The organism is Methanocorpusculum bavaricum DSM 4179 (assembly GCF_000430905.1).
In the GTDB taxonomy this organism is placed as follows: Archaea; Halobacteriota; Methanomicrobia; order Methanomicrobiales; family Methanocorpusculaceae; genus Methanocorpusculum; species Methanocorpusculum parvum.
On the sequence record NZ_AUMX01000002.1, the window covers coordinates 57672 to 171355 of the forward strand.

General features: G+C 52.2%; 117 protein-coding genes and 4 tRNA genes (2 of these 121 cut by a window edge). 83 read left to right on the forward strand and 38 right to left on the reverse strand.

Annotated elements, in window-relative coordinates:
• The 6 genes from H575_RS02130 to H575_RS08880 form a co-directional block, all read left to right on the forward strand.
• Positions 1–844: the end of a DHH family phosphoesterase gene (locus H575_RS02130; RefSeq protein ID WP_042697213.1), read on the forward strand. 995 nt of this gene lie to the left of the window's left edge; 844 of the gene's 1839 nt are visible here — the last part of the coding sequence; the start codon falls outside the window, past its left edge; the stop codon is at positions 842–844.
• 103 nt (positions 845–947) lie between these two features.
• The gene (locus tag H575_RS02135; RefSeq protein ID WP_042697216.1) at positions 948–1199 is read left to right on the forward strand and encodes a DUF7123 family protein; all 252 of its coding nucleotides are present in this window, start codon (positions 948–950) and stop codon (positions 1197–1199) included.
• Between the two features lie 91 nt (positions 1200–1290).
• A complete protein-coding gene (locus H575_RS09455; protein ID WP_167816131.1) occupies positions 1291–1467 on the forward strand; it encodes a hypothetical protein in 177 nt (58 codons plus the stop codon).
• A gap of 10 nt (positions 1468–1477) precedes the next feature.
• Positions 1478–1864, forward strand: a complete 387-nt coding sequence (locus H575_RS02140) for a hypothetical protein (RefSeq protein WP_042697219.1) — start codon at positions 1478–1480, stop codon at positions 1862–1864.
• Positions 1861–3465 carry an adenine deaminase gene (ade, locus tag H575_RS02145; protein WP_042697222.1) on the forward strand — a complete coding sequence of 535 codons (1605 nt, stop codon included), beginning with the start codon at positions 1861–1863 and terminating at the stop codon, positions 3463–3465. Before H575_RS02140 ends, ade begins: the two co-directional genes overlap by 4 nt.
• A gap of 69 nt (positions 3466–3534) precedes the next feature.
• The gene (locus H575_RS08880) at positions 3535–4053 is read left to right on the forward strand and encodes a hypothetical protein (protein WP_143744987.1); all 519 of its coding nucleotides are present in this window, start codon (positions 3535–3537) and stop codon (positions 4051–4053) included.
• Positions 4054–4070: 17 nt separating this feature from the next.
• Here the strand turns inward: H575_RS08880 and H575_RS02155 are convergent, their stop codons facing one another.
• The 4 genes from H575_RS02155 to H575_RS02170 form a co-directional block, all read right to left on the reverse strand.
• Complete coding sequence (locus H575_RS02155) at positions 4071–5252, reverse strand: DUF373 family protein (RefSeq protein WP_042697227.1); 1182 nt, start codon at positions 5250–5252, stop codon at positions 4071–4073.
• A gap of 78 nt (positions 5253–5330) precedes the next feature.
• Entirely contained in the window at positions 5331–6212 is an 882-nt protein-coding gene (locus tag H575_RS02160; RefSeq protein ID WP_042697230.1) for a coiled-coil protein, read from the reverse strand.
• Positions 6213–6635: 423 nt separating this feature from the next.
• A complete protein-coding gene (gene ftsZ / locus H575_RS02165; protein ID WP_042697233.1) occupies positions 6636–7796 on the reverse strand; it encodes a cell division protein FtsZ in 1161 nt (386 codons plus the stop codon).
• A gap of 29 nt (positions 7797–7825) precedes the next feature.
• Positions 7826–8011 carry a ribbon-helix-helix domain-containing protein gene (locus H575_RS02170; RefSeq protein WP_042697687.1) on the reverse strand — a complete coding sequence of 62 codons (186 nt, stop codon included), beginning with the start codon at positions 8009–8011 and terminating at the stop codon, positions 7826–7828.
• A gap of 300 nt (positions 8012–8311) precedes the next feature.
• On the opposite strand from H575_RS02170, the gene H575_RS02175 reads away from it, so the two are divergent.
• The 4 genes from H575_RS02175 to H575_RS02190 all read left to right on the forward strand — a co-directional run bounded on the left by H575_RS02175 (position 8312) and on the right by H575_RS02190 (position 12212).
• Positions 8312–9211, forward strand: a complete 900-nt coding sequence (locus H575_RS02175) for a pyridoxal phosphate-dependent aminotransferase (RefSeq protein ID WP_245554482.1) — start codon at positions 8312–8314, stop codon at positions 9209–9211.
• Positions 9199–9801 carry an NTP transferase domain-containing protein gene (locus H575_RS02180; RefSeq protein ID WP_042697239.1) on the forward strand — a complete coding sequence of 201 codons (603 nt, stop codon included), beginning with the start codon at positions 9199–9201 and terminating at the stop codon, positions 9799–9801. The genes H575_RS02175 and H575_RS02180 overlap by 13 nt, the downstream gene beginning before the upstream one ends.
• Before the next feature lie 75 nt (positions 9802–9876).
• Entirely contained in the window at positions 9877–11559 is a 1683-nt protein-coding gene (locus H575_RS02185; RefSeq protein WP_042697244.1) for a glutamate--tRNA ligase, read from the forward strand.
• Positions 11559–12212: a hypothetical protein gene (locus H575_RS02190; protein ID WP_042697248.1), complete on the forward strand. Its 654-nt coding sequence runs from the start codon at positions 11559–11561 to the stop codon at positions 12210–12212. Before H575_RS02185 ends, H575_RS02190 begins: the two co-directional genes overlap by 1 nt.
• A gap of 148 nt (positions 12213–12360) precedes the next feature.
• On the opposite strand, the gene H575_RS02195 is transcribed toward H575_RS02190, so the two are convergent.
• Complete coding sequence (locus H575_RS02195) at positions 12361–13557, reverse strand: ammonium transporter (protein WP_042697251.1); 1197 nt, start codon at positions 13555–13557, stop codon at positions 12361–12363.
• Positions 13558–13827: 270 nt separating this feature from the next.
• Between H575_RS02195 and H575_RS02200 the strand changes: the two genes are divergently transcribed.
• On the forward strand, positions 13828–16347 hold the full coding sequence (locus H575_RS02200; RefSeq protein ID WP_052319919.1) for a cation-translocating P-type ATPase: 2520 nt from the start codon (positions 13828–13830) through the stop codon (positions 16345–16347).
• On the opposite strand, the gene H575_RS02205 is transcribed toward H575_RS02200, so the two are convergent.
• Complete coding sequence (locus tag H575_RS02205) at positions 16340–17104, reverse strand: winged helix-turn-helix domain-containing protein (RefSeq protein ID WP_042697254.1); 765 nt, start codon at positions 17102–17104, stop codon at positions 16340–16342. The two genes, H575_RS02200 and H575_RS02205, sit on opposite strands and share 8 nt — an antisense overlap.
• 95 nt (positions 17105–17199) lie before the next feature.
• Between H575_RS02205 and H575_RS02210 the strand changes: the two genes are divergently transcribed.
• From H575_RS02210 to H575_RS02240, 7 genes are all read left to right on the forward strand, one after another.
• Positions 17200–18852, forward strand: coding sequence for a lipocalin-like domain-containing protein (locus H575_RS02210; protein ID WP_042697258.1), 1653 nt, complete (start codon positions 17200–17202; stop codon positions 18850–18852).
• Between the two features lie 253 nt (positions 18853–19105).
• Entirely contained in the window at positions 19106–20254 is a 1149-nt protein-coding gene (locus H575_RS02215; protein ID WP_042697260.1) for a DUF362 domain-containing protein, read from the forward strand.
• An 86-nt stretch (positions 20255–20340) separates the two neighbouring features.
• Positions 20341–21654, forward strand: a complete 1314-nt coding sequence (locus H575_RS02220; protein ID WP_042697262.1) for a protoporphyrinogen/coproporphyrinogen oxidase — start codon at positions 20341–20343, stop codon at positions 21652–21654.
• Positions 21651–22625, forward strand: coding sequence for a glycosyltransferase family 4 protein (locus H575_RS02225; protein WP_042697264.1), 975 nt, complete (start codon positions 21651–21653; stop codon positions 22623–22625). Before H575_RS02220 ends, H575_RS02225 begins: the two co-directional genes overlap by 4 nt.
• Positions 22622–23329, forward strand: a complete 708-nt coding sequence (locus tag H575_RS02230) for a glycosyltransferase (protein WP_042697266.1) — start codon at positions 22622–22624, stop codon at positions 23327–23329. Before H575_RS02225 ends, H575_RS02230 begins: the two co-directional genes overlap by 4 nt.
• A complete protein-coding gene (locus tag H575_RS02235) occupies positions 23329–23520 on the forward strand; it encodes a ubiquitin family protein (RefSeq protein WP_042697268.1) in 192 nt (63 codons plus the stop codon). Before H575_RS02230 ends, H575_RS02235 begins: the two co-directional genes overlap by 1 nt.
• On the forward strand, positions 23521–24423 hold the full coding sequence (locus H575_RS02240; RefSeq protein ID WP_042697271.1) for a TIGR00269 family protein: 903 nt from the start codon (positions 23521–23523) through the stop codon (positions 24421–24423).
• 33 nt (positions 24424–24456) lie between these two features.
• On the opposite strand, the gene thiD is transcribed toward H575_RS02240, so the two are convergent.
• On the reverse strand, positions 24457–25278 hold the full coding sequence (gene thiD, locus H575_RS02245) for a bifunctional hydroxymethylpyrimidine kinase/phosphomethylpyrimidine kinase (RefSeq protein ID WP_042697274.1): 822 nt from the start codon (positions 25276–25278) through the stop codon (positions 24457–24459).
• A 90-nt stretch (positions 25279–25368) separates the two neighbouring features.
• Here thiD and H575_RS02250 point away from each other — a divergent pair, with 90 nt between their 5' ends.
• The 3 genes from H575_RS02250 (at position 25369) to H575_RS02255 (ending at position 28495) form a co-directional block, all read left to right on the forward strand.
• Complete coding sequence (locus H575_RS02250) at positions 25369–26685, forward strand: AIR synthase-related protein (RefSeq protein WP_042697276.1); 1317 nt, start codon at positions 25369–25371, stop codon at positions 26683–26685.
• Between the two features lie 81 nt (positions 26686–26766).
• The gene (locus H575_RS09235) at positions 26767–27174 is read left to right on the forward strand and encodes a hypothetical protein (RefSeq protein ID WP_155897832.1); all 408 of its coding nucleotides are present in this window, start codon (positions 26767–26769) and stop codon (positions 27172–27174) included.
• Between the two features lie 313 nt (positions 27175–27487).
• Positions 27488–28495, forward strand: a complete 1008-nt coding sequence (locus H575_RS02255; RefSeq protein WP_042697693.1) for a nitrogenase subunit NifH — start codon at positions 27488–27490, stop codon at positions 28493–28495.
• Between the two features lie 24 nt (positions 28496–28519).
• Here H575_RS02255 and H575_RS02260 read toward each other — a convergent pair whose 3' ends face one another.
• On the reverse strand, positions 28520–29332 hold the full coding sequence (locus H575_RS02260) for a TrmB family transcriptional regulator (RefSeq protein ID WP_042697279.1): 813 nt from the start codon (positions 29330–29332) through the stop codon (positions 28520–28522).
• 225 nt (positions 29333–29557) lie between these two features.
• Between H575_RS02260 and H575_RS02265 the strand changes: the two genes are divergently transcribed.
• Positions 29558–30334 carry an SDR family NAD(P)-dependent oxidoreductase gene (locus H575_RS02265; protein WP_042697283.1) on the forward strand — a complete coding sequence of 259 codons (777 nt, stop codon included), beginning with the start codon at positions 29558–29560 and terminating at the stop codon, positions 30332–30334.
• Between the two features lie 38 nt (positions 30335–30372).
• Here H575_RS02265 and H575_RS02270 read toward each other — a convergent pair whose 3' ends face one another.
• Positions 30373–31128, reverse strand: a complete 756-nt coding sequence (locus H575_RS02270; protein ID WP_042697285.1) for a helix-turn-helix domain-containing protein — start codon at positions 31126–31128, stop codon at positions 30373–30375.
• A 142-nt stretch (positions 31129–31270) separates the two neighbouring features.
• On the opposite strand from H575_RS02270, the gene H575_RS09515 reads away from it, so the two are divergent.
• Positions 31271–31672 (forward strand): MTH865 family protein, encoded by a 402-nt coding sequence (locus tag H575_RS09515; protein WP_245554483.1) that lies wholly within the window; start codon positions 31271–31273, stop codon positions 31670–31672.
• A gap of 376 nt (positions 31673–32048) precedes the next feature.
• Here the strand turns inward: H575_RS09515 and H575_RS09610 are convergent, their stop codons facing one another.
• From H575_RS09610 to H575_RS02300, 6 genes are all read right to left on the reverse strand, one after another.
• Positions 32049–32174, reverse strand: coding sequence for a hypothetical protein (locus H575_RS09610; RefSeq protein WP_281166564.1), 126 nt, complete (start codon positions 32172–32174; stop codon positions 32049–32051).
• Positions 32175–32270: 96 nt separating this feature from the next.
• Positions 32271–33113 (reverse strand): viperin family antiviral radical SAM protein, encoded by an 843-nt coding sequence (locus H575_RS02280; protein ID WP_042697288.1) that lies wholly within the window; start codon positions 33111–33113, stop codon positions 32271–32273.
• Between the two features lie 72 nt (positions 33114–33185).
• Positions 33186–34730, reverse strand: a complete 1545-nt coding sequence (locus tag H575_RS02285) for a phospholipase D-like domain-containing protein (RefSeq protein ID WP_042697291.1) — start codon at positions 34728–34730, stop codon at positions 33186–33188.
• Positions 34730–36001 (reverse strand): hypothetical protein, encoded by a 1272-nt coding sequence (locus H575_RS02290; RefSeq protein ID WP_042697293.1) that lies wholly within the window; start codon positions 35999–36001, stop codon positions 34730–34732. Before H575_RS02290 ends, H575_RS02285 begins: the two co-directional genes overlap by 1 nt.
• A 13-nt stretch (positions 36002–36014) precedes the next feature.
• Positions 36015–38909, reverse strand: a complete 2895-nt coding sequence (locus H575_RS02295) for an AAA domain-containing protein (protein WP_081406621.1) — start codon at positions 38907–38909, stop codon at positions 36015–36017.
• Positions 38906–39412: a hypothetical protein gene (locus tag H575_RS02300; RefSeq protein ID WP_042697297.1), complete on the reverse strand. Its 507-nt coding sequence runs from the start codon at positions 39410–39412 to the stop codon at positions 38906–38908. The genes H575_RS02295 and H575_RS02300 overlap by 4 nt, the downstream gene beginning before the upstream one ends.
• Before the next feature lie 142 nt (positions 39413–39554).
• Between H575_RS02300 and H575_RS02305 the strand changes: the two genes are divergently transcribed.
• The 19 genes from H575_RS02305 to H575_RS02390 all read left to right on the forward strand — a co-directional run bounded on the left by H575_RS02305 (position 39555) and on the right by H575_RS02390 (position 53814).
• Positions 39555–40367: a hypothetical protein gene (locus H575_RS02305; RefSeq protein WP_042697300.1), complete on the forward strand. Its 813-nt coding sequence runs from the start codon at positions 39555–39557 to the stop codon at positions 40365–40367.
• The gene (locus H575_RS02310) at positions 40354–40833 is read left to right on the forward strand and encodes a putative immunity protein (protein WP_155897833.1); all 480 of its coding nucleotides are present in this window, start codon (positions 40354–40356) and stop codon (positions 40831–40833) included. Before H575_RS02305 ends, H575_RS02310 begins: the two co-directional genes overlap by 14 nt.
• 88 nt (positions 40834–40921) lie before the next feature.
• A complete protein-coding gene (hgcC, locus tag H575_RS02315) occupies positions 40922–41218 on the forward strand; it encodes an HgcAB-associated protein HgcC (RefSeq protein WP_042697702.1) in 297 nt (98 codons plus the stop codon).
• Between the two features lie 11 nt (positions 41219–41229).
• Positions 41230–42300: a mercury methylation corrinoid protein HgcA gene (hgcA, locus tag H575_RS02320; RefSeq protein WP_042697303.1), complete on the forward strand. Its 1071-nt coding sequence runs from the start codon at positions 41230–41232 to the stop codon at positions 42298–42300.
• Complete coding sequence (gene hgcB, locus H575_RS02325; protein WP_042697304.1) at positions 42300–42650, forward strand: mercury methylation ferredoxin HgcB; 351 nt, start codon at positions 42300–42302, stop codon at positions 42648–42650. The genes hgcA and hgcB overlap by 1 nt, the downstream gene beginning before the upstream one ends.
• Before the next feature lie 72 nt (positions 42651–42722).
• On the forward strand, positions 42723–43052 hold the full coding sequence (locus H575_RS02330) for an arsenic metallochaperone ArsD family protein (protein ID WP_081406622.1): 330 nt from the start codon (positions 42723–42725) through the stop codon (positions 43050–43052).
• Positions 43045–43389, forward strand: coding sequence for an ArsR/SmtB family transcription factor (locus H575_RS02335; protein WP_042697310.1), 345 nt, complete (start codon positions 43045–43047; stop codon positions 43387–43389). Before H575_RS02330 ends, H575_RS02335 begins: the two co-directional genes overlap by 8 nt.
• Positions 43390–43394: 5 nt before the next feature.
• Complete coding sequence (locus H575_RS09240; RefSeq protein ID WP_155897834.1) at positions 43395–43571, forward strand: hypothetical protein; 177 nt, start codon at positions 43395–43397, stop codon at positions 43569–43571.
• Positions 43568–44449: a permease gene (locus tag H575_RS02340; RefSeq protein ID WP_042697313.1), complete on the forward strand. Its 882-nt coding sequence runs from the start codon at positions 43568–43570 to the stop codon at positions 44447–44449. The genes H575_RS09240 and H575_RS02340 overlap by 4 nt, the downstream gene beginning before the upstream one ends.
• A complete protein-coding gene (locus H575_RS02345; RefSeq protein ID WP_042697316.1) occupies positions 44446–44823 on the forward strand; it encodes an arsenate-mycothiol transferase ArsC in 378 nt (125 codons plus the stop codon). Before H575_RS02340 ends, H575_RS02345 begins: the two co-directional genes overlap by 4 nt.
• 4 nt (positions 44824–44827) lie before the next feature.
• The gene (gene arsB / locus H575_RS02350) at positions 44828–45892 is read left to right on the forward strand and encodes an ACR3 family arsenite efflux transporter (protein WP_042697318.1); all 1065 of its coding nucleotides are present in this window, start codon (positions 44828–44830) and stop codon (positions 45890–45892) included.
• 127 nt (positions 45893–46019) lie between these two features.
• Positions 46020–46286, forward strand: coding sequence for a hypothetical protein (locus H575_RS02355; RefSeq protein WP_042697321.1), 267 nt, complete (start codon positions 46020–46022; stop codon positions 46284–46286).
• Positions 46283–47992 carry a hypothetical protein gene (locus tag H575_RS02360; RefSeq protein WP_042697324.1) on the forward strand — a complete coding sequence of 570 codons (1710 nt, stop codon included), beginning with the start codon at positions 46283–46285 and terminating at the stop codon, positions 47990–47992. The genes H575_RS02355 and H575_RS02360 overlap by 4 nt, the downstream gene beginning before the upstream one ends.
• Positions 47989–49533: a hypothetical protein gene (locus tag H575_RS02365; RefSeq protein ID WP_042697327.1), complete on the forward strand. Its 1545-nt coding sequence runs from the start codon at positions 47989–47991 to the stop codon at positions 49531–49533. The genes H575_RS02360 and H575_RS02365 overlap by 4 nt, the downstream gene beginning before the upstream one ends.
• Positions 49530–50375: a DUF4350 domain-containing protein gene (locus H575_RS02370; protein WP_042697330.1), complete on the forward strand. Its 846-nt coding sequence runs from the start codon at positions 49530–49532 to the stop codon at positions 50373–50375. The genes H575_RS02365 and H575_RS02370 overlap by 4 nt, the downstream gene beginning before the upstream one ends.
• Positions 50372–51337, forward strand: coding sequence for an AAA family ATPase (locus H575_RS02375; protein ID WP_042697335.1), 966 nt, complete (start codon positions 50372–50374; stop codon positions 51335–51337). Before H575_RS02370 ends, H575_RS02375 begins: the two co-directional genes overlap by 4 nt.
• 3 nt (positions 51338–51340) lie before the next feature.
• Positions 51341–52606, forward strand: a complete 1266-nt coding sequence (locus H575_RS02380; RefSeq protein ID WP_042697338.1) for a DUF58 domain-containing protein — start codon at positions 51341–51343, stop codon at positions 52604–52606.
• Positions 52607–53041 carry a hypothetical protein gene (locus H575_RS02385; protein ID WP_042697340.1) on the forward strand — a complete coding sequence of 145 codons (435 nt, stop codon included), beginning with the start codon at positions 52607–52609 and terminating at the stop codon, positions 53039–53041.
• The gene (locus H575_RS02390; RefSeq protein ID WP_042697343.1) at positions 53038–53814 is read left to right on the forward strand and encodes a hypothetical protein; all 777 of its coding nucleotides are present in this window, start codon (positions 53038–53040) and stop codon (positions 53812–53814) included. The genes H575_RS02385 and H575_RS02390 overlap by 4 nt, the downstream gene beginning before the upstream one ends.
• A gap of 126 nt (positions 53815–53940) precedes the next feature.
• Here H575_RS02390 and H575_RS02395 read toward each other — a convergent pair.
• Positions 53941–54012: transfer RNA gene (locus H575_RS02395), tRNA-Arg, on the reverse strand.
• A gap of 245 nt (positions 54013–54257) precedes the next feature.
• Here H575_RS02395 and H575_RS09245 point away from each other — a divergent pair.
• Together H575_RS09245 and H575_RS02400 are read left to right on the forward strand one after the other, a co-directional pair.
• Entirely contained in the window at positions 54258–54440 is a 183-nt protein-coding gene (locus H575_RS09245; RefSeq protein WP_095642308.1) for a hypothetical protein, read from the forward strand.
• A gap of 4 nt (positions 54441–54444) precedes the next feature.
• Positions 54445–54777 carry a hypothetical protein gene (locus H575_RS02400; protein WP_042697344.1) on the forward strand — a complete coding sequence of 111 codons (333 nt, stop codon included), beginning with the start codon at positions 54445–54447 and terminating at the stop codon, positions 54775–54777.
• A 6-nt stretch (positions 54778–54783) separates the two neighbouring features.
• Here H575_RS02400 and H575_RS02405 read toward each other — a convergent pair whose 3' ends face one another.
• Together H575_RS02405 and H575_RS02410 are read right to left on the reverse strand one after the other, a co-directional pair.
• A complete protein-coding gene (locus tag H575_RS02405) occupies positions 54784–55467 on the reverse strand; it encodes a small multi-drug export protein (RefSeq protein WP_042697345.1) in 684 nt (227 codons plus the stop codon).
• The gene (locus H575_RS02410; RefSeq protein ID WP_042697347.1) at positions 55464–56186 is read right to left on the reverse strand and encodes a small multi-drug export protein; all 723 of its coding nucleotides are present in this window, start codon (positions 56184–56186) and stop codon (positions 55464–55466) included. The genes H575_RS02405 and H575_RS02410 overlap by 4 nt, the downstream gene beginning before the upstream one ends.
• Positions 56187–56336: 150 nt before the next feature.
• Between H575_RS02410 and H575_RS02415 the strand changes: the two genes are divergently transcribed.
• A complete protein-coding gene (locus tag H575_RS02415) occupies positions 56337–57062 on the forward strand; it encodes a sugar phosphate isomerase/epimerase family protein (protein ID WP_042697349.1) in 726 nt (241 codons plus the stop codon).
• Entirely contained in the window at positions 57059–57814 is a 756-nt protein-coding gene (locus H575_RS02420; protein WP_042697350.1) for a hypothetical protein, read from the forward strand. Before H575_RS02415 ends, H575_RS02420 begins: the two co-directional genes overlap by 4 nt.
• Before the next feature lie 7 nt (positions 57815–57821).
• Here the strand turns inward: H575_RS02420 and H575_RS02425 are convergent, their stop codons facing one another.
• Genes H575_RS02425 through H575_RS02435 form a run of 3 tightly spaced genes read right to left on the reverse strand, consistent with a single transcriptional unit; the run spans position 57822 to position 59892 of the window.
• Positions 57822–58145 carry a hypothetical protein gene (locus tag H575_RS02425; RefSeq protein ID WP_052319922.1) on the reverse strand — a complete coding sequence of 108 codons (324 nt, stop codon included), beginning with the start codon at positions 58143–58145 and terminating at the stop codon, positions 57822–57824.
• A 38-nt stretch (positions 58146–58183) separates the two neighbouring features.
• Positions 58184–58603, reverse strand: a complete 420-nt coding sequence (locus tag H575_RS02430) for a DUF5804 family protein (RefSeq protein ID WP_052319923.1) — start codon at positions 58601–58603, stop codon at positions 58184–58186.
• A complete protein-coding gene (locus H575_RS02435) occupies positions 58603–59892 on the reverse strand; it encodes a proteasome-activating nucleotidase (RefSeq protein WP_042697352.1) in 1290 nt (429 codons plus the stop codon). The genes H575_RS02430 and H575_RS02435 overlap by 1 nt, the downstream gene beginning before the upstream one ends.
• A gap of 198 nt (positions 59893–60090) precedes the next feature.
• Between H575_RS02435 and H575_RS02440 the strand changes: the two genes are divergently transcribed.
• From H575_RS02440 to H575_RS02450, 3 genes are all read left to right on the forward strand, one after another.
• Complete coding sequence (locus H575_RS02440; RefSeq protein WP_042697354.1) at positions 60091–61593, forward strand: glutamine synthetase family protein; 1503 nt, start codon at positions 60091–60093, stop codon at positions 61591–61593.
• 13 nt (positions 61594–61606) lie between these two features.
• Positions 61607–62083 (forward strand): hypothetical protein, encoded by a 477-nt coding sequence (locus H575_RS02445; RefSeq protein WP_042697356.1) that lies wholly within the window; start codon positions 61607–61609, stop codon positions 62081–62083.
• A gap of 249 nt (positions 62084–62332) precedes the next feature.
• Entirely contained in the window at positions 62333–63907 is a 1575-nt protein-coding gene (locus H575_RS02450) for a sodium:solute symporter family protein (RefSeq protein WP_042697360.1), read from the forward strand.
• Between the two features lie 640 nt (positions 63908–64547).
• Here H575_RS02450 and H575_RS02455 read toward each other — a convergent pair.
• On the reverse strand, positions 64548–66611 hold the full coding sequence (locus H575_RS02455; RefSeq protein WP_042697362.1) for an acetate--CoA ligase family protein: 2064 nt from the start codon (positions 66609–66611) through the stop codon (positions 64548–64550).
• Positions 66612–66899: 288 nt separating this feature from the next.
• Positions 66900–67295, reverse strand: a complete 396-nt coding sequence (locus tag H575_RS02460; RefSeq protein WP_155897835.1) for a hypothetical protein — start codon at positions 67293–67295, stop codon at positions 66900–66902.
• A 129-nt stretch (positions 67296–67424) separates the two neighbouring features.
• Between H575_RS02460 and H575_RS02465 the strand changes: the two genes are divergently transcribed.
• The gene (locus H575_RS02465) at positions 67425–67619 is read left to right on the forward strand and encodes a YwbE family protein (protein ID WP_042697369.1); all 195 of its coding nucleotides are present in this window, start codon (positions 67425–67427) and stop codon (positions 67617–67619) included.
• On the opposite strand, the gene H575_RS02470 is transcribed toward H575_RS02465, so the two are convergent.
• The 3 genes from H575_RS02470 to H575_RS02480 form a co-directional block, all read right to left on the reverse strand.
• Positions 67613–68470 carry a damage-control phosphatase ARMT1 family protein gene (locus tag H575_RS02470; protein ID WP_042697373.1) on the reverse strand — a complete coding sequence of 286 codons (858 nt, stop codon included), beginning with the start codon at positions 68468–68470 and terminating at the stop codon, positions 67613–67615. The genes H575_RS02465 and H575_RS02470 overlap by 7 nt on opposite strands.
• Before the next feature lie 21 nt (positions 68471–68491).
• Positions 68492–68564 (reverse strand) — tRNA-Pro (locus tag H575_RS02475).
• Between the two features lie 71 nt (positions 68565–68635).
• On the reverse strand, positions 68636–70048 hold the full coding sequence (locus H575_RS02480; RefSeq protein WP_042697376.1) for a DHA2 family efflux MFS transporter permease subunit: 1413 nt from the start codon (positions 70046–70048) through the stop codon (positions 68636–68638).
• Positions 70049–70216: 168 nt separating this feature from the next.
• Between H575_RS02480 and H575_RS02485 the strand changes: the two genes are divergently transcribed.
• Both H575_RS02485 and feoB read left to right on the forward strand, forming a co-directional pair.
• On the forward strand, positions 70217–70462 hold the full coding sequence (locus tag H575_RS02485; protein WP_042697381.1) for a FeoA family protein: 246 nt from the start codon (positions 70217–70219) through the stop codon (positions 70460–70462).
• A complete protein-coding gene (gene feoB, locus H575_RS02490) occupies positions 70459–72408 on the forward strand; it encodes a ferrous iron transport protein B (RefSeq protein WP_042697384.1) in 1950 nt (649 codons plus the stop codon). Before H575_RS02485 ends, feoB begins: the two co-directional genes overlap by 4 nt.
• A gap of 471 nt (positions 72409–72879) precedes the next feature.
• Here feoB and H575_RS02495 read toward each other — a convergent pair whose 3' ends face one another.
• The 3 genes from H575_RS02495 to H575_RS02505 form a co-directional block, all read right to left on the reverse strand.
• Complete coding sequence (locus H575_RS02495; protein ID WP_042697388.1) at positions 72880–73560, reverse strand: phosphoribosylaminoimidazolesuccinocarboxamide synthase; 681 nt, start codon at positions 73558–73560, stop codon at positions 72880–72882.
• A gap of 72 nt (positions 73561–73632) precedes the next feature.
• Positions 73633–74109 (reverse strand): 23S rRNA (pseudouridine(1915)-N(3))-methyltransferase RlmH, encoded by a 477-nt coding sequence (rlmH, locus tag H575_RS02500; protein WP_042697391.1) that lies wholly within the window; start codon positions 74107–74109, stop codon positions 73633–73635.
• The gene (locus H575_RS02505) at positions 74110–77337 is read right to left on the reverse strand and encodes a tetratricopeptide repeat protein (RefSeq protein ID WP_042697394.1); all 3228 of its coding nucleotides are present in this window, start codon (positions 77335–77337) and stop codon (positions 74110–74112) included.
• Between the two features lie 117 nt (positions 77338–77454).
• Between H575_RS02505 and nifB the strand changes: the two genes are divergently transcribed.
• From nifB to H575_RS02550, 9 genes are all read left to right on the forward strand, one after another.
• Positions 77455–78387: a nitrogenase cofactor biosynthesis protein NifB gene (gene nifB / locus H575_RS02510; RefSeq protein ID WP_042697398.1), complete on the forward strand. Its 933-nt coding sequence runs from the start codon at positions 77455–77457 to the stop codon at positions 78385–78387.
• 244 nt (positions 78388–78631) lie between these two features.
• On the forward strand, positions 78632–79471 hold the full coding sequence (gene amrB / locus H575_RS02515) for an AmmeMemoRadiSam system protein B (protein WP_081406625.1): 840 nt from the start codon (positions 78632–78634) through the stop codon (positions 79469–79471).
• 1 nt (position 79472) lies between these two features.
• Positions 79473–80345, forward strand: coding sequence for a mevalonate kinase (gene mvk / locus H575_RS02520; RefSeq protein WP_042697404.1), 873 nt, complete (start codon positions 79473–79475; stop codon positions 80343–80345).
• Positions 80338–81093 (forward strand): isopentenyl phosphate kinase, encoded by a 756-nt coding sequence (locus tag H575_RS02525; protein ID WP_042697408.1) that lies wholly within the window; start codon positions 80338–80340, stop codon positions 81091–81093. The genes mvk and H575_RS02525 overlap by 8 nt, the downstream gene beginning before the upstream one ends.
• Positions 81090–82157: a type 2 isopentenyl-diphosphate Delta-isomerase gene (gene fni / locus H575_RS02530; RefSeq protein ID WP_042697412.1), complete on the forward strand. Its 1068-nt coding sequence runs from the start codon at positions 81090–81092 to the stop codon at positions 82155–82157. Before H575_RS02525 ends, fni begins: the two co-directional genes overlap by 4 nt.
• A 20-nt stretch (positions 82158–82177) precedes the next feature.
• Positions 82178–83521, forward strand: a complete 1344-nt coding sequence (locus H575_RS02535; protein WP_042697415.1) for an RNase J family beta-CASP ribonuclease — start codon at positions 82178–82180, stop codon at positions 83519–83521.
• Positions 83522–83530: 9 nt separating this feature from the next.
• On the forward strand, positions 83531–84499 hold the full coding sequence (locus H575_RS02540) for a polyprenyl synthetase family protein (protein WP_042697418.1): 969 nt from the start codon (positions 83531–83533) through the stop codon (positions 84497–84499).
• Between the two features lie 116 nt (positions 84500–84615).
• A complete protein-coding gene (locus H575_RS02545) occupies positions 84616–85419 on the forward strand; it encodes an ATP-grasp domain-containing protein (RefSeq protein WP_042697421.1) in 804 nt (267 codons plus the stop codon).
• 38 nt (positions 85420–85457) lie between these two features.
• On the forward strand, positions 85458–85883 hold the full coding sequence (locus H575_RS02550) for a hypothetical protein (RefSeq protein ID WP_042697425.1): 426 nt from the start codon (positions 85458–85460) through the stop codon (positions 85881–85883).
• Positions 85884–85926: 43 nt separating this feature from the next.
• Here the strand turns inward: H575_RS02550 and H575_RS02555 are convergent, their stop codons facing one another.
• Positions 85927–86217: a UPF0058 family protein gene (locus tag H575_RS02555; RefSeq protein WP_042697428.1), complete on the reverse strand. Its 291-nt coding sequence runs from the start codon at positions 86215–86217 to the stop codon at positions 85927–85929.
• 124 nt (positions 86218–86341) lie between these two features.
• Here H575_RS02555 and H575_RS02560 point away from each other — a divergent pair, with 124 nt between their 5' ends.
• Complete coding sequence (locus tag H575_RS02560) at positions 86342–87964, forward strand: putative manganese-dependent inorganic diphosphatase (RefSeq protein WP_042697431.1); 1623 nt, start codon at positions 86342–86344, stop codon at positions 87962–87964.
• 63 nt (positions 87965–88027) lie between these two features.
• Entirely contained in the window at positions 88028–89611 is a 1584-nt protein-coding gene (locus tag H575_RS02565; RefSeq protein WP_211213853.1) for a TIGR03768 family metallophosphoesterase, read from the forward strand.
• A 58-nt stretch (positions 89612–89669) separates the two neighbouring features.
• Here the strand turns inward: H575_RS02565 and H575_RS09615 are convergent, their stop codons facing one another.
• Both H575_RS09615 and H575_RS02570 read right to left on the reverse strand, forming a co-directional pair.
• Positions 89670–89804, reverse strand: coding sequence for a hypothetical protein (locus H575_RS09615; RefSeq protein WP_281166565.1), 135 nt, complete (start codon positions 89802–89804; stop codon positions 89670–89672).
• 70 nt (positions 89805–89874) lie between these two features.
• Positions 89875–90099 carry a winged helix-turn-helix domain-containing protein gene (locus H575_RS02570; protein ID WP_245241148.1) on the reverse strand — a complete coding sequence of 75 codons (225 nt, stop codon included), beginning with the start codon at positions 90097–90099 and terminating at the stop codon, positions 89875–89877.
• 181 nt (positions 90100–90280) lie between these two features.
• Here H575_RS02570 and H575_RS02575 point away from each other — a divergent pair, with 181 nt between their 5' ends.
• Positions 90281–90667, forward strand: coding sequence for a hypothetical protein (locus H575_RS02575; RefSeq protein WP_143745011.1), 387 nt, complete (start codon positions 90281–90283; stop codon positions 90665–90667).
• A 33-nt stretch (positions 90668–90700) separates the two neighbouring features.
• Positions 90701–91102 (forward strand): hypothetical protein, encoded by a 402-nt coding sequence (locus H575_RS02580; RefSeq protein ID WP_042697440.1) that lies wholly within the window; start codon positions 90701–90703, stop codon positions 91100–91102.
• A gap of 6 nt (positions 91103–91108) precedes the next feature.
• Here the strand turns inward: H575_RS02580 and H575_RS02585 are convergent, their stop codons facing one another.
• Positions 91109–92761 (reverse strand): phospholipase D-like domain-containing protein, encoded by a 1653-nt coding sequence (locus H575_RS02585; protein WP_042697442.1) that lies wholly within the window; start codon positions 92759–92761, stop codon positions 91109–91111.
• Between the two features lie 37 nt (positions 92762–92798).
• On the opposite strand from H575_RS02585, the gene H575_RS02590 reads away from it, so the two are divergent.
• The 10 genes from H575_RS02590 (at position 92799) to H575_RS02635 (ending at position 103139) form a co-directional block, all read left to right on the forward strand.
• Positions 92799–93311 carry an amino acid kinase family protein gene (locus tag H575_RS02590; protein ID WP_042697444.1) on the forward strand — a complete coding sequence of 171 codons (513 nt, stop codon included), beginning with the start codon at positions 92799–92801 and terminating at the stop codon, positions 93309–93311.
• Positions 93312–93346: 35 nt separating this feature from the next.
• Positions 93347–93508 carry a zinc finger domain-containing protein gene (locus H575_RS02595; protein ID WP_042697446.1) on the forward strand — a complete coding sequence of 54 codons (162 nt, stop codon included), beginning with the start codon at positions 93347–93349 and terminating at the stop codon, positions 93506–93508.
• A 7-nt stretch (positions 93509–93515) separates the two neighbouring features.
• On the forward strand, positions 93516–93776 hold the full coding sequence (locus tag H575_RS02600; RefSeq protein WP_042697452.1) for an elongation factor 1-beta: 261 nt from the start codon (positions 93516–93518) through the stop codon (positions 93774–93776).
• 111 nt (positions 93777–93887) lie between these two features.
• Positions 93888–96371, forward strand: a complete 2484-nt coding sequence (locus tag H575_RS02605) for a CDC48 family AAA ATPase (protein WP_042697455.1) — start codon at positions 93888–93890, stop codon at positions 96369–96371.
• Between the two features lie 202 nt (positions 96372–96573).
• Positions 96574–97746 carry a redox-regulated ATPase YchF gene (locus H575_RS02610; protein WP_042697457.1) on the forward strand — a complete coding sequence of 391 codons (1173 nt, stop codon included), beginning with the start codon at positions 96574–96576 and terminating at the stop codon, positions 97744–97746.
• A gap of 53 nt (positions 97747–97799) precedes the next feature.
• The gene (locus H575_RS02615; RefSeq protein WP_042697459.1) at positions 97800–98117 is read left to right on the forward strand and encodes a hypothetical protein; all 318 of its coding nucleotides are present in this window, start codon (positions 97800–97802) and stop codon (positions 98115–98117) included.
• Between the two features lie 123 nt (positions 98118–98240).
• Positions 98241–99698 (forward strand): alanine/glycine:cation symporter family protein, encoded by a 1458-nt coding sequence (locus H575_RS02620; RefSeq protein WP_052319926.1) that lies wholly within the window; start codon positions 98241–98243, stop codon positions 99696–99698.
• A gap of 102 nt (positions 99699–99800) precedes the next feature.
• Positions 99801–100643 (forward strand): MBL fold metallo-hydrolase, encoded by an 843-nt coding sequence (locus H575_RS02625; protein ID WP_042697460.1) that lies wholly within the window; start codon positions 99801–99803, stop codon positions 100641–100643.
• A 5-nt stretch (positions 100644–100648) separates the two neighbouring features.
• Positions 100649–102289, forward strand: coding sequence for an ATP-dependent DNA ligase (locus H575_RS02630; protein WP_042697461.1), 1641 nt, complete (start codon positions 100649–100651; stop codon positions 102287–102289).
• 46 nt (positions 102290–102335) lie between these two features.
• On the forward strand, positions 102336–103139 hold the full coding sequence (locus H575_RS02635; RefSeq protein WP_042697464.1) for a hypothetical protein: 804 nt from the start codon (positions 102336–102338) through the stop codon (positions 103137–103139).
• Positions 103140–103184: 45 nt separating this feature from the next.
• On the opposite strand, the gene H575_RS02640 is transcribed toward H575_RS02635, so the two are convergent.
• Positions 103185–103257 (reverse strand) — tRNA-Gln (locus H575_RS02640).
• Positions 103258–103351: 94 nt separating this feature from the next.
• Here H575_RS02640 and H575_RS02645 point away from each other — a divergent pair.
• Both H575_RS02645 and H575_RS02650 read left to right on the forward strand, forming a co-directional pair.
• A tRNA-Leu gene (locus tag H575_RS02645) sits at positions 103352–103435 on the forward strand.
• Between the two features lie 5 nt (positions 103436–103440).
• Positions 103441–104367, forward strand: coding sequence for a DNA polymerase subunit beta (locus H575_RS02650; protein ID WP_042697466.1), 927 nt, complete (start codon positions 103441–103443; stop codon positions 104365–104367).
• Between the two features lie 443 nt (positions 104368–104810).
• On the opposite strand, the gene H575_RS02655 is transcribed toward H575_RS02650, so the two are convergent.
• On the reverse strand, positions 104811–105701 hold the full coding sequence (locus H575_RS02655) for a hypothetical protein (protein WP_042697469.1): 891 nt from the start codon (positions 105699–105701) through the stop codon (positions 104811–104813).
• A 54-nt stretch (positions 105702–105755) separates the two neighbouring features.
• Entirely contained in the window at positions 105756–106541 is a 786-nt protein-coding gene (locus tag H575_RS02660; RefSeq protein ID WP_042697472.1) for a hypothetical protein, read from the reverse strand.
• A gap of 202 nt (positions 106542–106743) precedes the next feature.
• On the opposite strand from H575_RS02660, the gene H575_RS02670 reads away from it, so the two are divergent.
• The 5 genes from H575_RS02670 to H575_RS02690 all read left to right on the forward strand — a co-directional run bounded on the left by H575_RS02670 (position 106744) and on the right by H575_RS02690 (position 111589).
• Positions 106744–107667 carry an SDR family oxidoreductase gene (locus H575_RS02670; RefSeq protein ID WP_042697478.1) on the forward strand — a complete coding sequence of 308 codons (924 nt, stop codon included), beginning with the start codon at positions 106744–106746 and terminating at the stop codon, positions 107665–107667.
• A 292-nt stretch (positions 107668–107959) separates the two neighbouring features.
• Positions 107960–108319, forward strand: coding sequence for a DUF555 domain-containing protein (locus tag H575_RS02675; protein WP_042697482.1), 360 nt, complete (start codon positions 107960–107962; stop codon positions 108317–108319).
• Complete coding sequence (locus H575_RS02680) at positions 108309–109199, forward strand: PfkB family carbohydrate kinase (protein ID WP_042697485.1); 891 nt, start codon at positions 108309–108311, stop codon at positions 109197–109199. The genes H575_RS02675 and H575_RS02680 overlap by 11 nt, the downstream gene beginning before the upstream one ends.
• A 1-nt stretch (position 109200) precedes the next feature.
• Positions 109201–109857 carry a diphthine--ammonia ligase gene (locus tag H575_RS02685; protein ID WP_042697488.1) on the forward strand — a complete coding sequence of 219 codons (657 nt, stop codon included), beginning with the start codon at positions 109201–109203 and terminating at the stop codon, positions 109855–109857.
• A 1-nt stretch (position 109858) separates the two neighbouring features.
• Complete coding sequence (locus tag H575_RS02690) at positions 109859–111589, forward strand: DUF2070 family protein (RefSeq protein ID WP_042697491.1); 1731 nt, start codon at positions 109859–109861, stop codon at positions 111587–111589.
• 63 nt (positions 111590–111652) lie between these two features.
• Here H575_RS02690 and H575_RS02695 read toward each other — a convergent pair whose 3' ends face one another.
• Positions 111653–111880: a hypothetical protein gene (locus H575_RS02695; RefSeq protein ID WP_042697495.1), complete on the reverse strand. Its 228-nt coding sequence runs from the start codon at positions 111878–111880 to the stop codon at positions 111653–111655.
• Between the two features lies 1 nt (position 111881).
• On the opposite strand from H575_RS02695, the gene uvrC reads away from it, so the two are divergent.
• The gene (gene uvrC, locus H575_RS02700) at positions 111882–113483 is read left to right on the forward strand and encodes an excinuclease ABC subunit UvrC (protein WP_394296160.1); all 1602 of its coding nucleotides are present in this window, start codon (positions 111882–111884) and stop codon (positions 113481–113483) included.
• 3 nt (positions 113484–113486) lie between these two features.
• Here the strand turns inward: uvrC and H575_RS02705 are convergent, their stop codons facing one another.
• A protein-coding gene (locus H575_RS02705; protein ID WP_042697497.1) for a 2,5-diamino-6-(ribosylamino)-4(3H)-pyrimidinone 5'-phosphate reductase crosses the window boundary here: on the reverse strand, positions 113487–113684 show its final stretch. 480 nt of this gene lie beyond the right edge of the window; the window shows 198 of its 678 coding nt (coding positions 481–678); its start codon lies off the right edge, out of view — the gene reads right to left on this strand; its stop codon occupies positions 113487–113489.

Here is a 113684-nt window from a genome sequence, read left to right on the forward strand (position 1 = left end):
CAAGATGACCGAGGTCTATGGTCTTGACGTCATCGTTGCCGACCACCACCATCCCGATGACACGATCGACAAGTATCTCCTTTGCCATGTCAATCCCTATCATGTCGGCGGCGACTTCGGCGTCACTGCAGGCATGCTTGGAACGGAAATTGCCCGGCTGATCAACCCCGCCGTCGAATCACGCATCATGCATTTCCCGGCAGTTGCCGGCGTTGCGGACAGAAGCGAGGCTCCCGAGCTTGACTCCTATCTTGCATTGATCGAAGGAAAATACACCCGCGATGAATGCAAGGATATGGCCCTGTCCCTTGATTACGAGCAGTACTGGCTCAGATTCAATGACGGACGCGAGATCGTCAAAGACATCCTCAACATCAACAATGCTCCGGAACGCCATCTAAAACTCGTGAACCTTCTCGTAACCGAGGCAAACCTCGCGATCGAGGATCAGATGAACACCATGATGCCGCATGTCCATGATCAGAAACTCACTTCCGGTGCGAATCTGTTCCTTGCCGATGTGGAGATGTTTGCACACCGGTTCACTTTCCCGCCTCCGGGCAAATCCTCCGGCGAAGTTCACGATATCCTCTGCAAAAAGTACGTGAACGAACCGGTCGTCACGCTCGGTCTTGGTCCGGACTTTGCGGTCATCAGATCCCGTGGTGTTCGGATGAATATCCCGCAGATGGTCAGATCCATGCGGGATGAGATGCCCGGAGCAGGGATCTCCGGCGGCGGTCACCTTGTCGTCGGCAGCATCAAATTTGTCGAAGGCATGCGTACGCAGGTCATCGAAAAGATGGTCGAAAAAATCTCTCAATTTCCGGCAGCATCACTCTAAAACACCCGGATAACTTTTTTTTGATCAGTTTCGATCATGCAGAGCCTTCATAACAATATCTTTATAATGTAAAAGATACAATACTTACGTGAGGTAAGTCAAAATGGCCGAACCTAAAACAATTCTTGAACGATACAACGAAACCCAGGCGAAGATCCTCGGATACCTGAAAGCAGGTGTATCCAAGGGCGGGAGATTTTTTAAAGCGAAGTATATCGCAAAAGATCTCGGTCTCTCTTCAAAGGAAGTTGGGACAAATCTCGCCATCCTCTCCGAAATCTGTGATGAGCTGGATATCAGCCGCTGGAGTTACTCCAACAGTACCACATGGATGGTAACAAACAGATCGATGTAAATAGAATATCTGATATCACCCCGATATTCCCTTTTTGTTTTCCCGGAGGAAAACAACAAACTTAATTACTGTTCCTTTCCTCTATGTTAGTATGGCTGTTAAAATTTTTGAGATAGTGGAAACCTTGGAATTTGTATCTGATATCGACGGGGAAAAGGACTGTCTTATGGCGCAGCAGGGTCCTCACTGGTTCAACATAGATGTCCCGAAAGGCTCCGGTCTCAAGGCCGGCGACAAAGTCCGTGTCATCGTCGAGAGGGCTGAATAGGCACAAGGATATGGAACGCAAACCTCTGCTGATCATTGCAGGCCTGGTCTGTCTGGCTGCCGTGATTGGTCTGATCATCTTGTTTACCGGGGGGACATCTCTGACTGCGGGGACGTCCGTCTACGAGGACGGCGTCTTAACGACCCCTGTCCATTATAATGGTGAACCAAAAGACGTCTGGTTCCTTTACAATATATTCCGTCAGGATACTCTTCTCTCCTCAACGCAGGTGTGTGAATCCGAATCTGTTCTTGGGACGCTGATACAGGGCGACTCTGTAACGGAACTGCAGATTGATCTTTCGCCAGGCGAGTACAAGGTTTTTATCTATGTTCTCGAACGTGATGAAGGAACGAAACGTATAACCGGCTTCATTCAGAATATTCAGATCAGATGATGCAGATCTTTGACAATGCCCTTCTTTTTGATCCTGCGGGTGCAGAGTGGCGGCCGGCAGCGTTTTCTGCTGAAGACGGTCTGGTGTGCGCTGTTGGCGCTCCGGGCTCTCTGACGGGACATCGGGTAACCGACCTTGGCGGCGCCCGGGTCGTTCCAGGCTTGATCGACGCCCATGTCCATATCGAAAGTTCCCTTCTCACTCCCCGCGAGTTCGGCCGGCTGTCCCTCAGAAACGGCGTGACCACAGTGATAGCCGACCCTCACGAGATCGCAAATGTCTCGGGTTGTGCCGGAATCGATTTCATGATCCGGGATGCGAAGAGTTCGCCGGCTGATATTTTTTTCATGATCCCTTCCTGCGTGCCGGCGACCCCGCTGGATAAAGGCGGCGCGGTCATCTCCGCAGAGGATGTCGCCTCTTACAAAAACACTCCTTCGGTCATCGGGCTGGGTGAGATGATGAATGTTCCGGGCGTGCTTTCCGGCGATCCCGAGGTCCTTGCAAAGCTGGCCGTCTTCGATCACATCGACGGCCATGCGCCGGGACTTTCCGGCGAAGCGCTCTGCAGCTATGTGGCCCGGCATATCAAAACGGATCATGAGTGTACTTCCGCTGATGAAGGCCGCGAAAAACTCTCTCTTGGGATGTATGTCCTTCTCCGGGAAGGCGATGCCGCAAAAAATATCGCCGCTTTGTCAGAGATCGTAAATGATATGACGGCGTCCCGCTGCTGTTTCTGCACAGACGACCGGCATACGGACTCTCTGGTCCGTGAAGGTTCGATCGATCATTGCATACGGGTCGCGATGAACTGCGGGATGAAACTTGAGCATGCTCTCCGTCTTGCGACGCTTTCCGCTGCCGATTGTTTCGGTCTGGCCGACCGCGGGATGATCGCCCCCGGAAGGGTCGCGGACTTCTGCATACTGGTGGATGGTCCCGAATTTGCGGTTTTGGAGGTGTATAAAAACGGCATGCCTGCTTCATCGATAGATATGCCGGGCAGCTCTCCGTCCTGCGCTTCGCCGCCATTTTCCTGCCGTGTTCCAAAAAAGGAGGAACTTGCTCTTCCTGCGGGAAAACTCCGGGTCATCGGCCTTGTTCAAGGTGAGATCATAACGGAGGTTCTCGACAGTGAGACGGCCGGGGATCTCTGTAAAGTCGTGAGTGTCGACCGGTACCGGTCCGAAGGGTCTGGTGTGGGTCTTGTTTCAGGATTTAACTTTAAGAAAGGCGCGATCGCGGCATCGATCTCGCATGATGCCCATAACATCATCGCGGCAGGCGTCACGGATGAGGAGATCATTCTGGCGATCCGCGCTGTGACAGACGGCGGCGGAGGTATGGCAGTTGTCTGTGACGGAAAAACGAGCGTCCTTTCCCTCCCGTGCGGAGGGCTGATGACCCCGCTTGCGTATGAAGAGGTCGCACAACAGCTGGAAGAGCTTGCCGGCCGGCTGAAGATGACGGGCGCATCTCCGGCGGCGTTCATGAACCTGGCGTTTCTCTCCCTTACGGTGATCCCGCATCTCAGGATCACGCCCCGTGGTCTATTCGACGGAGATCTCTTTCAGGATGTGCCGATCCGGTTTTCGTAGGGGAAAAGACTATCTCGTTTTCGAGACATACGTATCACAATGAACCTCTCCCGGATCTTTTCCCTGATAATGATAGCAGCACTCCTGCTCCTCTTCATTCCAGGCCAGGCTTTAGCAAATTCCGGGGTGATCATCACGCTTCCTGAGGGGAATCAGACGGTCTCCGGCGATTCTTCGGTGCTGACTGAAGGATCCAACCGGTACGGATATCTGACCGTCCGCTCCATGGATATCGCTCTCTCGGGAACGGAAGCGGAGATCACCGTGCAGTATGAGGTCACCCCCTGGATCGCGTTTCTGGTCTTTCTTTTCGGCAAACAGGATCTGAAAAACCGTGTGCTCTCGGTTGTCGGATATCCTGAGCCGGGAAAAGACAGCCAAACGGCGGTCTACACCTATGTTGACAACAGTCGTGCGGTCATTGTTGTAAAAAATGCGGTGATCGATTATGAGGACGGATCTTACTGGTATCCGGCTCACACCTTTGGAACGGTGATCCCGAAACTGACGTTCATCATCGGTCCTGCCGAATCAAAGATCTACAGCAATATCAAGGTCATGCAGAAAGGTTTCGGGTATTTCCAGTAAGGGTCCCGGTATCTTTTTCAGTACTTAACTTTTTTATACACGGGTTTTCTTTTCTTTCCGCTCGTCTCTTCCTCCTCCAGTTTCAGTCTCATCTCTATCCATGCCCGGACTTGTTTCTGGACACGCGGTCTGAGATAGATGCCGAGAAATGCGACTCCAAGGCCTGCTATCGTGAGGAGCATCATTGCGATGATCCCGTCTGTAGTGTTGAACGGGAACGGTTCGACCGGAGAGATGGACAGGAAATAGATCACTGCACCGTAGGCTATCATACCGATCGCAACAAAAAAGAACGGCACGACAAATATCCGTGAGATCCCTGCCTGATAATTCTGGACGTAATCCGTGATCTTTCCGGCTGATGCCACCAGTCCGGCAACGATGACCCAGATGAGCGCTCCATACAGGAACGTCAGGCCGAGATAGAGGATGCCGACGTCTCCCGAGTTTGGATAATTGGCGATCACGCTCATCAGCCCTGAAATGATCCCGGCGATGACGAGAATGACTGCGACCAGATAGGCAATAAAGGAGAACTGTCCCTTTCTGAACGATTCGGTTATCGCGTGCCAGACGTAGACGAAGTACTGGTCGAAGTTGAAACCTTTGAACAGAAGATATAAGCCGATGATCCCTACTGCCACCAGAACTGCCGAAATCCCGGGTGCCAGCAAGGCGACCAGGGCATAGAGCAGAAGGACCAGGCCGACCGGCAGGAGCACACTTCTTGCGATCTTGGGGTCGTTCAGCAGCTTTTTGATGATATAATAGGTCCCTTCAATGTTTGGCAGCTGTTTGATGATCACGCGTACAACGCTTGCCACCTTCAGATGTGACTGGATGATCGGCAGAACGTATTCATCCTCCGCCCCGTCGGAGATAAGTATGCAGTCGGTGGATCCGGTGATCCCGATGACCTGTTCGAGCAGTTCGCCTATCCGCCTGTCGCCTTCGAGCATATTCATATGGTTGCCCCCTATTACGGCGACCTCTACGTCCTCGCCTTCTGCTTTCAGCTGGTCATAGGTTTTTATTGCCTGAAAAATGGCATTCGTATCGGAATCTTCCGGATCGGCGATGCCGAGCCGTGTGGCTGCATCGAGACATGCTTCCCTGCCGACCGCGGGGCTCTCGACACCGGCCTTGTATCCCACGTCGTCATCTCTGTCAATGCTCAGAATCAGCGTACGTGCCCTCATTGTTATACAGTTACCATTTATGGATTAAATATCTGTGGGAAAAAAGCGGGAAAAAATATGGGTTATATTTGGAAAACTTCAGATAAGCTTTGAGCGCTGAAGTTTTAATAAGTCCTCGGTCGTCAGCCTCTCGCCGCTCTTGAATGCGTTGAAGATGGTTTCTGCTTCCTTTCTTGCGGACTTGTTCTCTTTTACGCTCTTGACTTTCTTCTGCTTTGAGCGGATGCCTGTCAGGACCTTATCATAATCACGCAGCTGTTTCTGGCATTCAAGGAACTGTTTGTGCTCTGCATCTGCAGCTTCCTGTGCTTCAACGAACTGTTTGTGTTTTGCATCTGCACCTTCCCGTGATTTGTCGGCTTTTCTGTAGCACTCGACCATAAGGTCGTGGTGTTTCTGGGCGAGCTCGGCTTTTTCAGTAACTTCTGCATGGATAGCAGAGGCCTGTTTGCGGTACTCGCGTGCCTCGATTAAACGGGTGCGGACTTCTTTGTTCTGTTCGTGCTCGACTTCCTGGTCCTTGAGTTCGGCTCTGAGCTGTTTGATTTTGTCAACAAGCTCATTTTCCTTCTCTTTGGACATCTGTTCAGTCTGCTGTCTCTCTTCGAGCTGGTCGATCTGACGCTGGATGTCTTTTGCGGAGGGTTTCTTTTCGTGGCTCTGCGCCGCGGAACCGGTTCCCTGTTCGCCTCTGAGGGCATCGATCTCTTCAAAGAGAGTGTTTGCCTTGTCGTTTAACTCGTTCCTCTTCTCTTTCAGGGACTGAACGTCGTTATTGGACTGGTCACGGAGCTCTTTGTTTTTCTGTGCGTCCTCGACATACTGGCGGGTTGCGTTGTTCAACTCGTTTCTCTCGCGGGCAAACTGGCTTGCCTGGGAGTTCAACTCGTTCCGCTTTGCTTTGTGTTCTTCAGACTCTTCAAGGAGTAATTTTCTTTTATCGACAAGATCTTCGGTCAACGTTCTTACCTATCCTGAGCAGCCGTCCGCAGAGAGATGGATCCAAGGGTCGCCCGCGCTGGAGATAATACCAAAATGCATGAAAAATGACGCAAAAACAAGTGCAAAGTTTCAATGATAGTATTCAATCTCCTGTACCGGCGGCCGACTCGTTGGAATCTTCCGACTCCGCAGATATACGACTTTCCTATAATTAGTGGTGGTATGGGGAAATAAAGGTGTCGTATACTTCTTATGAAAAAACAGTCTTTTTTACCACAACCCCTGTATCATAGGGTTGGGGTGTTTTGGGCAGACGGTGCAGGTGTCTGCCGGAGTATATGCCCAAAAAGGATGGGCATACGCCAAGGCGACGACGTACCTTTCGGCGTTATGCTTCATCCTGGCGGGGTATAGTATTGCGGTGTGTGGAAGTATGGCGTTTTACATGATCCAGTCAAACGAGGAGCCGCTGCGTGCAGTGGCAGTGTTTTGCTGATGGGTCATGGGAGAGGCGGATGGACTGTGTGAGGATGGTGTCTGGGAGGAGTTGCCTGCCTGGAAGGTGGTGACCGAGTGGCCGCCTAAGATCTGCGGGCACTGGATACCGGTCATGATGGCCATGACTGATACTTTTCCTTCGAAGTCTTTGCGGACCCGTGCTCCCCAGATGACATCTGCATGCGGGTCAAGTTCGTAGGTGAGCTGCTGGGCGATCTCTTCCGCATCGTGGAGGGTGAGATCGTTTCCGCCGGTGATGTGGATCAGACTGCCGGTTGCTCCGCGGAAGTCGATGTCGAGAAGCGGGTGGGCAAGACAGTCGCGAATGACGGACTCAGCCTTGTTCTGCTGTTTGGATTCGCCGACGAGCATAACGGCAAGTCCGCCCTTGCTCATGATCGCGCGGACATCTGCATAATCGATGTTGATCAGTGAGGGTTCGGTGATCGTTTCGGAGATGCCTTTGACAGTCTCGGCGATCAGCTGGTCCATGACAGAGAATGCCTGACCGAGCGGCAGATTCGGCACGAAGTTCTTGAGTCTGTTGTTGTCGAGAACGATGACCGAGTCGGCTGCCTGGCGCATTGCCTCGAGGCCGTCTTCGGCTTTGAGCATTCTCGCCCGCTCTACCTGGAATGGGTAGCTGACCATTGCAATGACGATTGCGCCGTGTTCTTTGGCGATCTGCGCGACGACCGGCGCGGATCCGGTTCCGGTTCCTCCGCCCATGCCTGCGGTGACAAAGACGAGGTCCGCATCTTTTAAGATCTCTTCAAGGGTGGGGCGTGCCATCTCGGCGGCACGGCGGCCCACGTCCGGGAATCCGCCGGCTCCAAGGCCGCGGGTCAGGGATTTCCCGATCAGAACGCGCTTATCTGCCTGGATCATGTCCAGGTGCTGTTTATCGGTGTTGATGGCGATGGTTTCGGAACCTGCGACCTTCATGTTGTGGAGTCTGTTGATCGTGTTGTTTCCTGCGCCGCCGCACCCTACAATAACGATCCTTGGCTGTCCGAGCATGTCATCGTCGTCAACGATGGATGTCTTCTGAATTCCTTTTTCGAGCTCTGAGTTCTTCAGCGCTTCATTGATAATACTCTGCATTTTTTGTAAACACCCCAATGATTTTACTGTTATAATCGTGCGTCAAATGTGACAATCTGGTCATTATCACGCACTATCCTGTCTCCCCGCTTGGAAAGATACTCTCTTACTGCATAACGGACTGCCTCTGAAATAGTGGGAAACTCGCCTGTCTGGACAAGTTTTTCAAGCAGTTCGACCTGCTGGGGGGGTAGGCGTATGGTGACTCTGTCCATTTTAACTCCAATCTGACTTTTGTCAGCCAATTGTCTGTCCTCTGTCTGACAAATGTTAGACATAGAGCTGACGTCCGATCTTGGACAAAATCTAATTGGATGTTTGATTATATAAATGTATCGTGTGGTATTTGTGTGTTAACACAAAATCAGTTTCTATCTGTGGTATATTTATGCCGCCGGAGACTAAGATTATACTACAAAATGCAGAAACATTTTCCTGAGAAAGCGGTCCATGGCGGGCGGATTATTGCTCTAAGGCAAAAATATGGTCCGGATCTTCTTGACGTGAGTGCAAGTATGAATCCGTTTCTGCCTCTAATTTCGTGCGATTTTCAGGAGATCGATCTCTGCGTGTATCCTGATGATACATATAGTGCATTAAAGGATAAAATCGGACATGTTTTTTCCCGGCCAACCGATGAGATCTGTGTGGGGAACGGTTCTGCAGAACTGATCAGAGTCTACTGCAATGTTCTTCTCTCTCCAAACGACACGGTCAGGATCGATCCTCCGACATTTGGGGAGTATGGTCTTTCTGCGAAACTTGCCGGCGCCAATGTTGTTTCCGGCAGGGATGCTGATCTCCGGATCATCTGTAATCCGAACAATCCTACTGGAATTCTGCGATCACGCGAAGAAATGCTCGCTCTTCTGGATGACTGTACGAAAAAGAATTCCCGGCTCTTTGTGGATGAAGCTTTTATGGAGCTCGCTGCACGCAATGAATCCATTTCTGATATCAGGTCAGATGATCTTTTTGTGATGCGTTCGATCACCAAATGCTTCTCGGTTCCCGGGATCAGATTCGGGTTCGGTTTTGGTCCTGCCGATCTGATCGAAAAGATCGAGACGGTTCGGACCCCCTGGACGGTGAATGCCTTTGCGGAAGCCTTTACTATGCGGGCTCTTGATCACTATGACGATCTCGTTCTCTCTGCGGAAAAGATCTCTGCTGAACGTGAGTGGTACTTCGCCCGTCTCACCGAACTTGATCTCTCCTTCGAACCAAGTTCGGTGAACTATATATTAGTGCATCTTGGAAGAAATGCATCGGAGTTCACCGAGTCGATGCTTGAACACGGTGTTCTTGTAAGGGACTGCACGTCGTTTGGTCTCTTTGAATCGATCAGGATCTCGGTCGAGACGCGGGAGAAGAACCTCCGTGTCGTGGAGGCTCTGTCTGCATGCTTGCGCTGATCCTTGCCGGCGGTGAAGGTTCAAGACTCCGCCTCGGAGAAAAAGCTCTGGTCATGGTCCATGACCGACCGATGATCTCCTGGGTGATCGAGGCATTCATTGACGCCGGGTGTGAACCGGTCGTTGTGACCTCCTATAAAACGCCCTTTACCCGGAACTGGTGTCGGGCGAACAATGTTCTGTTTATCGATACGCAGGGGACCGGATACGTCGAGGATCTCTGTGAAGCAGTCGAGATCTCCGGAGAAGACGGCCCGCTCTTCACCTCCGCGGCGGATATCCCCTGCCTCACGGCAGACATCATCGGGCAGGTTCTTGAGGCATATGATGCATCAGGCAAACCCGCCTGTTCAACCTGGGTCCCGATTGCTCTTTGTGAACGATACGGCATGCAGCCGAGATACCGCGAGATCATTAACGGAGTTCCGGCGACTCCGTGCGCAGTAAATATTTTCATGGGAAGTCTTGTTGCCGAAGTGCAGGACGAACTCTGTCTTTTGCTCGATGAGCCGGGTCTCGCGTTCAATATCAATACGCGTGAAGAGCTTGCGGTTTTAGAACGGGAATTTTGTTCCGTTCGTCCTTGTTAGCGAACACCTTTTTTTCTGCAAACCCAAAAAGCCGTAAGTATAAACACTCCGTCCCGCCAATACTATCTACTCAACATGGCAGATGCAGATATTCGAAACGATATATATGTCCTGGCACTGGAAAACGCGGTTAAACATAAGACCGTTCCCCGTGCCGGCGCAATTCTCGGCAGTGTGATGGGGGCCCACCCCGAACTTCGTGCAAAAGCAAAAGAGATCAATGCTCTCATTCCGGAGATCCTCGAAGAGGTTGCCTCCCTCTCAATAGAGGAACGCGAAGAGAAACTGATGTCTCTCAATCCCGGGGCAATAGAAAAGATGCATGAGAAAAAGGAGCGGAGCCATGAACTTCCTGATCTTCCAAACGCACAATCCGGGGTCGTTATGCGGTTTGCGCCAAATCCGTCAGGTCCTCTTCATCTGGGACATGCCCGCGCCTCGGTGCTGAACGACTACTACGTCAAAAAATACGGCGGCAAATTCTATTACCGTGTCGAAGATACCGACCCGAAACGTGTCGACCCGGCAGCATACGAAATGGTTACCGAGGATCTTGCATGGCTTGGCATCGGGATCACCGATGTGATCTATCAGTCGGATCGTTTTGCTGTCTACTACGAGTATGCACGAAAACTCCTCCAGCTCGGCGGAGCATATATGTGTACCTGCGATAACAACGAGTTCCGCGAGAAAAAGCTCAAGAAGATCGCCTGTCCGTGCCGCGAGATCTCCGTCGAAGAGAATCTGAAGAGATTCGACGACATGCTTGCCGGAAAGTATGCCGAAGGCGAGATCACACTCCGGGTAAAGACCGATATCGCTCATCCGGATCCGGCGGTCCGCGATTTTGCCGCGATGCGTGTTTTAACGAGCACGCCCCACCCGAGAAAGCCGGAGATCTTTGTTTATCCTCTGATGAACTTCTCGGTGGCGGTCGATGATCATCTGCTTGGCATGACGCACGTTATCCGCGGGAAGGATCATATCGCCAACACCCGCCGTCAGGAGTATATCTACAACTACTTCGGCTGGAAGATGCCGTACTTCTATCATTACGGAAGAATGTCGATCGCCGGACTCGAGTTGTCCACGTCCGGCATGCGCAAAGGGATCAACGAAGGTCTCTACACCGGATGGGACGACATCCATCTCGGAACGCTTCGCGCTCTTGCACGCCGCGGCATTCAGCCGGAGGCAGTTCGCGCTGCCACGATCGATATCGGCATGGGCGATACGGATATATCGTTCTCCTGGGAGAATCTGTTTGCCCAGAACAAGGCGGTCATCGATGCCGGAGCGGATCGGTACTTCTTCGTTCCGGAGCCAGTTGAGGTGGAGATCACCGGCGCTCCCAAGACCGAGGCACATGCTCCGGTATATCCAAATCAGCCCGAGCGGGGAGAACGCGTTCTTCCGTTCACGGGCCGCGTTCTTCTGCCGAAGGGCGAGATGGAAAAAGGCGGGATGCTTCGGCTCAAGGATCTGTTCAATATCAATATCACTGGTCCGAATTCGGCAGAATATGCGGGTGATTCGCTTGCCGATGCACGTTCTTCTAAGGCTGCGATCGTTCAGTGGCTTCCGATCGAAATGGCTGCTCCCTGCTCGCTTCTTATGCCGGAAGGCATCTTCGAAGGGTTCTGCGAGCCGGCGGTTCGCGGGTATGCGGGCCGGATCGTTCAGTTCGAGCGGGTCGGCTTTTCCAAGATCGACGCAGTAAATGATGGAAAAGTGATCGCGTACTTCACTCACCGCTGATGTCGGCGTCCGAGGTTGCCGGACTTCTGTCCGCGGAGGAGGTCACGCTTTCGCATATCCGCCGTGCCGTTCATCATCTCCCGAAATCGTGCCGCGCTGTTCTTTACGACGAGGCACACCCCCTCCATCCTTCTGCGGTCGGCGAGTTTTTTGAAGCCCTCTCGTATGAACTTCTTTTGAGCGCATCGGAGAGTTCCCCCTCTGTTGTTTCGATTGCCGCGAAACTTGCCGATGCGGTTTTTATTCCGTATGATAAATACTCCCCCGACGGTTTGTGGTATTCGCGGGACGGCGGCATCCGGTTTAAGATGAAGGGCCGCGTCGCGGCGGAGATGGATCTTCTCATCAAAACCAGTGACGGTGTCCGTATCTTCGGGGAGGTGATCTCCGGTTCTGCGGGGACCAAAGGATTCCTGTCTGAGATCGCGGCGAAAAAAGCTCTTTTGTCCGAGATATACGGTGACCCGGTCGAGTTTCTGCTGGTCCTTCCTTACGAGCCGCACTCCGGTCTTCGCTGTGTTGGGGAAAACGATGCCTTCGCGGTCATCCCTGATGGGGATACTCTTTACCGAAATGTGCCGAAGTCTGAGGTGATGATGCGAAAACTTTCCCCGGCGAAGAGTACAAAACGGGTGGACGGCAGGGTCTGGTAATTTTTCGCGGATTTTACATAGGATTTACGGGGCTCTTTTCGAATCGGATCGACATGAACACTGCATACCGTCTGCGTAAAAAAAGAGATCAGCAGATATTTTCAGAATATGTATCATCCTGTCAACATCTGCTCAAATACCTGCTCCCTTATCTGACCATCTCGCCGTGGAGCGTGAGGTCCAGGCCGATATACTCCTCATCCTCAGAGACCCGCAGGCCGACCGTTTTGTCCACGATCCAGGCAAGGAAATAGGTCGCTCCAAACGCAAACGCCGCGGTAATGCATGCATCCAGGATCTGGATCCCGAACAGATAGGCGTTCCCCTCAATAAGACCGGACGCTCCGCCGACCGCCGCCGTCGCGAAGATACCGCAGGCGATCGTCCCCCAGAACCCGCCCACGCCATGGATCGACCAGGCGTCCAGACTCTCGTCGAATCCCTTCTTCACACGCCAGATAAGCGCGTAGTAACAAAGGATCCCGGCGACCGTTCCGATTAAAAGCGCGGCCCACATATTCACAAATCCTGCCGCCGGCGTGATCGCGCCAAGGCCGGCGATCGTTCCCGAGATAAAACCGAGCGAACTGGGTTTTCCATGCCGCCAGTTTGCGATCATCCAGGAGATCGTTCCGGCTGCCGCTGAAAGCAGTGTCACCATGATCGCATGGATCGCGAGATCGCTCGCTGCAAGAGCGCTGCCTCCGTTGAATCCCATCCAGCCGAAAAGCAGCACACCGCCGGCAAAAAACGTCAGCGGGATGTTCTGGGGATGTAAATTGTACGAACCGAACCCTGATCTTTTTCCGATATAGATCGCGAGAGCGAGCGCCCCGAACCCGGCGCTGATATGCACGACCGTTCCGCCGGCAAAATCGAGAGCGCCGAGCTGCTGGAGCCAGCCTCCTCCCCACAGCCAGTGGGCGATCGGATCATACACCAAAGTCGTCCAGAGCACGCCGAAAAGCAGAAACGCTCCAAACTTCACGCGTTCGGCAACCCCCGAGACGATGATCGCGAGTGTGAGCCCGGCAAACGTCATCTGGAACGCGGCAAACAACATGTCGGGGATCTGCAGGCCAAGCGTTGTTCCAAAATCCACGCCGGCAAATCCCAGATGTTCAAGACCGCCGATCACCAGCATATCCGTTCCAAACACCAGCGAATAGCCGATCAGGAACCACTGGATGATCACGATCATCAGTGATGAGAATACAAGCATCAGAACCGAAATAAAGTTCTTTTTGCGAACCATCCCGCCGTAGAAAAGACCCAGGGCGGGCGTCATTAAAAGTACAAGGGCAGTTGAAGCAAGTACCCAGGCAACAGATCCGGTGTCAATCATGTAGTGGCCTCCATCAGAGCCGGGACCTGCATGTCTGTGATACAGGACAGACCCTCATGCGTCCCGGCTCACAGATATTTTACACCTGATGTATTGACCGTCTGAATATATAAATCCTGACAATGTCTAGCATGTCACACGTTATCATGTATTTTTCAAGAGGATGAAAGCCGGGGATTTTGGCTGTAAAAATTCCGGGTCAGATATTTAAGATACGGTGACCTATTTGAAGTATGTCACGCCGGCCGTGCCAGCGGTGAGAAAAAAAACATGGATCCGCCTGAATTCCCCTGGGGCCTGGATGCCGATGAACTGCAGAAAGCCTTTGCCGTCGATCTCGGAAAAGGACTCACCTCCGCTGAAGCGGAAAAACGCCTCAGGGAATCGGGAACAAATACTATAATCGAATACAACAGGATCTCATTTTTCCGGATACTCCTGTCTGAACTCAAAGAACCGCTCATCGTGATCACCCTCCTGATAGGCATCGTCTACAGCATATGGGGGCAGATCGGCGACACGATCACGATCCTCATCCTCATTTTGTTCGTTACAATAGTTGAGGTCTACACCGAATTCAAAGCCAGAAAAAGTATGGACGCCCTGAAAAAACTGGGAGCTCCGACGACCTGGGTCATCAGAGACGGAAAACCTGACGAGATCTCCGCCTCCTCTGTCGTGCCCGGAGATATCCTGATCCTGAAAAGCGGCGTTCGGGTCAGCGCAGATATTCGGATCCTGACCGCCCGCGGTCTCGAGGTCGATGAATCGCAGCTCACCGGCGAATCCATGGGTGTTGGAAAAAGCGCCGGTAAAATCCCCCGGACTGCGGGACTCAGCGACCGGACGAACATGATCCATATGGGCAGCGTGATCCTGAAAGGTAAAGGGACCGGTATCGCGGTGCAGACCGGGATGGATACCGAACTCGGGCGGATAGCCGGCCTGACCCAGGAGGCTCCCGATCCAAAGACCCCCATGCAGGGATCCACGCTTCACCTGACCAAAAATCTGATCGGGCTCGCGGTTATCTTCAGCATCGCGATCCCCATCCTCGGATTTTTCCGCGGTCTGTCCCTTCCGGATATGATCCTGACCGGCCTTTCCCTTGCTCTCGCCACGATCCCGGAAGAACTCCCCATCATCATGACGATGCTGCTTGGCTTTGGGGCGATCCAGCTCGCAGGAAAGCATGTCCTCATCCGCCGGACGAAGGCCGCCGAAACTCTGGGCAGCGTCACGGTGATCGCGACCGACAAGACCGGCACGCTGACGGAGAACAGGATGAGCATCGAGGCATGGACCGAGGCAAACGAAAAGCAGCTGTTCACCGTCGGCGTTCTTATGGCCGATGTCTCGCTTGACGAGGACGGAAACTTTCTCGGCGACCCGATGGACAAGGCAGTTGTGCAAAAAGCAGGTGAGCTCGGGATCGAACGAAGCGTTCTGCTGCAGGATAACCGGCTTATCCATGACTCCGGATTCGATGAAGTCCGAAAAATATTTCTGATGAAGTATGCCTGCCGGGGAAAAGAACGCGATCTCATCAAAGGCGCTCCCGAAAGCGTGTTTGCCCTCTCCCGTCCCGATCCGGAAATGACCGCTCAGCTGAATGCATCTATCACCGCCGGATACCGGACGATCGCCGCCGGATGGAAAGAACCTTTGGAAGAGAAGTACACCCTCGCCGGTCTGATCAGTTTCGATGATCCGATCCGTGAAGCCGTAAAACCGGCGATCCGGGAGTTTTCCAATGCGGGGGTCCGGGTCATCATGATAACCGGCGACCATGCGGGAACCGCCGCCCGGGTCGCGGAGGATGCAGGCATATCCGGATGCGCTGTTCTTACCGGTGATGATATCCGCGATATCTCCGATGCCGCTCTCAAAGAAAAGGTGATGACCTGTAACGTGTTTGCCAGGATCACCCCCGAAGAAAAACTCCGGATCGTTGCCGCCCTGCATGAAAACGGCCAGGTGGTCGCCGTAACGGGAGACGGGATCAATGACGCTCCGGCTCTCAAATCGGCCGATATCGGGATATCATTTGGGATCTCGGGAACGGATGTCGCGAAAGAAGCGTCCGACATGATCCTGACGAACGATGATTTCACCTCCCTTGTGGATGCGATCAAAGAAGGCAGGCGTCTGTATGAAAACATGTTCAAGTGCATCATGTACACGCTTGCAAGCAAGATCGGTCTGGTCTTTATGCTGCTGCTTCCGATCCTGCTCGACCTTCCGCTTCCGTTTGCTCCGATCCAGATCATCATCATGGAGCTATTTATGGATCTTTCCGCATCCACATCCTTTGTCGTGGAACCGGCCGAGTCCGATCTGCTGAAGCAGAAACCGCGTGACCCAAACGAGAAGTTCATGAACAAAAAGATGATCTCCGGGATCTTTACCGGCAGTGTCACGCTTACGGCGGTTGTTTTGTCCGTCTACTTCTTCAGCTGGGGGATGACCGGCGATCTGGCGGCAGCCCAGACCTATGCCTTTGCCGCATGGCTGCTTTCTCACATCTTTTTAGCGATGAATATGAGAACGAGCCGCATTCCGCTGATCCGTGTCGGCTACTTTTCCAGCAAAGCTATGAACATCTGGATGGTCGGCGTGGTGGTTTTCCTGGTCATCGCACTGAACGTTCCCTTCTTTATCGAGTACCTGAAGTTGTCTCCGGTCGGGATCCTGCCGATCATCGGGGTCGCTCTTCTCTCGTTTGCCGCGACCTACTGGATCGAGATCAGAAAAATACTGCGCTTAAAAAAAGTGAGCCGGGTTACGTGAGGTCCGGCCCGTTTGCATCCGTCACGATGTCGTGTCCTTTTTCATCGATGCAAAGGACGGAGAGGAGGCTCTTTGGATCTTGTGCATGCAGTTTTTCGAAGAGGAGATACAGGGTTTTCACGTCTTCGGAACCGAGCGGGAGATTCTTATCCTTATTTTTGGTTATCCGCTTGATCGCATCCGACTCCTCAGGGGACATCTTTTCGCTGTATGCCGCGGTGAACCGCTCTACTTTCTGACGCCAGGGTCCCTGCCGGGAGGTGTTGATGACCTTGCGAAAGTCGAGGTCTTTTTTTACGGGAGCTGCCGTCTGGGATTTTTGCGGAGCGGCGTTTGGGCGGGACGGAAGGAAGATCTTTTCATGGACCGTTTTCTGCATGACCGGTTCGGGCCGTTTTCCCGGTTCCTGCTGTTTACTTAGGATCCGAAATCCGTTTCCGTGTTTGGTGAGGATCTCGTCGTCGATGACCCTGAGTTTCATATTTGAGAGATTCATCCCGATATCGGTTATTTTGAAGATGGTCGTGTCGTTGTGTTCGACCATGCCGGTTTTTATGAGATAAAACAGCGCGTCGTTCACTTTCGTGTCGAAGATCCCCTTTCCTCTGCCGCCGGTCTGCATGATCTGTTCCTCCAGTGTCAGGCTGAACACAGCGATGAGGCTGTCTTTGATCTCTTTTCGTTTGTGCGGGGCGCCATCGGAGAGGAAGTTTAGGATCGGCGCATACATCAGGGAGTACTGTTTTGGAAGAGGCATGATTCGCACGGGGTAAAAGGGGCTGGAGGATATTTAAAATTTTCGCCGGACGGGCTGGGAAAATCTATTTAGCTTCATCTGCCGTTCACTCAGATATGACGACCGGGAACGCTGGTTTAAAAGTACAGGGCCGTGAAATCGCAGAAAACACTGCCCGTGCGATGTGGATGCGGGAATATATTCCCGAAGCGCTGCCGCCGGAAATCCTGCAGAGGATCGGTGGCCGGAAGAATTCCAGCTCAGCTTTCGGTGAACGCATGCGGATGAGACTTGCGGATCTTCTGGCCGCTCCTGAGAGTTTCACGCCGGATTATACAAAGCGCTATACCGAGCTTTCCAGATACGCCGGGGATCTGACGCCGCATCAGGCGTATGCGATGACCAATCTTTTCGGTCTTGACAGCGCCCGGGGGTATAAGGAGCTGCCGTCCGATAAAAAATTCAGCTTTCCCGACGATGACCGCCCGCAGTTTGAGTATCAGGTCGGCTGGCACTTTTTCGTCGGCAATGTCTTCGATACTCAGGGCAGGGAGTACGGGATCCAGCTGATGTTTTGGCGGTATGCTCTTCTTCCGCCGAAGATGGCAGAAGAGGCGGGACTGACCGATCTCGAGAATCAGATCGTTGAGGTCCATCTGGCGGTGAGTTCGGCGGGCAGGAGGCATTACCGTATCCGGCCGGTCATCGTCGCGGGAACGACGGGTCTCATCGATTTTTCGACCGAACCGTATCGGTATTCGATTGGAAAACACTGTATTTCATCTCAGTCGAAGGATTCTCTCTTTCCGCTGAGGCTTCAGGCATGGGGGGTCGACAACCATGAGGAGGTGCCTGCCGAGATATCGATCGATATCACCGTTTCGCAGACCAAAGGCTATGTCCTGAACGGTGATGAGGGCATGCTTCCAAGTTGCGGAGGGGTCGGGACGCTGTATTATTCGGTGCCGAATCTCCGGGTCGATACTAATCTGAGCCGAATCTCGATCGAGGGAGAGGAGATCAGTCTGGCGGGCGGGAAGTTCTGGTATGATAATCAGTGGGGGACTGGTTTTATGCCGTCAGGCAGTCCGCGCAGCGAGGTCCTTCGTGCCGCGGGGATGCTTGAGGATAAGCCCGGGGTCGGCTGGGACTGGATGGAGGTGCAGTTCGATAACGACACCGAGCTGGCTCTTTCCTCGATCCATACAAAAGAGCAGAAGGAGTTCGTGATGCAGACAGGCCCTCTTCCTCCGGGGATAATGACGGCTCCTGCCGTCGGATCGTTTATTCAGCAAAACGGGGAGTATTTTCCGATAAAAGCGGTGATGAAGGTGACCGACTGGGTGCAGAGTTTTGTGACGGACGGTCCGTATCTGACGACCCGCGCCTGGTATCCGAACCGGGTGGAGATCACTGTGGAAACTGCGGAGGTCCCGGAGGGATGCAGACGGTTTGTGATGATCCCGATCGTTCTGACGGGTCAGCATGGATTTTTTGCGGCAGGGGCGGAGTATTCGGAAGGTGCGGTCAGGATCGAGTCACCCGACGGCAAACGGATCGGATCGGGCTTTTTGGAAAATGTCAGTTATGCGGATGCCTGCAGACAGAATCTGCGGCTTGCCGGGATCCCGGATACGCCGGAGAATGCGGAGCTCTTTGCAAAGCCGGCGATCCCCGGGGAGCTGAAGGCGGCCGCGGCTGCTTTTCTGATGAAGCCTGAGAATGCGGCGAAGCTTGCAGCGGAGCTCGCAAACTGCAGAGGGCTTTGAGGGGACTGCAAAAAGGGGAAAGGGGCGAAAGGTTTTTGGGCCGAGGGTCTGCCGTCCCCATCCCGATCTTTACATGCCGCATGGAAGCACCCTATCAAAATGTAAAAATATCCTGCCCTGCAAAACAAACTGATCATTCAAAAACCCATAATACCAAGACACTCTCATTAAGAATGTATATTAGAGAGAATGTGAAATCATTATAGATACAAATATCCTGCCCGCGGCAGGAACCCAGATACTGCAGGAACATATGAAAAGTATAACCGGCTCGGCAAAATGCAGCACATACGACAGGGAAAAAGTACTTGAGGCTGTAGGTAAAGCAATAAAAGCCTCAGGCGGACTTCCCCGCGTCGACGGCAGAAAAGTCCTCTTGAAACCCAACCTCTTATCAGACGCCGGCATCGACCGCGCTATCACCACCCACCCGGAAGTCGTTTATGCTGTCGGGAAAATGATCATCGACGCCGGCGGTGTCCTGACCATAGCCGACAGTCCCGGCGCCGGGATCATCTACTCGCCCAGGGTCCTCAAAAGGGTCTACCACAAATGCGGCATCGAAAAAGTCGCGGAAGAGCTCGGCATCAAACTCTCTTACGACACCGGCTATCAGGAACGCTCCTGTCCTGCCGGAAACGTGATGAAACGGTTCACCGTCATCAACCAGGCATGCGACGCCGACGTCATCATCTCGGTCTGCAAATTAAAGACCCACATGTTCACCCACTTCTCCGGCGCCGTCAAAAACACCTTCGGCGTCGTCCCTGGTCTGGACAAACCCGTCTTCCACTCAAGATTCCCCGACGCTATCGACTTCTCCGAGATGCTTGTTGACTTGAACGAACTCATCGAACCCGACTTCGTCGTCATGGACGCGATCGTCGGGATGGAAGGAAACGGCCCGATGGGCGGCCAGCCGCGGGACGTCGGCTACATCCTTGCTTCGCATTCGGTCTACGGTCTGGACATCTCCGCCCAGACCCTCGTCAACATGCGGCCCGAATCCATCGGAACAACTATGGCCGCTCTTCGGCGCGGACTCGTCGAAGAGGTCGAGGTCGAAGGAGACGAGATCGTCCCGATCGAAGACTACGTCCACCCGTCCACCTATCACGGCAGACAACACGAATCCTGGCACAAAAAAACGATCTACCGCAAACTGCAAAGGGTCGGCAAGATCTATGAACCCTCTCCGGTCATCAACCTCAAAAAATGTCTGGGATGCGGGCAGTGTGCACGCATCTGCCCGGTCAAAGCCGTCGAGATAATCCAGGGAAAAGCCGTCTTCGACCTGACGAACTGTATCCGGTGTTACTGCTGCCATGAAATGTGCCAGTATCACGCCATCGAACTCAAACGCTCGATCAGCGGAAAAGTCATCCACAAAGTCATCCACTGACGACCCTTTTTTCGCCCGCAAAAAAGCCCCGATGCCGGAAACGGACGTACTCATCTTATTATTGTTCAGCCCCCAAATATATACTCGTGAAGTGGGCAATTTTAGGCGGCGGTCTGACCGGGGTCACACTCGCCCGCCTCCTCAAGGAAAAAGGACATGAAGTTACGGTCCTCGAAAAGGAACCAAAGATCGGCGGTCTGTGCCGATCCGAAGTGAGAAACGGATTCACCTTCGACTGCGGAGGATCGCATATCATCTTCTCGCGTGACACAGATGTTCTTTCGTTCATGCAGAATGTTCTGGCCGAAAACCGGGAATTTCGAAACAGAAACACCAAAATATTCTATAAAGGTCAGTATGTTAAATACCCGTTCGAAAACGGACTGTCAGCGCTTCCAAAGGAAGACCTGTTCTTCTGCATCAATGAATACGTCAAGAATCTGGTAGCGGTCGAAAAAGGCGAGGTCGCGGAACCGACGAGCTTTAAAGACTGGATCTACTACACATTCGGCAAAGGGATCGCCGAATGTTATCTCGTTCCGTACAACGAGAAGATCTGGAACTACCCGACCGGAAAAATGTCGAAACACTGGATGGACGGACGCGTTCCCCGCCCGCCGGTCGAAGACATCATCAAATCGGCGATCGGGATCGAGACCGAAGGATACACCCACCAGGCGGTCTTTTCCTATCCGATTCATGGCGGTATCGAAGCACTTATCCACGCCATCGCCGAACCGGTAAAGGGTTCGATTCATACGAATTTTACCGTCACCTCGGTCGTGAACACCGGTGACGGATGGGCGGTCTCCAACGGAAAAGAGACGATTTTGGCCGACCGGGTCATCTCGACCCTGCCGCTCCAGACGCTTCTTCCGATGCTGGATGTTCCATCCAAAATTCTGGAGGCATGCGATGCACTCAAATACAACTCCATCGCCTGTATCTCAGTCGGATTCAAAGGGACACTCCCCGACATCTCCTGGATGTACGTGCCGGAAGAAAAATGGGGCGCTTTCAACCGCCTCTCCTTCCCGTCCAACTTTTCGAGCAAAGTCGCACCCGAAGGCTGCTCGGCGGTCCTCGCCGAGATCACCTACAACGAAGGCGACAACATCTCAAAGATGAACGATGAGGAGATCATTATGCACACGGTCGACGGTCTCGTCAGAATGGGGATCATCCCCTCGAGCGATGACGTCGTTCATACGGCGGTCGATCACTTCAAGTTCGCCTATGTGGTCTACGATCTTGATTACCTGAAAAATATCAAGATCGTTCGTGAATATCTCGAAGGGAACCTCGGCATCGATCTTGTCGGCAGATTCTCCGAGTTCGAGTACCTCAATATGGACGGATGCATCCGAAGCGTCATGAATTTTGTGGAGAAAAAGGCATGAGAGTAAATATCCGGGTCGAGAATTATTCGGTGTTCAAATATGTCGGCTGTGCGACGGTCGCAATGATGCTGTACAATGGTCTGCAGAAGACCCCGGGCGTCGAGGTCGAGCTGAACAGCAAAAAGCATGACCACGACATAACCCACTGTCATACCCTCGGACCAGGCGCGGTCTGGTCGATGCTGCGGGCAAAACATGTCAAGATCATCACGGCCCACTCGACCCCGAGCCTGAATGCGAATAATCTTGCCGGAGCCTCGCTCATCAATAAGATCTACAAGCCCATGTACGGCAGGTACGATCACATCATCACCATCACGAAAGACAACGAACGGGAGATCAAAGAGATGCTCCCTGATATGCCGACGACGAGGATCCCAAGCTGCGTGAACATGGAGAAGTTCAAGCCCGATGCAGAAAAACGCCGGATCTTTAGGGAAACCTACGGATTTTCGGATGATGACAAGGTGATCCTGCAGGTCGCCCAGCAGACCCCGAGAAAAGGCATCTATGATTTCCTTGACCTCGCGGACGCCCATCCGGAATATAAGTTCATGTGGGTCGGCGGATTTCCGTACGGACCGATCTCGGACAACAGAAAAAAAGTCGAGGCGCGAAAAGCCAAAGCCGGAGACAATGTCATTTTCCCTGGATTCGTCCCGGATATCACCGGCGTATATGCCGGAGCCGACGTATTTCTGTTCCCGTCCTACGGGGACCTGATGTCGATCTCGATAATGGAGGCGCTTTCAAGCGGCCTTCCGGTCATCTCCCGTGATCTTTCCGAATACCGGGAACTTTTCCCGGGGATCGCCGGATTCTTCACCAAAAACGAAGAGATCGCCCCTCTGCTTGCAGACGAGGCGATGCTCAGAAACGCCGCATCCCATGCACGGGCATCGGTCGAGCCGTATGATATTTATAAAGTAGCACAGATGCATGCCGATCTGTATGCGGAGTTATTAGCATGATTTCAGTCGTAGTTCCATCATTCAATGAAGAGGAAGGCATCGAACCCTTCCTGAAAAGTCTCTGTGACCAGACGCTTCCCAGAGATCAGTACGAGATCATCGTCGTCGACGGGAACTCCAAGGACAAGACCCGGGAGATCGCGGAAAAATATGCGGACAAAGTGTTCATCCAGACGAGCAAAAAGGTCGGCGGGGCCAGAAACGACGGCGTTCTCGCAAGCAAATATGATTTGATCGTGACGACCGATGCAGACTGTTTCCTGCCGAGACCCTGGCTCGAGACGATCGTAAAGGACTTCGAGAAGTATCCGGATGCATCGGTCATCTACGGCCCGATCTATCCGCTGGAGCCGGGATTCAAGCACAAATTCGAGGTGTTCCTGTACAATATCGTGGTCAGGATCGGAGGAAGAACAGGGATCTTCTACGCGACGCTTGGAGCAAACACGGCGTTTCGGAAGAACCTGTTCATCGAGGCCGGGATGTACAAGGTCTGCGATGCCGGAGACGACTGGGAACTCCCCAAACGCATGAAAAACTACGGACGGGTCGTCCTCGATATGAAGATGATCATCGGCTTTTCGATGCGGCGGTACATTAACTTCGGTCTGTTCCGCTCGGCGTTCCAGTGGTTCTACGTGGTCGCGAAAGGCGGGTTTTCGGACAAACACCAGTACATGGGCAAGGAATATACGAAAAAATAATGGTCACGCTGTATCTCCCTGACGGTCAAATCCTGACGACCCATGCCGGAACGCTTGAGGAGATCCTTCTCCGCCTGGATATGAATCCATACGAGATCCTCGTCACAAGAGAAGGCGAGCTTTTGCTTGCCGATGATCCCGTGGATGAGGACGATGTCCTGCGGGCGACCTCGATCGTGCACGGGGGATAAATGCCGGCAGGGTGCGATCACTGCGAAAAAAAGGCGGTATACGTCGATCCGGTCACGAAGCAGAGGTTCTGCGGTGAACATTTTTCCGCATGGTTCGAAGCGGGCGTTGCGTCCACGATCGAAAAATATCATATGATCGAACCCGGCGACCGGATCGCTGTTGGTCTTTCCGGCGGGAAGGACTCGACGGTTCTTTTGACGGTCCTTGCAAAGTTGGATCTGGAAGCCGAACTCATCCCGATCACGGTGGATGAAGGGATCGGCGGCTACCGGGATGATACGATCCTCGCAGCGACCAGGCTCTGTGATACACTCGGCCTCGCCGACAAACTGGTCTCTTTTACGGATATCTGCGGGAAGACGCTGGACGAACTGCTGGCAAACGATCCCCGGCAGGCGTGTTCGGTCTGCGGGACTTTGCGGCGGCGGGCCCTGAATCAGGCGGCCCGCGAGGTCGGGGCAACCAAGATCGCGACGGGGCACTGTCTGGACGACGAGGCACAGTCGGTTCTGATGAATTATCTGCGGGGCGATCTGACAAGAGTGACGGGGTCGTTTCAGACGAACGCGGATACGCTGTTTCTGCCGAGGATAAAACCGCTCTGCCGCTCGACCGAGCGGGAGACGGTCGCCTACGGGCTCGTAAATCATCTGCTTACCGATCTGCCTGAGTGTCCGTACACGAAGTACGCTCTGCGTGCCGGGGTCCGGAGTGGGCTTGGGAAGCTCGAGTACAAAACGCCCGGGACGATGATGAATATCGTGACCGGCCAGGAGAAGCTTCTCGCAAAACTCGGACCCCGGGGCGGGGAGATCACGATGATGGGCCGCTGCGAACTCTGCGGGGAGCCGACGAGTCACCGGCTGTGTGCGGCGTGTGCTCTGCTCGAGCGGCGAGCGTGAATCAGACCGCCTCTTTTTGGCGGCTCTCCCTCTTCAGAATTTTTTATCATAGGTTTTGTGCTGCTGCCAGCCGGGATTCATCGTGCGGCGGCCGGGAGCATACTCCCATGAATATTTTATTGCGCCGCTGACGAACTTTTTTGCCTCACAGACAGCCTCCCTGACCGGAAAACCAAGAGCGATGTGGGCGGCGATCGCCGAAGCGTAGCAGCAGCCCGATCCGTGGACATCCGTGAACGGCGCGACCTCGCCTTCGATCAGCATCATCCCGTTTTTGTCGACAAAGACGTCGGTCCCAAGCCTGAAATATGCGTGGCCGCCTTTGATCACGGCAGCCTTCGCCCCGTGATCGATGAACCAGTATGCCGCCTCCTCCATCGACTCGGCGTCCGCGATCGTGATCCCGGACAAAGCCGCAGCTTCAGGCAGATTCGGCGTTATCACCGTCGTCCGCGGGAGAAGTTCGGCAGTGAGCTTCTCCTGGCCTGCCAGGTCAAGAAGCCGGTACTCTTTTGTTGCGAGAAGCACCGGGTCGACGACGATGTTTCGGCCATCGGGAATGCTCTCAGCGACGATTTTCACCGTCTCCGCATTTTTCAGCATGCCTGTTTTGTAGCAGCCGATCGGGAAGTCCTCTTCGAGGGCGTCGATCTGTTTTCTGATGAACTCCGCGGGGATGCTTGCCGTATCGAGAACGTGCGTGGCGTTCTGTGCGGTCAGGGCTGCGATCACCGTCATCCCCCATACCCCGCAGGCGGCCATGGTTTTCAGGTCGACCTGGATGCCTGCCCCGGCGGACGGGTCGGATCCTGCGATAGTTGCCGCGAAGGCTTTGGTGTTTTCCAGGGAACTCATATCAGATATAGTGGAACGCACGCTTTGAAAATACTTCTTCGAAGGTTTAACCTCATGTCTTTATAGTCTGTCCCTTCACATCTATCTTGTATGGACGTGGAAGGCTTCGTTCGGCGAAGCATGCTGAAGGATATTTCTGAAGATGAAATCGAAAAACTGCTTCAGGAACGCATTCTGGATATAAAGGATATCGATGACGGGTTTGCACGGGACTTCGCGAGGGCCGTCATCGAAGAAGTGAAGGTGACGAGCGGGCTGAAGGGCGATCTGTTCGAGTATGAACATGCCGGCGTTTCGATGGGCGAGTTCGGCGTGGGGTCCCGCGGTTCGGGCGACTTTTACGCTCACCGAAAGATCGCTCATGTGATCGGGCAGACCTCGGCACAGGTCGGTGTCGATCAGATGGATGACGGCGGGGTCGTCGAGGCGAACGGCCAGTATATCATTACAACAGTGGACGGGATGCACTCGCGTCTGTCGGATTTCCCGTTCCTTGCGGGATTCCATGCGACACGGGCGACACTTCGCGATGTGTATGTGATGGGCGCCCGACCCGTAGGTCTGATCTCGGATGTGCATATCGCAGACGACGGGGACGTGGCGAAGCTTTTCGACTACACGGCAGGGATCACGACGGTCTCGGACGCTTTGGGCGTGCCGCTTGTCGCCGGATCGACACTTCGTATCGGCGGGGACATGGTTCTCGGCGACCGGATGACGGGCTGCGTGGGCGTGGTCGGTGTCGCAAATCACGTGACGGCCCGCAGATCCTCGGTCCCGGGGGATGTTCTCTTGATGACGAGAGGAGCAGGCGGCGGGACGATCGCGACGGCCGCTCTGTATTCGGGGAATGCTGACGTGGTGGAGGAGACGATCAATCTGCATTTCCTGAAAGCCTGCGCTGCGCTGATCGAGTCGGAGGTGTTCCCGCATATCCACGCGATGACGGATATCACGAACGGCGGCCTTCGGGGCGATGTGTTCGAGATCGCGGAAACGGCGAAAGCGACGGTGGTTGTCGAAGATGCGCCGCTTCGCGGTCTTATCGCGCCGAAGGTGCTTGCTCTGCTGGATAAGCTCGGGATCGATTATCTGGGCGTGAGTCTGGATGCGCTTCTCGTGATCGCGCCGCCTGAGTATGCGGATGAGATCATCCGGGTCGTCGGAACGGCGGGCGTTTTGATGGAGCGGATCGGATTCGTGCGTGAGGGTCCGGGTGTTTCCCGTCTGATCAAGGACGGCGTGGAAGGAGAGTTCCTGCCGAAGTTCCGTGAGGCTCCGTATACACCGGTGAAGAAGGTCGTCGACCGGCCGGGCAGGGACTTTGACGAGATGAAGAAGGGGATCGACCGGGCGGCGGACGCGGCACGGGCGAAGAAGGAACGGGTTCTGAAGAGATTGGTTTGAGCAATCTTCCTCTCTCTTTTGTGGAAAAGAGGGACAGCCGATATTTTTTTGAATTTGTGAGCGGTCCGCTGTGGGGAGATCTTGATCCCTCCACCTGATTTTTTGCATCGCCTAACCCCCTCCTCACTTAAAGAGAACACTGTTTTTACAAAAAGCCCGGGCGGTGAAGAGGTTGGTGAGGCTGGATTTGCCGGTGATTTCAACATTCTTCGGGTTATTTTGAGTTATCCGTTCTGTCTCATTGCTGTAATAATTCCGGGGACATCATCAATCATCAATCATCCGTCATCCGTCATACTTCATACTTCATATATGATTTCGGGAAGAGGAAGACCTGGAGATTTTTTTCCTTTTGTTTTTCGACACCTTGAAATAACTATATATACTTTTAGAAAGAAAGAAATAACACAAGAGTGTGTCGGCAGCAAATCTCTCCAAGGAGAGTGCGGCTCGATTTTTTCCAGGCAGTTCTTTTTTCGGGAATCATGAGTGAAGTATGATTGATGAAGTATGATTGATGAAGTATGAGTTCATCCTCTGGAAGTCCGGTCAGCTCAATACGTTGAATAGTCCAAAGGTCTTAGAGAGTCATGTCTGTTCTTATCAATCCTTCTAACGCGGGTTTTTTCTGCAAAAAACAGACGAAGCGCTAGTCCCCTGTGGAATCACCCCGATCTCCGGGATGGATAAAGCATCGGGAAAAATCACCGACCTCCATCTCAGGACATAGCTATTTGATGATTGAGAATGAATGATTCAGAAAGGAAGCATTGCCGCCTCCTCTCAAATAAAAAGGGAAAAAATGGACAACTGGAAAGCGCTGCTCAAAGCTGATCCCTCGGATTGGCTGCTGGAAAAAGAAAACCCTTCAGTACGGTATTTTGCGTTAAAGCAGATACTTGACCGGCCCGAAGATGACCCTGCCGTCCTGGAGGCAAAAAATCAGATCATGGAATACGGCATCGTGCCTGAGATCCTTCAAAAACAGCAGGACCCTGCCTGCCTCCAAACCTATCACCGGTTTTACACCTACAAATACAAAGGGCTCATCTGGTCGCTGATCACCCTCGCGGAGCTGGGCGCCGCCCCGGTGCCGCAGATCAGGGAGCAGTGCGAATATCTCCTGACAAACTCACAGGAAATACAGGACGGCGGTTTTTCGCAGAACACTGCTGTAAAAACCGGAGGGGGGCGGATCGCCGAGGTCATACCCTGTCTCACGGGAAATATGGTGTGGGCCCTCATACAGTTCGGATATCTCGATGATCCAAGACTGCAGAAAGGGATCGGCTGGCTCACCCGATACATGCGTTTCAACGACGGGACAGAAGACGATCCACAGGTCCCGCCGTATGACCGCCTGGAAATGTGCTGGGGCAGGCATACCTGCCATATGGGCGTCGTTAAAGCGCTCAAAGCGTTAAGCGCCATACCGGAGGAAAAGAGAACGCCGGCGGTGCAAGATACGATTCACAAGGCCGCAGAGTTCATGCTCACCCACCATATCTACAAACGCAGCCATGATCTTAACCGGACGGCAAAACCCGGCTGGCTCAGATTCGGTTTTCCTCTGATGTATCAGACCGATGTGCTTGAAATACTCGATATTTTGAGCGGACTTGGTGTTCGGGACGCCCGCATGGACGATGCTTTGGAGCTCGTTGTTTCCAGGCAGGATGATACGGGCAGATGGAGGGTCGGGAATACGTATGCCAGTGACAGACTTCTCGTACCATTCGGACAAAAGGGTGACCAAAGCAAATGGCTTACACTGAGAGCGATGAGGATACTAAAGCGGCTGGCGGATTGAGAGCACACTCTATTTTCCCCTCACTCACTCTTCCGGCTCGACCCTTTCGATATTCTGAAGAATACTCTGCGCCACAAACACCGAGACATTGTTCACAAGACCAAGACAAATCTTCTGGCCCTGATGTTCGAGGATCGCGATCGTTCCCTGGCGATCATAATAAAACTGCGCAAGTACAGGCAGCCTCTGTTTTCTCGAGGAAAGCGGCATTTCCATCGTCGTCATAGGAGTGCCGCGTTTGACCATATAACATTTTATCGGGGAGAACTTTGCCATTTCCTTATCTTTGACGACAACATACACCGGGATCCGCTTTGCGGCTTCTTTGATATCATCGGCATATCTTTCCAGGATCCGTGCATCGAAACAGAGGATAAGAACTTCCTTGCAGGAACGTTTCAGTTCCATCCGGATCTGCGTATCTATCGCAAGATCGGTCTGGAATTCATGAACGCCGACTATTTTCGATTCCAGAGGATAGCAGACATCCTGAAGTTCGTTGAGACAGTTGGTCATGCGTTCCAGATTATTGAGGGTTTCTTTCACCAGACGAAGCGAGACCTTTTCCACCGGTTCGGCGGTATAATAGACCGGCTTCTCCCACGAACGGGTAATGAAGCCTTTCTGCTCGAGGATATTTAAGACATCATACACCCGGCCGCGGGGAACGCCGCTGAACTCATGGATCTCAAAAGCGGTAAGAATACCCCGGCTGAAGATGGTCACATAGATCTTGGCTTCATACTCCCGCATCCCGCTGGAGATCAATTGCTGCTGGATCGACAGAAGAGGGTCTTCAGGCATTCCCGTATCCGTCATTACTGCCATCCCTTTCATACTATCTCATAAACACGTTGTTTCAAGATAAAGTTTCTGTAATCGATCAGACACCTGGTTTTGCCGACTGGGCATTAATCTTGCACATGAGCTGTTTTTGGCATTTCAGACAGAATTCTGGAGAATTCCTCAGAGAGTATCTGCCCGGAAAAACATCGCTCGTTCCGGTTTGAGAGTGACATTTTCTTTATCATTCCCAAGGAGTAAGTATCAGCTTGATAAAAAATGATAAACTTATGTGATTTAACTGGAAAAGTCGCGGTCGTTGCCGGAGCCTCAAGCGGCCTTGGCGCCGATGCAGCTCGTGCATATGCCGAAGCAGGGGCAAAAGTTGCCATGCTTGCACGGAGAACAGACAAACTCGAAGCAGTCGCAAAAGAGATTACCGCAAAAGGCGGAGAGGTTTTCACCTATGCATGTGATGTAACGGATGAACAAAGCGTCAAAGAGGCAGTTGACGCGATCGTCAAACATTACGGAACCATCCATATTCTGTTAAACAATGCCGGAATTGCCCAGCGTGGAACAGTCGAGACCCTGACCGTAGATGAGTGGGACAAATCCATGAATACCAATGTCAAAGGCATCTACCTCATGAGCAAGTATGTCATCCCCCACATGAAAGCCCAGAACTACGGAAAGATCGTCAACACGGCCTCGATCAATGCAGTACTCGGCGACAAAGGTGCAATGTTCGTCCGCCATGTCTACAACACGTCGAAAGCCGCTGTACTTGGTCTGACCATGGGTATGGCAACTTCATACGGACAGAACAACATCACCGTGAACGCCGTAGGTCCCGGCCTGTTCGAATCGGAAATGACGGAAGGCACGTTGTTCAAATCCGATGAGTTCATGACCAAATACAGCATGATGTGCCCGATGAACCGCCCGGCAAAACGCGGAGAACTGAACGGAACGATCCTCTACTTCTCCAGCGATATGTCGAGTTACGTCACCGGTCAGTTTGTGGTCGTATCCGGCGGTACAGAGCTCGTATAAAACTCAAAAAATATTTTTTCTTTTTTTTCGGAACGCAGTCACGCGTGATGCGTTTCATGATACAGCGCTGAAACAGCGTTCAGCGTTTTGAATCCCTTATCCGTAATAACGTAATCTCCCCGCCCATGACGCTGAAGGATCATGCCTGATTCGGTAAGTTTTTTGATATGAAACAGCAGATTGCCGCCGCGTAATCCGGTCATGCTCGACAGATCCGAAAAGGTCCGTGTTTGTGCCGCAAGTGACTTGAGGATCTGAAAACGCAGGACGTTTGCTACCGGTTCGAGCAGATCCTTTACTGCCGTTTCTTCCGGGATATCCGTAATGATGTCGTCAGTGCTGCCGTTTTCTGCATAAATGCCGAGAGACTGCATAAGATCGACCTGCTTTTCAAAAAGACGATAGACCTGCGAAAAACAGGTATCACACCGGTCAAATGGTCCCGCTTCCTGCATTCCTTTCAACTGTTCCCGGTATGATTGGATGATCTCCTCGGAGACCTGACCGTCTTTGATATGCTTTGACGTGTTCTGCAGAAAATCCAGAAACACGCCGTAACATTTGTCCCGCATCCCGCAGTCTGCAACCATATTCGCCGAAAGTTCCGATTTCGCTGTGTCCAGCTGATCATTGACGAAAAGCCCGGCATAATTCTGCTTAAGATCCGTAAGAGCAGTTTGAACATGCTGCTGATTTGCATGTTCGATAAAGCGTTTCAGATCCATACGGAGACCTGTGACCTCTGACTTTAGTTCACGGATCTCCGTTAATGATGAACTTAGTGTTGTTCCCATGATGCTTCTTTTCCTATTAACTTCATTAGTAATGCACACTCATTAACCCGCAGGGTCATTATTCTGTATCAGCACACCTTGTATATTTTAATGACGCTCTTGTATATAAATATAACACGACTATAAGTATCTGGTGAAAAAGATGCCAACATGGAAATACACAGGCAAAACAGTGACACAGGCAAAGGCAGAAGAGTCCCTCAAATCGATCAAAGGAGCATGCTTCGGGTGCGAGACCCACAGCGCCGACTGTCCGATCGCAAAGGCCGCAGGAGAGATCGCCGGCATGCCAGGATTTGAAGCCCTTTCCGTAAAGGAGCAGATCCACGCACAGATCAGCGGGGCACTTGCGGGCGCAAACTTCCCGATCAAAACACCCGGTGATCTCATTGCCGCGTTCCCGAACGGCGCAGACACGACCTGTCAGGTCGGCGATCTGAAGATGACCGCGGGCGAAGCAGGCACGCTTCTCACGGCAGCGGATTTCCCGTTCAAGAGCGCGAAGTCGGTCGCCGATGTGATCGTTGAGCGGGCCGGACTTTAAGCACGGAAATTCCTTCGTAAAGGATCTCAGCAGGGTGAAAAACCCGAACATTTTTTTCTTTTTTCTCAGGTCGTTCGAAGTGAAAATTCTGATAGGATATCGACAAGAATTCGTGAGTCTCGTGCGTTTTAGAATTACTCTCCATTATGCAATTCCTTTTCTGATTTCGGGGCGCAGGTTGGACGCGAAGCGGCCGACCTCAGTTGAGAAAATCTATGATTAGCGTGGGTGCGGGAGGGCGACTTCGGCGCGGAGCCCGACGCGGTGGAAATATCCTCTGTTCATAACTCACCCTAGCGGAATATTCAGGAACATTTGAGCACTAAATCAGTTTTTAGAAAAGGGAGGGGAAAGACCCCTCCAAAAATTAATTTGATTAGTTGCGGGAGTTTTTATCTGCAGAACTCTGGGTACGTTCTTTAAAACCTGTATTTTTTCCGGTTTTGTCAGATTTTGACTGAATTCTGGATGCTGCCTCTTTAGACATTGGTGTTTTTGTCATATGATTCTCACCTCCTTTTAGTTGGTGAAAAGAGAATTAGTTGGGGATTCATATAATGACATTATGGAATGATTACAAATATTTGTAACATAAATATTACCACTCATAAACAGCACCACGTTCCTTGTAGTTTTTCAGATTAAGCATTTCTTCAATATTATTATTAGTTACAGCCTCAAGCGAAATATGAATAACTCCACGAGGTGTATTGATTTCCACCAACCCGTCTGCATCAACCATAAAATAGGAGTCAGCCATACATTCTGCTGATTCAAAAACTGGAGAGAAGATTTTCTCAGTTCCATTCCCAAGCTTAATTAATCTGTGACGGTCACAATATTCGTCAAATTCTTTTGATGAAATGGAAAATTCTGAACTGATTTTGTCATTTTGACCAACGATTGTCAAGAATTGAAATACTTTCCAACGTGATGGCGAGAGTTCAGCAATTACGTCCCGCATATCTTCATCCTTTGTTTGTTTGGTGACGACAGTGTTTATTTTGAGTTTTATTCCTGCTTCGTGAATGAATTGAATAATCTCTTTTATGTGGGCGAGATGATGCCCATTTCCTCTTCCCATTTCTGCCGCAGTTATGTCAGATACTGAGTCAATAGAAATTCCAATCCATGAAACATAGGGTTGCATTTTTTGAATGGTATTTTTGTTGAGGAAAGAACCGTTAGTAGTAACGCATACAACAAAATCCTTTTCATAGGCAAGTCGGATGAGATCATAGAAGAGTGAGTGCATCATTGGTTCCCCGCCAACGAGATTGAGTTTTTCAATTCCTAAATTTTTGAGATGAGTGAGTATATTATCTACACTTTTTAGAGACATGAGGTCACTCGTGCAGTTCTGCCTTGAACAAAATTTGCAGGAGTAGTTGCATTTTGAAGTGAAGTGCCAGTTTGCCGATTTGATGTTTGTCTGTACCATAGATTATAATGGAACAGGCATTCATATCAGATATACATGAAATGATTACAAAAAAAGTAAACCTATTTGAGGTTATTCAATCACCAAATGATACCCGTTTGCTGAAAGATGTTTTAGTTTCTCTACTTCTTCCCAGTTTTTTACCAAGATGGATCTGCTCTCCTGTCCATTCTTTTTACTAATATATACCGGAATTCCAAGTTTTTTATCTGTTTCATCGATTTTTGCATTTCGGGATAATTTTGGAAACTCAAAAACAATCGGATAGATATGTGTTTTTACATATTCTAGTTTATCTTGCTTTTTAAAGGCATCCTGGGAAACGAAGGAATAATCGAGATACTTGTCGCATGAAGAGTATTTTACCACGATTCTAGACTCGATTTTTTCATCGCTGATGTTAATACTCTGTAACTCCTGTTTTCCCTCAACGAATACTTTGAATGTACCTTTACTGAGATTTGCTGACGAGATGCGAGAGAAAAATACCTGTGATCTTTCTACAGATAGCTTTTCAAGAATATTGTTCAGCGTTCCAATATCCGTTTTATCTAAGAGAATTGCCGACTCAAATCCAGAATCAAGACCTAATTTTGACATATTTGCGGTCATAATTAGACCGGTGATATCATCCACAATCAAACATTTAGCATGGAATCTAGGATAACCATAAATTATTGCTCCGGCTTTGGCAACTTTAAGTAGTGCCCCTGTATTGAAGAAATTGACACGTGTGTAAATTGTTACTTTTACCCCTTGTTTTTGTTTTGCAAGAAGTTTATTTACCAGCTCGTAATCTTTTTCAAAAGTCCACGCAGAAATAGTAATCGTCTTTTTTGCAGAGTCAATCATTTTTGACAAGGTATCTCTAAGGGTAGTTGTATCTTTGCGGGTTACGGGCAAAGTCACGGATCCTAAATCTTCTAGGACAGATTGCGGCACAGAATTTTCAGTGGTACTCAATTTACCTTTTTCTAAAAGTTCATGCTCTGATTCGGTCCAGAACCCATGCAGAAAATGGGCATAGAAAGATTGAATTTCGTTTTGTTTAAGGCCAACTGCGAACTCAATATTGCCCCCACTCATGGCATCAACAGTGGCATTACACGTCATCATGATTCCAGTGGCTGAATCAGATACAGGATCACAAAGAAGATATTTTGCATGAAAATGTGATGCAGTCCTAATCAATATGTGATTTATAAATGAATTCAAAAGTTTTCGGTGTTTTTCAAGAATTTCTTTTTGTCTCTCACTAATTTCTTCATCATTATCACATGATTTCAGCTCTCTTGGTGCTGTAAGAATTACAACATATACTCCCCGATTCCTTGCTTTTAAAAGAGCAGAAGTTACATCTCCAGCTTCAAGGAGAAAAGAACTAAGGCAAATGAGATATTTTGCACGTTCTATCATGGAAACAATGGAGGAAATAAATACCCCATCTGATCCTGGAACTGAAAAACTGCGATTTCCCATACTTAATGTCAAAGTATTTTTATACGGTAGCACTACATCACGTTCAAAAACCCAACAATTTTCTATCTGTTCTTCTTTGCTGGGAATACGTACTTCATATGATATTGGAGTAATTTGTCCTTTAAAATCGATATTCATTATAACTTACCTCTGGTAAAACGCAATACTTTTGGAGCAGTGACAAACCAGAATAACTCGGGTTTTTCTAAAAGTATTTTGTGATACATATCATCATACTCATCAAAAAACACCGATCTTTTTTCGGAGAATAAAGCGACAAACTGCTCATAGTCTGGAAGGAGGAGGGAGGCCCTCATTTCACCAATAAAATGATCTTTGATTTTCTTACTGAGTTCATTATAGAGCGGCTTATCAATATAAGTATTAATTTCTTCAACAAGAATAGTGAAAGCCCATAATACAGCATCATCGATGGTTTTTGGAGCAATATTTATATTTTTTAGGAGGAGCGGATCAAAATACCCGTATTTTGTTAGATGTGGTTCTGAAATAGTAACATCTTTTTGAAACCGTTTCATCTCTGATTTTGTCAGTTTATTATACTCATAAAGTAAAACAGGATATCCATATGTCTTGTCAATATCAGATTCAGGAAACTCTATTAATAGCTCTTCCAATACATCCGAATATGAAAGACTATCATCTATCCTAAATGGAATTAAAGATGAACTGTTTTTGCTGTCTTTATTATTCTGAAGATCAAGTGCAATTTCAACTCCACTATTTTGAGTGATTTTCACCTGGATTTTCATGGATTTTTCAAAAGCATTCTGCTGTTGTTCAATTAATTCGGGCTGTATCTCATAAATCCAGATAAACTCATTTGATCTCCTGGGGAGGGGGCATTCAATGCATTGTTTAATGTTTGCATACTGCTTACCCCAATCTAATGTATTTAATTTAATAGTATCAGCATTTTTTTTCTTATTCTTGTTCATTTTGCGAGTTTGTAACTCCTCTTTTGCGGTGTCATTTGAGCGGATACAATCAATAATTCCATTTGGTACAAGTGGGTCAGGTGTAGTCGAAAGAAGGTAAGCACCTTCTTCTGGGATTGTCATAACACCCGAATTAATTTCGGACTCTCCGAGGGGGGTCAGTACATATCGTGTATTTTCATCAATAACATCTAAATCAAACTCATACTCGGGAGTGATATGCTGCCCCTCTGCCAAGTAACTAATCATTCGTTTTCCTCGGATATTATCTGCCGGACAGAAAAACAGTCTTTCATTGATTACTTTTGCAGAGAGGATCCCATTGAATTCTGAAGCTAGTTTTAGAAATGGGAGATAAATATTCCGCTCTTTTTTCTCTTGCAAACCGATTTTCATCTCTGCTTCATAGGTGATAAGTGTTAATTCCCGTTTTAGTATAATTTCCAACATATTTTACTTACCTTCAATAATCCTTATCTCCATCTTTTGTTTCGGCAACCAGATCATTAAGAATTTGTGGTGCACATTTATGGCCAAAGTTCTGTTTATTTCCAACTAAATACAACATATATCTTGCTCTGGTAAGGGAAACATTTAAACGGTTTTTATTATCAATAAATCCAACATCTGGTTTTTTACCTTTCATGATTCTCACAAAAGATAAATACACAATATCTGCTTCATGTCCTTGATACCTATCTACAGTACTAATGACGATTGTCACGTCTTTTGAGAGATATTGATATGAACTACCTTCAAGAGAATACTTTTTTGCAATTGATTTCAAAGATTTTGCAAGTTCTTTTACCTGTCCGTTATAATAAGACAATAGAGCAATTGACCAATGTTTCCCATAATTATTCACACTGATTTTTTCAAGTAACGTTGACAAATGATCAATAATTAACTTGATTTCATCATTATTAATCCGATTCGACTCATTTGTTTTAGTTCCAGAAACGTGCATCCAGATCACTCTGGGTCCTCTTTGGAAAGGGAATACACGTTCATTAGAAATACCATTTGCATCTTCCAAGGCTGTGTTTTCATAAATATATTTTCGTGGAAATGCAGAGATATCTGGGTGCATCCGATGCTGAAAGGTAAGAAGCTCATGTCGTTTCTGATAAAATGGAGATTTGTCCTTTTCATCATATCCCAGACCTGCATACAATGCAACATCCGAATATTTTTGTGTAAATCTGGATTGATAACCAGTTTGTAAAAACTCTAGAATTGAAGGATAGGAAATTGAAATTATCTTGTCCAAATTATCTGCAATCCGTTTGTTCATGTCTATTTCCGACTTATTTTCACGGATTTCTGCATCAATACATTTTGGCAGAAGTAGATCAAGATCTCGGGATAATTTATCGAATCGTTCCCCCCCTATGCCTTTTAATTCATATTGACGGTTCAATCTCCAAGTAACTGCATCTTCCCATGGCTCAGATTTATTTTCCCGCAAACATTTGTACGCCTTTTGTTTTCTTTGGTGTACTATATATGTTGCAGCAGAAATTATTTTTTCAGTTTTTTTATCGATATCAAGTGCAGGAGGGAGAATATCTGCTATATCTTTTAGTGTGTCACTCGTTGTCAAAAGCAGATTGCATACAGCAAGCTCACACTGTTTTTCTACACTTAATGGACGGGTAGGAATTGAAGCAAAACAAATTTCAGGATCGTCATATTTCTTATTCTTGCACAATATGTTAAGCTCTTCAATTTGGAGTTTTATTTTTTGTTCAAACTCTTTATATTTTTGTTCGTCGTCACAAATCAGGATTTTCCCGGAATGAAAGGTATATCTCCCAATATTTTCAGCATTTGAACGGTTTCCTCTAGAAAATACTGATGAGTCAAAAACTGCTTTGCAGAGTTCGCGGATTTCATCATCTTTAATCAATCCACAAACATTAATTTTTATTGGCATTTCATCTGTATATGGAGCAAGTTGACGTGTATCCCCTGAAAGAATGAATTTTCTCCCGTACAATGCTGGGACTATAAATTCCGAAAAAGTAGTTTTTGATGCCTCATCTACAATTACCACATCAAAGAGAGGTGCTGAACCCTGAATTTCCTGAATCATTGGGGCACGCAAAATGCCAATCATTGTTCCACAAACAAAATTAGCGCAATCAATTAAGAGTTTGGATATGCCTTTGTTTGACACATCATTTCTTATTAAATCATAGAGTTCTTTCTGTGAATCGCTTGGATTACGAATTTTACTTAAAGAGTGTAAAATTCTTTTTTGTTCAGTTTCCACAACCTGACTTTCACAATATTTTCGCATGGAATCAAGAACACTTGCCTCCTCTCCGATACGGAGTGGTATGATGCCATATTTATCATTATATGATGTTCTCGTGTCAGGAACAAATTCATCCAATTTTTCAAGAATATTGTCTACGGCAATGTGAGTGGATGCAACCATCAAAACTCGGTGACCTAGTTTTATTTCCTGAATAATTAGTTCACAGAGTGCTGTGGTTTTTCCAGATCCCGGCGGTCCCTCAAGAATCGCAAAATCATTTGTACCGAGAGCTTTTTTCACAAAACGTCTCTGTTGAAGAGTACCCGACCGATTTGCATCTGTGAGTACTTCATATGTAATCGCACGTTCAGAAGGAGGAAAAACATCATCCCAGCTAGCATAATCTTTTTTCTGCAATAGATTGAGTAAAGGAAGATTATGTGGTTTTGGCATCATCATTAACGTATGAAATGCTTCGACCTCTTTTTTTAGTTGGGATGTATCATATTTCGAAAACAACTGATTGCTTTTCGGTTTTTCTTTTAACCAGATGATTTTTCTGTAACGATTTGCACTTAGGACACGATAACGATGTTTAGAGGAATCATACAGCCATCTTGATGAAAAAATCAGATCTAATGCTTCCTCTTCAACCTCTTCTGAAACAGGAGCAATCTGTTCCCCCCCTATTTCATACTTTCCGGAAGAGTGAGTGAGTTTAATACCGGATAGTTCCCATGAATATCTCAAATAGGCAATAGTTTGTATACCTGATGAAGTACGTTGATAAACACATCCCTCATCAGATGGAGTAATATCAAAATACAGTTCGTTATTCTGAATTCTTCCACATATTTTTCCGGTGCATTCTTTTGTTTGAAATACCTCTCCATCATCATACTTCTCATTTCTATCTTTGACTATCCAAATTGGAGATATTTTAAAGGTGAAATGATACTGATACTTAATTCCATCCATTCTCCTCTTTGCAGAAGAGAGATAATATTCAAAGTCACTTAGACGAGAAACAACAAAGTCTCGGTAATTTTCGGGAGATCTAACTCCGAGATTATAATAATACAAATCAGAGCTCATGCTGCCTCAATTATATTCCCAGCATCATGGAGATCTTTGATATACGAAATGTAGTATATTTCTTGAGTATTTTTCACCGCATAATGACAGACTAATCCATACTTTAAAGCATTTAATGTCATTGCAGCCACCATTAGATTAGTTCCACCAGTAAGACCAGCAACAATCGTATTATTAGCATATTTCCAGTACACTTCGCTTATTTTTTCCGTCATTAATCCAAGAGAATTAGGTTCAAATGGTTTCAGGCACACAATTTCTAATATATTAACACCAGATACCTTCACTTTATTGAAAAGTGGTTGGCTGTTTTCAAGTAAATTTTCGGAGGTGAAAAAAACTACATTCTGAAATTTTAAAAATGCAATTTCAAGAAGAATATGCTCCCACGACATTCCTAATAGGAGAAAATGAATTATCTCGTTTTTTCTATTTAACGTCAAGTAATCACACCAAAATCTAGTTAATATAATATCTTTTTCAAGATATATGAAGTTGGACATTCCACTCGTTATCAAATGACTGTGAATTCCTTACTCCAGATTATCATCAAACAGCTATTGTTGCTATGTTTATATGAATCTTTATTGAAATGATTACTAATTTTGGTAACTTATAAATGGACATCAGACTAATAAATTGATTATGGTAGCGGAGTGTATCTACATTATGTGCGGTGGAGCAAATATTCATAATACTTATTATACAGTTATTGAAGAGATTCGCCCGACACACGTCTGTGTGATTGTGGAAAAGCAGATTAACGACAAAATTCCCATCACTCCCTTAATGGACGAAAAATCGAAAGCTACTGCAGAACGGACAATGATGAATCGGCAGCAGATTCGTACGGCTATTAGTACTCTCGATAAGTATACATCAACTGGGAAAAAAAGATTTTTTAAAGAATATTCGATAGTTGATCAAAGTACTGATTCAGTAAAAAAAGCAGTTCTTGATATCAAAATGGAACATCCTACAGCGGAACTCTGGTTTAATGTTACAAGTGGAACAACATTATTATCCGTATCTCTTTTCCTAGCTGCATTGTGGGTAGAGGGCAAGATCTGCATCACTCCATCAAATGATGATTTTATTAGGTTCCGTGTCCCAAAGATGCATCTAGAAGATCTCTCAAAGAAGAAAAATTATGCAGACATTCTGAATATTTTGTATGAATATGATTCACGAGCATCCACTCTAGAAGAAAGGGGAATGAATGTAACTGAGTTGTATCATAAAATTGATGGAATATACGAAGCCATGGTAATTGATGCATTGGGAAAACGCAAAAATAATCCAAGCCAAAAAACTAAATGGCTTTTGATGCAACAACTGGAGGAGTGGGGTTTAATTGAGCGGAAATTCAAAGGAAAAAAACAAAGATTTACTATTACCGAAGATGGAGAATATTCATTAAAGATGCTTCAACTCCAAAAAAGTGATGAAAATAAATAATATACATCCCATTTACAGAGACGAAATATATAATGATGTTTCCCTCATTTTTTCACATCAAAAGATCCTCGCAGTCTGGGCTCTGGATTGTGCCGAACGTGTTCTCTCCATCTTCGAAGAAAAATATCCAAACGACCCGCGTCCCCGCGAGGCTTTGGAGGCAGGACGTGCCTGGGTTCGCGGCGAAATAAAAGTCGGCGAAGCGCGAATAGCCGCATTTTCTTCACATGCAGCTGCACGAGCCGCGGCGGGCGATCCGCCGGCATCCTTCGCGGCCCGTGCTGTAGGTCACGCCGCCGCAACTTCGCACACGTCCGGTCACGCGATCCATGCCGCAGAATATGCCGTGAAGGCGGTTTTTCCGGAGCAGAGGGAGGAGGAACGCGCCTGGCAGTATCGTCATCTGCTTTCACTCACCCGGCAGCCCGACACCGCCGGCGGGGATCCCGACCCCGACATTGCTTAACAGAGAGACCCCGGCAATTCAGAAAAATCTGATTTTTCAGAAACATATAAATTATCAGAATGCCTACGTCGTGAGTGAAGAGTTCTCTATGACCCAAAAAAATACCGAAGATCCATCATCACAAAAAAATGATTCAGACTGCGGGTGCGGCTGTGAAACGGGCTGCCGGATCGAAGCAGTACTCAGCGTGGATGAACGCGGGCAGATGGTCCTGCCAAAAGACGTGCGGGAAAAAGCCGGCATCCGGACAGGAGACAAACTCGCACTCATCAGCTGGGAGAAAAACGGCAGCATCTGCTGTCTTGCTCTGATGAAAGCTGACAATTTGAGCTGCATGGTAAAGGATATTCTCGGCCCGCTCCTAAACGAACAGGACCGGTCGTGAGGGACCAATTCATGAAAATAACCGAAACATCCGGCTCCTGCTGCTCCTGCTCATCGACGTCCGGAGACCAGACCTGCGGATGCTCTTGGAATTGTTGTCAGAACACTTCGATCCAGACGACCACAAGCAGGATCATCTTCGCCGACAGGCTCGACCATCTCCTTGCCCGGCTGGGCTGGCGCCGGTCAGAGCACCGTGTCGAACCCGGCCTGTATCGGCTCGGAGATCCGGATGCAGACTCACCGGTTTTTGCATCGGCAAACTATTCTCTCAGTTTTGATGCTCTCCGTTCCCCGCTTGCAGGGATCGATGCATGGATCCTTGTTCTGGACACGAAGGGGATCAATGTCTGGTGCGCCGCCGGGAAGGGAACGTTTGGAACGGATGAACTCGTCCACCGGATAGAATCCTCAGATCTTGCTGGAATCGTCTCGCACAGGACAATCATCGTACCCCAGCTTGGAGCACCGGGGGTCTCCTGGGTGGACGTTGCGGCGAGGACGAAGTTCACTGTCGAATACGGCCCGGTCCGGGCAGACGATCTGCCGGAGTATCTGAAAACGCACACGGCGACGCCTGCCATGCGGCGTGTCGAATTCTCTTTGCGGGATCGGCTCGTCTTAACGCCTGTCGAGTTCATGCACGCGGCGCTTCCGGCTCTTGCAGCCGCCGCGGCACTTTGGTTTCTTGCCGGACCCGTCGCATCGCTTGCCGCAATATCCGCAGTCCTTGCAGGCACCGTGCTTTTTCCTCTGCTTCTGCCCGTTCTCCCGACACGGGACTTTTCGACCAAAGGGATGATCCTTGGCATGATCGTATCGCTTCCCTTCGCGTATGTTTTTGGCACATATCCGAACCTGCCGGTGTGGGCCGGCGTCCTTTCGGCCGCTGCGGTCTTCCTTCTCATCACGCCGGTTATCTCGTATCTTGCCCTGAACTTCACCGGCTGCACACCGTTTACCTCACGAACGGGGGTCAAGAAGGAGATCTTTTCGTATATCAAGGTCATGGCGGGAATGGCGGCGCTCGGCGTGATAAGCGGTATTATCCTTAGCGTATCCAGAATTCTGGGGGTGATCTGATGTTCGATTCCTACACCGAAACGAGTCTTTCCTTTGATCCGGCGCTCTGCATAAACTGCGGACGCTGCACGCAGGTCTGTCCCCATGCAGTTTTTACTGCAGGACGAACTCGTGTGATCCTCGACCGACCTTCTGCCTGCATGGAATGCGGAGCCTGCGCTCTCAACTGCCCGGTCCGGGCAATCACCGTTCAAAGCGGGGTTGGATGTGCGTGGGGGATGATCGGCGCCGCACTCCGGGGAAAGGACATGGACACCGAATCCTGCTGCGGCGAGGGAAGTTCCTGCTGCGGAAGTTCCGCACCGAAACAAAAAGCTGCGGTCTGCGACTGCGGGAAGAAGGAGCGGTAAACGGGATTTGGGGGTGCCCTCACCCGCACCTTTTGAAAATCATTATATGCAAATATGTGAATATAATAATATATGTCATCAATGTGTCTTTACGAAGCACAAGACCCGGACACGACCGATCCCGAGTACATCCGGATCACTGAGATCATCGACCGGCTCAAACCCAAAGGCATTCTGATAGAGCGGGCAACATGCGATGCCAACCCAAACATCGTCCGTCTTATGTCACGGCACGGCGAGAAAATCCTTCCGGCGGTCGTTGTCAATGACTTTGTCATGATCACCGGCAGGTATCCGACCGATGAAGAGGTCAAACAGATCCTGCATGTCTCCGACCACCTCATCGAACGAAAAACCCACTGCTGCTCCTGCTGTATTCCCGGATATGAATGCGATGAGTGATCCGGAAACGATCTTCAAGGCATGCGGCGATGCGACCAGACTGCGGATCCTTGCACTCCTGCAGGGTAATGAATTATGCGTCTGCGAGATCGAAGCGGCGCTCTCCCTCTCCCAGCCGAACGCTTCGCGCAGCCTCGCGATCCTGAAAAACGCCGGCATCATCCAGAGCAGAAAACAGGCACAATGGGCATACTACAAAATCAGCGATGAATTTTTCGCCCAGTATCCTGAGTTGTGCACTGCCCTGGAAAAGATCTGCGCCGACCTGCCGACGACAAAAACCGACAAAGACACCTTGAAAAGACTTAGAGAAACCCGACCCTGTGAAAAGATGTGAGTATCATGACCGAAGAAAAAAAGACCTCAATATTTGGAAAGCTGAAGAAAGCCATCACCGCAGAAAACTGCTCGTGCTGCTGCAATGTGAAAATCGTGCCGGAAAAATCCTGCTGCGATGATGAAGCCGGATCGAAAGATCAATGCGGAGAAAACTGCTGTTGTTCCGGAAAATCTGAATGAATTTTGCAGAAACGCTCCTCGCGGCCGGTCAGTATTTCCTGATCATAGCTCTGGAACTTACGGCGCTTTTCATCGTCGTCTGTCTGATCGTCGGGGCACTCAACGTCTATGTCCCTAAAGAGAAGATGCAGAAAGTCCTCGGGCATTTCGGCTCGGTCAGAGGAAGCGTGATCGGCGCCGCGTTTGGAGCGATCACCCCGTTCTGCTCCTGCTCGACGATCCCGGTAACGCTCGGATTTCTGAAATCCGGCGTGGCCTTTTCGAGCGCCATGTCTTTTTTGTTCGCGTCCCCCCTTCTCAACCCGGTGATAATCGCGATGATGCTCGTCATCTTCGGCCCGCAGATCACCGTTGTATATGCTGTTCTCATGTTCACGGCGGCAGTCGTCATCGGCCTCACTCTTGAGCGGCTCGGGTTCAAAAAATATGTTAAACCGGTCGCAGTCGAAGGAATGACCGAAGAGACCGGGACGAAACTCCAGAGGATCGTACGGTTTGCCTGGACGACGTTTCGGCAGATGATCCCCTACCTCCTGCTTGGAGCCGCGATCGGGGCATTCATCTACGGATTTCTGCCGGCCGACTGGATCTTGGCAGTCGCGGGTCCACAGAATCTGTTCGCGATCCCCATCGCCGCGATCATCGGGATCCCGCTCTACATCAGAGCGGAGACCATCCTCCCGATCAGCGCCGCTCTCTTGAGTAAAGGAATGGGGGTGGGGACCGTGGCCGCTCTTCTGATCGGCGGGGCGGGCATGAGTATTCCCGAGATCACGATGCTTTCCGCGATATTCAAAAAACAGTTCGTTCTGGTGTTTGTCGCAACGATTTTTATTGCGGCTGTGGTGACCGGATTAGTCGTGCAGGTGATCGTATGAAACGGATCGCCTTTCTCTGCATCAAAAACTCCTGCCGATCACAGATCGCTGAAGCGCTCTGCCGGCATCTCGGCGGCGACAGGTTCACCTGTTATTCTGCCGGGAGCGAGCCGGGCGACAAAGTTGATCCGACCGCCGTCCGCCTCATGCAGGAGATCTACGGTATCGATCTCTCGACAAATCGGCCGAAAAAGTTCTCCGACCTTCCAAAGATCGACATCATCGTCACGATAGGCTGCGGGATCGCCTGCCCCGTCGTTCCCGGAACACAGCGGATCGAATGGCACATCGACGACCCGGTCGGAAAAGGCGAGGAGGCGTATCGCCTCGCGATCGCCGAGATCGAAGCGAACATACAATCATTGAAAGGGTGATGCTATGACAAAAAACACAACCGCAGGCCTTGGGATCTTTGCTAAATATCTTACCCTCTGGGTAATCATCTGCATGATCGCCGGCGTTCTGATCGGCAGGTTCGTGCCGTTCGTTCCGGAATTCCTGGGCACGTTCGAGTATGCAAACGTTTCCATCCCGATCGCGATACTCATCTGGGTCATGATCTACCCGATGATGCTGAAGGTGGATTTCAAGAGCGTGAAATACGTCGGAAAAAATCCCAAAGGGCTCGTCCTTACCTGGGTCGTGAACTGGCTGATCAAACCGTTCACGATGTTTGCGATCGCGGCATTCTTCTTCTATATCGTGTTCAGCGCCCTCATTCCTCCTGAACTCGCCCGGGATTATCTTATCGGCGCCGTGCTTTTAGGCGCAGCTCCGTGTACGGCGATGGTTTTTGTATGGAGTCATCTGACGAAAGGAAACGCCGCCTATACGGTCGTCCAGGTCGCGACCAATGATCTGATCATTCTTGTCGCTTTCGTTCCGATCGTCGGCTTCCTTCTTGGGATCGGCGGGATCAGCATCCCGTGGGTCACACTGTTTCTTTCGGTGGTTCTATTTGTGGTGATCCCTCTCCTGTGCGGAGTGATCACCCGGATGTATCTCATCAGGAGAAAAGGAGAGGAGTATTTTACCAAAACGTTCCTCCCGAAGTTCGACAACATCACCATCGCCGGGCTGCTGCTTACCCTCGTGATCATCTTCTCGTATCAGGGAACCGTTATTACGGAAAATCCACTGCATATTCTTCTGATCGCCGTACCGCTGATCATCCAGACGATCCTGATCTTCTGTATCGCATACGGCGCGGGATGGTTCCTGAATCTCCCTCACAGTATTGCAGCCCCGGCAGGTATGATCGGCGCTTCGAACTTCTTCGAATTAGCCGTCGCCGTTTCGATAGCGTTGTACGGAACGAACAGTCCGGTCGCTCTCGCGACGATCGTCGGGGTGCTCGTCGAAGTGCCGGTGATGCTCATGCTTGTTAAGTTTGCGAACGCGACGAAGGACAGGTTCTTGAATCGGGAGCTGGATCAGTGCTGATCATAACCCTATGTCAGAGTGCTGGTCAGGAGAACACAACCGCCCCTCTTTTTTTCTTTCCGCCGCTTCCCGGACGATCCAAACCAAAACCTATTACCCTCCTTAAATCAATAACAGTTAACTACCCATGGCTCCGTCAAAAACTCTGATCGCCGCATCCCTTCTCCTTGCATGGATGGGGACCGTTGCTTCGATCATGATACTTGCTCGGACCATCAATATCGAGATCTTTTTTGTACTCTGGCTGATCGGCTTTCTGATCATCACCGAGTTCTTCGTCGTCACCACTCTCCGGCCGAAAAGCGCCCGCTGGCAGCGCCTTATCGGCATTGCAGGCGTCGGCATCTTTGCCTTCATCATCATCATAAAAATCGTGGAGATCATCGCAAAATGAAGGCAAACCCCGCCGCCGCCGCCGCACTCCTCGCCGTTATTGCGGCCGTCATGCTGATCACGCTCGTTGCGGGCGGGGGAACGCTTCTCTACGCTGCCGAGGGACATACCAACACCTCCAGCCACGCCGATCCGTCCACGATCGCCGTCATGACGACCGAAGAGGCCGAGACCATTCTTCCTCTCATGGGAGATATCATCGGCCTTTCCTATGATGCGGTCTATCAGCTCTATCTCAATGATCCCGAGTATGCTGCCCGGTATCTCGCCGCATATGAAAATACGGTCAGCCGGCTTGGGACCAATCTGGGAAAGATCAAACTCACCCAGACCGAGATAAACCAGTTCCGAAAAGAATCGGCTGCTCTTGGAACATCCATCAGGATTATCCAGGGGGATGTGGTGCGTCTTGCAGAGATCGATCACCTCAGACGTCAGTATGCATCCGATGGAAATACTGCGGCCCTCTATGAGCTTGCAGCAGAATCCAAACTCATTTACGGCGAACTTGCCCTGACCGCAGAAAACTACGCAGGATCTGCAGAGATCATGCAGCAGATCTCGGCCGCCTACGGGCTCGATCCGGCCAAACTCCAGTCTTCGGTCCCGCTCCTCAGCCAGGTCATAATTGCCGCCACTTCGGGAAAACTCACCGTCACGACAGATGCACAAGGAAATATCGTCATTATCGACACCTCCGGGACCACGACCGACACCTCCGGGTCCATCACCATCTCGGTCGATCCTTCGATCGCACGCTACGGCGATACCCTCACGATCTCGGGCATCGCACGGGGAACCCAGGGGAGCCTTGACATCTACTGGGACACCACCCTCTGGGGAACAGCATCGGTCGACAGTGCCGGATACTACACGAAAAAACTGAAGATCGGCAGGATAGCCGAAGGCATCCACGCGGTCACCGCTCAGTCGGGCGGCATCACCTCCAAACCGGTCTATATCACGATCCTCTCACAGCCCTCGGTCGTTGCTATCCTCAAAGATCAGCAGGAAAACGGCGAACTCCACCGAAAACTCACGCTTTACGGCTCGCTCTTGACTGAAGACGACCTCCCGGTCGTCGGAGCGCCGGTAACTGTCTACTCTGAAGATCATATCCTCATCGGGACAGGCATCACCAATGCAAACGGGATCTGGAATGTCTCGGCTGAGCTCATCGACGGAGGCTACGCGTTCTACGCAATATTTGACGACGTCTCCTTCCCTCTCGAGGAAAGCATGAGTGAACTCTATCCGGTCACGATACTTGATCCGACCATATATTATATCATACTTATCGCCGCCTGCGGCGTTCTTCTCGTTTTGGGGATTCGTTTCGTCGTAAAACGGAGACCAAAATACGCCTCCGGAAAAGCTCCGCCGCTGACCCTCGAACCAGCGCCTAAATCTTCCGGGCCGTTGAAAAAGATCCGTGACGCCGTCACTAAAAAAGAGGATCCTGATGCGGATCCCCTTCGCCGCCTCTACAGGAAGACCTCGGTCTTCCTTGCAGGAAAATCAGGGATAGCAAACGTTGCCGTTCTGACACCGCGGGAGTTATTGGCCGCGCTTTCCGCACCAAACGAGAACATCAAAGAGTTTATATCAACGTATGAGTATCTCCATTATGCGAACGTTTCGGCAGGTCACGACCAGATAAAACATCTGGAGCGTCTTTCTAAACAGATCATTGAGGGCTATACATGACACATGCTCAACATAAGTTTCTGACCACGAAACGATCCGGCATACCCGGGATCGTTCAAAGATCGGCAGTTCTTCTGCTGATCCTCACGCTTTTCTTAGCCGGCGGTTTCTCCGGCTCTGCCGCAGCCGAAGAGACAGACCCTGTCCAGACGACTGGCCCCTCAGCGGAACTTTCTGCTCTCGCCGCCGCATTGAACAGCACCGCCGCTTCTCTGAAAACCGGGGATCCACACGCCGCTGCCGCTGAGATCAGCCTGATCTCGGCGGATATCGACTCCGTCCGCACCGTTTTGGCCGGAACTCCGCTCGCTTCTTCCGAGGTCCAGGACCTTATCCGGCTCAAAAACAGTCTCGATACCTCTGCAGCCGATCTTCTTATCGGGGGTGCGGATACTTCAGCGGCGGTTTCTGCTCTGACGCAGGCAGAGACCGATGTTTTGGGCATCAGAAATACCCTGATCTCTACCTATACATGGGCCGGCAAAAATCCGGATGAATTCGAGTATGATCTCCCGCTTCTGGAAACATCTCTCCTTCGTCTTGCAGCCGTCTCCCAATCACTTGAGAACACGGCGGCCTCCCTTTCCGCAGGTTCACCGGACATCTCAGCCGCCGGCGGGCAGCTTTCGCAGCATATCGATGATCTTTCGCTCATAAGGGACCGGCTTGCCGCTGATTTGGCGCCCGCCGCTCTCACCGATGAACTGAACCTGACCGTCTCCAGTCTTAGGACCGCCGCCGATTCCCTGCAGAACGGCGGTGATCCGCTGACGGCTGCGGATATGCTCGGCAGTGCGGCCGAAGTGCTCGTCCGGCTCTCGGCGGATGCTGCACTCCTCCCGACAACGGCACCGACAGAAACTCCAGCAGAAACCCCAGCAGAAACTCCTGCGGAGACCCCGGTGCAGACCGTCACCATGCCTCAGACGACGCTGACAGCCGCACCGACACAGACGAACCTTGCAGAAACGCCCACCCCTGAGGTGATCATCCCGGACGAAACAGAAGATGACGGCGCAGGATTTATCGTTCCGATCATCATCATCATCAGTGTTTTCGCTGTCGGTCTCGTTGCAGTTGCCTTCTTCATCCGCTCGAAAAAACGAAACGGCAAAAAATCTCCGGCAAATCAGGAGACGGCAGTGCCAAAGACGCCTGCTCCCAAGCCTAAAGAAGAGCTGTTTGTGCCCGTAGCTTCGTTCAGTGAAAAATCCGACGCTCCCAAAGCAGAAAAACAGCCGGCAGAGCCGGAACAGACGCAGACGCGTGTCCAGGCTTCTGAAACGGTCAGCCTGGATCCAAATGCAGGGGCCGCAGAGCAGTTCAGAATTGTGGCTGCCGCGATTGCCAAAAACCGCGGCCTCCTTGGTTCAAGCGAAGCCCTCTCACCCAGAGAGCTCATCGACCCGAAGAATCCGAGCGAGCTGATCAAAAAGTATGTCGCCCTCTACGAAAAGGTCCGCTACTCTCCCGGTTCCACACCTGAAGACATCGCCAGCCTCGCTGAACTTGCAGCCAAGATCCTTAAAGAGAACACATGAACAAACGCGTCGCTGCAGCCCTGATCCTGATACTCCTTGCCGGACTGATCCTGGCCGGTCAGCTTGCCACGACAAGCGATGAATACAGCCGGTACAACATCAACTGGAACGGGACCTCGGACTTCTTCGGCCTTGCAGCGGACAAACCATCAGTTTTCAGCTACGACGATCTGCCTGCCGGCAGCGGGAGCACCCTGCTTATCATCGCGCCGGGCACTGAATTCGGCGGGCTTTCCCGGTATCTTTACGAGGGAAACACCGTCATCATCGCCGACCAGAGTGGAAATGCCAACATTTTTCTTGAACAGATCGGCAGCTCCATCCGGGTCCATGATCAGCCGGTCAGATCAACCAGCATGGAGTACAAAGACATGGGCATTTTCCGCGGCACGGTAGAGGGCGATCTTTTTGGATCCAATGTCACCACCCTCACCTTCAACTACCCGGGGTATGTCACCGGCGGCGAGACCGTCGCCGCAACTTCCCATCTCTCCTGGGTCGACGCCAACAAAAACAACATCCCCGACGCCTCTGAACCACTGAAAGTTTATTCTCTTATCGCATCAGAAACTATTAGTACTGGTCGTGTCATCGTCATTGCTGATCCATCGGTCTTTATCAACAGTATGCTTGTCCGTACCCACACCGAAAATATCCAGTTCATCAATGCTCTCCTCGAAGAGGAGCTCATAATCGATCAGACCAACTCGGCATCGACATCAGGCGGGGGGCTCTGCCCTCTTCTTGGGGCGATGCACAGATATCCTGCCCTTGGGACCATCCTCATAACCATTCTTTTCATTCTAACAGCCGTTATCGGCATCCGGAGATTCCGCTTATGACAGAACAGCAAAACATTGATACCATACGCACCTTCCACGACGATCTCAAAAAACGACTGCATCAGTGCATCATCGGGTATGACGACCTGATGGATCTTCTGACCATTGCATTACTCAGTGACGGCGCTCTTCTTATGGAAGGGGTCCCCGGGACTGCAAAGACCACACTGTGCAAATTCTTTGCGCAAAACATCGGCGGACACTTCGGCCGCCTGCAGGGTGCGGTCGACATTCTCCCAATGGACGTCCTCGGTGTCCAGAAGTATCAGCAGGATACGAACAAATTCTTCTTCTCAAAAGGTCCGATCTTTTCAAACCTCTTCCTCGTTGACGAGATCAACCGGATGACGCCCAAAGCACAGGGCGCTCTCCTCGAAGCGCTCGCCGAGCGTCAGGTCACGATCGACAACGAAACCATCTGCCTCCCCGCGCCGTTCATCGTCATCGCGACCCAGAACCCGTATGAGATGGAAGGAACGTTCAACCTTATCGAGTCGCAAAAAGACCGGTTCACGCTCAGTTACCGGATCAAGCATCTGGATGTCGCGGAAGAGGTCTCTGTTCTGAAGAAAGGGATGGCAGGATCCCTCAATCCCGGGATCCTCGATTCCAAAGACAAGCTTGTCGAAGATCCTTCTGAGATCCTCGCCATGCAGGCGATGGTCAGATCCGTCTATGCAAGCGACGACATCCTTTCCTACATCGGCGATCTCGTCGAAGCCACCAGAAATCATCCCGATATAAAACTCGGCATCAGCACGCGGGGGTCCCTAGCTCTGCTGCGCAGCGCCATGGCCAATGCTGCGATCCAGGGACGCGAGTATGTCATCCCTGACGATGTCAAATATCTCGTGCCGTTTGCATTCGCTCACCGTATCATCATGAAACGCGAATCGGCCCTGAGCAAAATTACTGTGGATTCAGTCATTGATGATATCCTTCAAACCGTGCCGGTGAAATGATCCATGCGTCCAACACTGCTGACCGGACTCCTTCTGCTTTTCAGCCTGCTCTCTTTCATGTATGCATGGATGATGAACTCAGCAGAGGCGGCGGCGGCGGGCCTTGGACTTTTGGTGTTTGTTTCGCTTTCCGCCGGCATCTTTCAGACAAACCTGCGCAGTCTTGCCCTCTCGCTGACCGTTGTCCGTGAAGCCGACAGGACCGTTGTGGATCAGAACGGGCTCATCAGCATCACATCCGCGATCACTGCCGTGACCGGCCGCCTGACCGCCTCGTTCGATGACGTTCTGCCGCCGGGAGCGCTCCTTGTCTCAGGCTCGCCGGCATTCACCGCCGGCCGGGCATCCTACAGGTTCAGACTCCCGGTGATCGGCTCCTCCTATTTTCAGGGAGTCAGGGCAACCTGCCGTGATCAGTTTTTCACGCAGACCCTGCTGATCGCACGCGGCGCAGAGCTGCCGAAACTTACGATGTATCCAACCGGCATCACAGCCACGCACTTTGCCGTCGGTCAGGGGTCGGGGTGGAGCGCCGTGGAGTTTGACCGGCCTGCTCTCATTTCAGGCTATGACACCCGGATCCTTCGTCCCTACGCCGAAGGAGACAGTGTCCGTAACATCGACTGGAAACTCTCCGGAAAACATCAGGAGCTCTACGTCCGTCTGAAGATGGATGCATCCGGCGGTCTGCCGGCTCTGTTCATCGATCTGCCGCCTGAGGGAACAGCGGATGAACTGCGCCTGCATTTTGCGGAAACCGCCGTCGGCGCTCTTGAAAGCCTCAACATCGGGGAAAATTTCCCGGTGGTCTTCTTCAAAGGAGCAGCTGATCCTGAGATCATCAGCTCCGGGAAGACCAGTGTGATCCTGGAAAAACTCAAAGAGACGGAAAGCATCATCACGGGCGAACATCTCTTCCGCCTGCGTCACCCGTCTTCCCTTGTCAGGGAGACGATGATCACTTCAAGGGATCCGACCAAAACCGAACTGAGGGTCCGCGAGATCATGCGGGAGTGTGCCGGCCGCAAGCCTACTGATTTCGAATCGAAGATGGGCAGTATCTCTGCAGAAATGGCAAAGCAGACGCATATCACCTATGTGACCGCCGCACTTGGAGATCTGAGCCATATGACTTATCTGATCAATGAAACGAAAAGACATCAGCGGCATGCGACGGTGTTCGTCGCCGGCGCCGCAGGAACGCCGCGGGAAACGAAGGTCAGAACTGCGTTCACCCTCGCCGGAGCAGATGTCGTGGAGATGGTCTGAATGGATCTGCGGATCCCTGCATTCATCACGGCAGTCATCGCCGTCGCCGGCGCCTCAAACGACCAGAGGATCATCGCCGGCATTATCGGTGCGGCCTTTGTTTTCTGCACCTTCATCACCCTTCCGCAAAACCAGCGCGTCCTGCTGTTGTCGGCAGCGGGGTTCCCGCTCGTTTTCACCGCAGGCATGCCGGTTTTTACCGGCCTGTTACTCATCAGCGTCATGATAACGGTCCTCACTGCAGCCGGAGTGAAAACGGACACAAAGATCCTTCTTGCGGCTGCAGGAACAGGAGTCGCGGGCGGCATCTTTTCCATGCAGCTTTCGGTCGTTCTTCCTGTCCTGGCCGCCGGGATCTTTACGCTCGCTGTCCTCTATGTGATCTTCGTTCGAGCCTATCGTCTGAAAAAAGAAGTTGAGGGAACAAATACATGAAACTTAAAGCATCACTGATCTCATCAGTCTACTTCGCGCCGGCCGTACTGTTTCTCGCAGCGGTCCTGACCTTTACTGTCTATATCTTTACCAACCGCGCTGATATGACCAGCGCTCTGCTGCTCCTTGCAGGATTTATGCTGTTTATTACCGGCATCCTTCTGCTGACCCTCGCCGACCGCCGGCCGCTTCCGGTCAAACTGACCGAAATGCTGCCGGTCGCCGGATCCCTTGATCTTGCCACGGTCTTTGCCGATCTCGGCGTGACGAGCAGCACGATCCACCGCTATCTCCCTTCGGATGAGTGCATCCAGATCAATCCGGTCACGGGAGGCAGTATCCCCGTGATCCTGACCGATCTGACGTTTGTTTCCACCGAGAACTGGAACGGGGTACAGTATCGTGCGCTTGGCAGTCCTCTCCTTTCTCAGCTGAAACGCGAGGATAATCTGATCATACCCGCAGGCAGCATCGACAGGATCGGAACCTGTATCAGCGAGGTGATGAACGATACCCTTTCGCTGGCAGAAAAGGTGACGGTCAAAACTACCGATACATCCGTCGTCATAATTCTGGAGGAGTTTGCGATGAAGAAGACCTGCGCCGCTCTGCAGGCCCAGTCGCCAAAGTGCTGTACAATGGTCGGCTGCCCGGTCTGTTCGCTGATGGCCTCTATCCTTGCCGAGGGTTCGGGCCGCGATGTGGAAAGCATCAGCGCCGTTCTCGACGGATCCGCGCTGACCGTCTCCTTTGCACTGCATTCTGCGAAGTGACGACGGACAGACAAAATCTTTTTTTTTAATTCTTTTTTGGAGTCGGCTGCCGTAAATAGCGGCAGATAACAGTAACATAAAACTCAGAAAAAATGGACGCTGCCGGTTCAACAAAACCGGCTGATACGTCCCGGCGGGGACTTGAACCCCGGTCAAAAGCTCCGCAGGCTTCTAGGATATCCTCTACCCTACCGGGACTTGTGTTTACACACTAAGTGCTCTACTAGATAGCCTCTTGAATGATATAAAGCCACCGTTTTCATCGGCAGGATTTGCTCTGCCGCGGGAAAGAACTGCAGACTTTTTTCCCCGCAGGACCGCTTACGGCAGGGTGCTGACCGGAAAACCGCCCCGGAGCGCATAACTCCCGTATCGGGTGCAGGCTTTTTCTCCCGCAAAACGCCCCGTTCTTTTCATATAAAAGAAGGGACATATGTGTATCCATGACACAGGAACCAGCCCCGGTCAATCACCCGCGACTAATCTGCACAGCCATCGGTCTCGCCATGGGAATTGCCGTATTTGTTTTATCCCTCATGCATAAGATCCAGCCCGAGTCCGCGATCCTTATGCTCTCCCTTGGCGTTTCCCTCTACGGCGCAGCTCTCCTCCTCTTCAACAAATAGGATCATGAAACCCCTCATTCCGGCGCTTGGCGCCGCACTTATCTTGACCGGCCTTGTCTATTACCTCCTCCCGCCGATGTTCCTTCAGGCAGGAGGGCCTGCATGGTTCCTTCTCTTGGCAGTGAACCCCCTCACCTGCCTTTTCTGCGGCATCGTTTTTGGACTTCTCTGCGGCATCAAAAAATCCGCTATCCTTCTGCCGATCCTTGCCGGCGCCGGATTCATCCCCGCCATGTATCTCTTCTACAATGACTCGGCGCTCGTCTATCTCGCCTTCTATGTCATCACCTCGGTCATGGGGATCGGGATCGGCTGGATCCTCTATCTGAAAAAATAGGATACTTCACTCTTTTTTCGGAAACCTGCGGGCGGTAAACTTCTGCCAGAAGATATAGATCAGAATAATACCTGCTATTACGCCCGCGACCGCCCCTACTGCGTATACCGGCTCCACAAACCAGAGATCGATGATCGCCCTTGCGCCAAACGCCATCGTCAGTGTGGCAAGGATACTGCCGAAGAACACGATCGGCAGAATGATCTTCGGATGGATCGAAAGCAGCCTTCCGATGATCGAAGTGTCGATCGCGCTGGAACCCATAAACGGGGTGAACATAAAGATCAGCAGACCCCCTACGGAAAGGCCTTTGATCCAGGGTTTTCTCTGAAGAAGATTATTTGTTTTTCTGGTGAAAAACAGCAGTATCTGGCCGAGAAGCGGGATCTTGAGCAGCAGATCGAAGTTGAACGAAACAAGTACCGCCAGGGTCATGTCGATCATCACGATCCCGATCAAAACCAGCCACCAGGGAAAACCAAATCCCATCATGACCGGGATGATACTCTCTTTTCCGGCGCCGGGCGCCATGTAGAGAGCAAAAAGAGAGACGCCGAGAATGAACATTTCAGTAGGCAGATAGGCAAACAGCCAGACGACGAAAACGGCCAGAAGCCCAAACATCCCAAAGGTCATTGCGGCCCTGATCTTCAGCGGCGGTTTATAATAAGGAAAGATCTCCTCGGTCATACTCCGTCCTTACGGTAGAATCTTTTCGTGAATCTGCTCCAGACATACGCTATCGCCAGGATTAGAGCAAGGATGATCACCGCCGCGGCAATACCCAGAAGCGGATTGATGTGCCACAGCTGGATCACCGACGACGCTCCCAGAGCGACCGTAAGCGTGGAGAGCACGCTTCCGATGATCACGAGTCCCAGGCTGGCTGCCGGTTTATAGTCGAGAAGCCGCCCAATCACCGAACAGGTGATCGACCCTGAACCCTGGAGAGGGATGTACATAAACAGCAGGAGACCTGCACTTGCCAGCTGCTCCACCCAAGGCTTGGTTCGCAGGACCTTGTCAGCAGTTCGTACGACCCACCGGATCCACCGTCCGATAAGCGGGACCCTGAGCAGAAGATCGAAGTTCAGTGAAACGAACGTCGCCGTGACGATATCCATCCCGACAACCCCGAGAAAGATGACCCATACCGGATAGCCGAGAGCGAGGGCGAGGGGGATGATCGTCTCCTTGCCAAACGGCGGCACAAGATAGGCGCCCATCAGACCTATAAGCCCGAGATACTCGGGACTTGGCGGCATACTGAACACGCCTGTCTCTGGAGGAAACACGAACCAGAACACACCGAGGAGAACGAGATAGACCAGGATCGGGACGACCAGATAGAAAAAACGCAAAAGGATGCGGTATATCAGCTCCTTTCCGGTCCGCCCGTCTGTATTCATGCCTATGTGTTTGTGCGTGGATGATAAAGAGTTGGCGGGTGCCTTTTTGGATCTCCGATAGGATGCGGGCGCAAGGTCCGGCGTAAAACCATTCTGACTCCGGCTATGTGTGCGAATCATTTTTTGTGCGGGCAGGCAATATGTATTCATATGGACTACTCGATTTCGACGCACTGCCTTCACTCAGACCCCCTGGACACCGTGCTGGATACTCTCGCACCCCATACGGATCACGTCGAGATCATGGACGACGGCCCCCACTTCCTCACCGGCGCCGAACTCCTTCACTCATACTCATATACCTACAGTATCCATGCTCCCTCCCGCGGCGTGAACCTCGCGTCTGTCCTGGAACCGATCCGGCGGGCCGCCGTGGAGGTCATCCATGACACCTTTTCGATCGCCGCCGAAGTAGGCGCTCCCGTCGTCATCCACCCGGGATACATCGCATGGGAGTATGAACGCGAACTCGCCGGCAGAAACCTCCGCGCCTCCCTCGCCCAGATCCGCTCGGACGCCGCCGAGTTCGGGGTCACCTACTTCATTGAAAACATGGGGAACTGGGGGTATTTTTACCTCAAGACCCCTGACGACATCGGGCTTTTGGACGGCGCTCTGTTCTGTCTGGACGTTGGACACGCCAACGAGTGCGGCAACCTGCCGGCATTTCTCGAGGTCCCCTTCTCGCATGTCCATCTCCACGACAATGACGGAAAACACGACAGCCACTCAGCCGTCGGCGAAGGCTGCATCGACTTTGACGCTGTTATGAACAAAGTCCGGGAAAACGGCATCCGAAATCCTGTGATCGAGACAGGCACTCTTGAGGGGGCACTCCTGAGTCTTGCACTCCTCAGGGAAAAGGGGTATGCATGAAACCCATCAGACTCACCTGGGAGGCGCGTCTCGCGATTCTTCTTATCGCGATCTCGATCTGCGTGTACGCGGTAAAATTCCTCTTCTTCGGAGATAATGGAGAAAGCAACACCTTATCATACATTTTTAACAGTCTGGGCTTTCTGCCGATCAACATCCTGATCGTTACGCTGATCATCAACCGTCTGTTAACGATGCGGACGAAACGTGAACAGCAGGAAAAGACCCGTATGGTGATCGGCCTCTTCTTCTCCGAGATGGGTGACGCCCTCCTGCGAAAGATGGTCCAATGGGACAAAGCTCCGGAAAAACTGCGCGAAAGCATGCAGGTGACAAAAACCTGGAGCAAAACCGACTACGCTCTGGCGAAACGCCATGCGTCGCTCTTCTGCACCCAGACCCATCCGACCCATAAAGACCTTATCGCGATCAGAGATCTGTTCATGCAGAAGCATGATTTTCTGCTTCGTCTGATCGAAAATCCCGTGCTGCTTGAACAAAACAGCGTCTCCAAACTCCTGCAGGATCTCTTCCACCTGGGTGAAGAACTCGCCTGCCGCACCGATATCCTCTGCGTGCCCGCCTCCGATCTGGCCCACCTCACAGGCGACGTCAACCGGGTATACTGCCAGCTCACTGCCGCATGGCTCGACCACATGGAGTATCTGAGCAGAAACTACCCCTATCTTCTCTCCCTCTCTTTGAGGAAAAGTCCGTTCCTTGTAGAGGATCAGGTGGTTGTCACCGAATAAAAAAAACTTATTTCTTAAAAAAACCGCGGTGCGCGGGTCTGGCCGCCGCCGCATCTTTCTGCAGATTCAGCAGATGATGCATCACCCGCACCTCTTTTTTCAGCTCATCGATGTTTCGGACCAGCATATCGATATTCTTCTGCATCCGTGCCGTCTCTTTAAAGCTCCTCTCCCGCGGCGGCGCGACGATCCCTGCCTGTTCGGCCTGCACAAGGCCGCCTTCGATCAGACGGAGCAGGGCCTCGTTTCTCTCCAGCTCCTGTTTCTTTGCAAAAATATCCACCCGCTCTGCAAGCTCAGGATCCAGAGTAAAAGAAAGATGAAGTGCCATACTGTTACTACTCCATTAGTATTTCGACGGATTATATCTTATGGATGTTCCCGCGCCAGACCCCAGACGCGAAATGTCTGAACGACTCCGTCGGGAACCGGCACGCCGTCGGGCAGCCTCGCTGAGGTCCCGTCATTCAAAATCACGACCCGAAACGAGATATTCCAGCCGTCGATCAAAGCCGCCGATCTGGTTTCATACACCTCGCGTGCCAGATCGCGGGTCAGATAGACTGTATGCTCCGTATCTTCAAAGAGCACCTCCCTCATATAACGCATGATATACCAGCGCAGCTCGCTTGTGAGGGACAGACCGCTCGACACGGTCGCCACCTCGAGCGTTACGCCCCAGGGCATCTCTTTTGGATGGTAGAATCGGAGGATGTGCCGGCTCGTCTCGGAGTCCGAGAGGGTCCGGTACAGATCGATTCCTGCTTTGCCAATACAGACCAGACGCATCAGATATACATTATATCCCGGCGCTCATCATCCTTGTCCTGATGCTTGACCTTCCGGATAGCCTGCATAAAGTTCGTGCTGGTGATCAGATCATCATTGTTTCTGATGGCAAGCATACCTGCCTCGCGGCAGATCGCTTCGATCTCGGCTCCGGTCAGTCCGTCGCTCATACGAACCAGTTCATCGTAATCGACGCAGGAGACAGAGCCTGCCGCCTCCATCTTCTTCATGTGGACCTTGAAGATCTGCATTCTGGCTTCGCTGTCGGGCGCGGGGATCTTGATCAGGCGGTCGAATCTTCCCGGGCGGAGGAGAGCGGCGTCCAGCATATCAGGGCGGTTGGTGGCCGCCATGATCCGGATGTTTCCGCGGTTGTTGAACCCGTCCATCTCGGCAAGAAGCTGCATGAGGGTCCGCTGGACCTCGGCCGAGCCGGATGTTCCGTCGTTGGTCCGCATACTTCCGACCGCGTCGATCTCGTCGATGAAGACCACGACGCCGTTGTTCTTTTCTGCAAGATCACGTGCCATCTCGAAGAGGTCGCGGACGAGCTGGGCGCCTTCGCCGATGTACTTGTGGACAAGTTCGGACCCGGCCATTCTCAGGAACGGAACGCCTGCATTATTTGCCACCGCTTTGGCGATCAGCGTCTTGCCGGTTCCCGGCGGCCCGTAGAGAAGCACGCCTTTGGGCGGGACGACGCCGAACTTCTCGAAGGATTCGGGCCTTGTCAGAGGATATTCGACCGCTTCACGGACTTCGGTGATCTCATTTTTCAGGCCGCCGATGTCGGCGAAGGTGATCGTCGGCTTTTCTTCCAGTTCCATCACGCGGACCCTCTCGTCGATGGTGTTTCCAAGGATCTTGACGACCGAAAGCGTGTTGTTGACCGCAACTTTGGTCCCTGCCTTGACTTCGGCATAAAGCACGGGGTTTGCCTGGGTCACATACTCCTGATTGTTGCCGAGCTGACGAAGATACAGCTCATTCTCGTCGAGTTTCTCCAAAACGACCGCAACAAACAAGGGCAGACGTTTCAGCTGGGCATTCTCCTTTTTCAGCTGGGCATTGTCCATCCGGATCTTGTTGTTTTCCTGTCTGAGTGAATCGTTCTCGGTTTTTGTTGTTTTGATTATTTTATGGAGAGAATCGTTCTCTTTTTTCAGGAAGTGTGCTTCTTCGCGTACCTTGGCGTATTGGTCATTGAGATCCCCGAAGTCAAGGGCATCCGGGGAGAAAGGGGACTCGCGCGTGCGGGCAGTATTGGGAGTTGTTATCTCGTCTTCCATATAGTGTAGATACGTTTAGAGTTCGTGATTTAAATTCTATCGCATCTGAGCACTTACCGTGAGAGGGCGGTCAGACCGGTGCGGCCGCGATATTTATCATGACGTATCCATATCCGTCCCGCAGGCTCCCCGTGTCCGGTGAAGGCGCCGCAAAAAACCTATTCGACTTAATACAAAAAACACCAACATAATAATACTATGAACGATGCAGAGGTCCTGATGAACCCCAACGACTTAGTACAGTATCTGAAAAAAAGTCCGGAATACTTTACAAAAGACGATATACTCCGTTTCTGTGAAGAAAATGATGTCAAAATGGTCAACTTCCGTTACGTTGCCTGCGACGGAAAACTCAAGACCCTGAACTTTGCGATCTCTTCCAAAGAGTATCTCGACACCATCCTCTCTGACGGCGAACGCGTCGACGGAAGCAATCTTTTCTCCTTCATCGACGCAGCAAGCTCTGACCTCTATGTCGTTCCGCGGTACAGCACCGCGTTCATGGACCCCTTCTCCGAGGTCCCGACCTTAAACATCCTCTGTTCCTACTATGACAGCACCGGGCGTCCCCTCAATTCATCCCCGGAGTATATCCTTCGTCAGGCCGAAACCGCATTCAAAAAACACACCGGCATGGAGTTCAAGTGTCTTGGAGAACTCGAATACTATGTCATCTGTGAAGAAGAGGCGCTCTATCCGGGACGCGATCAGAAAGGCTACCATGAATCAGGTCCCTTCTGCAAATTCGAAGCAATGCGCACCGAAGCAATGCTTATGCTTTCCCGTGCAGGCGGCCAGATCAAATACGGACACTCCGAAGTCGGCAGTTTCACCAAAGACGGCTACTATTATGAGCAGCATGAGATCGAGTTCCTGCCGACAAGCCCGGTGTTTGCCGTCGAACAGATCATCATCGCCAAATGGATCCTCCGCATGCTCGGCGCCCAGTACGGCGTAGAAGTGTCTTTTGCTCCGAAGATCACCGTCGGTAAAGCAGGTTCCGGCCTCCACTTCCACATGCTTGCCGAAAAGAACGGCAAAAACGTCATGATCAAAGACGGCGTGCTTTCCGACACCGCCAAACGCATGATCGTCGGTATCCTCGACGTCGGCGATGCGGTCACCGCGTTTGGAAACACCATCCCCACCTCCTACCTCAGACTTGTCCCGCACCAGGAAGCGCCGACCTACATCTGCTGGGGTGACCGGAACCGGTCCGTCGTCGTTCGCGTTCCTCTCGGCTGGACGGGTTCCACCGACATGGCTGCCGAAGCAAACTTCGGTCTCAAACGCAAAGCCGACAAACTCTCCAAACAGACCTTCGAATACCGTGTAGCCGACGGTTCGGCCGATATCTACGAAACCGTCGCCTGCCTCATCTGCGGCGCTATCCACGGACTCGGCATGAACGGCGCTCTTACCAAAGCAGATGAACTCTACGCTTCTGGCAACATCTTCAACGAGGAGTACAAATCGTTCCTCAAGACCCTGCGTCAGCTGCCGACCTGCTGTTCCGAGTCTGCCGACATCCTTATCGCCAAACGCAAGATATTTGAACGCGATGAGATCTTCCCGGCAGGCGTTCTCGAAGCGCAGGCTGCAAAGCTGAAGGCATTCAATGATCAGGGTCTCTCCGACCGGATCCTCGGCGACGCAAAAGCCTTCTCGGAACTTGTGGAAAAGTTCATCCACGTCGCCTGAACAATAATATCATATGGGATTATTAGGCAACATCGAACGTGCTCTGGGCGTCTGGTATCCGGATAAGGACACGGAACCAGACGACGGCAACCCCTTGGTAGCTCTGGCGTTTCGCGAGTATGTGATCAAACGGCTTGGCAGCGGCTGGACGGCGACCGGCCGCGAAGAACGGCAATCAGGGGAGCCGGATCTTCTTGCTCTGAGAGATGCGGACGAGGTCCGTTTTGATCTGGTCACCTGTTACCGGAGCAGGATGTTTGTCGGTGAGGACGGCGAAGCCTATCTGCCGTGGACGACGCAGGAGATCTTCGACAAATATCTTGCCTATGCAAAAGCCGAGGGAAATCCCTTCTACGTTGTCTTCGGTCTCCACGGATTTGCCGATGTCCCAAAGTTTCTCTTCGTCCTTCCTTTGGAAAAGGCCGTGACCGATCTGAAAAAAAGTGTTCTTCAGCAGTATGAGATCCCGGCAGACCGGGACCTGTTCTGATCTGCGCGGTTTTCCGGCACTGACCCCGGCGGGGTGCCGATCTCCATGTTTTTTCGCATTTTCCCTGTTTTCACTCAGTGACCTGCTGACCTGAACCGAACGTGTTATATGTCAACACGTGTCATACTAATGATATGATATTAGGATTACCCGATATTACGGTTTTCGCTGTTGGCGGAGCCATTTTATTGTGCATAATCCTCCTACTGATCTGGGGATTCACGTTCCCTGAGGAGAAGGAGGAGTGATATGGCACTTGCCGGAGAAAGCACACTTATCACGCTTGTACTCATCGCTGTGTACTTTGTAGTTTTACTTGGTATCGGCGTGTGGGCCTCGAAGAAGATCAAAAGCTCTGAAGATTATATGCTTGCGGGCAGAAGTCTCGGGTTCTGGCTGTTTACCCTGCTGATCGTCTGTTCGATCTGCAGCGGCATGACGCTTGTCGGAACCAGCGGGTTCGGTTTTGCGTCAGGCTGGCCGGGCATCTGGGAGCAGATATTCGTCCCCCTGTCAGCAGCATTCTGTATCATCTTCTTTGGGTCCAAACTCAATAAGATCGGAAGAAAAAACGGGTGTATGACCGTTGTGGATTATTTTTCACTCAGATATGAAAACACCCGGGAACTGCGCGCTCTTTCGGCTCTTGCCAGCATCGCCGTTTCTCTGGTTTATCTCGTCGGGCAGTACACCGCCATCAGTATCGTTTTGATCTGGGTGTTCGGTCTGGAACACTGGCAGGCTCTTTTGATTGCCGGAGTCATCATCACCGCATATACAGTCATCGGCGGCCTGTATGCCGTTTCATGGACGGGACTCGTTCAGGGTCTGATCCTTATCTTCGGCGTGATTCTCGTAGCTCCGTTTATCCTAACCTATGCAGGCGGTCTCGAGCATATTAACACGGTTCTCGCAACGATCGATCCGAATCTGGTCATGCCCTGGTTCCCTTCGGGAAGTACTGCGGCATACGCCTATTGTACGCCTGAATATCTGTTCTCGTTTGGCGTGCTGCTGATAGTAGGTCTCGCCTGCGCCCCGCATGTTCTTTCGAATGTGTTTGCCGCACGAAAAACGTCCTACTTCAAGTGGGCGCCGATCGTGGCATTCCTGATCTATCTCGTGATCATGCTGCTCGTGAAGCTCTGCGGCATGGCGGTCAGGTCGATGCAGGCAGACGGACTCCTCGCGGGTGTTGTGCCGGAAGGGGGCAAGGTCGCGGACTTTGCGCTCATGTACGGTATCCAGGCGGCAAGCCCGAGTATCCTGATCACCGGGCTTTTTGCCGTGATTGTACTCTCGGCAGTCATGTCGACGACTGACCGCCTTATGCTGACGGTCGGAACGACCTTCTCCTGGGATATCTTCAAGACCATGCTTCGGCCGAAAGCAAGCGAACGTCAGGTCGTTCTTGTGAGTCAGATCTGCGTTCTTCTTGCCGCAGTCATCTCGCTGATCCTTGCGATCAACCCGCCGGAGATGCTCGCCTTCCTGATCTGGCTCGGTATCGGTCTGATGCTTTCTGCATTTGCCGTCCCGATGATCGCCGGTCTCTACTGGAGACGGGCAACCGCAGCGGGCGCTATTTCCAGTATGCTGATCGGTCTGATCACCTGTCTCGCGTTCGGCGCTTACTACAACTTCGTGGAGAAACTGCCGATGCACTTCTCGATCTATTCGCTGGCCTGTTCGATCGCCGCAATGGTCATCGTCAGTCTGATTACGAAGAAGAACTCCGAGAAGGCGCTTGATCTGACCTACACAGGCATGTACCTTCACCCGAAGGATAAACCAAACTCATTGACCGAAGAGTCAAAAGAGTAACTTCTTTTTTTTCACGCGAACGATTCGCCGATTGCGGACTTTTGCCTTTGCTGAAATATTTTCTATGCTGCCAACGACTTCGTTGACAATTTCACTGAGATGGGGTGGCTGAAAACGTGTGTGGCCCTCGAAAATAAGATATCTCACCGCGGGCCGCTCCGCGCCGAAGTCGCGGCCCCGCACCCCGAGATCAGAAAAAAATTGGGAAATGCGAGATCTATTTTGAAAAGTATATTTCTTGGATCACACAAAAAGAGAACTTGCTTAAAAAAACGGCATGAAAGCCAACGAAGCGAAACGGAGAGTAAATTTCAGATTTGCGAGCAGTTTTTCCGATAGCATTGTTCTAAGAACCAAAGCCTCATGAGACGTTTCGCAAGCTTAGAGTTCGTGGTGTTTTTAATATACAATCGTGAGCCAGTTACTTTTTTAATCCCGGGGTGCGGGAGGGGACTGGCCAAGGGAGCGAAAGCGACGTGAGCCTTGAGCAAATCTTTGATTTGCGATCCGGCGTGGAGCCCGACGCGGTGGAAATATCTTGTATTTCAAATCACTCGCTTTGACTAGAGTAAGTTATCAAACCACAGAAAAAATGCATACGAAAAAAGAAAAAAATGAGAGGCAGACCAGACCGTGCAGATCAGCGATCCGCAGTCCAGCTCAGGTGTCCAAGGGCACGGTAGGTAAACTCCAGCTCCTCGAAGACCAGGATATTGTTCTTCTTCAAGAGATCGACACCCGGCTTTAAGCAGTCTCCACCGACAAAGGTTCCGACAAGGAGATTATCCGTGCGTTTCGAGTTGTCGATCAGGATCTGGGCGACCCGGTCTGGGGCCAGGACTTTGTTCGGGAAGTTGACGAGGATCGCCATATCCCAAAGATCCTCGTTCTTGCACAGAACATCGAAGACCCCTCTGAAACGTGCCTCCGTGGCATCGCCTAAGAGATCGATCGGGTTGTTCTTGTTCCAGAACGGCGGCAGGAAACTGTTCAGTTCATCGAGCACGTGCTTTGGCAGATCGATGATCTCGATACCCCAGGTCTCAGCGTAATCGTTGGAGAGAACGGCAAATCCTCCTGCATTGGTGATAACGACCGCACGGCGGCCGGTGAGCGGCTTTTTCAGATTTCCAAGGGCCTTGGCGACCTGGAATGCGCCCGGAAGCGTCTTGACCGGAACAACGCCGCACTTTCTGAACGCCTCCATGTAGACCTCAAACGATCCTGAAAGGGAACCGGTATGCGAAGCTGCGGCAGCCTGACCTCTCTTGGAGGAACCTGCTTTGATGGCAACGATCGGCTTTGTCTGGGTGATCTCCTTTGCCATTTCCATGAATGCCACGCCGTTTTTGATCTCCTCAACGTAGAGGATGATCGATTTGGTGTGCGGGTCGCGGGCAGCATAACTCATATAGTCAAGGAAGTCCAGATCACACTGATTGCCGACCGAAACGACCTCGGAGTACCCCATCTCGGAGCCTTCCGACAGGGAGATTCCTACGACTGCGTTGACGATAGCTCCCGACTGGGAGATGAACGCGATGTCGCCCGGCAGGGGCGAGGTGGAAACATACGTCGTATCAAGTTTGTAGGGTGGCAGGATCAGACCAAGACAGTTCGGACCGACGATCCTGATACCGTAGTTCTTGGCGATCTCGACCATCCGGTTTTCAAGGGCGCGTCCGTCCTCGTCCATCTCCTTGAATCCTGCGGTGATAACGACCGCCATCTTCACGCCTTTCTGGCCGCACTCACTCATGATCGCCGGAACCAGCTGAGCGGGAACGGTGATAACGACCATATCCACGTGGCCGGGGATAGCTGAGAGGGTCGGGTAGCATTTGACACCCTGGATCTCGTCGCGTTTGTTGTTCACCGGGTAGACTTTGCCGGGGAACTGAAGGATATTGCGGAATACTGCATAGCCCATCTTGGTCGGATCATCGGATGCTCCGATAACTGCCACGCTTCTTGGCTTGTAGTAGTCGAGCGGCACGATCTTGTTTGGATCATAATGTGCCGGCAGTTCGACCGGACCATCCTGAACGATGACGCGTGCATCGACTGCGCAGCCGCCCTTTTCGTAGAGCCGGAGAGGATTGATATCGAACTCGACAACATTATCGTTTTTCTCGAAGAATGCGCAGGCGTTCTTCAGCGTCTGGAACAGGAACTCCTCGTCGAGCGGAGCCTGGCCGCGGTATCCTCTGATAAGGGTATATGCTTTGATCTGGTGGATGAGGGTCCTGATATCCTCGTCGTCGCAGGGTAAGAGCCGGATCCCGACATCTTTATAGAACTCGACCAACGTGCCGCCAAGACCGAAGGTAAGGACACGGCCGAATGCCGGGTCGATCTTTCCGCCGATGATCAGCTCGAGACCGGGTTTTGCCATCTCTTCGACGATGACTCCTTTGATCTCTGCCGAGGCATCATAGGCTTTTGCCGAAGTTACGATTTTATTGAATGCCTCTTTTGCCTCAGCATCCGTCTTGATCCCGACGATTACTCCGCCCGCATCGCTTTTGTGGATGATCTGGGGGGAGACGATCTTCATTACTACGGGATAACCGATTTTTGTTGCGGCTTTTGCAGCATCGTCTTGTGTCTGGACGATCTCAAAGGCCGGAGCAGGTACATTAAACTGACGCAGAAGGTCATATCCATCCGCTTCAGAGAGCATTTTGGTAGCTTTGACTGACATGTCGGTACTCCAGTAGGTATCTCGTTCGCAGGAGTCATCTCCCGCGAATCCGAATTATACATTATTTATCATGTAGATTTGATATATACTCTGTGGTTTGAGATAATTATTCTGTGATCGCCTGTGCCGTATTTCAACGTTTGTCGAAGGTGCGCGCACATTCTGACGACACACTTTTTGAAAAATACCGGGATATCCTGCGGATCCAAAGTTGCAAATGACGCGGTTTGGCTTTTCAACGATTTTGCAGTGCTGATTCGGTAAAAAAAAATGAAGGGATTTTGAGGTTTAATAACCCGTGTTTTCGGGTTCTGTCTTTTCATACTCTGCTTCGACCGGATCCAAAACGGGTTGTTCAGCCGCGTCGCACCGTGCGGTCTGTTCCTCGGCAAACCGGCTGCGGTAAGCTGCAAAAGCATCCGCACACTCAGAGGAAGAGTAAAAGTCTTTCAGAAGCTTTTCTTCTGCCAGCTCGGCGAGCAGTTCATCGTTCGAGACCTCGATTGCGGCCTGTTCGGTCAGATAGGTGCTCAGGGATCGGCAGTAGTCGATCAGACTCTCAGCGGCCTTTTTCTCTTTCTTGAGCTGTTTTAAGGCTTTCTTCGCCGATTTCGTCTTTTTGGAAAGCTCTCTGGAGGCTTCCCTGCTTGCTTTTTTCTTGTCTTTATCTTTGTTTGATGCCATACTTGTGACTCCTCCGATAAACATCAATTAGGAGTTTCTCTATTAATAGTGTTTGGATGGAGTATGGCAGTGACAGATCCAAAAGCATACGATGCTTTGTAGCTCCGCGTCCAACGGGTATGCAGAAGTATGAAAAACGGAAATCTGCGCAGTAATATTCATCCGGGGGATGCGGTGGCGATAATTCTAAAAAAAGATCAGGGAACGGGGGCTTTGACGTTTGGGCGGGTCGCAGATATTCTGACCAACTCCCCCAATCATCCTCACGGGATCAAAGTCAGGCTCACCGACGGGTCGGTCGGCCGCGTACAGGAGATCTACTGACGCCGGAGAATAGCGATCATCCCGCCTTTTTTTGCGCCGACGTCCCTGCCGACCGCGTCGCATTTTACCATCAGCAGATAAGCGACCGGCGGTCGGAGGGTATACTCGGTCAGACTCTCGTAATTGGCAAGACCCTTTGCTATGATCAGGGTTGCCTGATCGACCGCGTCACGGACTTCAGGCGGGAAGTGCGGGGGATGTGCGCCAAGCTGCGCCCCGCCACCCGAATGGAATACGGCGTCTGCGGCATCTTCGAGACGGAGATCTGCCGCTTCTTTCACCGTCACGTCGTTCAGCATCGGTTTATCCTTCACGACAATAGTCACGTGCGAGCCGTTCTTTCGCAGTTCTTCGCAGAACATTTTATCGAAGATGACCTCGCCGCAGTTGTCGGTGAAGTAGACCACACGGTCGGCAAGCTTGAAAAACTCCTCCGAGTCGTCGAGCGCCAGATCCTTTGCAAGCATTTTTTCGAAGAATGCGACAAGATCTGCCGAGACCTCGTGCCCGGTCACGCCGTAATCGATAGTGTTCCCGATGATCGCGGCGGTCATGTAATCGTGAAGGGTGGAAAGTTTCGGACGAACTGCCGAGGCCACACGGATCGCGGCGGCGTTGTCCTCTTTTTTCATAGCAGCATACGGATCGTCTGAACCGATCGCGGCATAACAGGTTCGGTGAACTTCGCCGGCGGCGACCGCTGCACGCGGATCGTGCTCGAGGTACCGGTCATACACCTCCGTGCACTCGGCATTGACCCTGGCCAAAACCTCCTCGTCATTCGTTACGATCTGTGATTGTGAACGGACTTTTGTCAGCAGACAAGTCCTGCATTCAGGTGCTAACTTCATAAAAACTCTCCAAAACAGGTATGGGGCCGCCGCGATTTGAACGCGAGTCAGAAGACCCCCAGTCTCCTAGGATTCCAGGCTACCCTACGGCCCCTTGCTCCACTAATATTGGCTCTCATCTCTTTATTAAGTTGCGGTTTTGCCGGCTGGAAAAACCCGGATTTTTTATTTCTCCCGTGCCGGATCTTTCACGACCGCCGAGAAGATCAGCGCCGCGGCTCCAATCAGGAGACCTACTGCATTCGTGATATGGAATCCGTACATGAACACCGCGTAATCCAGCTCGGCAAATGAAACGATACTGCCCGCCGCAGAGGTCATAGCGGTGAAAACCGCGGCATACAGCGCGATCCCGACCACACAGCCGAAGTAGAGGGTCGTGATCATCAGTGATGAACCAGTCCCCTCCTCACCTTTCGGCATCTGCTCGACGATCCGGCTGGAGGCCGCCCCCCCGCCGATACCCCAGACGAGACCCATCAGGACCAGACTGCCGACTAAGGGGATCAGACCCCATTCAGGGACGATGAACGCATAGATCAGGTTCGTTGCGGCCAGCACGCCGAACGCGGCGATAACAAACCCGCGCCTTCCGGTCATATCCGACCAGTGACCAAGAGGGATACTTAAGAGAGCAGTGACCGCGGCAGGGATGAAGAGAAGGAGACCGCTCGCTGCCGGATCGAAGTTCATCCCGGCCGATAAATAAAACGGCAGAAGATAGAAAAAGCCGGCACTGGTGATCTGAGCAATCAGAAACGCCGTCACCACGAATGTCAGCGGCCGCTTTTTGAAGACGCGGATGTTGAGGATCGGATGACTGCTCCTCAGTTCGGCTGCACAGAAGAGGACGAGCGAGACAAGAGAGACGCACAGTGCACCGATGATCAGCGGGTCGAAAAGACCCAGATGCGGCAGACGCTCCAGCGCAAACACGCCTGAGACCATCAGACAGAAGAGAGCGAACGCGCCGGTGAAATCGAAGGGGGAACGATCCGGGACCGTAGCACGCGGGATTATTTTGAGGGCAAACAGGACGGCAAATATCCCTATCGGGATGTTGATGAAGAAGATCCAGTGCCAGGAGAGGAAATGGGTGATGATGCCGCCGATCGCGGGACCGATCGCAAACCCGATGGAGCTTGCGGCGGTGAGAACACCCATCGAGACCCCGAGCATCTTTGCCGGAAGATACTTGACGCAGATCATCGGCGTGGAGGCTGCAATCATCGAGGCCCCGACCCCCTGGAAGACCCGTGAGATGATGAGGAGCGTGAGGTCGGGGGACAGCCCGCAAACGACTGAGCCAAGCGTGAACAGAATGAAGCCCGCGATGAAGAGGATCTTTACGTACCCGCGGTCGGCGAGTTTTCCAAAGATGAGAATGAGACCGGCGAGCGTCAGGAGATAGGCGACGCTCACCCAGGAGATCGTGCCGGTATCGGCCCCGAACTCCGCGGCGATCACCGGGAGAGCGATGTTGACGACCGAGCCGTCGAGTGCGTCCATGAAGACCGCGATGCCGACGGCTATGAGGAGCAGTTTCTGACGGAACGGGTCTAGAATGATCGCGGTCATAGAGCAGTACTAGGTTGATCTGCGGAGATATAAAGCCCTCCAAAGGCCATGGATACCGCGCATATTTTCGGTTTTCTGCCTGATTTGCCGTAATTTTTCAGGGCGGCAAAATGTATCCCAAACTCCTTCGGCTCCCGGATATACGTGCCGAAGAAGAGAGTAATTTGTATGCAAAATGAATCAGTTCGGTTATCAGATATTCCGACAGGAAAATCAGCATCCATCCTTGGATTCATCGATGGAACAAACTTCGGTTTTCGGAGCAGGCTTCTCGAACTCGGACTTACCCGCGGCTGCTGCGTGCGGGTCACCGGCGTCGCCCCGCTTGGAGACCCGATGATGATCTCTGTCAGAGGATGTCAGCTTGCCATACGAAAAGATGATGCCGCAGATATCTGCGTGGCCGCCGTATGAAAAAGATCACCGTTGCATTGGCCGGCAACCCGAACTGCGGGAAGACGACGCTTTTCAATAACCTCACCGGGATGCGTCACCATGTGGGAAACTGGCCGGGAAAGACCGTCACGGTCGAAAAGAAAGAGGGGAAGATCATCTATGACGATACGATAATCGAGATCGTGGATCTGCCGGGGACCTATAGTCTGAGCGGAAGATCTCTCGAAGAAGAGATCGCAGTCAACTATCTTCTGAACGAAAAACCGGACGTCGTCGTGAATATCGCGGACGCCGCACATCTGGAGAGAAATCTGTATGTCACCCTTCAGCTGATCGAGCTTGGCGTGCCGCTGATCCTTGCATTAAATATGAATAGATATGCCGATGCCGAAGGGCTCGTGATCGATACCAAGCATCTTTCAAAGATGCTCGGTGTCCCGGTCGTCCAAATCGAAGCGATCGATGAGACAGGAAAGGACGGTCTGATCAAGGCGATCCTTTCACGGCCTGCCCCCTCCACGATGGGCACCAGGTATGATCACGAACTTGAGGAACATGTCCGGCAGGCGGCTGCAATCACCGGATCACGCTGGTCTGCGATACAGGCGCTCATCCACGGATCAGAAGAGCCGGAGATCGAATCGGTCAGGACCCACCTTGCAGGAATCTACGGCGTTTCGCCGGGAGAGGTGTTTGCGGATCAGAGATACGGGTTCATCGCCGGCATTCTGCACGAATCCGTAGATCATATGGAAGCGGGCGGCAAAAATCAGTCCGAGCGGATCGACAGGATCGTGACCAGCAGATGGTTGGGGTTCCCGATCTTTCTGGCCGTGATGTATCTGATCTTCCAGATCGTGTTCACCGTCGGCGCTCCAATCATGGATCTGATCGATGAAGGGTTCGGACTGCTTGCGGGTTTTGCCTCGGCAGGTCTTGCCGGAATCGCCGCTCCCGACTGGGTCCTGTCACTAATCTCTGACGGAATCATCGGCGGGGTCGGGTCGGTAGTCGTCTTCCTGCCGAATATATTCCTGCTGTTCCTGCTTCTTGCGATCCTCGAGGACTCCGGATATCTCGCAAGAGTTGCCGTGATCATGGATCGGGTCATGCATAAACTCGGTCTGCATGGAAAATCCTTTATCCCGATGATCCTCGGATTCGGGTGCAGTGTGCCGGCGATCATGGCGGCCCGGACGCTGGAGACGAAGCGCGAACGGTTTCTGACGATCCTGATCACGCCGTTTATGTCGTGCGGAGCGAGGCTGCCCGTATACCTGCTGCTTGTCGGGATCTTCTTTGCCGGCTGGTCTCAGGGACTGGTGATGTTTTCTTTGTATCTGCTGGGGATCCTGGTTGCGCTGATCTGCGGGATCCTGCTGAGGAAGACGCTCTTTCAGGGGGAGTCGTCGGCGTTCGTTCTGGAGATGCCGCCTTACCGTCTCCCGACGGTGAAAGGCGTGCTGATCCATGCGGGGGAGCGTTCATGGGAGTTTCTGCGTAAAGCAGGGGTGATCATCTTCCCTGCGGTTCTGCTGATGTGGCTGCTCGCTTCTCTGCCGTTCGGTGTTGAGTATGCCTCGTCGGAATCGCTGATGGGTATTGCCGGGTCAACGATCGCGCCGATCTTTGCACCGCTCGGTTTCGGTTTTGCCGAGGCCGCGATCGCGATCCTGATGGGTCTTGTCGCAAAGGAGGTCGTGGTGGGGGCATTCGGCACCCTCTACGGCGTGGGTGAGGAGGGCCTTTCGGATGTGCTGATGAATGTGTTCACGCCGCTTTCGGCCTACTCGTTCATGGTGTTCATCCTGCTCTACATGCCCTGTCTTGCCGCGATGTTCACGATCCGGCAGGAGACCCGGTCGTGGGGGATGACGGGGCTTGCGGCGTTTGGGATGTGTGCGGTCGCCTGGGTCGTGTCCTTCGTCGTGTATCAGGGAGGTGTTCTTCTTGGTTTTGCCTGAAGGGTTCTGGATGATCCTTTTTCTTTTTATCGCGGCAGGGATCGTTTTTCTGTTTCTGCGGGCGGTGAAGAGGAATCTGCGGGGCGAAGCATGCGGCTGCGGGGGAACGTCATGTAAAAACTGCAGTTCGTGTAAGAAGAATCGAAGATAGGAGGATTATTCGGGGTTGGTGTGGGTCCAATTCGGGAAGGGTACGGTTTGGTGCGGAAGCATGAATATATTTAACCGCGAATAAGCCCTAGCGGGCAAAGCCCGCTTGAGGCGGCACGCAAGCCTTTGGCTTGCACGCATCAGCCGGAGCAGAGCGCCCGAACGCAAGAAAAATGCGATTCGCGAGGATTCGCGGTTGGTTTCTCTCTTATGTCTGCACTAATACCTTACACGAAATCGACGTACATCTCATAATGACTTCAGTTTATCTCGGTCGAAATCACAACCCCGCGTAAGTTCTATGAGAAAAAAAGAGGGTGGTTACTCGTTGAGAACCATTTTCGTCAGATCCAGCGGTAAGATGTACTCGCCGTTTCTGTAAGCACGCATGTTTCCGCCGGAGATCTCATCGATCAAAACGACCTGATCACCGATCTTACCGAACTCGAACTTAATGTCATAGAGATCGATGTTCTTGGTTGCAAGCTCTTCCTTCATGATGGTGGCAATCTTCTGAGTCAGGATCTTGAGATTCTCATAATCCTGTGCGGACATGATCCCCAGGATCTCCAGCGCATCTTTGGTTACAGGCGGGTCTTCGCGTGCATCATCTTTGAACGTCGTTTCGACAAATGCCGGCAGAGGAGCTGCCTCTTCCACATAGTCTCCGTAGCGGCGGTAGAAGCTGCCTACTGCGCGGAATCTGCAGATGACTTCCAGACCCTTGCCGAATGTCTTGGCGGGTTTTACGGTCATCGTTACATTCTCGATGTCTGCACTGATGAAATGGGTGGGGACTCCTTTTGCGTTCAGGATCTCCATAAAATACTGTGTCAATCTAAGACCTGCACGTCCGGCACCTTCAATAGTTAGGCCGACTGTGTTCATCCCAGGATCGAATACGCCATCGGCGCCAGTACAGTCATCCTTAAATTTCAGCAGATAGTTCCCATCGTCAAGTGAGAATACATCTTTTGTTTTGCCGGTGTATACCAATTTCATGGTACTTATATGTTGGAACTAACCACGTATAATATTGGTGCTACATGACAACAAGTAACACGGCGTAAACCGTTATTTGTGGTAGGGTTCACCGTTCAGGATACGAAACGCGCGATAGATCTGTTCAAAGAGAATCAATCTGCTCATGGTGTGAGTAAAGGTCATTTGGGATAAGGAAAGCTTTTTTTCGACCGATTTGAGCAGTTCAGGCGACAAACCAAGGGGTCCGCCGATGATGAAACAGATATTCCTCCCGGATAATTTCGCCTCGCGAAAGATCCCGGAAAACCCTTCACTCGAAAGAGAGAGCCCATACGGGTCAAGAGCTATGGTGGAAAATCCCTCTTTCACATTCGCAAGGATCAGCTCTCCCTCCTTCTCTTTTACACGGATCTCTTCCGATGCCGAGGCATTTTCCGGGATCTTCACCTCGGCAAGTTCCGTGATGAATATCTTCGCATACGGGCGCAGACGTTTTTCAAACTCGGCAATGCCTGCGGAAATATAGGGGTCTTTGATCTTTCCTACGCAGAGGATCTGGACCTGCATCTACTCCTCTCTTGATATTTCCGGATCCTCGCGGGTCTCCGAAAGCTCGACGATCCGGTCGTAGTAGCCGACGGCTTCTTTGAGTCTGCCGACGGACTCGAGCGACCGTGCTTTCAGATGCATGGCGGGGAGGTGATCCGGATCGGTCTTCAGGATGTGATCCGCTGCTTTTTCCGCCATATCGAATCTGCTCTGCTGAAGATAGATGATCCCGCGGCAGAAGTTCAGGTCAGGATCTTTACATCCTGCAGCCTCTGCTTTGTCGAATGCAGCGAGAGCCTCGGTTGGATGGCCGGTGACCATCTGCATGAATCCAAGACCGGAAAGTACATACGGATTTTTTGGATCTGTCTGGGCCGCGGTCGTCATGTCGCTCGTGATATCTTTTGGTTCGCCGATCTTGATCGAGGCAAGGGCTTTTTCGAGATGGAGCAGACTGTTTCTCGGGTATTTCCCGATGAGTTTGTCAAAGTATCTGATCGCTTCGGGATATTTTCCCATGCGTGAAAGCATCTCGGCATAGCCGAAAAGAGCGGCGGTGTTTTCCGGGTCTTTGAGGGTCAGCTCGGCGTACTGTTTGAGCGCTTCTTCCGTTTTTCCGATGTTGGCAAGAGATGCCGCATACATGGATCTGATATTCTGGTCGTTTGGGCGAAGAGCCAGCATCTTTGCACAGGCTTCTGCCGCCTCTTCATCTCTTCCAAGGAACCTGAACGCTTCTGCTCTCAGACGGTGTGTGATAATGTCGTCTGGGTTTGATTCGATCAGAAGCTCATAGCCGGAGAGTGCCTCTTCATACTCTCCTCTCATAAGATAGATCGAGGCAAGTTTCCTGACAACGTCTGCGTTGGGAACGCCTGCATTGAGATATCTTGCATAGACCTCGAGGACCTCGTCATAGTTATGCAGCTGTTCAAGGATCTCTGCGAGTTGAAGCAGGGCTTTTGTGTTGGTTTCGTCGATCTCGGTGAGATGCCGCAGGACTTTTGCCGCATCCTCAAGTCTGCCGAGGTTTACGTAAGCCGCTCCTTTGTCGAACAAAGCCTGGGAATGCTCGGGTGCAAGGCTCAGACACCGGTCCATATATTCGGTACAGAGTTTGAACTCGCCTTTTAACAAGTGGACATGTCCGATCGAGTAAAGATTATGGATGTTATCAGGGTCTGCTTTGAGGGCTGCAGTATAGCAGTCCTGTGCCTGATCAAGCCGGTCGATCGATCTGCAGAGGTCTCCGCCGAGGGTCAAAAGGCCTAGGCCCCCTTCTCCTTTGGATAATGCAGCGGACGCCGCATCCGCCGCCTGTTCGTTTAGACCGAGATCGGCGCAGAGTGTTGTGACGTGGGATGCCGCTCCGGCGATGTCGGGGTGGTCGGTCATGATCCTGATATAGGTCTCGGCAGCTGCCTGACTCTGTCCCGCTGCTGCCCGGGCCCTGCCGAGATCGAGCAGGATCCCCGGCTGATCCGGCAGGATCTCATCGGCGGAGCTGAATGCTTCCACGGCTTTCTCGTATTCGCCGAGCATTTCATATCCGGAGCCAAGACCGATGAATGCTGCCGGCGTATTGGATGATAAGGCGGCGGCGTTCTGGTAATGGATAACTGCCTCCTCATAATTTCCGGCAGAGGCCGCAGATTCTCCCGCGAGCAGGGTGACTGTGATGTCGCGGGGAAGATACTCTTCACTTAACAGACGTTTTGCGATCTCCTGTGCCTCTTCGTATCTCCCGGTCCCGCTGCATGCTTTGAGGAGACCGATGTAGGCAAGCGTGTTTTCCGGCGATGCCTCGAGGAGTTTTTTCCATGATCCGGCAGCTTCCCTGTATTTGCCGGCAAGCATCATGGACGCGGCATGCTGCTCTAAAGCGGCGATATTTTCAGGGGATTTTGCAAGAACGCGTGCCGCCGCATCTCCGGCGTACTGATATCTTCCAAGTCCTGCAAGACATCTGCTGTGCAGAAGTTCCATGTCGAGTCTTGCGGGGGCATGGCTCAGCACAACGCCGGCGGCTTTATCTGCTTCACCGTATCGCCCAAGAGCCGCAAGGGCGTATCCCTGCATGGAAAGAAGCCCTTCGTTCACGACGCCGACCTCGACTTTGATCTGCTCTTTCTGGGACGGGCCGCTGTCGAACAGATCAAGTTCGCTGTCCTCGAACCATTTCATTTTCGCAGGCGAGGGCACGGCGGAGCCGAGTTTACCCATCTTCCCGAAACTCTCGAGTGCTTCTTTGTATTTTCCGGAGAGGTACTCGGCGCAGCCTTTCATATACCAGACCGCGTTATTCGTCTGATTCAGGTGGATGTATTCGACGAATGCTTCAACGGCCCGCCTGAACTCTCCGTTCAAAAACGAGATGGTCCCAAGCAGATGCCAGAGTTCAGCGTTCGCATAGCCTTTTGCCAGGACCTTTTCAAGCTGGATCGCGGCTTCTTTTCCGTTTCCATCCCAGTAAAAGGACAATGCCCGGCGAACTGTGATGGTGACGTCGTCTCCGGTTGTGTAATGCTGGATCATCCCGTATGCGGCGGAAGCGTTCTTAAAGTTTCCAAGACTTTCTTCGAGTCGTGCCCGGCGGTACCAGCCGACCACATCGTTTTCGGCAAGATTGGCATACCGTTTCAGCGCACCTTCGACATCACCCGTCATCTCGCAGCAGAATGCGGCATTGGAGAACATCTCAGGTTTCCCAAGCGAGGAGGCGAGATCGTCGTACACGGATCGTGCTTCGGCAAACATCCCGCTTCTCATCAGCAGATCGGCATATCCGGCGCGATACTGAATATTTCCCGGAAAAACGGCGATGAGCTGCGAGCATACCGCTGCGGCATCCCGGTATCTGCCGCTTTGACGGAGCCACTCGTATTTTCTCTCTTTGAGATATACTTCGCTGTCGGGCAAAACAACATGGCCGAGAGCAGAGAGCGCTTCTTCGTATTTTCCTGCATCTCCGAGGAGTAGGGCAAGTGATTTCCAGGCCTGACCGTCATCCGGATTCAGTTCGACAGCTTTGGCATATGACCGGGAAGCCGCATCGCATTTCTGGCAGAACCGCTGGCTTGCGGCAAGGCGTGTCCAGAGTTTTGCCGAAGCCGGCTCAAGTTCCAGGGCTTTTGTAAAATGCTGGGCCGCATCCTCATACTGCCCTTTGTCATATGCCTGTTCTCCGCGTGCTATCCAGGGATTCTGTTTATCATTTTTGCCAAAAAGACCGCCAATATCCACCATCCAATCCTCCTGATACTTTGATACCACTATTTTCGTCCCATGGATATAAAGAATATTCGTGGAGCGTCAGTGCCAGAAACGTTTGGACTTTATAGGACGAGACACAATAGAATTACTATGGAAACCCGTGAAACTGACAAAGATCTGCGTGATGCACAGAATTTGCCGTATGACCCGGAGACACTCCGGAGAATCAATGAGCACCCATGTTACAGTCCGGAGGCACGACATACATTTGGCAGATGCCATGTGGCCGTTGCGCCGAAATGCAATATCCAGTGTAATTACTGTGTAAGGGATTATGACTGTGTCAATGAGTCCAGGCCCGGGGTGACAAGCGAGATCCTTCTCCCCGGTGATGCTCTGGAGCGGATCGATGAAGTCGTTTCACGGATGAAGCACATCAAAGTCGTCGGTATCGCAGGACCCGGGGATCCGCTTGCAAACGAGGAGACGTTTGAGACGCTCCGTCTCGTCCACGAAAAGTATCCTGACGTGATTTTGTGCATCAGCACAAACGGTCTGCTTCTTCCGGAAAAGATCGATATCCTCGAAAAGTACGGGGTCAGAAATATCACGGTCACGCTGAACGCGATCGATGCCGCGATCGGCGAGAAAATTTACTCATTCGTCGAGTATGGCGGGAAAAAGTATCACGGCCGTGAAGCTGCCGAAATTTTACTGAAGCAGCAGCTCAAAGGTATCGAAGAGGCGGTAAAACGCAAGATGCTCGTGAAGATCAATACCGTGTACATTCCCGGCGTAAACGACGGGCATATCCCTGAGATCGCAAAAAAAGTCGGAGCAATGGGCGTGTTCAACTTCAATATCATCCCGCTGATCCCTCAGTACAAATTCAAGGACGTCGTTCCGCCGACCAATGCAGACAAGGCGCGGATGCACGAGCTTTGCGCTCCGTATGTCCGCCAGATGCGTCACTGTCAGAGATGCAGAGCTGACGCGGTCGGATTGCTTGGCAAGGATGTCCAGAATGAGTTCGGCTGCTGCGGAAAAGGCGACGGATCAGGAACCGGATGCAGCGGCGAGTGATCCGTTTTCGCCGGGGCATCCCCTCACCTTTTTTTATTTGCTGATCTTCCGCTTCTGCTCTCTAACATCCTGCAGGTCTGGTATTTTTCCCTTTTTTGCTCCGCTCGTTTGCTCTCCACCCCAACAATTAAAGCCTTTCCCTACCAATAATAATATACCTTACATACACCCGCCCCACGCTTCACAGGTTTGGCGGACAAAAACGGTTAGATGGGGAATCTGGAAATCTTCCCATTATATAACAATGATATCAAAAATACCGGCAGAGCCTAAGGCTACGGAAAAGTCTGTGCGGCTCTCAACACTCTCGGGTATATTTTATCCAAAAAACGGCGATGAGCTGGATGAGCAAATCTCCGCTTTTTTTGCATCTACGGTGACGTCTGTTTCGAATCCATACGGGATCCTCGTTCCGCATGCAGGTTATGTATACTCCGGCACTACGGCAGCATGCGGATATGCAAAGATACCTCCGGCATTTGCCGGGACCTTTGTTCTGATCGGTCCAAGTCACGCGGGAGTGGAAACCTCCACTTCGGATATGATCTGGGAGACACCGATTGGAAATGTCCTCCCGGATCTTGCCTTCATCGAAGCCCTGAGCGGATCAATACCGGTGGATAATGATCTGGTCTCGGTAAAGGAAAACTCTCTCGAAGTTCAGATGCCTTTCATCCGGTATCGGTTCCCGAACGCAAAAATCGTCCCGATCCTCATGGGCGATCAGTCTCCACGCGGAGCAGAACGGGTCGCCCGGGCGGTAATCACCGCTGCGAAGGAAACTGGAACACGCCCGATCATCATCGCGTCAGGCGACGGTTCGCATTATGTTCCGGCAAAGATTGCTGAGCAGAATGATCTGACGGTCCTTGCGGCTGTGCGGAATCTTGACGTCAACGCTTTCTATGATGCCCTGGTTAGGATCCGCCCCTCCATGTGCGGATACGGCTGTATTGCCGCCATGGCAGAGATATGCGCCGCGTTCGGTGCAAAAGAAGCCCGTGTTCTTGTATATCAGACATCAGGCGATGTCACCGGCGATCAAACCGAAGTCGTAGGATATGCGGCGATGGAAGTGGTCTGACATGGCAACATGGAGCGCTCCGGGCAAAGTCATTCTTTTTGGAGAACACGCTGTCGTCTATGGAAAACCTGCCATCGCGATGGCGATAAAACCCCGCGTTCAGGTCACCGTCCGGCATTCAAGATATTATCAGAAACCAAACTCCCCCTACATCTCGGAATGTTTCCGGATCACGGATGTCAAAGGCAGCGTGTATGTCAGATCCCAGCTGCCGAGTGCGTCCGGTCTCGGCTCTTCGGCGGCCGTTACGGTGGCAACGCTTTTTGCGATCAACGATGAGTTCGAGCTCGGCTACACCCGTGAAGAAGTCGGCGATCTGGCCTATGAGGTGGAAAAAGTCACCCAGGGCGGGCGGGCAAGCCCGACCGACACGTATGTTTCGACATTCGGGGGTCTGGTCTTCATCCGCGGCAGTGAAAAACGCCGCCTTCTTCCTCCGCAGAACCTCTCGATCGTGATCGGAAACTCTCTTATCTCCCACAACACCGCGGAGATGGTGGAAAAAGTTGCTGAACTCAAACGGACGTCGCCGGTTGTTGCAAACGGCATCATGGATGCGATCGGCGGCGTGACCATGGACGCCATGCACAATCTTGAAAATCCCAAAGATCTGGGCGTTCTGATGAACCGGAACCATGCTCTTCTCGATGCTCTCGGCGTTGGTCACCCGGTCTTGTCCCAGCTTGTTCTCGCGGCCCGCAATGCCGGCGCATACGGAGCAAAAATGTCAGGCGCCGGCGGTGGAGGATGTATCTGGGCGTTATGCTCAAAGGGTTCCCGCAACCGGGTCGCCGGGGCGATCGAAGACTGCGATGCCCGCCCGATAACCACGACCATCGACACGGAAGGAGCACGGAGAGAAAAAGATGAATGAACCAGTCATTATCAAACTCGGCGGAAGCATCGTTACGAAAAAATCCGAAGACGGGGTCGTCGATTCGGCAAAGATCAAACTCCTTGCCGAGCAGATCGCACCGTTTGCCGGAAAATTCCCGCTCATCATCGTGCACGGAGCAGGTTCCTGCGGGCATCCCGAGGCAAAAGCCTATGATATCCCGGGCGGCGTGACGAAAGCAAACGCCGCAGGTATTTTTGTAACGCACACGGCAGTGTCCCGGCTCAACCGCTCGGTCGTAGCCTCGCTTCGTGAAGCCGGCATGGAAGCCGTCTCGCTTCATCCGTTCGGATGCTGCCTTGCGGAGAACGGCCGCCTTGTCTCGGCAGGCGTTTCGCAGATCAAAGAGATGCTTTCCCTAGGACTCATCCCGGTCCTGCACGGAGATGTGGTCATGGACACAAAACGCGGCGCCTGTATCGTTTCCGGCGATCAGATCGTCCCCTACCTTGCCGTCAAACTCGGCGCAAAACGCGTTGGGATCGCGACCGATGTGGGCGGCGTTCTTGCAAACGGCGAAGTCATCCAGGAGATCAACCGGAAAAACGTCGGTGAGATCGATCTCGGCGGCTCTTCGAGCACCGACATAACCGGCGGCATGCGTGGAAAGATCGATGAACTTCTCCTTCTCGCGGACGATGGGATCGACTCGCACATTTTCGCCGCGAACCGTGTGGCGGATTTCCTCTTGGGAAAAAATTACGGCGGGACACTGGTAAGAAAATGACCACAGACAAACGTACATCATCAAGAAAACTGGATCATCTGCGTCTCTGCAGTGAAACAGACGTTACTGCCGGCAGTGCTGGATTTGAAGACGTCATTCTTGTACACAACGCCTTGCCCGAATGCGATCTTGACAGGATCGACCTCTCCGTCGACTTCCTTGGAAGAAAACTTTCCTCGCCTCTCTTCATCTCTGCGATGACCGGCGGTCACCCGGACACGAAAGAAGTGAACCGTGTCTTAGGGTCTGCTGCGGAAAAATACGGTCTTGGAATGGGTGTCGGTTCCCAGCGTGCGGCTCTCGAAGATCCTGATCTTGCTGACAGTTTCAGCATCGTGAGAGACGCTGCTCCCCATGCATTCCTCTGCGGGAACATCGGGGCGGTCCAGCTGGTCAGTCATGGGATGGAATGGGTCGATGCCGCGGTCGAAATGATCGACGCCGATGCACTCTGTATTCACTTAAACTTCCTGCAGGAAGCCATCCAGCCGGAAGGCGACCACAATGCGGCAGGATGCCTTCGCGCAATCGAACAGGCCTGTAAAGAATCAAATGTTCCTATAATCGTAAAAGAGACCGGATGCGGTATTTCGTCAGAAGTTGCCGCCCGGCTTTTCGATGCCGGTGTTTCAGCTGTAGACACCGGCGGATACGGCGGTACGTCGTGGGCGAAGATCGAGGGTGCCCGTGCACAGAAACGGGATGCTGCCGGTGATAAGGCCCTGGCCGGGTTAGGGAATTCTCTCATATCATGGGGGATACCTACCGCGGTCAGTGTTTTTGAGGTAGCGAAGGTGAGTAAAGGACCGGTCATTGCTACCGGCGGGTTGAAGACCGGTCTCGATATTGCAAAAGGGATCGTGCTTGGTGCAACGCTTGGAGGGATGGCATTATCTCTTCTTAGCCCGGCACTTTCCGGCGAGGAATCCCTTGGATCTGCAATAGACACAATTCACACGGAACTCAGGGCTTCGATGTTCCTCTGCGGGGCAAAAGATATTCCTTCCCTTTCCAAGGCAAGGTATTACCTCTTAGGGGACATCAGGCAGATGATTCGGACATAAAAAAATCAGGAAACACAAATATGGTAGACATAGAAGTAATAGCCGTAGGCGGATACAACGAGGTCGGAAGAAACATGACCGCGGTCCGCGTCGGCAAAGAGATCGTCATTTTTGACATTGGATTATATCTGGACCCGATCACGGGCAGCAACAACGTGGATATGGAGAATATGCACTCTCTGGATCTTATCCAGATGGGGGCAATTCCCGATGACACCGTGATGAACTCGGTCGAAGGGACCGTCAAAGCGATCGTATGTACACACGGTCACCTGGACCACATCGGTGCGATCCAGAAACTCGCTCACCGTTACAACTGCCCGATCATCTCGACCCCGTACACGAACGAGCTGATCAAACAGCAGATCGAAGGCGAACGCAAGTTCTCGGTGATGAACAAGACCTTTGCTCTCAAAGCCGGGGGAAAATATACCATCTCCCAGAGTCTGACCTTAGAGTTCATCCGTGTTCAACACAGTATCATCGATTCGGTGATGGCCGTTCTCCATACTCCGGTCGGCTGCGTCGTGTATGCAAACGATTTCAAGTTCGATATGACGCCGGTCATCGGTGAAGCTCCGGACCTCGCCCGTATGCGTGAGATCGGCAAGCAGGGCGTGAAGGTTCTGATCGTTGAATCCTTAAACCTTGATGACCGCGGCTACTCCCCAAGCGAACAGGTTGCCCGTCTTCGGGTCCGTGACGCGATCATGCGCTGCGAGGACGACAAAAATGCCGTCATCGTTTCGACCTTCGCTTCGCAGATCGCGAGGATCAAGACCATCACCGAGTGCGCCCGCGAGATCGACCGGATCCCTGTGCTTCTCGGACGCAGTATGGAGAGGTACAACACCACTGCCGAGGTTTTAAAGCAGGTAGCTTTCCCGCAGGGGACAAGCATCTACGGAAACAGAAAGACGACGGACCGCATGCTCCGCCGTGTTCTCAAAGAAGGCAAGGACAAGTTCCTTCTCGTTGCGACCGGTCACCAGGGTGAACCCGGATCCATGCTTTCGAGGATCGCATTAAATGAGACCCCTCTCAAGATCGAGAAGGGCGACAAGATCCTGTTCTCGGCAAACATCATCCCGACGCCGACCAACTATGCCCAGCGTGCCGAGGTCGACCGCCTTCTGATCCGGCAGGGCGCCCGGATCTTTGACGGACTCCATGTAACGGGTCACGCCTACTATCAGGAGCATTACGATCTTCTCGCGATGCTGAACCCCGAGCACATCATTCCGTCCCACGGTCCGTTCTCAATGAAAGCCGGCCATGTGACGCTTGGTTCCGAGTTCGGCTATGCACTGAACAAAGAGATCCATATTATGCAGAATGGCGACCGTCTGGTCCTTCCCAAATGAGATGATCCAATGAAACTTGATGAATATCTGAAAACTGTTGCCGCCAAAGTCGATATGGAGGCGGACGAGTATAGTAAAGCGGTTGACTCGACTCTGCAGAAAGCAGCGTCCCATCTCCTTGTGAGCGGAGGAAAACGTCTTCGCCCGGCTCTTGTGCTGCTTTCGGCAGAGTCGATTCGGAGCGGCGCGTCGGAGGATATTTTTCAGGCAGCCCTTGCTCTGGAATGGACACATACTTTTACCCTCGTCCATGACGATATCATGGACGGGGATTCACTGCGCCGCGGAAGGCCGACTGTCCATGTCGTATGGAACGAAGCCACCGCGATCCTTGCGGGCGATGTTTTGTATGCGAATGCATTCGAATACCTCTGCCGCGTGAAAAACGCCACGTCCGAGTCCAAAGTGATCGCCGTCCAGATGCTTGCCCACTCCTGTCATGAACTCTGCGAAGGTCAGCAGGAGGATGTCTCCTTCGAAACGCGGTCGGATGTGACCCTGGAAGAGTATCTTTCGATGGTCCGGAAAAAGACCGGCGTCCTCTATGCGGCCGCCGCCGGAATCGGGGCCGCCCTTGCCGGCGGAGATGTCAAGCAGATCTCTGCTCTGTATACCCTCGGTCTGAACACGGGCATTGCCTTCCAGATCCAGGATGATATCATCGACCTTCTCGCACCGTCAGAGGTTTCCGGGAAAGATCAGGCCTCTGATCTCCGGGAAAACAAGCAGAGCGTGCTCGCGATCCTCGCACGCGACGGGGGAATCGATCTCTCCGCTTACCACAAGCCTGACCTTTCGAAAGAGGAGATCGCGGACGCGATTTCACTTCTCGAGACGTCCGGTGTTCTGGACAAAGCCCGGGGCATGGCCGAAAAACTCATCAATGACTCCAAAGCAGGCCTGTCTGTTCTTCCGGACTCGGAAGCAAAGACGCTGATCATGGAGATGGCGGACTTCTTCATCGCAAGAAGATACTAATTTTTTCTTTTTTTTGTGCAGATATTTTGCGGATCGTGTTTTGATCCGGGGTGCGGAGACGCCGATCCGGGACGATCACGGCAGACTTATTACATCGCCAAAGCAAACACAGAATAATGATTCATATCATCCCCAAACCGACCGATACACCAACTGACAACTCAACCGGCATGGTCCAGTCCGAACTCAGACGACGGGGAGTTCCGTTTATCAACCTCGACCTTGCCTCCGTCGATCCGTTCGATCTCCCCGTCTCCGGAGAGACCATCTGGGCCTGCGGTATCAAACAGGACGGTGTCCAGTTTGAACTCCTCAAAGCCCTTGAACTGGAAAACCATGTCATCAACTCCCCGGAAGCCATCGCGATCTGCGCAAGCAAAGTTACGACGACCGCAAAAATAATCAGATCAGGAGCTCCCAGTCCGGCAACCTGTTTTACCAACAGCAAAGAAAAGGTCCAAAAATTTCTCGACGCACACGGCGGAAAAGCGGTCTACAAACCGGTCTACGGCTATGACGGAAACGGGATCTATCTGTTCACCTCCGCAGACGAGATCAAAGAAGAACCGCCTTACTATGTTCAGGAATACGTGAAAAATGATCGTGACTACCGCATCTTCGTCATAGACAACACTGCCGTAGGAGCAATCAAACGTGAGTCCGCACATCTTACCCACAACATCCACCAGGGAGGGTGCGGACAGGCCGTTGAGATCCCCACAGAAATGGCTGACGCCGCAGAAGGAGCCGCACGCGCAGTCGGCATCGACTACTGCGGCGTTGACCTTCTCCCGCTTGAAGACGGAGGATACACCGTCCTTGAAGTAAACGGCACCCCGAACTGGCACTGTATGACTGCCCCCATCCCCAAACTTCTTGCCGATTATCTGATCCGTCAGGATAAAGAAGGGAGAAAATAGAAAGGAGCTATTATTATCTCTGCGGCCGATTCTTCCTCATGGAGAAACACACCGTAATTCTATTCCTGCTTGTGCTTGCCGTACTGACGGGAGGGATCTGCTCTGCAGGCTGCCTATCCTATATGACGGTCAGTGATCCCGAGATCGAATACGAACCGGGACTTGGACCGACGGTGAGCCAAAGCGACCCTCTCGTCGGCACCTGGGTCGGAAGAACAACAAACCCCAACGGGTATGAGGAAAAATATACCCTGATCTTCAACACAGGCGGCACTGGCAGATTGACGGCCGCGACCATGGGATTCACCCAGTCCTCGGATTTCACCTGGACACCGATCGATGACCATACCTACAGAATGGACTTTCCGATCGCCGCATCCGGATTTTCCCAGAAAAATACCCTTACACTCAGTAGCGGCAAAAAAACCTGCTCGGTGATCGGGGTCGAGTTCACCAAGAGCTAAAATAGAAAAATCGAAGGCGGATCATAGAGATCCCCGCCTTATTTTACTGTTCCTTTTCGGCTTCCATCTCTTTGAGCGTGCGGTCGGCAAGCTCTTTCATCCGGGTCGGGATCCCGCGTGAAGAGATCGTCTCGATCTCCTTCATAGCGGAGGCGATCTCAGAACCGAGAATAAATATTGCATATTTGTGCTCGAGTTTACTCCGATTGACCATATCCGGAGTGATTTTCAGGGCATTGTATTGAGGAAACTTCAGATCGGGATTCAATGACTCATAGTAGACCTTTATGTCAAAAAATATCTGGTGAAGCTCAAGTAGTTCTTCCTTGTGCATAATGCCAATTAGATAAGGGGTGAAGCGTCTTAATAATTTGCGTGACGAGAAAAATCCCGACGGAAAAAAGTCTATCTAATACACCGCCAAACTATACGCATATGTATCGTCAGGAGAGTCTGAGTTGAAGTCAATATATGTCCTGGGTCATCGTCATCCGGATACAGACAGTATATGCAGTGCTATCGGGTATGCCGCATTTCTGAACAGAGACGGGAAGGACACCTATATCGCTGCACGCTGCGGAGACCTGAACGCCGAGTCGAAGTACGCTCTCGCCAAGTTCGATGTCGAAGGGCCGGCCCTTGTCCTGAGCGTTGAACCGTCTGTTGCCGACATTCCTTTTACTCACCCGGAAAGCGCATATGCCGAAACGCCGACGATCGATGTCATCGAACTGATGGATACGAAGGATCTGCGGAATCTCCCGATCACGGATCCAAACGGGAACCTGATCGGGCTCGTGAGTGAACACGGTCTTGCGCGGGCATATGTATCCAATACCAAAATGGAGACCCTCGCCGTCTCGCCGGTGAGCGTCGATACGCTCGCACGGATCCTGCATGGGACAGTGCGGGTCAAAAATCATACTGTGCTTGAAGGAGCCGTGTATATCTCGATCGATGCCCTGCATGTGATCCTCTCCCGCATCACGAAAAAGGATATCGCGATCGTAGGAGACGACGAACCGACCCAGCTCGCTTTGGTCTCCGCCGGGATCGCGGCACTGATCATTGCGGATTCCGCCCCGGTCGGCCAGCGGCTGCTCGCGTCAGCCTCGGAGAAGGGCGTGACGGTCATCTCGACCGAGGTCGACGCGTTCGGGGTCGCGAAGATGATCCACTTGACACTGCCCGCCGAGACGATCATGACGAAGGACGTTCCGACCGTCCGGATCGCCGATACGATGGAGTATGTCAAACAGATCGTTTCGAACTCGAAGTACCGGACGGCCTGTGTCGTGGACGAGAATGGCAAACTGCTCGGCACGATCTCCCGGAACTCGCTGATGGAGGATGTGGCGAAGTCGGTGATCCTCGTCGATCACAACGAGTACAGTCAGGCTGTCGAGGGGATCGAAACCGCAGACATCATCGAGATCATCGATCACCACAGGCTTGGAGCGATGGCGACCCTTCGCCCGATCCGTTTCGATATGGAACCGGTCGGCTCGACCTCGACGATCGTTACGAGACGGTTCATGGAAGCGGGGATCAAACCCAAAAAGGAAGTGGCAGGGATCCTCCTCTCAGGGATCCTTTCCGACACGCTCGGTCTGAAGATGTCGACGACGACAAAGCAGGACGAGGACGCCGTCCTGTTCCTGTCCGAGATCGCCGGCGTCGATCCGATCGCCTACGCGAACGAACTTATCGCGGAAGGGATGTCCCTTTCCGGGGTCTCGCAGGACGAGCTTCTCGAGCGGGACACAAAGGAGTATAATCTCTCGGGCAAACGGGTGATCATCTGTCAGGTCCTTGTCCCGTCGTATGCATATGCGAAGACCAATGAGGAGGCGATCTTTGCGGCACTGGAGGCAAAGCTCCGACAGCCGCATGCCCCGGACATTTATCTTGCATTATATACGAGTGTCTCGGAGATGGGATCGGATCTGTTTGCGGCAGCGGATGACGCGACGATGCTTGCGATGCACTGGGAGAGAAAACCCATGCATCTTCCGGGCGTCGTGTCCAGAAAGAAGGACTTCGTGCCCCACATCGGCAGAAGACTGGATTCCACATTTTAATTTTTTTTATCTGGTTCTTTTTTATCCTTCAGATACCTATAAACAGGATATATGTCACGCATTTTGGCAGTACTAATCGTACTATTCGCTGTGCTGCTGGTATTTTCCAGCGGCTGTGTGAGTCCGACAGGATCATTCAACACAACCGAACGCACCGTTGTCCCGGTCAGTCCGGGAGAGAACCTGACCATCACTCCGGCAAATCTCAGCATCTACCATTACAACGGGTTTGGTCAGTGGACAGACGGTGCGGGCGTGCCGGTCACCGTGAGAGATGATATCGCAGGCGGAGCGACTCTGTCGGGTGAGGGAACACAGCTTCTTTCGTTTGCCGCGATCTCGGATATCCACATCACGGATGATGAGTCACCGGTCCAGGTGATCGCTCTGGGCTATCTCAGCCCCTTCCCTTCGGCATACTCACCGGTCTCGATGTACTCGACCCAGGTGCTGAATGCGGCAGTGAAGACGATCAATAACATAAACAAAGAGAATAAGCTGGATCTTGTTCTGTCCCTTGGCGATGCGGCGAACAATAATCAGTATAATGAACTGCGCTGGTTCATTGATGTTCTTGACGGAAAAACGATCGATCCGACCTCGGGAGGAAATGCCGGGAAGGAGAATCTCGATTATCAGAAGACGTTTACGGCAGAGGGTCTGGATGTTCCCTGGTATCAGACGATCGGGAATCACGATCAGTTCTTTACGGGCGTGTTCGCGGTGGATGAAAACATCAGCAGGATGTATCGCGGGGATACGGTCGCGAATATGCGGCTCGACGTAACGGTGACCGGAGATCCTTCGCTTACCGGCTATTATATGGGTGTCTTTAACGGATCGGATCCGAACGGCGCCATTATAGGTATTGGCAAGGCTTCAGAATTTGCGTCTGCGCCAAAGGTGGTTGCGGATGCAAACCGTCATGCGATCGCGGAGAATGGAAGCCGGATCGGGTTCATGCAGGAGTTTTTGAACTCGAGTTCGCTTCCGTTCGGTCACGGATATACGGAAGAGATGATCGCGGACGATTTCGCCTGCTATTCGTTCGACCCGGTGGAGGGGGTCCGGATCATTATGCTGGATGATACGACGGTCGAAGGTTCAACGATCGGCGATATCTGGGCACACGGCCGCGGTTCTCTGGATGAGGAGCGGTTCGCCTGGCTGAAGGCGGAGCTGGAGAAGGGACAGGAGGAGGGTGTGCTGATGATCATCGGGGCACATATCCCGATCGCGACGACGGCAGTGGGTTCACCCTCGGGATGGAGTCTGAACTCGGAAGTCTCCGAGAACGACCTGATCACGGAGCTGCAGAAGTATCCGAATCTGCTGATGTGGGTCGCAGGACACAATCACAGAAATACGATCGCGGCGGTCCCGTCGCCGGATCCGGCTCACCCTGAGTATGGATTCTGGGTCGTGGAGACGGCATCGCTGAGGGATTTCCCGCAGGAGTTCAGAACGTTCGAGATCATTCGGTATTCGGATGAGCTTGTGGGGATCAAGACGGTGTGCGTGGATGTGGATGTGGAAGGAGACACGTTAGCGGAGAAGTCACGGTCCTATTCGATCGCGGCGGCACAGATGGTAGGAAATACTGATGTCGCGATCGAGAATGCGGAACTGCTTGTCCGGGTGAAGTGAGAAGCGGGCTTTGACGAGGTCTGCGGCGGATCTTTGTCATGCATCCATTCTCATTTTTTCAGTACTCTTTTTTTTGTGTTTTTGTGTACGTCAGTTTCCCTGCCCGGGTCCCGCCGGTCATATGCTTTGTTCCGTCTGCTTCGCAATAATCCGCATACAGAGGAAACATACGGTGCAAAGCAACTGCCTGCATCAGTAAAACAACTTGAAAAAGAAAAAGGGTGAGTTTGTGAGGTGTATTTAGAGGGTGGATCTGTGAATTATCAGGCTGAGGCGTGAGTTGCCGCCGCAGTCATCTTTGGCATATAAATTGCCTGGCGTGCATCGCGGAAGTTGAACTTCTCGATGATCATGCCATTTTCCTTCAGACGTCTGAGCGCATAACGGACCGTACGCGGGGCAAGTCCTGTGCTTAAGACAATATCTTTGTGCGTCTGAGAACCGGTGCGTTCCAGTAACTGGAAGATCGTGAGACACGACTTGGGCATGTTTGTTCTCTGCATACATCATAATTGACTTAAAAGTATATAATGCTTTTCTACATTTGTTCGTTATAGTTTGAACAAAAATAGACATTGATGCAATATTGTTCGAAACACCTCGAACTAAATTGCCTCCATACCGGCCTTCTTTGGGCAGAATCGCGCCACAGACGAAGATTAATCACGCTTGGATACATACACAAAAATCAGCATGCTCACCCGCCCCGAACGCCGCGCTGCCGGTATCCTCATTCTTGTTATCCTGCTGCTTGCCCTCCTGTATCTTGGCACTGTCCATCTCATACCGGATCAGGGAGCCGCAGATTATCGTCCCGATCTTCCCGACGGAACACTCGTTCGTCTCGAAGGCATCGTGCTGGAGACAAAGATCACCGGGACCGGCGGACATCTGATCGCAAACATCTCGGGAACGGATGTGTTTATCCCAAACGGCGGGAAAGATCCCCTCCTCGTATCAGGAGACCGCGTCAAGGTCATCGGCATTATCGAAACCTATGCCGGGAAAAAAGAGATCATCGCAAACCGGCTCTCCGACATCACGATCCTGGTGTGATCTTAATACTTTCTGCCGACAAACATGACTGGTATGACAGACCTTCCCGCACCCGGCGAAAACATCGACCTGCTGGAGCTTATGGACCTCCGGCGGCGCGAACGGATCAATGTATATCTCTATATGGATGCAGAAATCGCCAAGACCTCGGATCTCACGGCCGATCTGGAGAAGTACCGTCTGGCCGATCCGGACTTCCGCCCTGTCCTGGAGATCGAAGACTGGATGAAAAATATGCAGAAACATATGAAGCAGATCCAGGGTCCGGGAGTCAAGGTCGAACAGATGCTGAAAGAACAGCCCCTTGCGGCAGAGATCCTGGAGACCGGAACGATGCAAACCGCCGTCGGTCCGCGGGGATATATCAAAGCGCTTCTGCCGTACCTCGACGAGATGGAAGAGATCGAGGTTCGGGAAGCGAAAGGATTCAAATAAAACCGGTCAGCGTCTCCGCCGGATAACAATGCCTATCAAAAGGATCACGATCCCTCCGGCAAGCAGCAGCCGGAGATCGAAGCCGAGCCCTGCCGAGACCGGATCTTTTTCATACTCCCCGTTCCAGTCAGCAGAGAAGACGGCCGTATAATATCCGGCCGCTTCCCTGCTGTGGATAATCACGCCAGCCTCGCGGTTGTTGTTTGGAGAGTTGAAGTTCCAGTTTATCGAACTGATCAAAACATGCTCGCCGTCAACGATCATCCCTTTATTATGCAGTTTTGTCAGATGCGCGCCCGGCAGAAGGAGCCGTGCGGAGACATCCCCTCCGTATCTGTTGAGCGCGGCCGCCAGTTCATCATTGTCGGCATCATCGGCGGTGTTATAATACATCCCGTCAAGCATCACCCGGACCGAAGCGCCGCGGTCTGCGGCACCAAGAACGGCCGCCATCCAGATGTTTTCCCCGTCTTGATAGGGCGAGATGTAAGCCTGCTGGAGGTCGACTGTGCGGTGTGCCGATCTGATCAGATCGAACACAAGGCTGCTCGTGTCCGGGGAAATGACCGGAGTTATGCTGACATCATACAGCGTCATACCGGCAAAATGCGGAACGATCTTCTCATCGGACCAGGGTGCCGGGAGAGGTTCGTCTCCCGGCACATAGGGATACATGTCGATCCCTCCCAGATCGGCGGCGAACACCTCTGCAAAATATTCTGCCGTCTCCTCATCCCGGATCACTGCTCCCCATCCTCTGTTGCCTCTCGTCCCCGGGAGCGGGATCCCGCTCGGCTTGAAGTTTTCCGAGAGGATTATCGTTGAATACCCGTCGGCCACCAGATACTTTGCATGCAGATACCGGTATCTTGCCGGGATACTGCCTTCGCTTTCGATCGTCAGAATCGAAACACCGCGGCCGGCCAGATAATCCATCACTCCTTTCTCTTCATCGGAGATGCCGCCGACCGGCCCGCCTTCGAGAAGGAGCGTCACATCGACCCCGCGCTTTGCCGCGTCTGCGATCTCGCGGGCGATGTCAGCGTGCGTGAACTCATACATCGAGATCAGCAGAGTCTCTGAAGCTTCACGGATCACGCCGCTCACCGCCTCATAGGACGAATCAGGCGAGACAAACAGCGTCACCGAATCGGCAGTGAACGTTTCCGGTGAAAATCTGCTCTGCCCGATCTTATAGATCCGGTCATCCCAGACCCCGTCCGTGTAAACATGGACGCGGCCGTTTGAACTGCTGAGTTCACCCGGCCAGGAAACTGTCTGGATGACTTCGCCCAGATGGAGAAGTGAAAGATCATCGCCGGTGTTTGCCATCTGAAAGCGCCCGGTCTGCAGAACATTTTTCACCGCACTGCTTTCCAGGATCTCATAATCAGGCAAGGTCCCGTGGATCGCGAAAAAAGCCTCTGCGCTTCTCGCGACGACCACCTGCCCGCTTGAAACGGCGCCGGCAGGAAATGTCAGGCTCCCTTCACCGTCAAATACCGTCCACCCGCTCAGACTGCCGCTTCCTTCCAAGATGAGATACTCATCCCCGTCGCCTGCAGCATATCCGTCCGGACAGAACTCCGCAAGAACGAATCCCGAGGCGGGCGAGATGCACAGGACCAGAAGAAATAGGAGGGCGAGCAGTCTTTTCATACTGGTTTTTCTTTATTTACGTTCTACTATATAGTGTATGACGGCTCGGACGGTGGTCAAATTCGGCGGGAGTCTTATGGACAAAGCAGGAGAGATCCTTGCCGAGATCCCCGACGGGCCGATTCTGATCGTCCCCGGTGGCGGGATCTTTGCGGATTTTGTCCGTGCCCAAGGCGCCGATGACGAGACTTCGCACTGGAAAGCGATCGATGCCATGGAAATCTTCGGCAGATTTCTCTCGACGTTCGGCTACCCCGTCACCCGGGAACTGACGATCCCAAAGGAGCCGTCGATCCTTCTGCCAAAGCGCCTGCTGGAAAAAGCGGATCCTCTTCCCCACACCTGGGACGTCACCTCCGACTCGATCGCGGCATGGATCGCGGGCCTTACCGGCTCGCGTCTTCTGGTCATAAAATCGGCAGACTCAGGCGAGGATCTCCTGGATCCGGTTTTTGGCTCTCTCATTGCAGAATACGGGGTCTCTGCCGAGATCCTGAACGGGCGTGTTCCCGGCAGTGTCCGAAGCTGGTTTGAAGCCACACGTTTATAATAATCGGACGCTAATTAACTAAGGAGTTTGATCGTATGGCAACTATAAAATGTACATCATGCAACGCCCCGCTCGCAGAGCGCGGCGCAACCGAGTTTAAATGCCCGGACTGCGGAGAGGTCATCTACCGCTGTGCACGCTGCAGAAAACAGAGTGTAAAATACACCTGCCCGAAGTGCGGATTCCAGGGGCTCTGAGTCTTCAATGGGTGAAGTCGTCGTTATTATGAAGATCATGCCGGAGTCCCCGGAAGTAGATCTCGAAAAACTTCAGGCAGATATCAGAGCCGCCGTAACAGGTATCGAAGATATGAAAGTCGAACCGATCGGATTTGGTCTGTCTGCAATCAAGATTGCAATGATCACCGAGGATGATGAGGGAGCAGGCGACAAGATCGAGGCTCTCTTCTCCCAGATCCCGGGCATCGACCGTGCAGAGATCGAGTCTCTGAACCGGTTGCTCTAAATATCTTTTTTTTTCTTTTCCGCGTAAGGATCCGATCTGCTGTATGCATTTTCGGCACGCTTAGCTCACTGTGGAAAATTATTAACGGCCCCCATCGTATATACATCTACCATGGCGGAAATCACACTTAAAGTGGACAGTGCCTACCCGGAGGATCAGGGGAACGGCAAGGCACGGCTCGACCCGGCGGCGATGCAGGCGCTGGATGTCAGTCCGGGCGATCTGGTCAGGATAACCGGAAAAACACCCACTGTCGCGAAGGTCTGGCGTTCATTTGAAAGCGACTGGAATCAGGATAAGATCAGAATCGATAAATATACGCGGGCGAATGCAGGCGTCAGTCCGGGAGACCGGGTCACTGTGGAGAAAATCGTTGAGGAGATCCCCGCGACCTCGGTCACGCTGGTGGCGCCAACAGAGCTTGCGGACTCTTTCCCGGACGAAGAGGATGAATATCTTGTATCCCTCATCAACTTCCCGGTCGCACTGGATGATATCGTGCCGGTAAAGACGTTCCATCCCGGCCATCCGCCCCTGGAGTTCAAGGTCACGACACTTGAGCCGGAGAATGCCTGCATCCTGACGAAAAATACCGAGCTCATCTTTGACGATGATGATGTTTTTGACGGGACGAAGCCGATAACCTATGAGGATATCGGCGGGCTGAAAGGCGAACTGAGACGCGTGCGTGAGATGATCGAACTGCCGATCCGCCACCCCGAGCTGTTTGAGACGCTGGGTATAGAGCCGCCGAAAGGTGTCCTTATGTACGGGCCGCCCGGGACCGGAAAGACGCTGATCGCCAAGGCCGTGGCAAGCGAGAGCGGGGCGCATTTCATCTCGATCGCAGGCCCGGAGATCATCTCGAAGTATTATGGCGAGTCGGAGCAGAAACTTCGCGAGATCTTTGAAGATGCGGAAGACAACGCTCCGTCGATCATCTTCATCGATGAACTGGATTCGATCGCACCCAAGCGGGAGGATGTCAACGGCGAGGTCGAGCGGCGTGTGGTCGCGCAGCTTTTGACGATGATGGACGGGATCACGGACCGCGGGCAGGTGATCGTGATCGGGGCAACGAACCGGCCTGATGCGATCGATCCTGCGCTCAGAAGACCCGGGAGGTTCGACCGCGAGATCGAGATCGGGGTGCCCGCCGAGGCGGACCGGATGGAAATTTTGCAGATCCACACAAAGGATATGCCTTTCGAAGGGATGGCAAAGCTGAAGGAGCTGCGCAGTCGTGATCCGACACAGGCGGCTCTTGAAAAAGCTCTTGCGGCATATGAGCTTTCCCGGGATAAACTCCTGCAGACACTTGCGGCGCAGGCGAAAGGATTTGTCGGGGCCGATCTCGCAGCATTGGTACGCGAAGCCGCGATCCGGGCGCTTCGGCGGCAGGTGGATGTTTCGGATCTCGATAATGAGACGATTTCTGACGAAGTCCTGCGAAAACTCGAGGTGACGACGGCAGATTTCATCGCGGCTTCCAGAGAGGTGGCGCCGTCAGCTATGCGGGAGATCGCTCTTGAGACGGCTGATGTTTCCTGGGCCGATATCGGCGGAAGCAGAGAGGCTGTTCGCGATGTGCGCGAGTCGGTGGAGTTTCCGCTGACCAGAAAGGAGGTGTTTGCTGAACTTGGTATCCGTCCGCCGAAGGGCGTTCTTCTGTACGGTCCGCCCGGGACCGGGAAAACGATGATCGCCAAGGCAGTAGCTTATGAGAGCGGAGCCAATTTTCTGGCGGTGAAGGGGCCGGAGCTTTTGTCGAAATGGGTCGGCGAGTCGGAGAAAGCCGTCCGAGATATCTTTAAGAAGGCGCGGCAGGTGGCGCCGTCGATCATCTTTTTTGATGAGCTGGATTCTCTCACACCGGCGCGCGGCGCTTCAGACGGGAACCGGGCGACCGAGAATGTGCTGAATCAGATCCTCACCGAGATGGACGGGATCGAGGAGCTGAATGATGTGATGGTGCTTGCGGCTTCGAACCGTCCGGATATCATCGATCCTGCGCTTCTCCGGAGCGGAAGGTTTGACCGGCTGGTGTATATATCCGAGCCTGATGAGGCAGACCGCCGCGAGATCCTGGCCTTGCATATGCAGAATATGCCAATAGAAGGTTCGGTGTTTGATGAGGCGGTGAAAGCTACGGCAGGTCTTGACGAGGATTCGCTTGCAGCGCTGGCGCAGAAACTTTCCGGAAAAACGGTGACGGTCCGTCAGCTGAAAACAGCCGCCGAAAAGTACGGGGCCGGAACGGTCCTTCCGCTTTTCGAAGCCAGAAGACGGCTTTCGGCAGCTCTTTGCAAGGCGGGCATAACACTGAAGGATCCGGTAAAATCAGAACGTATCGCGTCACTTGCCCGTGAAACGGCTGGTTATGTAGGGTCAGATCTGGAAGGGCTCTGCCGCGAGGCGGCGATGCAGGCTCTCAGACAGCAGGCATCCGTCGTGACGGCGGCCGATTTTGATGAGGCGCGAAAGAGGGTCCACCCGACGATGAATGAACGCGTGCGTGAGTATTACACTGCCGTTTCGCAGAAGTTTAAAGGCGGCCTGCCCAAAGAAGCGCAGAATCTGATCGAGTATCAGTGAAGCACAGCGGTTTTAGGAAAGGAGGGGCTGTACACTCTGCTCTTTTTCTTCTGCCTGCGCCTCCATCACGCCCCAATTTTTTTCGCGCTTTGCTGTCCCTTTTCATTGACGACCCTGGCCGGAAGGTCTCTACACAACACATAAGAGTTAGCCTGCCCTAATTATAGGTCAGAGATACCCTCTATATAAGGAAAGAAACAGAATGTTACAGATCGCTCTCGCCGGAAAACCAAACTGCGGCAAATCAACGTTTTATAAATCGCTGACGCTTGCAAATGTCGATATCGCGAATTATCCGTTCACTACGGTGAACCCGAACAAAGGCGTTGCGTACGTCCGGACAACGTGCCCGTGCAGGGAGCTCGGCATCGAAGGATGCACTGAATGTGTTGACGGAAACCGGTTCATTCCGATCGAACTGATCGATGTCGCCGGACTTGTGCCTGATGCGCACCTTGGCCGCGGGCTTGGAAACCAGTTTTTAGACACGCTCCGCGAGGCCGATGCGATCATCCAGGTCGTGGATGCATCGGGAAGCACCGATGCCGAAGGAAATCCCGTCGACCTTGGCGCCCGCGATCCGATCGAGGACGTCGAGTTCCTGCGCTATGAGTTTGCGATGTGGATGGCAGGGATCGTCGAGAAACACCGCGCCAAACTCGTCAGACAGGCGCAGGGAAAAGAACAGGTCCTGATCGATCTGCTGGGCGAAGCGCTCGCGGGTCTGCGGATCGATGCGATCCAAATCAGAGAAGCTGTTGACGAATGCGGCATCAATCTTGCCAAAGCAACGCCCGAAGACATCGAAAAGCTGTGCGAGGTGCTGCTCCGCGTCTCAAAGCCGATGATCATCGCCGCAAACAAAGCCGATCTCGCATCGGATGAAAACATCGGTGCACTACAGGCTCTTGGCGCTGTTCCGACGATCGCTGCGGGAGAACTTGCTCTCAAGACCGCTTCACAGGCAAAGCTTCTGAAGTATCTTCCGGGTGACGCGACCTTCGCGCCGGCGGAAGGAGCAAAACTCTCAGCTCCCCAGATAAAAGCTCTGACGAAGATCGCCGAGACGATGAAGAAGTACGGGGGCACCGGGGTCCAGACGATCCTGAACCGGATCGTATTCGATGAGATAGGGATGATCGTTGTCTATCCGGTCGAGGATGAGAACAAGTTCTGCAATGCCAAAGGCCAGGTGCTGCCTGATGCGTTTCTGATGCCGGTCGGCTCGACGCCGAAGGAGATGGCGTTTCGTGTCCACACGGATATCGGGAAGGGATTTTTGTATGCGGTCGACGCCCGCACAAAGATGCGGATCAAAGATACGACGGAACTTAAAACCGGCGATATCATCCGGATCGTGAGTGCGGCAAAATAATCTCCTTTTTTGGCAAATCTATATAATGCATAACTCACCAATGTAGATTACTTATGGGAAGCGAAGTGTATCAGGCACAGATCCTCCGGGCGTTCTTCGACACCATCACCGGCACCGACCGGAATCTGACCCGAATATACATGTGCGTGATCTCGCTTGCAAAACTCAGAATGGAGTCTCCCGAGAGGCTTCGCTTCCTCGTCGAGCAGATGCAGGTCAGCAAAACCAAACGCGAACTCTCTATCGACATCCTTGACTACATGGTCGAGGCAGCGAATTCCCTCGAGTCCTGGGCAGGTCAGTCCGCGTTCGGCATCACGTCCCCACAGAAAGCTGACGACTTCGGCGGCGTATCCCTCGATTCACTCTGATCTATCCTGCATCCAGGCTGATTTTTACCGGATGAACGAGGATAAATACTATTTTTTCGAGCGGTCTTTCCGACAGACAAACCATACGGGTTAATCATCCATTATAGAGAAACGATTTAACTCATGAGTGTTTTTGAGGCAATCAACGACGCTGTTTCAACAGTCAACGGCGAAGTCAATACGTATGCATGGTATCTTGCATTCGTATTTCTGATCGGTATCGGTCTCTACTTTACCATCAGAACGAAAGGCGTTCAGATCAACAATCTGGGCGAAGCATGCAGAGTCGCCTTTACCGGCATCCGCGCGCAGAAAGGCAAACAGACCATCTCATCGTTCCAGGCCTTCTGCGTCAGCATGGGTGCGAGGATCGGTGTCGGAAATATCGCCGGTGTTGCCGTGGCAATCGTCATGGGAGGTCCCGGAGCAGTATTCTGGATGTGGATCTTCGCCCTCATCGGCGCAGCAACCAGTTTCGTTGAAACGACCGTCGGTCAGATCTACAAAGAAAAGAAAGCAGACGGCCAGTTCCACGGCGGTCCGGCATTCTATATCAGAAACGGTCTTGGCAAACCAAAGTTCGCCGCTTTTATCGCTCTTCTGATCATCTTCACCTATGGTCTGATGTTCATCGGTGTCCAGGCAAACACGGCGACCATCGCCTTTGCCAACGCATTCGGCACTGAACAGATCGTCTTTGCGGTCATCATCACTGTCCTTGCAGCTCTCGTTGTCTTCGGCGGTATCAAACGCGTTGCAAAAGTTTCGACTTGGATGGTTCCGGCAATGGCCATCATCTGGCTCCTGCTCTGTCTTGCCATCGTCCTCGTCAACTTCACCCAGGTCTCTCTGGTCATCCAGACCATCTTCTCCTACGCATTCGGTGTTCAGGCATTCGTCGGCGGAGGAATCGGAGCAGCCATCATGTGGGGTCTGAAGCGTGGTGTCTTCTCGAACGAAGCCGGTATCGGTTCTATCCCGAACGTCTCCTCGTCCGCAGATGTCAAGCACCCCGTAAAGCAGGGACTTATGCAGTCTGTCGGTGTCCTGATCGATACACTCGTCGTTTGTTCCGCAACCGCCTTTGTTGTCATCATCTACACAAACGTCGCCTACCCCGGATATGCCGGCATCCCGGTCTCCGGAGCGGTTCTTGTTCAGGAAGCGATGAGCGCTACCTTCCTTGGAGCAGCAGGTCCTTATGTCATTGCCGTCTTCATGCTGATCTTTGCATTCAGCAGTCTCATCAGCTACTACTCGATGAGTGAAACCAACACCAAGTTCATCACCGAAAGAAAAGAAGCGGTTGTTGTTCTCCGTGTTGCGATCGTTATCATGGTCTTCATCGCATCCATGATGTCCATGGGCCTTGCCTGGGACCTTGCAGATACCTTCCAGGCATTCATGGGTATCTTCAACATGGGTGTCTTACTCATCCTCGGCAAACACGCCTTTGAAGCACTCAAAGACTACCTTGACCAGAAAGCTGACGGCGTCGAAGAACCTGTCTTCAACGCCTCCTGTCTCAGCGATTCAACAGGTGTTACCTGCTGGTCCGGCGAAGACGAAGAGAAGAAATAATCCTTTGGGATTTTTCTTTTACTTTTTCATCCGCTTTTTTTTCCTGCCCTCTCTCAGAAAATCCTTGGGTCTTTTTCTCTTAGTAGATCCAATACTGTAGCAATGGATTGTGTCCTTCTTGCAAGCGGCAGTAAAGGAAACTGCATCTATATAGGCAATGAATCTGATTCGATCGTAATTGACGCCGGCCTTGGATATCTTATGCGGACACTGCAGAGTCTGCACCTGAATACCGATAATCTCCGCGGGCTTTGTGTTACCCACGAACACTCGGATCATGTCAGGTCTGCGAAAGCTTTTGTGAAAGCTGCGCGTGTTCCGGTTTTTGCTTCAGGCGGGACACTGAACGCCCTTGAGCGGGAAAATATCATTTCGGCCTCTGCAAAGCGGACCGTCTGTCATGAACACATCCCGGTCGAAGCCGGCGGTCTGAAGATCACCACGTTTCGGGCATACCATGATGCGGCCGAGCCGACCGGATTTGTCATCGACGACGGCGATGCCCGGATCGGCATATGTCTTGACACCCACGAGGTCTCGGATACGATGAAAACGATCCTTTCCGCCTGTGATGCCGTCGTGCTGGAGAGTAACTACTGCTCAGAAGCAATGAAATCGGACCGGTTCCCCGAATGCGAAACCTGCCGGTCGTGCGGGGCGAACTGTCAGGGGAACAACTGCGTCCTTCGGGTGTATCCCCGATATCTCAAAGACCGGATCCAAAACGACGGCCATCTCTCGAACGAGGATTCATCAGCATGCATCGCCGAGCTCTCGAAGGATGTCGGGATCATCGCCCTCGCGCATCTATCGGAAAATTACAATCGTCCAAACATCGCCCGCGAGACGGCCCTGACCGCTGTGGGTGAAAGCGGAACGAAAATATTTGTCAGTGACCAGCTTGCAGAATACCGGGAACGCCGGCTCGTAACGTTTCAGGTGTAAATACTATGCAGTTTATCGAGTTTGCAGAGATATGTAATACCATCGAGGAAACTTCCTCGCGTCTTGCTACAGCAGATATTCTGGCTGAGAAGTTCCCTGGCCTCACGGAAGAGGAGCTCCCCGTCTTCGTCAGATTCATGCGCGGGAAACTGTTTCCCGACTGGTCATCCGAAAAACTCGGATTTGGTCCGAACCTTCTGTACGATGCCCTCGCCTATGTTATCGGCAAAAAACGGGATTATGTGGTCTCGGCAATAAACAATGCAGGTGATGTTGGAAAAGTTGTCGAGAGCCTTCTCGAAAAACGTGAACAGACGATGTTCTTCTCGGAAGAGCTGGATCTTTTAGACGTGAACGAGCGTTTTCTGCTGATGGCAAAATCCTCCGGCAGAAGATCCCAGCAGGAACGGCTCAGATCCGCCCAGTATCTCCTCTCGAACGCGACACCGCTCGAAGGAAGATATCTTGCGAGACTCATGCTCGAAGAGATGCGGATCGGGGTCGGGGAAGGGGTCGTTAAGGATGCGGTCTCGAAAGCATTCGGCATCCCGGCAGATGTGATCGAACATGCCCACCAGGCACTGAATGATCTGGGAGAAGTGGCGTCCCTCGCGAAATCCGATCCATCTCAGCTTACCGAGGTCCATATCACGGCTTTTCGGCCGGTGAAGATGATGCTTGCCCAGCAGGGTTCCATCACCTCGATGGTGGAAACCCACGGCAAACTTGCGGCTGAAAATAAATACGACGGCAGCCGGTTCCAGTTCCACAAATCCGGAGGAAAATGCGCGATCTACTCCCGGCGTCTGGAAGAGATGACGGCTTCTCTTCCCGATGTTGTCGGGATGCTGGATAAAGCGACCGACCATGACGTCATCATCGACGGCGAAGTGATCGCAATCATGAATGGAAAACCCATGCCTTTCCAGACGATCCTAAGAAGGATCCGCAGGAAGCATGATGTCGGGGATGCTCAGGAAGCGATCACCCTTCTCCCCTGGGTATTCGATATCCTCGCGGCCGACGGAGAGACCCTGATCGATCAGCCGTTCCTCCGCCGTCGGCAGATCCTCGAGTCGGTGATGAACGCGTATGTCGCTCCTCAGCTCGTCAGTGATTCCGTTGACGAGATCGAAGCATACTATCACACATCGCTCGACAACGGAAACGAAGGCATCATGCTCAAAGTGCTTGACTCGCCGTATCTGCCGGGAAACCGGGGCAAGCTCTGGATCAAGATCAAGCCCGAGGTCGATACGATCGATCTGGTAGTTACCGGCGCCGAGTGGGGCGAAGGAAAACGTGCGAAGATGTTCGGCTCGTTCCTTCTCGCATGTCAGGATGAGAATGGGGATCTCCTGGAGATCTCCCGGGTGGCGACCGGCATCGATGACTCGATGCTTTCGACCCTGTATGATCTGTTCAAGGAAAAGATCATTGCAGAAAAAGGAAAGACGGTCTCGTTCGAACCTGACGTCGTCTTCGAGGTCGGGTATGCCGAACTCCAGAGGAGCACGAACTATGCGGCAGGATATGCGCTTCGGTTCCCGCGTTTTGTCAGACTGCGGGACGACAAGGATGTGTATGAGATCGAGACGCTGGAGAGCTTGACACGCAGGTATTCTCTCCAAAACAAGGAAGAGTAAGGCCTTTGTCGCTATTCAGAGGTTTTTTCTTTCGGGAGATAGTAGTATGAATATGAAAATCCTGGTGCTGCTGGCGATGACATCTCTCATTCTTCTGTCCTGTTTTTCGGCAGGATGTGTTGAACAGACGGTTTCCCAGACGGATGTTCTGGCAGATGTGATCTCATCGCTGCACGAAACCCTCGCTACGACTGCGGACGAGGCACGATCCGCGGCGGAGTTCTATGCCGCCGACCCGACACCTGAAAACGGCAGGCAGGCTCTGGCAACGCTCTATCAGAGAACAACACTGACCCATGATCTGCTGATCGCCGATGAGAACGGGATCGTGCGTGCGGTCTATCCAAATAATATCATAAGTGCACTTGGTCAGAACCTGAGCAGCTATCCGCCGAACAAAGAGATCTTTGCCGGAACGGATGTGTATGTCTCCGAATATATGGTTCTGGAAAACGGCATGGAAGCATATCTTCTTTCGGTCCCGATCAAGATCTCAGAGGAGTATGCCGGGTATATCAGTCTGAGTTTCGATCCGTATCGTCTCTTTGGCCCGGAAGAGCAGAAAGTCTTTGAAAAAGGGTACAACCTCTGGGTCATGCAGATGAACGGCGTCCAAGTGTTCGATGCTGATGTTTCGGAAGCCGGCGTCGATCTCCTGACCGACCCGGATTATGTGATGATCCGGGAAATGGCAGAGCTCGTCGCAGCAAATCCCTCCGGCGAAACGAAATACGTGTATACTGCCGATATAGGTACAGACGTTGTTGAAAAAACAGCAGTATGGGATACCCTCTCCTTTGGCGAGACAGACTGGCGTGTCGTCCTGACGTCAGTTCCGGCGGCGAGCTAAAAACGCAGCGGAGAAAAGATTCTCCGAGAAAAAATACATTTCAGATACTCCTGGGCGGACTCGAACCACCGTCTCCGGCTCCAAAGGCCGGAATGATTGACCACTACACTACAGGAGTTTATCTCCCCTATATTTTCGCAGGACATCTACATCAAACTACTGATGTATTTCCGCTCTCTTTTTTATGTAGAAGCATCAATGTATTAGGGTAGGCGAGGGTAGCCAAGCCAGGCCAACGGCGCCAGACTTAAGATCTGGTCTTCAGTAGTTCATGGGTTCGAATCCCTTCCCTCGCATTTTTATGAAACCTATTCGTTTACGTGATTTTGTTATGACCAAAGACGGCTGTCTGTACGCCGTTTCCGGGTATGAAAATGATTCCCGCGCCGAGTGCGTGCTCCGCTATGTCCCGACACCTGACGGAGACCGAATGGCTCCTTCGGGAACCAGATACAGGAAATATGATTTTGCCGATGCGTTCGCCTGGGTGAAAGAACACAGACCCGAATACCTTGATCTGGTCCACCGTGTCCCGCTTTCCGACATCGTCCGCGTGTTAAAGCCCGAGGAAGAGGCGGCAGGCATCGCGGCGGGAAACCCCAGAGTAGCCCGGCTGTTTTCCCACTTCGATCTGCCTCCGATGAGCTACGGATGCACGGGGTCCCTTCTAGCTGGTCTTGAAAATTCTGCATCCGACATCGATATGGTCGTCTACGGCTCGGCCTGGTTTCTGGCCCGCGAACAGTTGATGGCCGCGGTGAAGGCAGGAAAGATCCCTGCGATGAGCGAAGAGATGTGGCAAAAGGTGTATCGAAAACGCGTTCCCGACATCAGCTTCGACGAGTTCGTTCTGCATGAGAGCCGGAAGTTCAACCGCGGAGAGTTCGAAGGGACCTACTTCGATCTGCTCTACTCGCGTGGATACGACAATCTCCACTCGGTCCCGCCGATCACGCTTGGCGAAAAGACGGGCGTGATGACGATCGAAGCGAAAGTCACCGACGCAAGTCTTGCCTTCGATTCGCCCGGGATCTACAAAGTTGATCACGAAGAGATCGACATGGTCCTTTCTTTTACGCACACGTACTGCGGTCAGTGTTTTACGGGAGAGACACTGGAAGCAAAAGGCGTCGTCGAAGAGCACGTGGATCAGACCTGGCTGATCGTCGGAACGACCCGCGAAGCGCATGGCGAGTACATCGTGTCGAGAACGTTACTCGACCGGTAAGTATTCGGGTTAGGCGGGGTTTCCCTCAGCCAAAAAAAACGTAGGTATGTGATCTCCGATGATCTCGTGAAAAACCTGCTCAAGTCTTTTACGTGAGAAACAGATCTTTTCTGGCCCTGCTTAAACAATTCCCGGTCTTCTTTTTTGATTTAGGGAGTTATTCTTGGTTGGATTTATGATGTTTACGCGATTTTGGAAAATGCAGAGGGACGTGGAGTCCGGAAAGTCCGCACACTACCAGACAGTGGGTTCGCAGATGTCTGTTTTCCAATTTTAATGCCCTGAATACGGCGATACTCGGGCTAAAATTCAGGTTGGATAGGTGGATGAGAGGTACCTGTCAAAATCTATAGGTGCGAGGGCGCTACATGGCGGGGAAATTGCCAAATGTCAAAGTTAGGTTATAATTGGTCAAAATATGGCAGAAGTGACCGCTGTCTCTGTCACCCGAAAAAGTCCAGCTGCTTTTGCCTGACGCCGACTTTACTCTTCGTCATCTCCTCAAACGACCGCCGGAGGGCAAGCTCCATATCCGCATTCTCACTTCTGACCGCCGCGATCATCTCTTCCCAGGTCCCCGGCGTCACAACATATCCATAGATGGCCGCCATCCTGAAAAAAAGCTCGGCCGAAAGAAGAGCCTCATCCGGAAACAACGCAGAAAACGCTTCATAAAAAAGAAAGCACTGCTCAAACGGGTGGGACTTTTCCCTGATCCTCTGATGAAAACCCGCGATCATTTTCTTCAGTTCATCTCCTGCCGCCAACGATCCAGTTCCGGTTTCGCTATTCGTGTGCAAAACATCCTGCAGACGAAGCACCATACGCATGCCCAGCCGCTCCTTTGTTTCCCGCTGCAGATATGCAGTTCTCAGATTCTGCAGAACATTCACTTCAAACAGCCGTTTTCCGCGCGGTATTTCCCCGGATGAAAACATGCGCGCAGTCTCTGCCGGCGTTATCTCCACCCCGGCAAAACGCGCCAGTGCGGCAATATGTGCCGCAGTCTCCTTTTCAGGATCCTTCACCGGCCGGCGGGCATGCAGATATCTGTGCCGTTCCAGCTCAAAATACTCATCCTCGTCTGCGTATCGTTCGAATGAAAACTTTTCTGCACGAAACTTCGTGACCTTTATGAGACACTTCATCTCCAGATCGAAACCAAACATAGAGATACACCGCGTGATCTCAGCTTTGGTCGGCTTCGCCCCCGACTTGATCAGGTGCGTCGCTGCAAACTTTCTTGCATCGGTGTTGACCTCACGCACCAGATAATATCTCTTCAGCCCGTTTTTCAGACGAACTTCGACACGATACGGTTCATGCGCAGACATATAGTATAAAAATATTGGACGGGATCTAATGTGTATGTTTCGTTTGCGAAAGGATCAGGGGTCCCGTTTGACGGTGATCTCAGCCAGATGTTCCCAGTAGGATCGGCGATCCTCCTTTGGCCCGACGCCGCAGACGAAGACATACTCCGGATCGAACGAGCCGAGCACCGTCGTTAGCGATTCGGCATCGGGGTCGCAGACATAGACCCTGCGGATATCGTATGAGTCCAGAAGATCAGGCAGCTGCGCCGTATTTTCCCGTGAGATAACAATGTCGCGCTGATACTCGAGCGCCATCTCCAGAAAAGTATCCGGGACTGCCCACAAATATTTCTTTCCGGTAAACTCCGTCAGTTCTTCTTCGTTCGGGGTGTTCGTTGTCAGGATATGGCCGGCGATTCCCGCATCCCGCATCAGACGGCAGACCGATGCGAATGCTTCTAAAAGCGATGCGGCACACTCCTCTGTATCGCCGAAGTATTCATCCCTCACATCCAGTCCTGAGGGAGCAGGCATACTCCACCAGCAGTGTTTTCTCAGACCATTGACCAGATCGCTGTCGGCCCGCACTGCTTTTTGGTCCACATCGAACTCGCGAAAGATCGCTCCTTCGCGGACGTTTGTGAATGCATCCAGAAGTCTGGCGGCATAATACTCGCCGCCGGCCGCCGGATATTCCACTGCGGGCAGCTGATCTTTGAGAGTTGTTTCAATGTTCCAGGTGATAAGATCGGTTTCCTGACCATACCTGGAGATGATCCAGGCTGATAGTAACGAAGCATCGGGAGCTGCTGGCAGGACCGAGCCGAGTGATTTTACAGGAAAGCTGCATGTACGCATTACAGTATTAGATGAGAATCTGAGATGTAATACTTTTCTTCATAGGGTTTATGCAGGAACCGGGTGTTTGCGGGATGTGGTTTTTTTTTCTTTTCGATTTGTACCCGGCTTTCATCAACGTTGTGCAGTGTCGTCTTCGGTCCGAATAGGAATGCTGATATCACCCCCGCACCATAAAACATCATACGGAGACCATTATCCCATGCAGTATCTCATCACCGGCGGCGCAGGCTTCATCGCATCCCATATAGCAGAAGAACTCATCCGGCAAAACCATGACGTCACGCTCCTCGACGACATGTCGGCCGGGAACGTCAGAAATATCCAGTCCGGCGCCGAGTTCATCAAAGGCTCGGTCACCGACCGTCCCCTGCTCAGCGAGATCTGCAAAACCCATGCCTTCGAAGGGATCTTCCATCTTGCAGCGGTAGCAAGCGTGCAGAAATCCATCGAAGATCCGCTCCTCGTTCACGAAGTCAATGCTACAGGGACACTTAATATCCTTTCCGCCGCAAAAGAACACGGCATTCGAAAAGTCGTCCTTTCTGCCTCAGCCGCGGCATACGGCGACAACCCGGTGTTTCCGAAACGAGAGGACATGCTTCCTGAGCCGCTCTCGCCTTATGCGGTCTCAAAGATCGCAGGCGAGATGTACTGCAGAAACTTTGCCGACCTCTTCGGCGTCGGGACGACAGCTCTTCGCTACTTCAATGTCTTTGGCCCGCGGCAGGATCCGAACGCCGAGTATGCGGCGGTCATCCCGAAGTTCACCGAAAAAATCGTCGGGGGCAAAAACCCGGTCATTTATGGCGACGGGAACCAGACCCGCGACTTCGTTTTTGTGAAAGATGTCGTTTATGCAAATATTCTGGCGATGAACTCAGCTGCATGCGGCACATTCAACATCGGCACCGGTATCCAGACCTCCTTAAATGATCTTGCAGCAATGATCATGCGTGCGGCGGGGATCAGCTGCGATATAATCTATGAAGCGCCAAGACCCGGCGACATCAGATACTCGGTCGCCGATATAACGAAAGCGAAACAGGAGCTCGGCTATGCTCCGAAGTACTCGATCGAAGACGGGATCAAAGAGACGGTGGGATACTTCAGAGATATCCTCTGAGCAGAAGAGGGAAACGGAAGCTTCCGTGATGAAAGGCACAGGCGGTGAAACACGCAAGCCCTCTGTTTGCCCGCAATGCAAAGCCTTGATCGCAAGTCTGACGACTTGCTCGGCTAAGGGACCTAAAGGTCCCCGCCTCAGCTGAGGTCGGGTCCTTACGTACCCGACCCGCAAGGTCGCAAGTTCTCGCTTACGCTCTAACTTGCTCAGCTGAGGTCGGGTCCTTACGTACCCGACCCGCAAATACCATTATCTCACAACGACAACGTATACAGAACTAAACGAGTTGAAAATGTCGGATTATCGAGTGACGCTGGAGGCAGGGTGGACGGTCAAAGACGTAGAATCGGTCCAGGATGCCATAGGAATAGCAGTAAGTGAAGCAGGCAAACGCCTGCACCCGTCGGCAAAATTCGTCGACGTCGATGTAATGAACACCCCCTGTCCGTACTGCGGAAAAGAGATCAACACCGCGCTCGTGATCGCACGGACCGGTCTGGTCGGCCTTCTTCTCTCAATGAAGGTATTCAAAGCTGAAAACCCCGAACATGCAGAGCACATCGCCAAATCCGTCATAGGCAAAGCCCTTCGGGACATCTCCCTCTCCACCTATGCTGTGGAACCGATCGAAGGTGACGCCGTTGAAGAGTAACACCGTCTCCGTCTCAGGGCATCTCTGCATAGACTATATCATCACCGTTGACGAATACCCCCCGGTCGGCGAATCAAGACGCGTATTTGAACGCAAGATCTACTTCGGCGGCGGCGCGGCAAACATCGCCGCCGGCATCGCCCGACTCGGCGGAGAGGCCGAACTCATCTGTGCGGTCGGACAGGACTATCCCGGCAGCGAATACGAAAAATATCTCGATGAACTCGGCGTTGCCACCACACTTTTTATCAGCGACAAAAACTGCTCGACCGCCTTCATGGTGAACAACGCCGCCGGTGAACAGATAACCTACTTCGAGTGGGGCGCAGGCGAAGCCTTCTCCCGCGCCGCTGCGCCTGCCCGCGACTTCATCCACATGGCGACCGGCGACGCCGCATTCAATATCAGCATCGCCAGACAGGCAAAGTTCGCCTCGCTCGATCCGGGTCAGGACGTCAAATATTATACCGCAGACGATCTCACGTCCCTTCTTGGCGAGATTGATATCCTCATCTGCAACAACTATGAGATGGAAATAATCAAAAACACCCTCGGCTGGAGCGAAAAAGATATTCTTGATTCGGTGCCTTTCACCATCATCACGCATGGAAAATCAGGCAGCAGCCTCTTCTTCGACGGCCGCGCCGAACAGATACCTGCCTTCAACGTCGAAGCAAAGGATCCCACCGGCGCAGGGGATGCATATCGGGCAGGCTTTTTCACCGCCTGGAAAAAAGGTCTCGACCCCGTCACCTGTGCAAAAGTTGGTACGACCGCCGCCTCGTTCGCGGTCGAAAAGACCGGGACCCAGACCAACCTGCCGGACTGGGAGACGATGGCAGAACGCTATCGGTCCGCATTCGGCCGGCTGGAGAGCTAGGATGAGCTGGGCCGCACTCACCTCCGGAGGCAAGGACTCGATCCTTGCCATGCAGAAAGCGATCGACGCAGGCATGCATGTATCCCATCTCGTTACCGTCATTCCGAAAAACACCGAATCATACATGTTCCACTCGGCAAATCTTGCCGCCGTGCCGGTGATCGCAAAGCGATGCGGAGCCGTTTATGTGGAGATCGCCTCCGCCGGCGAGAAGGAACAGGAGGTCGCTGATATGGAAATCGGACTCGCGGCCCTTGATGTGGAAGGCGTCATCGTCGGGGCAATAGAGTCCGAGTATCAGCGGTCCCGCGTCGCCGCCGTCTGTGAACGGCTCGGCCTCAAAATGTATGCTCCGCTCTGGAAGATGGATCCCCTCGCTCTCATGCGTGAGGTCGCCTCCCGGATGGATGCAGTGATTGTTGTCTGCGCAGCAGACGGGCTGGGAGAAAACGTTCTGGGCAAAAAGATCGATGACGCCCTCATCGACGTCCTGCTCTCCGTCCGGAAAAGCCGGCGGATCCATATCGCCGGAGAGGGCGGGGAGTATGAATCGCTCGTGCTGAACGCTCCATGCTTTTCAGCGCCGCTCAACTGCTCGGAGATGAAATCCGCGTATGAAGGACTCCGCGGCGAAGTCTTTATCGAAAGGTTCTGGTAACATGAAACGCGAAGTAAAAACCGAATCATTAACGAAGTATCTCTTCGACGCGCCGAAATGGCAGGCTTCTTTGGCAGCGATCATTCTGCTCGGCTTTGCCGTCGACGGGGTCGTCTTCCTCGCCTCCGGCGAGATGCGGGGGATCGGATTTGCCTTCTCGATACCCGCCGTCGCTGCGCTGATCCTTACAAAACCCTTCGTCAGCGCGACCGCACGCCAGGAGTTCACCTGGAACAGATCGGGTCTGCTGGCGCTTGCAGGCGAAGTGTTCATGCTGCTTTGGATGTTCACCGGCATCTTCCTTGGAGCGGGATTTGCCTACGTATTCGGCGTGGGTTTCATTCTGGCGATCAGGCTCGTGGTTCTCGCTGCAGTCGCCGACTACCGGTTTGGAAGGATGTATGCGCCTGCCGCTATCCAGACATTTGCCGGAGCGGTCGTCGGGGTCTGGTTCTTCGGCCCTGAATTCGTTATTCCGGCCGTTGTTTCAATAATCGTGTTCTCGGTAGGGGTCATCGTATTTTTACTGCTGTTCGATCTGCCGATGAAACGGACCAGCGGGGTCGGAGCGATGCATTTCGTCAACGCGTTTCTTGCTCATCTGACGAACGGATCCAACGATCTCGAGGAGTATTTCCATCACATCAGCGAGTATGTCTCGGTCCCCGAGACGACATTCTTCTTCAAACGTTCCGGCAAACCGGATGTCTGGTTCGTGATCCCGAATCTTCACCCAGGTCCGATGGCAGAGATCGGCGGCAGCAACTTTCCCAAGGTCCTGCATGATACGTTTGCAGCTGACGCGATCCTTCTTGTTTCCCACGGCTGCGCCAGTCATGATCTGAACCTCATCTCCAACCGTGAGACGAAAACGATCGCGAAAGCGATACAAACCACCCGCGACTCGGTCGTTTATACGGATATGGCGAGCCGTCCAGTCAGAACGAAGCACGGTACGGTGTCTATCCTTTCCCAGAGGTTTGGCAACTCGCTTCTGATGGTCACGACCCGGTCGCCTGAGATGACGGAGGATATGGACTACTCGATCGGCAGGATCGTAATGGGTGAAAGCAAAGGCAGATACGAAAACGTCGGGTTCGTGGATGCCCATAACTGTATGACCTCGGTCACCAACATCATCTATCCTTCGACCAAAACCGGCAATGAGTTTATCGCCGGAGCGGATGAGGCGATGAATCTGATGCTGGATGTAAAGATGCATCCGTTCTCGGTTGGAGCGGCGCAGGTCATCCCGCCGTTTGAACGGAGCGAGGGATTTGCCGATATGGGGATCATTGCGATGGTCACTGATGTCGATGGGATAAAAACGGCATACATCCTGTTTGACGGCAATAATGTTCATCTGGGGGTCAGAGAGATCCTGCGCAGCGCTGTTCTCGGGCTCGGTCTGGATGAGGTCGAGATCCTGACGACCGATTCGCATGTCGTGAACTCGGTCTCAGGCAGGAATCCGATCGGCGATGCGGTGTCACCGGGCGAGTTCATCCCCTACGTGTCAGAAGCGGTGTTAAAAGCGGTCGAAGATCTTTCTCCGGCGTCAGGAGGGGCAGCAACCGGTATCTGCGAAGAGGTGGAGGTGTTTGGTCCGTCCCGGATCGTGCAGCTGACTTCGACCGTGAATGCGATCGTTACGAATCTTCTTCCTCTGGCAACACTTCTGCTGACGACGGCATTTCTGCTGATCATGGTCGTCTGCATGATCGTGCTGTAAAAAAATCCTTATTTTTTGATCTGCCGATCATGGTCGTCTGCATGATCGTGCTGGAAAAAATCCTTATTTTTGGACATGTTCGACCTCGATCGCACAGGAACTTCGTCTGATCCGCGGGAGCGAAGCCAGCTTATTTTCATATTTATCGCAGGTAAGACCTGATTTCGGCACCGGATCGGGAAGAACCACACCCAGTTTGCAGACGATGCGGTAATTGTAAAAATCCCGCTCTTTATCAAATATATACTCATGAGAATCCATATGCAGACAGGTCAAACAGGGCACAACCATAATGATTAAAGATACATCCACCCCATACATTAACCTGCCGAAAATGCCCCCCTTCGATCTTGCCGATATCCCCCATTCGCCGGGCTGCTACCTGTATAAAGACGGCGAAGGAACGATCATCTATGTCGGCAAGGCAAAAGACCTGCGAAAACGGGTCTCTTCGTATTTTCAGAAAAAGGATCATGACGCAAAAACTGCAAAGCTCGTCGCTGCGATCCGTTCGTTTGAATATATCATAACTGCGACCGAAGAAGAAGCCTATCTTCTGGAAAACACGCTCATCAAACATCATCAGCCGAAGTACAACATCGATCTCAAAGACGCCAAATCCTACGCTTACATCGAACTCACGAAAGAACCGTTTCCGCGGATCACTATTGCGAGAAACACCCGCGGAAACGGCCAGCACTTCGGTCCCTTCGTCTCAGGAAAAGAACGTGACTACGTCCTTTCGGTCGTGAAAAAAACATTCAGACTCAGATCCTGCAAAAACATGCCGAAGAACAGACCCTGTCTGCGCTATCATATAGGCAACTGCACCGGGCCGTGCGGCGGGCACGTTTCCGCTGAAGAGTATGCAAAACAGTGCAGCTATGCAGCGGATGTCCTGAAAGGCAGCACAAAGGAGATCAAAACCAAACTCGAAGATGAAATGGTGGAGTATTCGAAGGATATGGAGTTCGAAGCGGCACTCCTCTGCCGGGACATGATCACCGCGGTCGAAAACCTCTCTTCACGGCAGTATGTCGCCAGAAAAACCGATCATGACGAGGACGTCATCGCCTACCGCGCGGCTGACGGAACGGTGTATCTTATGGTCTTCCATGTGTACAAAGGAACGCTCGGCGGCAGGGACGAGTTTATCTTCGAGGCATCGGAGGGATTTTTCGAGGAGTTTGTTTCGAGATATTACTCGGAGAATCCTGCACCCAAAGAGATCATCGTCGAGGAGGAGCTTGACGAAGCACTTGGCGGATATCTGGGAAATCTGGCAGGGCATATGGTGAAGATCACCGTCCCAAAGCAGGGAGCCAAGAAAAAACTGCTCGAACTTGCGGGAAAAAACATCGAGACGGTCCACTTCGGCGACGAACTGAAAGTAATGGAACTCCAGGCCGCCCTTCATCTCAAAAAACCGCCGGCCGTCATCGAGTGTTTCGATATCTCCCATCTCTCGGGAACCGATACGGTCGCCTCCATGGTCAGATTCGTTTCAGGAAAACCTGACAAGAAAAACTACCGGCGGTTCAAAATAAAAACGGTCGAAGGGATCGATGACTTCGCCTCTATGGCAGAAGTCGTCCGCAGAAGATACAGCCGTCTGATCGAAGAGGAAAAACCGCTCCCTGATCTGATCGTGATCGACGGAGGAAAAGGGCAGCTCTCGTCAGCAAAGCGGATCCTTGATGAGCTGGACGCAAACATCCCGCTCATCTCCCTTGCGAAAGCGGAAGAAGAAGTATTCGTTTCAGGCGTGCCGTTCCCGCTGCCGTTTGGAAAAAAGACAAAGGCAAACATGTACCTCCAGGAGATACGGGACGAGGCGCACAGGTTTGCCGTCACCTACAACCGGCTGCTTCGGAAAAAGCGGCTGGTAAAATAATATTCAGACTTTTTTTATCCAGGTCAGCAGCACGCCGTCGTCGATCTTCTCGATATTTTTCAGCGAGAGCCGGGTGAACTCCGCAGGATCCGTGAACCCGGCGCCGTCTGCAAAGGTGGGGGCATCCTTCCCGCCGATGATCAGTGCGCCGATATAGATGCGTATCTCGTCAAAGAGTTCTTTGCTGAGAAACGACCAGAG

Coding starts and splice junctions, on each gene's coding strand:
- H575_RS02135 (WP_042697216.1), top strand. CDS start 948: ATGGCCGAACCTAAAACAATTCTTGAACGATACAACGAAACCCAGGCG.
- H575_RS09455 (WP_167816131.1), top strand. CDS start 1,291: ATGGCTGTTAAAATTTTTGAGATAGTGGAAACCTTGGAATTTGTATCT.
- H575_RS02140 (WP_042697219.1), top strand. CDS start 1,478: ATGGAACGCAAACCTCTGCTGATCATTGCAGGCCTGGTCTGTCTGGCT.
- ade (WP_042697222.1), top strand. CDS start 1,861: ATGATGCAGATCTTTGACAATGCCCTTCTTTTTGATCCTGCGGGTGCA.
- H575_RS08880 (WP_143744987.1), top strand. CDS start 3,535: ATGATAGCAGCACTCCTGCTCCTCTTCATTCCAGGCCAGGCTTTAGCA.
- H575_RS02155 (WP_042697227.1), bottom strand. CDS start 5,252: ATGAGGGCACGTACGCTGATTCTGAGCATTGACAGAGATGACGACGTG.
- ftsZ (WP_042697233.1), bottom strand. CDS start 7,796: ATGCAGAGTATTATCAATGAAGCGCTGAAGAACTCAGAGCTCGAAAAA.
- H575_RS02170 (WP_042697687.1), bottom strand. CDS start 8,011: ATGGACAGAGTCACCATACGCCTACCCCCCCAGCAGGTCGAACTGCTT.
- H575_RS02175 (WP_245554482.1), top strand. CDS start 8,312: ATGAATCCGTTTCTGCCTCTAATTTCGTGCGATTTTCAGGAGATCGAT.
- H575_RS02180 (WP_042697239.1), top strand. CDS start 9,199: ATGCTTGCGCTGATCCTTGCCGGCGGTGAAGGTTCAAGACTCCGCCTC.
- H575_RS02185 (WP_042697244.1), top strand. CDS start 9,877: ATGGCAGATGCAGATATTCGAAACGATATATATGTCCTGGCACTGGAA.
- H575_RS02190 (WP_042697248.1), top strand. CDS start 11,559: ATGTCGGCGTCCGAGGTTGCCGGACTTCTGTCCGCGGAGGAGGTCACG.
- H575_RS02195 (WP_042697251.1), bottom strand. CDS start 13,557: ATGATTGACACCGGATCTGTTGCCTGGGTACTTGCTTCAACTGCCCTT.
- H575_RS02200 (WP_052319919.1), top strand. CDS start 13,828: ATGGATCCGCCTGAATTCCCCTGGGGCCTGGATGCCGATGAACTGCAG.
- H575_RS02205 (WP_042697254.1), bottom strand. CDS start 17,104: ATGCCTCTTCCAAAACAGTACTCCCTGATGTATGCGCCGATCCTAAAC.
- H575_RS02210 (WP_042697258.1), top strand. CDS start 17,200: ATGACGACCGGGAACGCTGGTTTAAAAGTACAGGGCCGTGAAATCGCA.
- H575_RS02215 (WP_042697260.1), top strand. CDS start 19,106: ATGAAAAGTATAACCGGCTCGGCAAAATGCAGCACATACGACAGGGAA.
- H575_RS02225 (WP_042697264.1), top strand. CDS start 21,651: ATGAGAGTAAATATCCGGGTCGAGAATTATTCGGTGTTCAAATATGTC.
- H575_RS02230 (WP_042697266.1), top strand. CDS start 22,622: ATGATTTCAGTCGTAGTTCCATCATTCAATGAAGAGGAAGGCATCGAA.
- H575_RS02235 (WP_042697268.1), top strand. CDS start 23,329: ATGGTCACGCTGTATCTCCCTGACGGTCAAATCCTGACGACCCATGCC.
- H575_RS02240 (WP_042697271.1), top strand. CDS start 23,521: ATGCCGGCAGGGTGCGATCACTGCGAAAAAAAGGCGGTATACGTCGAT.
- thiD (WP_042697274.1), bottom strand. CDS start 25,278: ATGAGTTCCCTGGAAAACACCAAAGCCTTCGCGGCAACTATCGCAGGA.
- H575_RS02250 (WP_042697276.1), top strand. CDS start 25,369: ATGGACGTGGAAGGCTTCGTTCGGCGAAGCATGCTGAAGGATATTTCT.
- H575_RS02255 (WP_042697693.1), top strand. CDS start 27,488: ATGGACAACTGGAAAGCGCTGCTCAAAGCTGATCCCTCGGATTGGCTG.
- H575_RS02260 (WP_042697279.1), bottom strand. CDS start 29,332: ATGAAAGGGATGGCAGTAATGACGGATACGGGAATGCCTGAAGACCCT.
- H575_RS02265 (WP_042697283.1), top strand. CDS start 29,558: ATGATAAACTTATGTGATTTAACTGGAAAAGTCGCGGTCGTTGCCGGA.
- H575_RS02270 (WP_042697285.1), bottom strand. CDS start 31,128: ATGGGAACAACACTAAGTTCATCATTAACGGAGATCCGTGAACTAAAG.
- H575_RS09515 (WP_245554483.1), top strand. CDS start 31,271: ATGCCAACATGGAAATACACAGGCAAAACAGTGACACAGGCAAAGGCA.
- H575_RS09610 (WP_281166564.1), bottom strand. CDS start 32,174: ATGACAAAAACACCAATGTCTAAAGAGGCAGCATCCAGAATTCAGTCA.
- H575_RS02280 (WP_042697288.1), bottom strand. CDS start 33,113: ATGGTACAGACAAACATCAAATCGGCAAACTGGCACTTCACTTCAAAA.
- H575_RS02285 (WP_042697291.1), bottom strand. CDS start 34,730: ATGAATATCGATTTTAAAGGACAAATTACTCCAATATCATATGAAGTA.
- H575_RS02290 (WP_042697293.1), bottom strand. CDS start 36,001: ATGTTGGAAATTATACTAAAACGGGAATTAACACTTATCACCTATGAA.
- H575_RS02295 (WP_081406621.1), bottom strand. CDS start 38,909: ATGAGCTCTGATTTGTATTATTATAATCTCGGAGTTAGATCTCCCGAA.
- H575_RS02300 (WP_042697297.1), bottom strand. CDS start 39,412: ATGTCCAACTTCATATATCTTGAAAAAGATATTATATTAACTAGATTT.
- H575_RS02305 (WP_042697300.1), top strand. CDS start 39,555: ATGGTAGCGGAGTGTATCTACATTATGTGCGGTGGAGCAAATATTCAT.
- H575_RS02310 (WP_155897833.1), top strand. CDS start 40,354: ATGAAAATAAATAATATACATCCCATTTACAGAGACGAAATATATAAT.
- hgcC (WP_042697702.1), top strand. CDS start 40,922: ATGACCCAAAAAAATACCGAAGATCCATCATCACAAAAAAATGATTCA.
- hgcA (WP_042697303.1), top strand. CDS start 41,230: ATGAAAATAACCGAAACATCCGGCTCCTGCTGCTCCTGCTCATCGACG.
- hgcB (WP_042697304.1), top strand. CDS start 42,300: ATGTTCGATTCCTACACCGAAACGAGTCTTTCCTTTGATCCGGCGCTC.
- H575_RS02330 (WP_081406622.1), top strand. CDS start 42,723: ATGTCATCAATGTGTCTTTACGAAGCACAAGACCCGGACACGACCGAT.
- H575_RS02335 (WP_042697310.1), top strand. CDS start 43,045: ATGAGTGATCCGGAAACGATCTTCAAGGCATGCGGCGATGCGACCAGA.
- H575_RS09240 (WP_155897834.1), top strand. CDS start 43,395: ATGACCGAAGAAAAAAAGACCTCAATATTTGGAAAGCTGAAGAAAGCC.
- H575_RS02340 (WP_042697313.1), top strand. CDS start 43,568: ATGAATTTTGCAGAAACGCTCCTCGCGGCCGGTCAGTATTTCCTGATC.
- H575_RS02345 (WP_042697316.1), top strand. CDS start 44,446: ATGAAACGGATCGCCTTTCTCTGCATCAAAAACTCCTGCCGATCACAG.
- arsB (WP_042697318.1), top strand. CDS start 44,828: ATGACAAAAAACACAACCGCAGGCCTTGGGATCTTTGCTAAATATCTT.
- H575_RS02355 (WP_042697321.1), top strand. CDS start 46,020: ATGGCTCCGTCAAAAACTCTGATCGCCGCATCCCTTCTCCTTGCATGG.
- H575_RS02360 (WP_042697324.1), top strand. CDS start 46,283: ATGAAGGCAAACCCCGCCGCCGCCGCCGCACTCCTCGCCGTTATTGCG.
- H575_RS02365 (WP_042697327.1), top strand. CDS start 47,989: ATGACACATGCTCAACATAAGTTTCTGACCACGAAACGATCCGGCATA.
- H575_RS02370 (WP_042697330.1), top strand. CDS start 49,530: ATGAACAAACGCGTCGCTGCAGCCCTGATCCTGATACTCCTTGCCGGA.
- H575_RS02375 (WP_042697335.1), top strand. CDS start 50,372: ATGACAGAACAGCAAAACATTGATACCATACGCACCTTCCACGACGAT.
- H575_RS02380 (WP_042697338.1), top strand. CDS start 51,341: ATGCGTCCAACACTGCTGACCGGACTCCTTCTGCTTTTCAGCCTGCTC.
- H575_RS02385 (WP_042697340.1), top strand. CDS start 52,607: ATGGATCTGCGGATCCCTGCATTCATCACGGCAGTCATCGCCGTCGCC.
- H575_RS02390 (WP_042697343.1), top strand. CDS start 53,038: ATGAAACTTAAAGCATCACTGATCTCATCAGTCTACTTCGCGCCGGCC.
- H575_RS09245 (WP_095642308.1), top strand. CDS start 54,258: ATGACACAGGAACCAGCCCCGGTCAATCACCCGCGACTAATCTGCACA.
- H575_RS02400 (WP_042697344.1), top strand. CDS start 54,445: ATGAAACCCCTCATTCCGGCGCTTGGCGCCGCACTTATCTTGACCGGC.
- H575_RS02405 (WP_042697345.1), bottom strand. CDS start 55,467: ATGACCGAGGAGATCTTTCCTTATTATAAACCGCCGCTGAAGATCAGG.
- H575_RS02410 (WP_042697347.1), bottom strand. CDS start 56,186: ATGAATACAGACGGGCGGACCGGAAAGGAGCTGATATACCGCATCCTT.
- H575_RS02415 (WP_042697349.1), top strand. CDS start 56,337: ATGGACTACTCGATTTCGACGCACTGCCTTCACTCAGACCCCCTGGAC.
- H575_RS02420 (WP_042697350.1), top strand. CDS start 57,059: ATGAAACCCATCAGACTCACCTGGGAGGCGCGTCTCGCGATTCTTCTT.
- H575_RS02425 (WP_052319922.1), bottom strand. CDS start 58,145: ATGGCACTTCATCTTTCTTTTACTCTGGATCCTGAGCTTGCAGAGCGG.
- H575_RS02430 (WP_052319923.1), bottom strand. CDS start 58,603: ATGCGTCTGGTCTGTATTGGCAAAGCAGGAATCGATCTGTACCGGACC.
- H575_RS02435 (WP_042697352.1), bottom strand. CDS start 59,892: ATGGAAGACGAGATAACAACTCCCAATACTGCCCGCACGCGCGAGTCC.
- H575_RS02440 (WP_042697354.1), top strand. CDS start 60,091: ATGAACGATGCAGAGGTCCTGATGAACCCCAACGACTTAGTACAGTAT.
- H575_RS02445 (WP_042697356.1), top strand. CDS start 61,607: ATGGGATTATTAGGCAACATCGAACGTGCTCTGGGCGTCTGGTATCCG.
- H575_RS02450 (WP_042697360.1), top strand. CDS start 62,333: ATGGCACTTGCCGGAGAAAGCACACTTATCACGCTTGTACTCATCGCT.
- H575_RS02455 (WP_042697362.1), bottom strand. CDS start 66,611: ATGTCAGTCAAAGCTACCAAAATGCTCTCTGAAGCGGATGGATATGAC.
- H575_RS02460 (WP_155897835.1), bottom strand. CDS start 67,295: ATGGCATCAAACAAAGATAAAGACAAGAAAAAAGCAAGCAGGGAAGCC.
- H575_RS02465 (WP_042697369.1), top strand. CDS start 67,425: ATGAAAAACGGAAATCTGCGCAGTAATATTCATCCGGGGGATGCGGTG.
- H575_RS02470 (WP_042697373.1), bottom strand. CDS start 68,470: ATGAAGTTAGCACCTGAATGCAGGACTTGTCTGCTGACAAAAGTCCGT.
- H575_RS02480 (WP_042697376.1), bottom strand. CDS start 70,048: ATGACCGCGATCATTCTAGACCCGTTCCGTCAGAAACTGCTCCTCATA.
- H575_RS02485 (WP_042697381.1), top strand. CDS start 70,217: ATGCAAAATGAATCAGTTCGGTTATCAGATATTCCGACAGGAAAATCA.
- feoB (WP_042697384.1), top strand. CDS start 70,459: ATGAAAAAGATCACCGTTGCATTGGCCGGCAACCCGAACTGCGGGAAG.
- H575_RS02495 (WP_042697388.1), bottom strand. CDS start 73,560: ATGAAATTGGTATACACCGGCAAAACAAAAGATGTATTCTCACTTGAC.
- rlmH (WP_042697391.1), bottom strand. CDS start 74,109: ATGCAGGTCCAGATCCTCTGCGTAGGAAAGATCAAAGACCCCTATATT.
- H575_RS02505 (WP_042697394.1), bottom strand. CDS start 77,337: ATGGTGGATATTGGCGGTCTTTTTGGCAAAAATGATAAACAGAATCCC.
- nifB (WP_042697398.1), top strand. CDS start 77,455: ATGGAAACCCGTGAAACTGACAAAGATCTGCGTGATGCACAGAATTTG.
- amrB (WP_081406625.1), top strand. CDS start 78,632: ATGATATCAAAAATACCGGCAGAGCCTAAGGCTACGGAAAAGTCTGTG.
- mvk (WP_042697404.1), top strand. CDS start 79,473: ATGGCAACATGGAGCGCTCCGGGCAAAGTCATTCTTTTTGGAGAACAC.
- H575_RS02525 (WP_042697408.1), top strand. CDS start 80,338: ATGAATGAACCAGTCATTATCAAACTCGGCGGAAGCATCGTTACGAAA.
- fni (WP_042697412.1), top strand. CDS start 81,090: ATGACCACAGACAAACGTACATCATCAAGAAAACTGGATCATCTGCGT.
- H575_RS02535 (WP_042697415.1), top strand. CDS start 82,178: ATGGTAGACATAGAAGTAATAGCCGTAGGCGGATACAACGAGGTCGGA.
- H575_RS02540 (WP_042697418.1), top strand. CDS start 83,531: ATGAAACTTGATGAATATCTGAAAACTGTTGCCGCCAAAGTCGATATG.
- H575_RS02545 (WP_042697421.1), top strand. CDS start 84,616: ATGATTCATATCATCCCCAAACCGACCGATACACCAACTGACAACTCA.
- H575_RS02550 (WP_042697425.1), top strand. CDS start 85,458: ATGGAGAAACACACCGTAATTCTATTCCTGCTTGTGCTTGCCGTACTG.
- H575_RS02555 (WP_042697428.1), bottom strand. CDS start 86,217: ATGCACAAGGAAGAACTACTTGAGCTTCACCAGATATTTTTTGACATA.
- H575_RS09615 (WP_281166565.1), bottom strand. CDS start 89,804: ATGCAGGCAGTTGCTTTGCACCGTATGTTTCCTCTGTATGCGGATTAT.
- H575_RS02570 (WP_245241148.1), bottom strand. CDS start 90,099: ATGCCCAAGTCGTGTCTCACGATCTTCCAGTTACTGGAACGCACCGGT.
- H575_RS02580 (WP_042697440.1), top strand. CDS start 90,701: ATGACAGACCTTCCCGCACCCGGCGAAAACATCGACCTGCTGGAGCTT.
- H575_RS02585 (WP_042697442.1), bottom strand. CDS start 92,761: ATGAAAAGACTGCTCGCCCTCCTATTTCTTCTGGTCCTGTGCATCTCG.
- H575_RS02590 (WP_042697444.1), top strand. CDS start 92,799: ATGACGGCTCGGACGGTGGTCAAATTCGGCGGGAGTCTTATGGACAAA.
- H575_RS02595 (WP_042697446.1), top strand. CDS start 93,347: ATGGCAACTATAAAATGTACATCATGCAACGCCCCGCTCGCAGAGCGC.
- H575_RS02600 (WP_042697452.1), top strand. CDS start 93,516: ATGGGTGAAGTCGTCGTTATTATGAAGATCATGCCGGAGTCCCCGGAA.
- H575_RS02605 (WP_042697455.1), top strand. CDS start 93,888: ATGGCGGAAATCACACTTAAAGTGGACAGTGCCTACCCGGAGGATCAG.
- H575_RS02610 (WP_042697457.1), top strand. CDS start 96,574: ATGTTACAGATCGCTCTCGCCGGAAAACCAAACTGCGGCAAATCAACG.
- H575_RS02615 (WP_042697459.1), top strand. CDS start 97,800: ATGGGAAGCGAAGTGTATCAGGCACAGATCCTCCGGGCGTTCTTCGAC.
- H575_RS02620 (WP_052319926.1), top strand. CDS start 98,241: ATGAGTGTTTTTGAGGCAATCAACGACGCTGTTTCAACAGTCAACGGC.
- H575_RS02625 (WP_042697460.1), top strand. CDS start 99,801: ATGGATTGTGTCCTTCTTGCAAGCGGCAGTAAAGGAAACTGCATCTAT.
- H575_RS02630 (WP_042697461.1), top strand. CDS start 100,649: ATGCAGTTTATCGAGTTTGCAGAGATATGTAATACCATCGAGGAAACT.
- H575_RS02635 (WP_042697464.1), top strand. CDS start 102,336: ATGAATATGAAAATCCTGGTGCTGCTGGCGATGACATCTCTCATTCTT.
- H575_RS02650 (WP_042697466.1), top strand. CDS start 103,441: ATGAAACCTATTCGTTTACGTGATTTTGTTATGACCAAAGACGGCTGT.
- H575_RS02655 (WP_042697469.1), bottom strand. CDS start 105,701: ATGTCTGCGCATGAACCGTATCGTGTCGAAGTTCGTCTGAAAAACGGG.
- H575_RS02660 (WP_042697472.1), bottom strand. CDS start 106,541: ATGCGTACATGCAGCTTTCCTGTAAAATCACTCGGCTCGGTCCTGCCA.
- H575_RS02670 (WP_042697478.1), top strand. CDS start 106,744: ATGCAGTATCTCATCACCGGCGGCGCAGGCTTCATCGCATCCCATATA.
- H575_RS02675 (WP_042697482.1), top strand. CDS start 107,960: ATGTCGGATTATCGAGTGACGCTGGAGGCAGGGTGGACGGTCAAAGAC.
- H575_RS02685 (WP_042697488.1), top strand. CDS start 109,201: ATGAGCTGGGCCGCACTCACCTCCGGAGGCAAGGACTCGATCCTTGCC.
- H575_RS02690 (WP_042697491.1), top strand. CDS start 109,859: ATGAAACGCGAAGTAAAAACCGAATCATTAACGAAGTATCTCTTCGAC.
- H575_RS02695 (WP_042697495.1), bottom strand. CDS start 111,880: ATGGTTGTGCCCTGTTTGACCTGTCTGCATATGGATTCTCATGAGTAT.
- uvrC (WP_394296160.1), top strand. CDS start 111,882: ATGATTAAAGATACATCCACCCCATACATTAACCTGCCGAAAATGCCC.